Raw genomic sequence first — 90,485 nt, 5'->3', positions numbered from 1 at the left:
ACGCGTGGACGGGCACACGACAGATCCCCCTCGCCCGACAGGACGGGGGGTGCACGACTGCCAGCCTATCTCCGCCGCCCGACACCCACCCCCGGTGGGCCCCCCCCCCCCCCCCCCCCCCCCCCCCCCCCCCCCCCCCCCCCCCCCCCCCCCCCCCCCCCCCGGGGGGGGGGGGGGCCCCCCCCCCCCCCCCCCCCCGGCCACCGGGACCGTCAGCGGAGTTCGTCGGGGAGCAGCCCGAAGACCAGGTCGTCGATCCGGGTGCCCGCCAGCCCCGGCAGCCGGCCGCGCAGCAGCCCCTCCCGGCGGAAGCCGACCTTCTCCAGCACCCGCTGCGAGGCGACGTTGTCGGGCAGGGTGGCGGCGACCAGCCGGGCGATCCCCGCCGGCCCGAACGCCCAGCCGGCGAGGAGCCGCACCGTCCGGGTGGCGAGCCCGCGACCCCGCGCGGCGGGCAGCAGCGCGTAGCCGACGCTCGCCTCCCCGGCGGTCGCGTCGGTGTGGGACAGCCCGCAACTGCCGACCGGTTCGTCGGTGCCCGCGTCGAGGATCAGCAGCCGGGCGATGCTGCCGGTCAGCCATGCGCTCTCCGACGACCGGCAGCGCCCCTCGATCGCCGACCGGGCGGGCGGCACCGGCGGGGCCTGGTTCGCCACCACCTCCGGCAGCGTGTGCAGGCGGTACATCAGGTCGACGTCGTCCGGGCCGAGCGGGCGCAGCGTCACCGCGCCGTCGGTGAGCCGGCCGTCGGGCAGGTCGGGCAGCAGCCGGGGAGCGGGGCCGGGCGGGTCGTCGGCGAGGCGCACCCAGGCCGTCAGGTCCGTCCGGCCGCCGCCGCGGAGCTGGCCGGCCGCCCGGCGTACCCCCTCGTGGCGGAATCCGGCGGCGAGCGCCACCCGCTGGCTGGCCGGGTTCTCCGCGTGGGTCAGCAGCTCCAGCCGGTCGAACCCGCACCGCAACGCGGAGTCGGCCAGGGCCCGCGTGGCGGCGGTCGCGACGCCGCGCCGCCGCGCCCACGGCGCGACCCAGTAGCCCACCTCCGCCTGCCGGCGCGGCGTCACGACCTGGCTGAGGCCCGCCCCGCCGACCAGCCGGTCGGTGGCGCGGTCGGCGATGGCGTACGCAGCCCCGCCGGTGGCCCGGGCCGCCGGGGCGCCCTCGGTGATCCACCAGCGGGCGTCGGCCTCGGTGTACGGCTGCGGCATGCCCGGGTTGAACCGCAGGTTCACCGGGTCGGCGCAGCCGGCGGCCACGTCCGCGACGTCGTCGGGGCGGAACGGCCGCAGCCGCACCCCGTCGGACTCGATCACCTCGGGCGTCACGTCAGGTCCCCGGCGAGCAGCGCGCCGACCCAGGTGTCCACCCGCTCGCCCCGGTGCGTGAGCCCGCCCCGGGCGGTGCCCTCGACCGTGAAGCCGGCCTTCTCGGCGACCCGGCGCGAGGCGGTGTTGCCGACGTTGGCCCGCCACTCGACGCGGGCCAGTCCCAGCGTGGTGAAGCCCCAGGTGGCGAGGGCGGTCAGCGCGGCCGGCATGACGCCCCGGCCCCGGCTCGCCGGCGCGGTCATGAAGCCGACGTCGGCCAGCAGGGGATCGGTGGGACAGAGCCGCAGGTCGATCGAGCCGGCGTACCGGTCCTCGGCGTCGGCGACCACGAAGCAGGCGCTGGTGCCGCCCGCCCAGGCGCCGCGCGAGTAGGTCAGGTAGGACTCGGCGTCGGCCGGCTCGTACGGGTCGGGCACGCTGGTCCACCGGATGGTCTCCGGGTCCCGGCAGGTCTGCACGATCGCCGCGAAGTCGCGCTCCTCCATCGGGCGCAGCCGCACCTCGCCGCCGCCGGCGCCGGCGAAGAGGACGGGCTGGGGCCGGCCGAAGACGGCGGCCCGGCGGGCCTCCAGGGTGCCGGGCCCGGCCGGCCCGGTCTCGCCGGGGGCGGGCACCTCCCCGGGGAGCAGCGAGCCGATCCAGCCCTCCGGCCCGCCGTCGGGCGCGGGGTCGGCCAGCCGCAGCCGGCCCTCGACGCGGAAGCCCGTCCGGAGCGCGACGAGGCGGGAGGCGTGGTTGCCGACCTCGGCCTGCCAGATCAGCCGGCGCAGCTTGCGGGTCTCGAAGGCCCACCGGGCGACGGCCCGGGCGGCCCGGACGGTGACGCCGCCGCCGCGGGCCCAGGGTGCGGTCCAGTAGCCGATCTCGCCCGTGCCGTGCCCGGCGTCGATCGACACCAGTCCGCAGGAGCCCAGCACCTCGCCGGTGGCGGGGTCGCAGACCGCGAACGGGGCCCCGGTGCCGGCCGCCCAGTCCCCCGGAGCGACCTCGGTGACGAACCTGTGGGCGTGTTCGGGCAGGTACGGGCGAGGTACGGTGGTCCAGCGCTGGATGTCCGGGTCCTGGCATGCCCGGTGCACCACGTCGGCGTCGGTCGCCCGCCAGGGTCGTAGCAACAGGCCGTCCTCGGTGATCTCCACGGGTTCCACCCGAGCCATCGTGCCGGATCGTTCGCGGACGGCGTAACCGGATATCGGCGGGACGGCGGGCGCCGAGCGAGTTATGTCGGTTTCGCCGGGTCGGAGGGCCGCCACCAGTGACCATCACGCCGATGGAGCGCCTACGATGGTTCGAGACTGTCTAGGGGAGCGTTGATCCGTGTCGATTCTGGAAAAGGTCCTCCGCGCGGGCGAGGGCCGTATGGTGCGCCGGCTCAAGGCCATCGCCGCCGCCGTCAACTCGATCGAGGACGACTACGTCAACCTCACCGACGACGAGCTGCGCGGCATGACCGAGCAGTTCAAGGAGCGGCTCGCTGACGGCGAGACCCTCGACGACCTGCTGCCGGAGGCCTTCGCGGTGTGCCGGGAGGCGGCCGCCCGGGTGCTCGGCCAGCGCCCCTACGACGTCCAGGTGATGGGCGGCGCGGCGCTGCACTTCGGCAACATCGCCGAGATGAAGACCGGTGAGGGCAAGACCCTGACCTCGGTCATGCCGGTCTACCTCAACGCCCTCTCCGGCAAGGGCGTGCACGTCATCACGGTCAACGACTACCTGGCCCAGCGCGACGCCGCCTGGATGGGCCGGGTGCACGAGTTCCTCGGCCTCACCGTCGGCGTGGTCCTGCCCAACCGGCCGGCCGCCGAGCACCGGGCCGCGTACGAGTGCGACATCACCTACGGCACGAACAACGAGTTCGGCTTCGACTACCTGCGCGACAACATGGCCTGGTCGCGGGACGAGCTGGTCCAGCGCGGCCACAACTTCGCCGTGGTCGACGAGGTCGACTCGATCCTGATCGACGAGGCCCGCACCCCGCTGATCATCTCCGGCCCGGCCGAGCACTCCGCCCGCTGGTACTCCGAGTTCGCGGGCGTGGTGGCCCGGCTCCAGCCCGGCAAGGACGGCGAGGGCGACTACGAGGTCGACTACGCCAAGCGGACCATCGCCGTCACCGAGCGCGGCGTGGCGAAGGTCGAGGACCGGCTGGGCATCGACAACCTCTACGAGTCGGTGAACACCCCGCTGGTGGGCTACCTCAACAACGCCATCAAGGCCAAGGAGCTCTTCAAGCGCGACAAGGACTACATCGTCAGCGACGGCGAGGTCCTGATCGTCGACGAGTTCACCGGCCGCATCCTGCACGGCCGCCGCTACAACGAGGGCATGCACCAGGCGATCGAGGCCAAGGAGGGGGTGGAGATCAAGCAGGAGAACCAGACCCTGGCCACCATCACCCTCCAGAACTACTTCCGCCTCTACGAGAAGCTCTCCGGCATGACCGGCACGGCCCAGACCGAGGCGGGCGAGTTCAACAAGGTCTACAAGGTCGGCGTGGTGACCATCCCGACCCACCGGCCGATGGTCCGGCAGGACCGGCCGGACGTGATCTACAAGACCGAGAAGGCCAAGTTCAACGCCGTGGTGGAGGACATCGCCGAGCGGCACGCCGTGGGCCAGCCGGTGCTCGTCGGCACGGTCTCGGTGGAGAATTCCGAGATCCTCTCCCAGCTCCTGCGTCGCCGCGGCATCCCGCACTCCGTGCTGAACGCCAAGTTCCACGCCCGCGAGGCCGAGATCGTCGCCCAGGCCGGTCGCAAGGGCGCGGTCACGGTCGCGACGAACATGGCCGGCCGGGGCACCGACATCCTGCTCGGCGGCAACGCCGAGTTCCTCGCCGCCAACGAGCTCCGCCAGCGTGGCCTCGACCCGATCGAGCACGAGGAGGAGTACGCCAAGGCGATGGAGGAGGTCCTGCCCAAGTGGAAGCAGGCCTGCGACGCCGAGGCGGAGGAGGTCGCCGCCGTCGGCGGCCTCTACGTGCTGGGCACCGAGCGGCACGAGTCGCGCCGGATCGACAACCAGCTGCGCGGCCGCTCCGGCCGGCAGGGTGACCCGGGCGAGTCCCGGTTCTACCTGTCGCTGCAGGACGAGCTGATGAAGCGCTTCCGTTCCGGTGCCGTCGAGGCGGTCATGGACCGCTTCAACATCCCGGAGGACGTGCCCATCGAGTCGAAGATGGTCACCCGCCAGATCAAGAGCGCGCAGGCCCAGATCGAGGGCCAGAACGCCGAGATCCGCAAGAACGTCCTCAAGTACGACGAGGTGCTCAACAAGCAGCGCCAGGTGATCTACGCCGAGCGCCTGCGGGTGCTCAACGGTGAGGACCTCTCCGACCAGGTCCGCAACATGATCGACGACGTCGTCGAGGCGTACGTGCGGGGCGCCACCTCCGAGGGCTACGGCGAGGACTGGGACCTGGAGCAGCTCTGGTCCAGCCTGAAGCAGCTCTACCCGGTCGGCGTCACGATCGAGGAGCTGGAGGAGGAGGCCGGCGGCTCCCGGGCCGGCATCGACGCGGACTTCCTGCTCTCCCGCCTCAAGGAGGACGCGCACGCCGCGTACGACCGGCGCGAGGAGCAGCTCGGCACGGAGGGCACCCGCGAGCTGGAGCGGATGGTCCTGCTCCAGGTGATCGACCGCAAGTGGCGCGAGCACCTCTACGAGATGGACTACCTCCAGGAGGGCATCAGCCTGCGGGCGTACGCCCAGCGCGACCCGGTGGTGGAATACCAGCGCGAGGGCTTCGACATGTTCGCCACCATGATGGACGGCATCAAGGAGGAGACGGTCGGCTTCCTCTACAACCTCGAGGTCCAGGTCAACGAGCCGGAGCCCGAGGCCGAGGAGGTCACGCTGCTCGACAAGCCGGTCGAGATCCGGGCCAAGGGCCTGGGCCGGACGCCGCAGCAGCAGGGCCTGCAGTATTCGGCGCCGACCATCGACGGCGAGGCCGGCGCGGGCGCGGTGGCCGTCGAGCGCGCCGAGGAGCAGGCGCCGGCGCTCGGCGTCGGCCGGCCGGCCCCGGCCGCGCCGGCGGCGCCGGGGACGACCGCCCCGGCCGCGCCGCAGCGCCCGGCGACGGGCCTGCGTGGCCCGGCCGTCGCCGCGAACGCCGGCCGCCGCTCGGCGCCGGGGCAGGCGGAGGCCGGCAACGGTCCGTCCCGCAACGCGCCGTGCCCGTGCGGGTCCGGCCGCAAGTACAAGCGCTGCCACGGCGCGCCCAACGGCGGCGCCTGACCAGCAGGCGGGCGGGGCGTGCGCCCCGCCGGAGCAATCGAGCCGCGGTCCTCGCCGACCGCGGCTCGATCGCGTTTCAGAGGACCTGGAGGGCGGTGCAGAGCCAGGTGCCGCGGCGGTGCTCCAGGCGCAGCGCCATCGCCCAGGTGCGCCCGCCCGCGCCGGCGAGCACCGCGGCGGCCTCCACGGCCGCGGCGCGCGGCTCGCAGACCCGCAGCCGACGCAGCCGGGTGACGGGCCGGGTGGAACGGCGACGCACCGGGCCGGACCGGGCGGTGGCGCGGGCGAGCTCGGGCAGCAGCCCGGCCGCGCGGGCCGGGTCGAGCAGCGGTCGGAGCTGCCCGGGCGGGCGGTAGCCGTTGAGCACCTCCAGGCAGGTGCTGACGAAGCGGTGGGCGGCCCGGGTGGCCTCGGCGGTCGCGGTCACCAGCGCCCCGGAAGGCAGCGGGGTGGCCGGTCCGCGCCCCGGTCCCGCCGGGGCGGGCGACACCCGCGCCCGGCGGCCGGGTGGCCGGTCGGCCTCGCGGCGCGCGGGCTCGAACAGGTCGAGGGCGAGCTGGGCGTGCGCCGGGGCGGGCCAGTGGGCGGCGTCCTCGTCGGCGAACGGCGGCTCGAACGAGGGCGCGGGGCGCAGTCGGACGGGAGGCCGCGTCGGACCGGGGCGGCGCGAGTCGGTCATCCTGACCCTCCCATGATCTTGCGTTTGCCTGCGTTTGCCTTCGAACACGTCCCATTCTCGGGCACGGCAGAGCCGCCGGTCAATGCCTGTGGGGATCGGCGCGGTTACTCCGGGTCGCGCTCCGCCAGCGGGTTGCTCCGCACCCACTCGGCCGTCTCGGCGTACTTGCGCTCGATGTACTCCTCCAGCCGGGCGCGCTCGACGCGCCACTGGCCCCGGCCGCCGATCTTGATCGCGGGCAGTTCTCCGCTGCGCACCATGTGGTAGACCTGCGAGTCCGACACGTTCAGCTCGGTGGCCACGTCGGAGAGCAGCAGGAACCTCGGTTCCACGGAAACCCCCGGGGTCGGCGTCGTTTGGTTCAGTTTGCCACCGACAGCCGACAGGGCCCAGCCGGCGGACGGGTACCCGCACCGACGTGTCCGGGGGACACACCGGCCGGGAGCTTCCGCCGGGCAGGTGCGAGGTGTATGACGGTCACGGCGTACGGCATGATCGGCGCCGGACCGGCGGAGGCCGGCGGAGGACCTGAGCGGGGGAGACGACCGGTGACCGAGGAGCTTGTCCGGGTGTACGTGCCGGCGACCGTCCCGATGCTGACCCTCCTGCGCGGGCCCGGCCTGCCCGTGGCCGCCGCGCACGCGGTGACCCCCACCCTGCGGGAGTGGTACGCCGAGGGCGACGAGGAGGAGCTGGAGTACGTCGCGTTCACCCGCGCCGCCCAGGACGCGCTCCAGCTGCTCCGGGCCGACGCCGCCGCGCCGCGCCGCCGCGTGGTCGTCTCGGTGGACCTGCCCGCCTCGGCGGTCGGCCGGGGTGACGGGGAGCTCGGCTCCAGCGCGGTCGACCTGAGCGCGCCCGTGCCCGTCGCCGCCGTGGCCGCGATCCACGTGGACGGCGTCGACGCGGCCGAGGACGTCGCCGCGGCGGCGGAGGTGGTCACCGAGGCCCTCGCGGGCGACCCGGACGCGCAGTTCACGGTCGACGGGGCCGAGGACCACGAGCTGGAGTGGTACGACGTCTCCGAGCTGGACCTGCTGCTCCGCGCCACCTCCTGAGCCGTCCCGTCGCCGACCGCGACGGGACGTCAGCGGGCGGGGGCGGCCGTCAGCGGGCGGGGGCGGCCTCGTCCGGCTCGTCGTCGGACCGGGCCGGGCCCAGGGTGCGGCCGAAGGCGATCATCGCGGTCAGCGCGCCGACGAAGAGCACCCAGATGGCGTTGTCGACCCGCGACGTGCCCAGCGAGGTCTGCGCCACCGCGTCCGCCTCGCTCAGCGCGCCGGCCAGGTCGAGCAGGGAGCGGCCGCCGACCCGGATGACCACCTCGGCGAGGAGCAGGAGCAGGCCCGGGCCGGCCCCGGCCAGCAGGTACGCGGGCCAGCGCGGGGCGGGCGTCGCCGGGTCCCGCCGGGCGGCCCGGCGCCGGGCCCAGGTCAGGTAGCCGAAGGCGAGCAGCCCCGCCACCAGGCCGGCGAGCAGCGACTCGGTGCGCGACACCCACTTGGCGGCGGTGAGCAGCGACTCCTGGGTGTCGCCGGCCCCGAAGAGGTCGAAGAGGGGGTCGCGGGCCCGGCTGAAGGCCACCACGAAGATCAGCGTGCCGAGGGCGGCGGCGACCACGGCCCCGACGACGGGCGCCGTGCGGGCGCCGGCGATGGCCCCGCCGATGGTCGCCGCGGCGGCGGTGGTGCCGGCGATCACGTTGGTGGTCGCGTTGTCGGCGTACGTCAGGTTGATCGCGAACGCGGCGGCGAGCGCAACCAGCAGGCCGGTGCCGATCGCGGCCACGAAGCGCAGGGTGACCCGGTCGCTGCCCCGGCGCGCGAGCAGGTCGACGCCGAAGAGGGCGAAGGCGGCGCCGGCGACCAGCGCGGCCGAGATGACCCCCGGCAGCGCGAACGCGGAGAGGCTGATCGCGGTGACCCCGGCGGCCGCCGAGTCGATCGCCTCGCGGGTCGACCAGAGCATCGCGGCCAGCCAGCCGAGGGCCAGCAGCGCGAGCGCCGGTGCGCCGGGCGCGAGCGACGGAGCGGTCCCGTCCTCCCCGGCGGCCGGCCGGTTTGACCCGACGGCGTCGGCCGGGCCCGGCTGCCGCTCCGGCTCGACGGCGGTCGCGTCGGCCGCCGGAACCGGCTGGTCGGACTCCGCGGCGGCGGAGCTGCCGGGCTGCTTGGTCATCCTCTTCCCTCCGACGGACGCCCGGCCCGCGGCGGGGCCGGCAGTTCACCGGCCACCCAGCGTACGCGCCCGTCGGGTCCGCCCTCCCGCCCACGGCCGCGCCCCGCACGCACTCCCGGCCACGGCTCCGCCCGCCGCCACGGCTCCGCCCGCCAGCGCGTCGGCCGGGTACACGAAGCTCCTGCTCGGCCCGTGGGAGGGCTCCTCCGCCGGTCGGCGGTGGTGGGGGCGGGGTGGGCGGCGAGCCGTGAAACAATCGGGCGAGGTCCCGCCGCCGCGACCGGTCACCCCGCGGCGTCCGGCCCCGGTCGTCCGGCCGGTGCCCGCGGGTCCGATTTCGCCACCGCTGTCGAGATCGCCAGGAGCCCTGATGGACGCCGTGTTCTCCGTACCCGAGCCGCGCAACGAGCCGGTGCGCAACTACGAGCCGGGCAGTGTCGACCGGGAACGGCTCCAGCGGCGGCTGGCCGAGCTGGCCGCCGAGCGGATCGACCTGCCGATGACCATCGCCGGTGAGCAGCGGATGGCCGCCGGCGAGTCGATCGACGTGGTGCAGCCGCACAAGCACGCGCACGTGCTCGGCGTCACCGCGCACGCCACCCACGACGACGCCCGCGCGGCGGTCAAGGCCGCCAAGGACGCCGCCCCCATGTGGCGGGCCCTGCCGTTCCCCGAGCGCGCCGCGATCTTCCTGCGCGCCGCCGAGCTGCTCGCCGGTCCCTGGCGGGACACGCTGAACGCGGCCACCATGCTGGGCCAGTCGAAGACCGCCATCCAGGCCGAGATCGACTCGGCCTGCGAGTTCGTCGACTTCCTCCGGTTCAACGTGCACTTCGCGCGCCGGCTGCTGGAGGAGCAGCCGATGTCGTCGCCGGGCGTGTGGAACCGCTTCGACCACCGCCCGCTGGAGGGCTTCGTCTACGCGATCACCCCGTTCAACTTCACGGCGATCGCCGGCAACCTGCCCTCGGCGCCGGCCCTGCTGGGCAACACGGTGGTCTGGAAGCCGGGCCCGACCCAGCAGTTCGCCGCGCACTTCACCATGCGGCTGTTCGAGGCGGCCGGCCTGCCCCCCGGCGTGATCAACATGGTCACCGGGCGCGGCGAGGAGGTCTCCGACGTCGTGCTCGCCGACCCCGACCTGGCCGGCATCCACTTCACCGGATCCACCAAGGTCTTCCAGCACCTGTGGAGGACCGTCGGCGAGAACATCTCCCGCTACCGGGGCTACCCGCGCCTGGTCGGCGAGACCGGCGGCAAGGACTTCGTCGTCGCGCACACCAGCGCGGACGTCGACGCCCTGCACACCGCGCTGATCCGGGGCGCCTTCGAATACCAGGGCCAGAAGTGCTCGGCGGCGTCCCGGGCGTACGTGCCGCGGTCGCTCTGGGAGGGCGGGCTGCGCGACCGGCTGGCCGCCACCACCGAGTCGCTCACCTACGGCGACGTCGCCGACTTCGCGAACTTCGGCGGCGCGGTGATCGACGCCAAGGCGTTCGACCGGCACAGCGCCGCGCTGGAGCTGATCTCCGGCGACGACGCCTGCCGGATCATCGCCGGGGGCACCGCCGACGACTCCGTCGGCTACTTCGTCCGGCCGACGTTGTTCGAGTGCACCGACGCGGCGCACGAGACGTTCACCACCGAGTACTTCGGGCCGATCCTGGGCGTGCACGTCTTCGACGACGCCCGCTTCGACGACGTGGTCGCGCAGGCCGAGTCGATCGCGCCGTACGCGCTGACCGGGTCGATCTTCGCGACCGACCGCCGGGTGGTGGACGCGGTGGCCGAGAAGATGCGGTACGCGGCCGGCAACTTCTACATCAACGACAAGCCGACCGGCGCGGTGGTCGGGCAGCAGCCCTTCGGCGGCGCCCGGGCCAGCGGCACCAACGACAAGGCGGGCTCCTGGCACAACCTCGTCCGGTGGATGTCGCCCCGGACGATCAAGGAGACCTTCGTCGCCCCCACCGACCACACGTACCCCCACATGGGCTGAACCGGCGACGGCCGTCGGCGGCGCGACCCGCGTCGCCGGCGGCCGGCCCGGCCCTCGCCCGGGCGGCGGGGGCACGCGCCCGGCGGTACCGTGGCCGCTGTGACCCACCCCACCCCCACGCACGACCCCCGCTTCGGCGAGCAGGGTGGCCTGCTCACCTACAGCGACTACCTGCGGCTGGCCGACCTGCTGGCGGCGCAGGTGCCGGAGTCCGACCCGGCCTCCCACGACGAGTTGCTCTTCATCACCATCCACCAGGTCTACGAGCTGTGGTTCAAGCTGCTGCTCTCCGAGCTGAGCGACGCCCGGGACCGGATGCTGGCGGGCGAGACCTACCTGCCCCGGGTGCGGCTGGAACGCTGCCACGTCGTGGAGCGGGTGCTGATCGGCCAGGTCGACGTGATCGACACGATGACCCCGCAGGACTTCCTGGCCTTCCGCACCAAGCTCGCCCCGGCGTCGGGCTTCCAGTCCGCCCAGTTCCGGGAGATCGAGTTCCTCTCCGGCCTGAAGGACCCGGACTACCTGCGCCGGTTCCGGGGGCTGCCCGACGCGGAGCGGGAGCGGCTGGAGCGGCGGCTGGCCGAGCCGAGTCTCTGGGACGGCTTCCTGGCGGTGCTCGGCCGGTCCGGCTTCGACGTCTCCGAGGCGGAGGCCCGCTTCTCGGCGTACGCCGCGATCGCCGCGGACCGGGAGCGGTTCGGGCCGCTGTGGGACCTCGCCGAGGCCCTCGTCGCGCACGACCAGGCGTTCTCGCTGTGGCGGGCCCGGCACGTGCTGATGGCCGAGCGGCAGATCGGCACCAAACCGGGCACCGGGGGCTCGGCCGGCGGGGCGTACCTGCGCTCCCGGGTGGAGACCCGGTTCTACCCCGAGTTGTGGGAGCTGCGCAGCCGGCTCTGAGGCAGCGCGACTGCGGCGCGGACTGTCTCGCGCCGACAGTGCACATAGGAAGCCCTACCGGGTGGCGAAACCGTGAAATCCTGGACGCCACGACGGCAAAGTGGCAGCGTGAGGGGCATGGCGGATTCCGGAGTCAACCCCACGGCGGCGGCCCTGCTCGGGCTGCTCCATGAGGGCCCCATGACAGGTGGCCAGTTGATGGCCGCCGCCGAGCGTCGGCTGGCGCCGTACTGGTCGATGACCCGTAGTCAGGTCTACCGGGAGTTGCCGGTGCTGGCCGAGCGGGGCCTCGTCCGGATGGGCAAGCCCGGGCCGCGCTCCAGCCAGCCGTACGCGATCACCGCAGCCGGGAAACGGACGTTCTCCCGCTGGCTGGCGGAGGACCCGGGGCGGGACACCATCCGCAACCCGATCGCCCTGCGGATCGCCTTCGGCAACCTGCACTCGGCCAGCCAGCTCAAGAACCTCCAGGCCGCGGCCAACGAATACCACACCGAGGCGCTCGCCAAGGTCCGCGAGCAGGTCAAGAACGCCAAGAAGGAAGGCGAGACGTACGACGCCAGCGCGCTGGAGTTCGCCGTCGCCTACCACAAGGCGGCCCTGTCCTGGCTGAAGAGCGCCCCGGTCGGCTGACCGCCCGCGCCGCCCGGCCCGGTCCGCCGCAGGCCGCACGACACCCTTCCGGCTCGTGACGACGGGACGCGCACGCCCACCCCCGCGCCCGGGCGCGGTGACATCTTTCCGCTCGTGACCGCGGGGCTCGCACGCCCACCCCTCGCACGCGCAGTACCCTTGTCTGTCGTGACCGCTGCCGATTACGCCGAACAGCTCAAGGACCTCGACGCCACCCTGCGCAACATCGAGTCGGTGCTCGACATCGACCGGCTGCGGGAGGACAAGGCCCGCCTGGAGCAGGAGGCCTCCGCGCCCGACCTGTGGGACGACCAGGCCAAGGCGCAGCAGGTGACCTCGCAGCTGTCGTACGTCAACGGCGAGATCAGCAAGCTGGGCAGCCTCCGCTCCCGGCTCGACGACGCCGGGGTGCTGCTGGAGCTGGCCGAGGCCGAGTCCGACCCCGGGGTGCTCACCGAGGTCGAGGCGGAGATCGCCGGGCTGACCAAGGCCATCCAGGAGATGGAGGTCCGCACCCTGCTCTCCGGCGAGTACGACTCCCGGGAGGCGCTGGTCGCCATCCGGGCCGGCGCCGGCGGCGTGGACGCGGCGGACTTCGCGGAGATGCTGCTGCGGATGTACCTGCGCTGGGCCGAGCGGCACGGCTACCCGACGGAGGTCTACGAGACCTCGTACGCCGAGGAGGCGGGCCTGAAGTCCGCCACCTTCACGGTGAAGGTGCCCTACGCCTACGGCACGCTCAGCGTGGAGTCGGGCACCCACCGGCTGGTCCGGATCAGCCCGTTCGACAACCAGGGCCGCCGGCAGACCAGCTTCGCCGGCGTCGAGGTGCTGCCGGTGGTGGAGCAGACCGACAGCATCGAGATCCCCGAGAACGAGATGCGGATCGACGTCTACCGCTCCTCGGGCCCGGGCGGGCAGAGCGTCAACACCACCGACTCCGCGGTCCGGATCACCCACATCCCGACGGGCATCGTGGTCACCTGTCAGAACGAGAAGTCGCAGTTGCAGAACAAGGCGTCCGCGCTGCGGGTGCTCCAGGCCCGGCTGCTGGAGCGCAAGCGCCAGGAGGAGCAGGCCAAGCTCCAGGGCCTCAAGACCGACGCCGCCGGCTCGTGGGGCGACCAGATGCGTTCGTACGTCCTGCACCCGTACCAGATGGTGAAGGATCTGCGGACGGAGCAGGAGACGGGCAACCCGTCCTCGGTCTTCGACGGCGATCTGGACGCCTTCATCGAGGCCGGCATCCGGTGGCGCAAGCAGCAGCAGATGGCCGGCGACTCAGCGTGATCATGCGCGGGCGGAGCGCGTCGTCGATCTTCGCGATCCGTGGCAAATAGATGACGCGACTCGCAACGGCGGGGCGTGGGGCTTGGCTCTTCGGTTACACCGCGTAGACTCACCACCCGTGATTCAGCTTGAGCAAGTGACGAAGACGTACCCGAAGGCGTCCCGGCCTTCGCTCGACAACGTGTCCGTCTCGATCGAGAAGGGCGAGTTCGTCTTCTTCATCGGTCCATCCGGCTCCGGCAAGTCCACCATCATCAAGCTGCTGCTGCACGAGGTCTCGCCCAACAAGGGCCGGGTCATCGTCAACAGCAAGGACGTCACGTCGATGCGCTCGTGGAAGCGACCCCACTTCCGGCGTTCCATCGGCTGCGTGTTCCAGGACTTCCGGCTGCTGCCGAACCGCACCGCCTACGAGAACGTGGCATTCGCCCTCGAGGTGATCGGCAAGACCAAGGCGGTCGCCCGCCGGGTCGTGCCGGAGGTGCTGGAGCTGGTGGGGCTCGGTGGCAAGGAGCACCGCTACCCGCACGAGCTCTCCGGTGGTGAGCAGCAGCGGGTCGCCGTCGCCCGGGCGTTCGTCAACCGTCCGCTGATCCTGCTCGCGGACGAGCCGACCGGAAACCTGGACCCGGACACCTCGATCGAGATCATGCGCCTGCTGGACCGGATCAACCGCACCGGCACGACCGTCGTGATGGTCACGCACGACTCCAACATCGTGAACCAGATGCGCCGTCGGGTCATCGAGATCGAGAGCGGCCGCATCGTGCGCGACCAGGCCCGCGGCGTCTACGGCTGAGCCGACGCCACCCCTGCGCAGCCTGACGACGAACACCTCATGCCGGAGACCCGGAGGAAATCCCGATGCGCGTGAAATACGTCCTGTCCGAGGTACTGGTCGGACTGTGGCGCAACGTGACCATGACCATCGCGATGATCATCACGATGGCGGTCTCGCTGACCATGCTCGGCGCCAGCGGTCTCATGTACCGCCAGGTCGACGACATGAAGGACCTCTACTACAAGAACATCCAGGTCTCGATCTTCCTCGACCAGGAGGTGAGCCCCGAGCAGCGTGACGCGCTGGACGCCAAGCTGAAGGGCGACCCGCTGGTCAAGGAGGTCATCTACGTCAACAAGGACGAGGCGTACAAGCGCTTCCAGGAGATGTTCCAGGACGCTCCGGACCTGCTCAGCGCCGTCAAGGCGGACAGCCTGCCCGAGTCGTTCCGGCTCACGCTGAACAACCCTGAGCAGTACAAGAGCATCTACGACCAGTACAAGGACGCCGAGGGGGTCGACGAGATCGTCGACCAGAGCCGGCTGCTGGACAAGATCTTCGACATCCTCACCTCGATCCAGAACATCGCCCTGGCCGCCGCCATCGTGATGGCCGTCGCCGCGCTGCTCCTGGTCGCCAACACGATCCAGGTCGCCGCGTACAGCAAGCGGCGTGAGGTCGCGGTCATGAAGCTGGTCGGCGCGTCGAACTGGTTCATCCAGGCGCCGTTCGTGCTGGAGGCCGTGGTCGCCGGCCTGATCGGCTCGCTGCTCGGCCTGGTGGCCCTGATCGCGGCGAAGTACCTCCTCTTCGACGGGTCACTCCAGGCGCTGCAGGGCCTGCTGTCCCCGGTGAGCTGGGGCGACATCCTGGTGATGTTCCCGCTGATGGCCGGCGTCGGCGGCCTGGTCAGCGCGGTCACCGCCTGGGTCACCCTCCGCTTCTACCTGCGGGTCTAGCCTCCGTACGGCTCGACGGGCCCTTCCGCGCCAGGAATAAACGGCGCGGGAGGGTCCTTGTCGTTCGGGTAGCATGATCTCCGCCCCGCGGCCGGTCGCTCCGGGCGCGGGTTCACACGGAAAGGGGGTGGCGCCGATGCCACGGGAAAAGGGACGCAAGGTCGTCGCCTCCAACAAGAAGGCCCGGCACGACTACTCGATCCTCGACACCTACGAGGCGGGCATGGCGCTGACCGGCACCGAGGTCAAGTCGCTGCGGGCCGGGCGCGCGTCGCTGGTCGACGCGTTCGCGCAGGAACGCAACGGCGAGCTCTACCTGCACGGGATGCACATCCCGGAGTACACGCAGGGCACGTGGACCAACCACGAGCCCCGGCGGACCCGCAAGCTGCTGCTCAAGCGGCTGGAGATCGACCGGCTGATCGGCAAGACCCGCGAGGGCGGCCTGACCATGGTGCCGTTGCAGGTCTACTTCTCCGACGGCTGGGCGAAGGTGGAGATCGCCCTGGCCAAGGGCAAGAAGTCGTACGACAAGCGGCAGGACCTCGCCAAGCGGGACGCGGACCGGGAGATCGCCCGGGTCGCCGGCCGGCGCGGCAAGGGAATGGATGACTGATCTGTCCGCCTTGTCCGGCTCGGCGCGCCGAGCCGGGCCTCGGGATGAAACCCGTTGCGGCAGGCGTTAGGCTTGGTGGAGCCGCCGACAGGGGCGGCCCATCGAGGGGGTGACTGGTTTCGACTTCGTACGTTGCGGCAGGGGAAGCGAGCCGAGGAAGCCGACGTCGTCTCGAGAATCGTTCGTCGGAAACCAATAAGCGCCAAGAACAATCGCGCTGACTTCGCTCTCGCCGCCTGAGGCGAGTAGCAAGTCTGTCGGCCTGGGAGCGCCTTCGACCCAGTTAGCCGGCATCAGCTAGAAGGCTGGCCAATCGGACCCGGTCGCGGGGTCCGTGCGGCGAGATCAATCAGCGACTGGGCCCGTCACACCGACTCGCTCGCGTGATCGGAGGGGCCGAGTAGAGGCACAGCGAGCTGCGCTCGGAGAAGCCCTGACAAGGCGGCGAAGGACCCGGGTTCGATTCCCGGCACCTCCACCACCAGTCGATGCGCCCCGGTCCACCGGACCGGGGCGCATCGTCATGTCCGGGCCCGGCAGGCGGGGCCGATGGGGCGCCGGGGCCGCCTGTTGCCACCGGGGCGGATGTGGCGGCACCGCCCCTGGACAGGGCAGACGCGAGGGTCCACCATCGCTGTACGCGCTCAGACGCGACGCGGGAGGTGCCCATGGTCACCGGTCCGATCCAGCAGCCGTCCACCGTCACCGGGCCGCCCACCGCGCGCCGGCCCTCCGGCACCCCACTGGGTGACCTGCGCGCCCTCATCCGGGCCCTGGCGGCCCCGCCGGCCGACCCGCGCTGGCGGGCACGGGTCCTGCTCCGGCTGGGCCCCGTGCGGCAGGGCTTCGCGGAGCACGTCCGGCTCACCGAGGGACCCGCCGGCCTCTACGCCGAACTGCTCGGGCAGGCGCCCCGGCTGGAACGCGGGGTGCGGCTGCTGGCCCGGGAGCACCTCGCGATCGCCGCCGCGCTGGCCGCCCTGCACCGGGCGGCGGAGCTGCCGGAGGCGTCGGCCGACGACCTGCTCGGCCGGGCCGGGCACCTGGTGCGCGCCCTCGCGCGACACCGGCAGCGCGGCGCGGACCTCCTCTGGCAGGCGTACGAGACGGATCTGGGCGGAGAGACCTGAGGGCGTGGGAACCGGCGGCGACGCCCCGGCGTCCAACCGACATGCGCCGTACCGCCGCCCTGCTGGGCCTGCCTCTGCTGATGATCGTCGCCGGTTGCGCCCCGGCCGGTTCCGAGCCGACGCTGACCGACTCGGAGCCCCGCCGGGACGCGTTCACGTCCAGGGCCACCGAGGTGGCCTCGGCGTGGCGACCGGGCCCGGCGTGGACGACCGGATACCTGCCGTTGCAGGACCCGACGGTCCTGGTGGGCGATCCGGGCTTCACCCCGGACACCGAGGCCGCCTTCCGCAACGGCTGGTACCGCGACCAGGTCGACCTGTCCGCCGCGAAGCCCGCCGACGGCACCGTCCGGTTCCCGGACGGCTCCCTCACCGTTCCGCTGATCAGCGCGGCAGAGGCCTACGGGCAGCTCGACCAGGGCGATCCGCCGCCGTGCGGCGGCCGGCCGAAGGGCCCCGCCGGGCCGAAGTTCCCCGGCCGGCCCGGCGCCGGCGGCCCCACCGTCGAGCCGGGGCCGGACGGCCCGGTCAGCAGCACCCCGTTCACCGCCTGCGTCCCGCTGACGGTCACCGCCGTGCAGCTGGGCGCCGCGCCCGTGCGCACCAGCCGCGGCGAGGCGCAGGTGCCGGCGTGGCTGTTCACCGTCGAGGGGCTCTCCGCGCCGGTGGCCCGGATCGCCGTGGCGCCGTCGGCCGTCGCCGCCGCGCCCGAGCCGACCGCGCCGGCGAACCCCGCCCCGCAGGGCGTGGTCGGCGCCCAGGACCTCAGGTCCGTCGACGGCGCCACGCTGACCTGGCGGCTCGGGGTGGGTAGCTGCGACACCGCGATCACCCCGCTGGTGCAGGAGCGCGACGACGTGGTGGTGGTCGGCGGCGGCGTCACCACCGCCACCGGCCCGTGCAACGCGATGATGAAGCTCGAACCGGTCACCGCCACGCTGAAGGCGCCGCTCGGCGACCGGCCGGTGCTCGACGTGCTCACCGGCGCGCCACTGCGCCTCACCGTGAGCTGACGCCGGCGGCCCACCGCTCGGATCGCCGCGCGGAGCGGGTCGGTGCGGGCGGGGCGGCGGGTCACAGGAGCCGGGGCACCTCCGTGCTGACCGGCACCGGCAGCACCGTCGGACCGTCCGCCCGCAGTCCGGCGGCCAGCGCGTCGCCGAGCTGGTCCGGGGTCTCCACCACCGCCGTCGTGCAGCCGTAGCCGCGGGCGATGGCGGTGATGTCCAGCCCCGGCAGGTCCAGCCCGGGCACCCCGGGCGTCTGCTTGAAGTCGGCGAAGGCCTTCAGGATGGCGTACTGCTGGTTGACCGGCACCACGACGACCAGCGGCAGCCGCAGCCGCGCGGCGGTCCAGAGGGCCTGCACGGAGTAGTGGAACGAGCCGTCCCCGATGACCGCGACCACCGGGCGGCCCCGGCCGGTGTCGCGCTGCGCGAGCGCGATGCCGACCGCCGCCGGCAGGCCGAACCCGAGGCCCCCGCTGGCCATCGTGACGTACGACCCCGGCCGGGTGCTGCGCAGCCGCCGGCGCAGCGCGGGCAGGTTCGAGGGCGACTCCTGGACCAGCACCCCGTCGGCGGGCCAGTGCCGGGCCAGGGCCGCGAAGAGCGCGTCCGGGGCCAGCGGCAGCCCGTCCGGCGGCGGGGGCGGGGCGGGGCGCGGCGGCGGCGCCGACCGGTCCGCCGCCGGCAGCAGGTCCACCAGGGCGGCCAGGGCCAGCCCCGCGTCACCGAGCAGGCTGTCGCCGACCGGGGCGCGGGCGGCCTCGTCCGGGTCGTCGGTGACGTGCAGCAGGCGGGCGCCGACGGGGAGGTGGTCGCCCGGCACGTGCGGGTAGTAGCGGAACACCGGCGCGCCCACCACCAGCACGGTGTCGTGCCCGTCCAGGGCCTCCGCCAGCGGTCGCATCGCGAAGGGGAGCACCCCGCGGAAGTGCGGGTGGTCCTCGGGGAAGGCGGCCCGTTCCGGGGCGGGAGCCGACCAGACGGGCGCCGCGAGCCGCTCCGCCAGCGCCACCGCGGCCGGCCACCCGCCGGCCCGGTCCACGGCCGCGCCGAGCACCAGCGCGGGCGCCTGGCTGGCGGCCAGCACGGCGGCGAACTCCCGCAGCCGCTGCGGGTCGGGCGCGAACCGGGTGGCCACCGTACGCACCGGCGGGGGCGGGCCGGCGGGCTGCGCCCAGTCGTCGAGGGGGAGGGAGAGGAAGACCGGCCCGGCGGGCGGCTGCACGGCGGTCGCGTACGCCCGCATCAGCGCCGCCGGAACGTCCTGCGCCCGGACGGGCTCGTGGCTCCACTTCACGTACGGCTGGGGCAGCTCGGTGGCCCGCCGGCTGGTCAGCCGGGGCTCGAGCAGCAGCATGTCCCGGGTCTGTTGGCCGGCGGTGACGATCAGCGGGGTCCGGTTGTGCCACGCGGTGACCAGGTTGCCCATGCCGTTGCCCGTGCCGGGCGCGGTGTGCAGGTTGACGTGCGCCGGCCGGCCGGTGGCCTGGGCGTAGCCGTCCGCCATCCCGACCGCCGACGCCTCGTGCAGGGCGAGCACGTAGTGGAAGTCGTCCGGGAAGTCCCGCAGGAACGGCTCCTCGGTGGAGCCCGGGTTGCCGAAGACGGTGGTCAGGCCGAGGGCACGCAGCAGGTCGTACGTGGTGTCGCGGACCGTTGCCATCGTCCCTGAATGTATCGGGGCGGCTCGGGCAGCTCGGGCTTTTCGCCGCTGCCCGTCCCTCAGGGCAGGGTGATGGGGAGCGTGATGCCCTCCAGGGCCCGGCCGCAGTCGCAGTCCCGCTCGGCGGGCAGCGCGGCGATCGCCTCCAACAGCAGGCCCCGCAGCCGGTCGGTGTTCTCGCCGAAGACCCGGAACACCTCCTCGTGCGTCACCGCTTCGCCGCCCTCCACGCCCGCGTCGTGGTCGGTGACCAGGGCGATGGAGGAGTAGCAGAGGGCGAGCTCGCGGGCGAGGACCGCCTCCGGGTGCCCGGTCATGTTGACCACCGTCCCGCCCATCGAGGCGTACCAGCGCGACTCGGCGCGGGTGGAGAAGCGCGGGCCCTCGACCACCACCACCGTGCCGCCGTCCACCGCCGGGACGTCCCGCCGGGCCGCCGCCGCGAGCAGCGTGCGCCGACCGGCCGGGCAGTACGGGTCGGCGAACGAGACGTGCACCGCGCCCCGGTCGAAGTAGGTCTGCGCCCGCCCGCTGGTGCGGTCGATGAGCTGGTCCGGCACCACGAAGGTGCCCGGCCCGAGTTCCGGCCGCAGCCCGCCCACCGCGCAGGGGGCGAGCACCTGGCGTACGCCGAGGGAGCGCAGCGCCCAGAGGTTGGCCCGGTAGGGGATCAGGTGCGGCGGGTGGCGGTGGTCACGGCCGTGGCGGGGCAGGAAGGCCACCCGCCGGCCGCCCACCTCCGCGACGGTGACCGCGTCGGACGGCGGCCCGTACGGCGTGTCCACCTCGTGCTCGGTCGCGCCGTCGAGCAGCGCGTAGAGCCCCGAGCCCCCGATCACCGCGACTTCCGCCGTGACACCCATCGGTCCTCCCTCAGGTCTGTCGATCACCCGACCGTCAGACCTTAGCCACCGCCCCGAGGGCAGGCTATGGTGCCAGGCATGGCGTTGACAGCGCGGATGGCACCGGTGCCCCCGGGCGTCCCGGTGCGGTCGGTCTGACGGGTGTCCGGCATGCAGGGAGAGGGGCAGGCGATCGGCGGGCGGGCTACGGGGTCGATGACCGGGCGGCTGCTGGTCGCGACGCCGGCGCTCAAGGACCCGAACTTCGACCGTACGGTCGTGCTGCTGGTCGCGCACGAGCCCGGCGGCGCCCTCGGCGTGGTGCTCAACCGGGCCACCGAGGTGCCGGTCGCCGACGTGCTCGGCGACTGGAGCGACCTGGCCCGCGATCCGGCGGTGCTCTTCGAGGGCGGGCCCGTGCAGCCCGACTCGGCGATCTGCCTGGCCCGGATGCGCCACCCGGTGCAGCGGCTCAAGGGCTTCCACCAGGTCTCCGGCGCGGTCGGCACCCTCGACCTGTCGGTGGACCCGGAGCGGCTGCGGGAGGGCATCAGCGGCATCCGGGTCTTCGCCGGCTACTCCGGCTGGGGCTCCGGCCAGCTTGAGCAGGAGATCGAGGACGGCTCCTGGTTCGTGCTGGACGCGCTTCCCGGCGACGCCTTCGTCGACCGGCCCGACGACCTGTGGCCGATGGTGCTGCGCCGGCAGGGCGGCATGATGGCGGCGGTCGCGCACTTCCCGCCGGACGTGGCGCTCAACTGAGCCGCCGGCGGGTCAGGACCCCGCGAGATGACCATGCGACGGGGGCTGTGTATAGTTCTCTCGTGCCCGGGCGACCGGGACGAGGCAAGGGGCCGTGGCGCAGCTGGTAGCGCACCACACTGGCAGTGTGGGGGTCAGGGGTTCGAGTCCCCTCGGCTCCACCCTTGCGAAACGCCCTGGTGCGGGACACGATCCCCACCAGGGCGTCTTTCGTTCCCGTTGCCCTCGGCCCGCCCGGTCGTCGAGGGGTGCTCGGCACGTCAGGCGTCGTCAGTGCCAGTTGTGGAACTCGAGCACCTGGCAGACCAGGACGGCTCCGCCGGTGCGGGCCGAGAGTTCCTCGGCGTCGCGCAGCGCGAACCGGACCGGCCAGCTCGCGCCGAGCCTCAGGTGGCGTCTCGTGTCCGTGGCCGGCAGGAGCAACTGGTACGGCTGTAGCGGCCCGCGTGGAGTCGGCCGATTCTCCTCAGGCCACAGCCGCCGCTGCTGCCCGCCGTGACAGAGCGCGATCCGGGCCATCAGGCTCAGGGTGGTGTAACCCATCGGTATCGCGCGGTGGAGCTCGTCGGCGGACGGTACGCGATCGGCCGGGAACACCCGCGACGGCTGCTCGTGCGCCCAGTACAGCAGGCCGGGCCAGGGCAGCGCGCTGTCGAAGGGGTTGCCGCCGTGCGCGGGCCAGTCGATGCCGCGGTGCGTGTCGGCGGTCGCGCCGTTGCTCTCCACGACCGCGACTGTACCGAGGAGACGGATGCAGCAGACTGCGCTGGTTCCGCGTTCTTATGGGCATGAACCGCGGGAGATCTCATGGATCCTGAGAGCCGGCAGGACTTCACCGCCTTCGTGGAAGCACGGTCGCATGCGCTGTTTCGTATCGCGTTGGCCCTGACCGGTCACCGACAGCAGGCCGAGGACCTGTTGCAGACGGTGCTGGCCAAGGCGTACCGCCACTGGGGGGACGTCCGTCACGGGCACCCCGAGGCGTATCTGCGCAGGGCCCTGTACCGCCAGCAGGTGAGCTGGTGGCGTCGGCCGATGCGGGGTCGCGAGGTGACCACCGGGCGGCTGCCCGACCCGCCCGGCGCCGACCCGACCGAGCAGGTCGACCTCAGCCTGGCGTTGCGGGAATCCATGAAGAGGCTGGCGCCGAAGCAGCGGGCAGTGCTCGTCATGCGGTACCTGGACGACCTGCCCGACGAGAAGATCGCCGAAATCCTGCGCTGCCGGCCGTCGACGGTACGCAGCCAGGCCGCCCGAGCCCTCGACCGACTCCGCGCGCTCTGCCCGGAACTAGACCACCGTCAGGAGGTTCACCAGTGAGTACCCGGCTGGAAACCGCTGTTCGCGACGCGCTCGACGAACTCGCCGACGCCGCTCCGCCACCCCACCTGGCCCAGGGTGCGATCCGCAGGGCCAACCGGCAGCGGGTGGCGCGGTTCGCCGTTGCCGGAGTCGCCGCGGTGACGGCGGTGTTCGTCGCCGTACCGTTGGCTCTCGGTGGCGCGGCCGGGACGGATCGCGCCCCGGCACCCGACGTCGCCGGCCAGTTGCCGGTCACCAAGCCCTTCGTCGTGACGGCCTACGGTGGCGTCAACGGTGCGGCGGACCTGGGCCCGGCGGACGACTACTCGCTGCTGCTCGACCCCGCGACCGGCAGCTACGAGAAGATCCCGTACAACCAGGCCGTGCCGTCTCCGGACGGCGGCCAGGTGCTGGTGCACCAGGGGGACAACAGCAGGGCGCATCCGTCGAGGAGGGGCCTGCTGGATCGAAAGAGCGGGAAGGTTCGGTGGCTGCCCGGTGATGCCGGATACACCTCCGGCGCGACGTGGTCGCCCGACGGCCGGCAGCTCCTGATCACCAACCAGCCGAAGGCCGGTCCGGGCGCCGGCTTCCTGATCGTGGACGTGGCGACCCTGACCGCTCGCGAGGTCGAGGTGCCCGACGTCAGGACGCGGAACGCCGGTGGGGCGACCTTCGTCTGGACGCCGGACGGAAAGGGGGTGGCGCTCACCCACTCCGTCAACCGGAGCGAGAGCGAGCCGGCGCAGGCGACCGCCATCGGCTTCTACGACCTCGCCGGAAGATCGACCCGCACCGTCCCCGTCACGGGTGGAACCGCGGGCGTGAACGGCGCGTTCTCCGCCGACGGCAGTCGGGTCGCTCTGCACGAGCCCGCCAGTGGCAAGATCCGGATCGTGGACGCGGCTACCGGTGCCGTCCGGCAGGAGTTCTCCGTGCCGACCGCCGTAGTGCTGGGTTGGTACGACAGCGAGCATCTGATCGTCAGGACCCATGGCGATCGTGCATCCGCCGGGCAGCCGTTCCTCAACGTGGTCGACCTGACCGGAAAGGTGAAGCGGACGGTACCGTTCGCGGCGGGGGCGGCCACCGCCCAGCAGGTCCATGTCGGGTCGTCGGAGAACCTGCCGGCGGGTGCCGAGAAACTCGCGTTCTGAGCGGCGGATCCGCCGCGACGTCCGGTCGCCCGGTCATGTCCGACGTAGCCGGCCGAGCCCGGGGAGGAAGCGTCCGACGCCGGCCGCGTAGTGCCGGTAGGCGTCGCCGTGGGTGGTGATCAGGTATGGCTCCTCGACGGCGCGGACCTGCAGTTGCAGCGCGGCGACCAGGACCAGCCAGGCGGTGACCGAGACGATGTTGGGCACCATGAGGGTCAGGCCCAGGCTGGTGGTGGCCATGGCGGTGAAGATGGGGTTGCGGGCGAGCGCGAACGGGCCGCTGGTCACCAGGCCGGTGCGTTCGGTCGGGTCGACCCCGATGCGCCAGGAGGCCCCCATGGCCAGCTGGGCGGCGAGCGTGGCGGCGATGCCGGCGACGGTGAGGGCCAGGCCGACGACGTGCGGGGCGCGGTGGTCGAGCCCGGCCGGTGACGACAGGCCGGCGAGCGCGGCGACCGGTCCGCCGAGGCCGAGCGCGAGGGCGGCGACGAACAGCAGCTTGGCCCACCAACGCAGGGTGCCGGCCGGGCCGGCGTCGAGGCGCAGGCCGGTGTCGCCGGTGCTGCGCCACTGGGCCAGGGTGCGCCAGCCGAAGGCGATCAGCAGGCCCAGCAGGTAGAGCGCGAGTGCGAGCCAGGCCACGGGTTACGCCTTTCCTTCCGAGCAGCAGCCGTCGGCGCAGGCCGGGCCCTGGTCGGCCGCGACGGGTCGGGGCGCACAGTCGTCGCAGTGCTCACCGCGCCAGGCCTCGACGCCTTCCTTGACCGCGACCCCGGCGATGACGAGCGCGGCGATCGGGTCGGCCCACGACCAGCCCCAGGCGGCGTTGAGGACCAGGCCGACGAGCAGCACCGCGGAGAGGTACGTGCACAGCATGGTCTGCGTCGAGTCGGCCATGACGGTGGCCGAGCCGAGCTCCCGGCCGGTGCGCCGCTTGGCCCGTACGAGCAGCGGCATCACGATCAGCGACGCGACGGCGAGGCCGATGCCCACCGGGCTGGCGTCGGCGTCGCCCCCGCCGAGCAGCGAGCGGGCGGCGTCGAACGTCACCCAGGCGGCCAGGGCGAAGAACGACAGGCCGATCAGCCGCAGCGCTAGCCGCTCCCGTTCCTCGGGCACCCGGGAGCGGAACTGCCAGATCACCACGGCGGCGCTGGACACCTCGACGAACGAGTCCAGGCCGAAGCCGATCAGCGCCGTGGAGGAGGCGGCGGCGCCGGCGGCGATGGCGACCAGGCCCTCCAGGAGGTTGTAGCCGGCCGTCGCGTATGCCAGCCACAGGCTGCGCCGCGACAACACCGCCCGCCGCTCCGGAGCCAGCAGCGGCGCGCTCACGCGCCCACCCCGGCCGGGGACGCGGCCGGCGTTCCGTAGACCGGGCAGAGCGCGACCGCCTCGCCCGTGGCGGCGAGGACCTGCTCCGCCGAGCGGAGCAGGTCCAGCAGTTCCGGCCGGGTCAGCGTGTAGAACGACTGGCGGCCCTCGGCCCGGTAGTCGACCAGGGCGCAGTCCCGCAGGCACGCCAGGTGCTTCGACACCGTCGACTGCGCCAGCCCCAACTCGCCGGTCAGGTCGACCACCCGCGCCTCCCCGGCCGCGAGCCGGCTCAGGATGGCCAGCCGCGTCGGGTCACCGAGCGAGCGGAACAAGGCCACGGCGGGCGCGAGCCCGGGAGTGCAATCAATCGCCACGGGGCGATGATAGCGCCCTGTCGGCATCTTTCTGAGCGGCCCCGCCCGGCGGTCAGGGCGAGGGAGTCCGCGTCCGGTCGGTCGCGGACGACAGCGGACGGACACAACCCGCACGTGGCGCCCCGACGCCCGTCGCACCGCCGGCAACCGCAGCGCACCTCTCCGGGCTCTTCACGATCGAGGATGTCGGGCCGGTCTGAAGCCGCTGGTCTTGAGCAGGGATCCGGCGATGTAGTTGGTCAGGTTGCGAACCCGAGGGCAGATCCGCGGAGGTGCGCGAGCCGGCCGTTGACGGTCAGGGTGCTGGACCACGATGGCTGCCAGCACCCACCGCAGCCCGCGAACGCACTCCTGAGAAGTGCGGCGCCCCCGCAGCAGGCCCGTCGAGGGATCGCCGGGATCCTTCGACGGGCCCTGTCGCCGAGGCTCATCCCCAGGTCTGGCCGGCCGGTTCCTTGATGGTGCGGTTGATCCGGTTGAAGAAGTTGGTCAGTGCGATCTCCAGGTTGATCGCGCCGATCTGCTCCTCGGTGAAGTGGGCGTTGACCCCTTCCCAGATCTCGTCGGTGACTCCCTCCGCGCCGTCCTGCAGCCGGGTGGCGGCCTCGGTCAGCGCCAGTGCCGCGCGCTCCGCATCGGTGTAGAAAGGCGCCTCACGCCACGCCGCTACGTTGTGCAGCGCTCGTCGGTGTCACCGGCCTTCTTCCCCCCGGCGACACTGGCGTAGACGCACGCCGAGCAGCTGTTGATCTGGCTGGCGCGCAGATGGACCAGCGCGAGCAGCTTCGGGTCGACGCCCCCAGCGGCGATCGCCTTCTGCAGGTGTCCGACCGCCTTCCACACGTCGGGGTTGTTGGTGTTCTTGTTCTTCAGTCGGTTCTGCATGGCAGGGTGCTCTCCTTGGCCGCGGTTACCTTGCGGGGCTGGTGCCCGTCACCCCTATGACGCAGCAGCTTCCAGGGAGGTAACAGCATGTCCGGCACTCATCCAGCCGACGCGATCGCCGCAGCGTTCGAGGCGCACCGCGACCGGCTCACCGCCGTCGCCTACCGCATGCTCGGCTCGCACGCCGACGCGGACGACGCGGTCCAGGAGGCGTGGCTGCGTCTGGCCCGCCAGGGCACCGACACCATCGACAATCTCGGCGGCTGGCTGACCACCGTGGTCGGCCGCATCAGCCTCGATCTCCTACGCTCGGGCCGCACGCGCCCCACAGTCCCACTGGACGACCAGTTGCCCGACCTCACCGTGACGCTCGACGATGCCCCGGCTGCGGAAGAGCTTGTGGCGCTGGGCGACTCGGTGGGCCTGGCGCTGTTGACGGTCCTGGACTCGCTGCGCCCCGACGAGCGCCTGGCGTTCGTGCTGCACGACGTGTTCGCCGTCTCCCACGGAGAGATCGGCACTATCCTCGGCAGGACCGCCGACGCGACCAAGATGCTCACCAGCCGCGCCCGCCGGAAGGTGCAGGCCGCCCGGCAGTCGGCAAGCGACCGACGGCGGCACCGCGAGGTGGTCGCGGCGTTCTTGGCCGCGGCCCGCGAAGGCCGGTTCGAGCGTCTGTTGGAAGTTCTTCACCCCGAAGTGAGATTCACCGTCCACACCCCGGACGGTCAGTTCGTCACGCTCGGAGCCACCGAAGTCGCCACCCGCGCCCGAGTGGCCGGCAGCGCAGCACGAGGACACGCGGCCACCGTCAACGGCCGCCCCGGCGTCATCTCCTGGAACGAGAACGGTACCCCGCTGTCCGTGCTCGCCTTCACCGTCGCCGACGGCCGCATCACCGAGATCACCGCTGTGATCGACCCAGCCAAGCTCGCGCTCATCGACCTGCCAGATCCAGCGTGAACCGCCAATGCCCGCGCCACGCCCTACACCCGCGACTGTGAAGCGCCCCTTTCCGGCAGCGGAACTGTGTGCTGCTCGTCATAGTCGAAGGTCGGCAATGCATATCTCGATGCCACCCCTGGTGGAAATGGCCGGGATAGTCGTCGGGCACACGTCGGCGGTGTCGTGGTGTCGACCCGCGCCATACACCGCCCCGCGCTCGAATCGCCAATCTGTTCCGGCAGGCAGGTCGTTCGGTGAGGGGGGAGAACGGATGTTCCGGATCATGCGGAGAACCGCGGTCGCGCTGACGGCGGCGGTGGCAGTGGTCGGGGTGGCGGGCGCCCCGGCGCAGGCGGCGGCCAACCCGTACACGCCGGAGGCGGTGTGCGGCTTCGGGTACACGCGGGTCGACCAGGATCCGATCCGCAGGGACACCGGCGAGCTGCTGGGCAGCGTTCACCTGCTGCGCAACCACATGACCGGGTACGCCTGCGTGGTCACGCTCAAGTCGGCGTACGTCGGGGTGGCGACCCGGGCCCTGGCCTACGTCGACACGGACCACGCGCCGGAGGTCGCGGACGAGGGGCTGAAGTTCTACTTCGCCGGCCCGGCGAAGACGTACGCGGGCCCGAACTGCGTGCTCTGGGGCGCCCTCATGGCGGACTCGTCGGGCACGGTCTGGTACCACCAGCGGGCCAACCCGGCCGTCGGTGGAATCGTGACCTGTTTCTGACCGACGGGGCGCGGAAACGGAGACGGGCGGGCCGGTGATCCGATTTCACCGGTCCGCCCGGATCGCGTCCGGCGGCGCTTCGGATTCCGCCCGGAAGCGACGCGTGTCAGCCGAGGTGCCGCTCGATCTCGGCCAGTTCCTCGGCGGTGAAGTCGAGGTTGTCCAGCGCGGCGATGTTCGCCTCCAGTTGGGGCACGCTGCTCGCCCCGATGATCAGGCTGGTCATCCGCGGGTCGCGCAGCGCCCAGGCGAGCGCGAGCTGCGCCAGCGACTGGCCGCGCCGTTGGGCGATCGCGCCGAGCGCCCGGATGGTGGCCATCTTCTCCTCGCCGAGGTCGCTCTCGTTGAGGAAGACGCTGGTGCGTACCCGGGAATCCTCGGGGATGCCGCCCAGGTAGCGGTCGGTCAGCAGGCCCTGGGCGAGCGGACTGTAGGCGATGCAGCCCGCGCCGACCCGCTCCAGTGTGTCCAGCAGGCCGTCGTCCTCGGTCCAGCGGTTGAGCATCGAGTACGACGGCTGGTTGATCAGCAACGGCGTGCCCAGGTCACGCAGGATGGCGGCGGCCCGCTCGGTCTGCTCCGAGTCGTAGTTGGAGACCCCGACGTAGAGCGCCTTGCCGGAGCGGACGATGGCGTCGAGCGCGCCCATCGTCTCCTCCAGCGGCGTGTCCGGGTCGAAGCGGTGCGAGTAGAAGACGTCGACGTAGTCCAGCCCGAGGCGCCGCAGCGACTGGTCCAGCGAGGAGACCAGGTACTTGCGGGAGCCCCATTCGCCGTACGGGCCCGGCCACATCAGGTAGCCGGCCTTGCTGGAGACGACCAGCTCGTCCCGGTACGCCTTCAGGTCGGTGGCGAGCATCCGGCCGAAGTTCTCCTCGGCGGCGCCCGGCGGCGGCCCGTAGTTGTTGGCCAGGTCGAAGTGGGTCACGCCGAGGTCGAAGGCGCGGCGGACGATGTCGCGCTGCCGCTCGTACGGCCGGTCCGGGCCGAAGTTGTGCCACAGCCCGAGCGAGATCGCGGGCAGCCGCAGCCCGCTGCGCCCGCTGCGCCGGTAGGTCATCTTGTCGTAGCGCTCATCCGCGGCGAGGTAGGTCACGACCGAGACCCTATCCCCGCCGGTTCCGGCCGGTGCCGGCCACCGCGAACGGGCCTGGCGCAACGGACACCGGGGTAGTTTCGGGACCATGCGTTTCGTCACGCTCGACACCCCGAAGCCCCTGTCCAAGATCGGCCTCGGCACCTGGCAGTTCGGGTCCCGGGAGTGGGGCTACGGCCCCGAGTACGAGCGCCGGGCGGTGGACATCGTCCGACGGGCCGTCGAACTCGGCATCACCCTCTTCGACACCGCCGAGCTGTACGGCTTCGGCCGCAGCGAGCGGATCCTCGGGGAGGCGCTCGGCGACGACCGGCACAAGGTCGTGCTCGCCACCAAGATCTTCCCGGTCCTGCCGGTCGCCCCGGTCGTGCAGCAGCGGGCGGTCGCCTCCGCCGCCCGGCTCGGCGTCAGCCACCTCGATCTCTACCAGGTGCACCAGCCGCACCCGCTGGTCGCCGACCACACCACCATGCGCGGCATGCGCGCGTTGCAGGACGTCGGGCTCGTCGGCGAGGTCGGGGTCAGCAACTACGGCCTGCGCCGCTGGCAGGTCGCCGAGGCCGCGCTCGGCCGGCGGGTGCTGAGCAACCAGGTCCGGTACAGCATGGTCGACCGCGGGCCCGAGCACGACCTGCTGCCGTACGCGCGGCAGGCCGGCCGGGTCGTCATCGCGTACAGCCCGCTGGCCCAGGGCTTCCTGTCCGGCCGGTACGACGCGAGGAACCCGCCGAGCGGGGCGGTGCGCCGGGCCAACCCGTACTTCCTGCCGGAGAACCTGGAACGCGGCGCGACGCTGATCGACACCCTGCGGCAGGTGGCCGACGCGCACGACGCCACCCCCAGCCAGATCGCCCTGGCCTACCTGCTGCGCCACCCCTGTGTGGTGGCCATCCCCGGCGCCTCCGGCGTCGAGCAGGTGGAGCGCAACGCGGCCGCCGCCGAGATCGACCTGGCCGACGACGAGTACGCCGCGCTGGCCCGCGCGGCGAAGGAGTTCCGCCCGATCACGGGGCTGGCGGCGATGCCCCGCCTGCTCCGGGCCAGAACCGGAAGGTGAGCCCGATGGACGACATCACCGCGCTGATCCTCGACGACCACGCCGCCTTTCGGCGAGGCTTCGCCCGCCTCGACGACGCCCGCGACGAACACGAGCTGCTGGCGATCTGGGACGCGCTCGCGCTGCACCTCGACATCCACGCCGAGGCGGAGGAGGCGATCCTCTACCCGCACCTCGTACGCCACGGCGACGACGGCGTGGCCGAGACCGTCGACGCGGTCGGCGACCACAACAAGATCCGTGACGCGGTCGCCGAGTCCAAGCTGCACCCGGTGGGCTCCGAGGAATGGTGGGCGGCGGTGTGGCAGGCCCGCCGGGAGAACAGCGAGCACCTCGCCGAGGAGGAGGACGAGGCGCTGCCGGACTTCCGCCGGCACGCGAGCGTCGAGCTGCGGGCCGAGCTGGGCCGGCGCTGGCTGACCTTCTACGGCGAGCACAAGAACGGCCGCGACCTGCCCTTCACCGACAAGGACCCGCAGCGCTACGTCGACGAGCACCGCTGACGCCCGGCCGGCGCCGGTCTGCCACCGCCCGCCGGCCTCTGCCTGCCGCCTCGCCGTCCGCCGGTCCCTGCCGGCCGTCCGCCGGTCCCTGCCGTCCGCCGGTCGCTGTCGGCCGCCGGCCGCGCGCCGGCCTCGGCCTGCTCGCCCACGGGCCCTGTCGGGCTGATGTCGCGAACGACTCAGCTCGACAGGGCGGCAGGAGAGCGTCCGGGCCGGACCGGCTCCGCCGCGCACCGCCCCCCGGCGGGCCGGGCCGCCGATCTCCCCGACGCGGGGGAGTCGGGCCGGGGCGGGCCGGCGGCAGAATGGGCGGGTGAAGCACCCCAAGCTCCTCGCCCCGCTGGTGGCCGGCAGCACGTGGCGGCGCGGCGTGTTCCTGCTGCTCGGCGGGGTGCTCGTGCTGCCGTACGTGCTGCTGGCGTTGGCGTTCGCGCAGATGCTGACCCAGCCGGACGTCCCCCGGCCGCTGGTGCTGGGGCTGCTCGTCGTCGCGGCGACGATCGCGGCGGTCCCGATCTTCCTCGACGGCCCCCGGGCGCTGGAGATCGCGGCCGCGCGGGCCCTGCTCGGCGTCGACCTGCCGGACCCGGCTCCCGGGCACGCCGCCGACCGGGAGACCCGGCTGCGTTCCGCGCTGTGGATCGGGCTGCACCTGCTCAGCGGCGGGCTGGTGGTGGCCGCGCTGTTCAGCGCGGTGCCGATGGCGCTGGCCTTCATCGGGCAGCAGTTCGGCCTCGACACCGGGATGACCAGCGGGGACCGGTTCGGGCCCTTCGACGGGCGGGACACCGGCTGGCTGACGCTCAGCGCGATCGTCGTGCTGGTGGCGCTCGGCTACGCCGTCGCCGGGCTGGGCGCGCTGGCCGTGTCGATGGCCCCGGTGCTGCTCGGCCCGGCGCAGGCGGAGCGGATCGCGGCCCTGGAGGCCCGGGCCGCCCGGCTGGCCGAACGCAACCGGCTGGCCCGCGAGCTGCACGACTCGGTGGGGCACGCGCTCACCGTGGCGACCCTCCAGGCGGGCGCGGCCCGCGAGCTGCTCGACCGGGACCCCGAGTTCGCCCGGCGCGCGCTGACCGCGATCGAGGAGGCCGGGCGCGCCGCCATGGACGACCTGGACCACGTGCTCGGGCTGCTGCGCGAGCCCGGGGGCGGAGGGGTGGCGCCGCAGCGTACGCTGGCCGACCTGGACCGGCTGGTGGCCGACACCCGCGCGGCCGGCCTGCCGGTCGACGCCCGGTGCGCCGGCGACCTCGCCGACCTGCCGGCGGCGGTCTCCCGCGAGGGTTACCGGATCGTCCAGGAGGGACTGACCAACGCCGCCCGCTATGGTCGGGGGCCGGTCACGCTGCGCCTGGACGCGCACGCCGACGCGCTGGAGTTGGAGTTGGACAACGCGCTCAGCCGCCCTCGTCGCGCCGACCCCGGCCGGGGCGGCCGGGGCCTGGACGGGATGCGGGAGCGGGTGCTGCTGCTCGGCGGCCGGCTCACCGTCGGGGCGGACGGCGACCGCTGGCGGATCCGGGTACGGCTGCCGTTCGAGGGGACCCCATGACACCGACCGGCGTGCTGATCGTCGACGACGACGAACTGATCCGGGTGGGCCTGCGGGCGATCCTCGACGCCCAGCCCGACCTGCGGGTGCTCGGCGAGGCCACCGACGGCGCGGAGGTGCCGCCGCTGGTCGCCCGGCTGCGCCCCCGGGTGGTGCTGATGGACGTGCGGATGCCCGGCATCGACGGCATCCAGGCCACCCGGCGGCTGCTCGCCACCTCCGCCGACCCGCCCCGGGTGCTGGTGGTGACCACGTTCGAGAACGACGAGTACGTCTACGACGCGCTCCGCGCCGGGGCCAGCGGGTTCCTGCTCAAGCGGGCCCGGCCGGCCGAGGTGGTGGAGGCGGTCCGGGTGGTCGCGCGGGGCGAGTCCCTGCTGTTCCCGGCCGCCATCCGCCGCCTCGCCGGGGCGTACGGGGGGCGGGGTGCCGACCGGCTGGAGGCCGCCCGGCTCACCGAACGGGAGGCCGAGGTGCTCCGGCTGATGACCACCGGCCTGTCCAACCCGGAGATCGCCGCGCACCTGGTGGTCGGCGTGGAGACGGTGAAGACCCACGTCGGCAACGTGCTGGCCAAGCTCGGCGTACGCGACCGCACCCAGGCGGTGATCGCCGCGTACGAGTCGGGCTTCGTCACCCCGTCCGGCTGAGGCCGTTCCCTCCCGAGGGGGAGCCGGTTCACCGCCGCACGGGAGGGAGCGCGGGGCCCGCCGGCCGAGGCTTGAGGCATGACGACGACCCTCCCGCCCACCCGCCGCCCGACGGCGCGCCGGTCGGACCGGCTCGCCCCGCTCGCCGCCGCCTGGCTCGGCCTGTGGGGCGTGCTCGCCCTCCTCTGCACCGTCACCGGCGCCGGCTACCCGTTCGGGGCGAACGACACCGGCGGAGAGATCAACCTGCTGCGGCTGGTCCCGACCACCGTCGGGCCGCCGCTGTTCGCCGCGCTGCTGCTCGGCGCCGCGGTCGCCGCGCTCGCCATGACCGGCTCGACGCGGCGTCCGGGCCGGGCGCTGCGGGCGCTGCTGCCGGCGTACGCCTGGACGGTCGCGGTCCTGCTGGCCGTCGTGGTGCCGGACGTCGGGGTGCTGACCATCCTCGGGTACGCCCCGATCCTGATCATCGGCGCGCCGTTCGGCTGGCCCCCGGTGGACTACGCGGAGGTCTTCACCTGGGCGCTGTTCGCCCGGTTCGCCGCCGTCGTCGGCGGGGTGCTGCTGGCCGGGGCCGTGCTCAACTGGCGGCGGCGCACCGCCGGCGCCTGCCCGGCGTGTGGACGCGACGGCACCGACCAGGGCTGGACCTCGCCCGCCTCGGCCGCCCGCTGGGGTCGCTGGGTGGCCTGGGTCGCGGCCATCATCCCCGCCCTGTACGCGGTCACCCGCCTCGCCTGGGCGGTCGGCATCCCGCTCGGCATCGAGCAGTCGTTCCTCGACGAGATGCGGGACTCCGGGCTGGTGTGGGCGGGCGCCGGGCTGGGCGGGTTCGCGCTGGTGGGGGCGATCCTCACGCTGGGGCTGGTGCAGCGCTGGGGCGAGCGGTTCCCGCGTTGGATGGTCGGCCTGGCCGGGCGGCCGGTGCCGGTGAGGCTGGCCGTGGTCCCGGCCACCCTGGTCGCGGTGGCGGTCACCGCGGCGACCCTCGGCCTGCTCGCTACCCCGGACTTCTGGGACTTCGGCGGGGCCAGCCTGGCCACCGCGCCGATGCTGCTCTGGCCGTTCTGGGGTGTCGCGCTCGGCGCCGCCACGTACGCGTACCACCTGCGCCGCCGGGGCGCGTGCCGGCGCTGCGGCCGCGACTGAGCCGTCCCGACGGCGGGGACGCCCGGTCGACGGACCGGGCGTCCCCGCCGACGTGAGCTAGCGTGGGTCGGGTGACTGCGCCTTCCCCGGTTACCCCGGTCCCACCGGCCGACCTGCCCGGCACGCTCGGCGCGCTGCGGGCGGCCGGCCACGCGTACCGCACGGTCAAGCAGGAACTCCGCGACAACCTCCTGGCCCGGATGCGCTCCGGCGCGGACCGCTTCCCCGGCATCGTCGGCTACGACGACACGGTGCTGCCCGAGGTCGAGCGGGCGCTGCTCGCCGGGCACGACATGGTGCTGCTCGGCGAGCGGGGCCAGGGCAAGACCCGGCTCATCCGCTCGCTGGTCGGGCTGCTCGACGAGTGGACCCCGGTGATCGCCGGCTCGGTGCTCAACGAGCACCCGCTGCACCCGCTCACCCCCGCCTCGCGGGCGCTGGTCGCCGAGGCCGGCGACGACCTGCCGGTCGCGTGGCTGCACCGCTCGATGCGCTACGGCGAGAAGCTGGCCACCCCGGACACCAGCGTCGGCGACCTGATCGGCGACGTCGACCCGATCCGGATCGCGCAGGGGCGCACGCTGGGCGACCCGGAGACCATCCACTTCGGTCTGGTGCCGCGCACCAACCGGGGCGTCTTCGCCGTCAACGAGCTGCCCGACCTGGCCGAGCGGATCCAGGTGGCGCTGCTCAACGTGCTGGAGGAGCGGGACATCCAGGTCCGCGGCTACCAGCTGCGGCTGCCGCTGGACCTGTTCCTGGTGGCCAGCGCCAACCCGGAGGACTACACCAACCGGGGCCGGATCATCACCCCGCTGAAGGACCGCTTCGGCGCCGAGGTGCGCACCCACTACCCGGTCGACCTCGACCTGGAGCTGGCCCTGATCCGGCAGGAGGCCGACCTGGTCGCCGAGGTGCCGGAGCACGTGTTGGAGGTGCTCGCGCGGTTCGCCCGCGCGGTACGCGAGTCGCCGTCGGTGGACCCGCGCTCCGGGGTCTCCGCCCGGTTCGCGATCGCCGCCGCCGAGACGGTCGCCGCCGCCGCGCTGCGCCGCGCCGGGCTGCTCGCCGCCGCGGAGCCGGCCGAGGGGATGCGTCCGGAGGCGCCGGTCGCCCGGGTCGGCGACGCGGTGTCTGTGACGTCGACCCTGCGGGGCAAGGTCGAGTTCGAGAGCGGCGAGGAGGGGCGGGAGGCCGAGGTCCTCGGTCACCTGCTGCGGACCGCGACCGCCGAGACGTTCCGGGCCCGGCTGGCGGGGCTGGACCTGTCCGGGTTCACCGCCCTGGTCGACGAGGACGCGGTGATCGAGACCGGTGAGCTGGTCAGCTCCGCGGAACTGCTGCGCCAGGTGGGCACCGTCCCCGGGCTGGCCAAGGTGCTGGACCGGCTCGGCCTGGGTGACGCGCCCACCCCCGAGCAGGCCGCCGCCGGCGTCGAGTTCGTGCTGGAGGGGCTGCACCTGACCCGCCGGCTCGGCAAGGACGTCACCGACTCCGGCCGGACCCGCTACGGCGGCCGGGCCTGAGCATGGCCGGCAACCGGTTCCGGTACGGGCAGTGGCGGGGCGGCCCGGACCCGCTCGCGCCCCCGTACGACGTGCGGGGCGCGGTGGACGCCGTCGGCGCGGAGGTGCTGGCCGGCGGCAGCCTCCGGGAGGCGCTGCGCGATCTGCTGCGCCGGGGCCCGCAGGGGCGCGGCGGCCTGGACGACCTGGCCGCCCGGGCCCGGCGGCTGCGCCGCGAGGCGCTGCGCCGGGGCGACCTGGACGGGGCGGTCACCCGCGCCCGGGCCCTGCTCGACCAGGCGCTCGCCGCCGAGCGGGACGAGCTGCGCGGGCGCGCCGACGACGCCGCCCGGTTCGCCGAGGCGGTGCTGGACAACCTGCCCCGCTCGACGGCTCGGGCGGTGGAGGAGCTGGCCGGCTACGAGTGGGCCAGCGACGAGGCGCGCGGGACGTACCAGCGGATCCTGGACGGTCTCCGCGACGACGTGCTGGGCCAGCGTTTCGCCGGGCTGCGCGACGCGGTGCGCGCGTCGGCGGACCCGGCCGCGCAGCGGCGGCTGGCCGAGATGATGCGCGACCTGAACGACCTGCTGGCCCGGCACGCCCGGTCGGAGGACACCACCGACGCGTTCGCCGAGTTCATGCGCCGGCACGGCGAGTTCTTCCCGGAGCAGCCGGCCGACGTCGACGAGCTGGTCGACGTGCTGGCCCGCAGGTCGGCCGCCGGGGAGCGGCTGATGCGCTCGCTGTCCGAGCGGCAGCGGGAGGAACTGGCCGGCCTGATGCGGCAGTCGCTCGGCGACCGGCTCGCCGGGGAACTGGCCGCGCTGGACGCCAACCTCCGCGCGCTCCGGCCGGACCTGCACCGGGGTGGCGGCGAGCGGGTGCGCGGCGAGCGTCCGCTCGGCTACGGCGAGGCCGCGGGCGCGCTCGGCGAGATCGCTGACCTCGACGAGCTGCTCGACCAGCTCGACCAGGAACACCCGGGCGCCACCCTGGACGACGTCGACGTCGAGGCGGTGGCCCGGACGCTGGGCCGGGAGGCCGCCGACGACGTACGCCGGCTGCGGGACCTGGAGCGGGAACTGCGCCGGCAGGGGTGGGTCAGCCGGGACGCCGACGGGTTGACCCTGAGCCCGAAGGCGCTGCGCCGGCTCGGCGGCACCGCGCTGCGACGGGTCTTCGCCGACCTGACCGCCGGGCCGCGCGGCCAGCACGACCTGCGCTCGGCGGGCGCCGCCGGCGAGGTCAGCGGCGGTTCGCGCCCCTGGGAGTACGGGGACGAGCGGCCCCTGGACGTGGTGCGGACGCTGACCCGGGCGGTCCGCCGTACGGGGACGGGCGTGCCGGTGCGGCTCGCCGTCGAGGACTTCGAGGTGGTGGAGACCGAGCGGCGGGCGTCGGCGGCGGTGGCGCTCTGCGTCGACCTCTCCTACTCGATGATCTCGCAGGGCCGGTGGGGCCCGATGAAGCAGACGGCGCTGGCGCTGGCGCACCTGATGGCCACCCGGTTCCCGCAGGACGCGTTGCAGATCGTCGGCTTCGGCCGGGAGGCGCTGCCGCTGACCCAGCAGGAGTTGGCCGCCGTCGAGCCGGACATGCAGCAGGGCACGAACCTTCAGCACGCGTTGCGGCTGGCCGCCCGGCACCTGCGGCGGCACCCGGACGCCGAGCCGGTGGTGCTGGTGGTGACCGACGGGGAGCCGACCGCCCACCTGGACCCGGACGGCGGCGAGGCGCTGTTCCACTGGCCGCCGCTGCCGGAGACGATCGAGGCGACCGTCCGCGAGGTGGACCGGCTGACCCGCTACGGCGCCACGCTCAACCTCTTCATGCTCGGCGACGACCCGGGCCTGCGCCGCTTCGTCGACGCCGTGGCCCGCCGTTCGAAGGGCCGGATGTTCACCCCCGACCTGGAGGACCTCGGCGAGTACGTCGTCTCCGACTACCTGCGCGCCCGCCAGCCCCGCCGCCGCTGATCCCCCGGTGGATGGTCCGCACCGGTCGGTTCCGGGCCTGCCGCGCCCGCTCGGGGCCGCGCGGGCGCGCCCGCTTGGGACCAGCGGGCTTGCCCGCCGGCGAGGGTCAGGGCCTCGGGGCGGCCCCGTGCAGGAGGGTGTCCAGGATGCGGGCGGCCTGGGCGTCGGGGTCGCCCGGCGACGCCGTGGCACCGTGGATTGTCTCGTCGATCAGCGCCAGGTAGACACGCCCTGTCCAGTCCAGGTCGACGTCCGGGCGGAGGAGCCCGGCTTCCTGCGCCCGGCGTAGCACCAGTTCGCAGGCGGCGTGGACCTCCTGTTGGGTCCGCACCGTCGACGGATCGTCACTGGGCTGGCCGAGGGCGAACGTCCACCTTGACTTGATCTCCAGGATGTTGGTGGTGGCCTGGTGGAGGGCGACCAGGGGTGGGGCGGTGGCAGGCCGGGCGGCGGCCACCGCCGCACCGATCTGCGCCCAGGCGTCCCGGGTCATGCTGGTGATCAGCGCGTCGCGGCTGGCGAAGCGCCGGTGCACCGTGGTGCGGGCGACCCCGGCCGCCTCGGCGATCTGTTCGATGGTGGCGGCCGGGTTCGCCGCCAGCAGCCGCTCGGCGGCCTCCGTGATGGTCCGGATGCTGCGTTCGGCGTCCGCTCGCAGGCGCCGCTGGCCCTCGGCCATTCCGTCTCCTTCCCGCTGATTACAGGGAAACAATACATCAAGACCCAGCTCCGCCGTTATCCGAGACACGATGTTGCAGTTACGGCTCTCAAGCGCTACGGTTCGATGCATGACTGACGTTGCACTCATCACCGGCGCCTCCTCCGGGATCGGCGCCGAATTCGCCCGGCAGCTCGCGGCAGAAGGGCGGGACCTGGCCCTGGTCGCCCGCTCGGTCGACCGGATGGACGAACTGGCCGCGACCCTCCGGCAGGCCCACCGCGTCCGCGTCGAGGTCATCGGGCAGGACCTCGCGGCACCCGACGCCACCGCCCGGGTGGTCGCCGAACTAGGGGCCCGTGGCCTCGAGGTGACCCTCCTGGTCAACAACGCGGGCTTCGGCACCTGCGGCCGGTTCGAGGAGATCCCCGCTGACCGCGACCACGACCAGCTCATGGTCAACGTGGTGGCGCTGACCGACCTGACGCACGCGCTCGTGCCCGCCATGCTGGCCCGGGGCCGTGGCGGGGTGATCAACGTCGGCTCGACCGCCGGATTCCAGCCCGCGGCGTACTTCGCGGTCTACAGCGCGGCCAAGGCGTTCGTGCTCAACTTCAGCCTCGCGCTGTGGAGCGAGTACCGGGACCGGGGCCTCCACGTGCTGGCGCTGTGCCCGGGCCCCGTCGAGACCGGGTTCTTCGAGGCGATCGGCACCCGCCGGGCCGCGATCGGGGGACGGTTCGAGACCCCGCAGCGGGTGGTGGCCGGGGCGCTGCGGGCGTTGGCCCGCAACCGGGGGTACGTCGTGTCCGGGCCGGGGACCTTCGCCGGCGCGCACCTCCAGCCGCGCCGCCCCCGCAGGCTGATGGCCCGGATCAGCCGCATGGTCACCCGGGGCGTGCTGCCGGCCTGACCGCCGCGCACCTGCCCGGTCCGGCCCGCCGGGCGCCGGATCGCAGCTAGCCTGGGCGGATGGAGGTCGACAGGCTGCGGCGGGCGTACGAGGAGGTGCTCGCCGAGGTCGACGCGGGCGGGTTCGGGCCGCCGCCGGCCGGGCAGCTCAGCGCCGAGCAGATCGTCGCCCACCTCGCCGCCAACGACGAGCTGATGACGGAGGCGACCGAGGCGGTCATCGCCGGTTCGCCGTTCGCGTACTACGACCTGGAGACCATCCACCGCCCGCAGGTGGACGCGCTGGTCGCCGAGCATGGCGGGCTGGACGGGTTGGCCACCCTGCTGCGGGCCACCAGCCAGAAGCTCTGCGCGCTGGCCGAGCGGCTCGGCCCGGCGGCGGAGACCCCGGTCGACACCCACCTGCGCGAGGGCTTCGATCTGGTCGTCGACGACACCCTGCCCTGGGGTCGCACCCTCGACCTGCACACCCGCGTCCACCTGCCGAAGCACCTGGCCCAGCTCCGCATGCTCCGCGCCCACTGACCCGTCCCCATCCCGGCGATCTTGCACCTGCTGCCCCGGCGAAGCGCGCGAAAGGGCGAACGCGGGGCCGAAAGTGCAAGATCGCTGGGTGGGCGGGGGTGGGGGGCCGGGTCAGGGGTGGCGGAAGGTGCGGCGGTAGGTCGACGGGGGCACGCCGATGCGTTGGTGCAGTTGCTGGCGGAGCGCCGCGGCGGTGCCGAAGCCGGAACGGCGGGCGACCTGGTCGACGGTGAGGTCCGTCGTCTCCAGCAGCAGCCGGGCGTGGTCGGTGCGCTGCTGGAGCAGCCACTGCGCCGGGCTCATCCCGGTCTCCGCGCGGAAGCGCCGGGTGAAGGTGCGTACGCTCATCCGGGCCTGCTCGGCCAGGTCGCGCAGGCTGACCGGCTCGTGCAACCGCTGCCGGGCCCACTCCCGCGCACCGGCGGTGCCCGCGTCCGCCGTCTTCGGCACCGGGCGCTCGATGTACTGGGCCTGCCCGCCGTCGCGCCACGGCGGGACGACGCACCGCCGGGCCGCCCGGTTGGCCACCTCGCTGCCGTGGTCGGTGCGGATGACGTGCAGGCAGAGGTCGATCCCGGCGGCCACCCCGGCCGAGGTGAGCACCCGGTCGCCCGCGATGAAGAGCACGTCCGGGTCGAGGTCCACGGCCGGGTGCAGCCGCCGGAACCGCTCGGCGTACCCCCAGTGGGTGGTGGCTCGGCGGCCGTCGAGCAGGCCGGCGGCGGCCAGTACGAACGCCCCGGTGCAGATGGACATGATCCGCGCGCCCCGGTCGTACGCCCCGCGCAGCGCGTCCGCGACCGCCGGGTCGAGGGTTCCGTCGTGCATCGGCGGGCCGCCGTGGATGCCGGGGACGACCACCGTGTCGGCGGCCTCCAGCAGCTCCAGCCCGTGGTCGGGGAGCACCTGGTAGCCGGCGGTGCTGCGCACCGGACGGGCGCCGGCGGTGCAGGCGTCCACCCGGTACAGCGGCACGTGGTCGGCGTCGCGCGCGGTGCCGAAGACCTGGGCGGGGGTGCCGAGGTCGAGGCCGACGACCTTGTCGCTGGCGAGCACCGCGATCCGGTGCGGGCGGGTGGGCATGGCCCGATTATTGCGCATGATGGCTTTCCGGCCACTCGTCGCCGGCGCGGCCCGATCGCAGACTCGACCCGTGACCCGACCTCGTCGCCTGCACCCGGCCTGGACCGTCGCCGTCGTCGCCTTCGTCGCGCTGGTCGGCGCGGCCGGCTTCCGCGCCACCCCCTCGGTGCTGCTGCACCCGCTGCACGCCGAGTTCCGCTGGCCGCTGGCCACCATCTCCGCCGCGGTCTCGGTCAACCTGCTGCTCTACGGGCTCACCGCGCCGTTCGCCGCCGCGCTGATGGACCGGTTCGGCATCCGGCGGGTGGTCTCCGGCGCGCTGCTGCTGGTCGCCGCGGGCAGCGGGCTCACCGTCTTCATGACCGCGAGCTGGCAACTGGTGCTCTGCTGGGGCGTGCTGGTCGGGCTCGGCACCGGGTCGATGGCGCTGGCCTTCGTGGCCACCGTCACCGGGCGCTGGTTCGTCCACCGCCGGGGCCTGGTCACCGGCGTGCTCACCGCCGGGGGCGCGACCGGCCAGCTCGTCTTCCTCCCGCTGGTCGCCATGCTCGTCGCCGCGCACGGCTGGCGGGCGGCGGCGCTCGTGGTCGCCGCGGCGGCGCTGGCGGTCGTACCGCTGGTGGTGTGGCTGCTGCGCGAGCACCCGGCGGATCTCGGCCTGCCCGCCTACGGCGCGACCGAGGTCGTGCCCCCGACGCCGCCGGCCGGCGGGGCGGCGGCGCGGGCGCTGGGCGCGCTGGCGCAGGCGGCCCGGACGCGGCCGTTCTGGCTGTTGGCCGGCGGCTTCGCGATCTGCGGCGCGACCACCAACGGGCTGGTCGGCACGCACTTCGTGCCGGCCGCGCACGACCACGGGATGCCGCAGACCACGGCCGCCGGGCTGCTGGCGCTCGTCGGGCTCTTCGACATCGTGGGCACGGTCGCCTCCGGCTGGCTGACCGACCGGGTGGACGGCCGGTTGCTGCTGGGCGCCTACTACGCGCTGCGCGGCGGCTCGCTGCTGGTGCTGCCGGGGCTCTTCGCGGCCACGGCCGAGCCGAGCATGCTGGTCTTCATCGTCTTCTACGGGCTGGACTGGGTCGCCACGGTGCCGCCCACGGTGGCGCTGTGCCGGGAGTACTTCGGCGCCTCCGGCGCGGTGGTGTTCGGCTGGGTCTTCGCCGCGCACCAGGTCGGGGCGGCCCTCGCCGCCACCGGGGCCGGGCTGGTCCGGGACCGGCTCGGCGACTACGCGCCGGCCTGGTACGCGGCCGGGGCGCTGTCGATCGGGGCGGCCCTGCTGTCGCTGCTGCTGCGCCGCCGCGAGGCGCGACCGGCGCCGGTCCCGGTGGTCGCCGGGCCCCGGCGGGCGTGGAGCTACCGGGGCTGAGGCCGGCCGGGCGTCCCCCGCCGCTCCCGGCCGCCGGTGCGCGGCCGGGTGGCTCCGGGCCGGCCGGGCGGCTCAATCGACGACCCGGACGTCCTTCCAGAACGCGACCCGGTCGCGGACCATCTCCGCCTCCGGCTTCGGGTCGGGGTAGTACCAGACCGCGTCGGGGCTGGTCCGCCCGTCGTGGGCGAGCGTGTAGTAGGAGGCCGTGCCCTTCCACGGGCAGACGGTGTGCGTGTCGGACTCGCGGACCAGGTCGTCGCGCAGGGCGGCACGCGGGAAGTAGTGGTTACCCTCCACCAGCACGGTGTCGTCGCTCTCGGCCACGACCACGTCGTTCCACACAGCTTTCGGCATGGCTCCCACGCTATGCCGCCGCGAGCCGCGCGGCCACCGCCCGCCGTCGGTCCGCGGCCGGTGTTCCGGGATGCGAAACGGCCACCGTGGACATCCCACGCCATCGACCTGGTGCGGCGTACAGTGATCTCATGTGCGCGGTGCGTGTGGATCATCACTCGGTCGACCACGACGGCGCGGTGGCGCGGCTGCGCCGGTCGTACGCGGCGGTGCCCGCGGGCGAACCGGTGCGGCTCGCCAAACGCACCTCCAACCTGTTCCGCCCCAGGAACGCCCCCCGGGCGCCGGGGCTGGACGTCAGCGGCCTCACCGGTGTGCTCGATGTGGACCCGGTCGCCCGCACCGCCGACGTGCAGGGCATGTGCACCTACGAGGACCTGGTCGACGCCACCCTCCCGCACGGGCTGATGCCGCTGGTGGTGCCGCAGCTGCGCACCATCACCCTCGGCGGGGCGGTCACCGGGCTCGGCATCGAGTCGACCTCGTTCCGCAACGGGCTGCCGCACGAGTCGGTGGTGGAGCTGGACGTGCTCACCGGGGCCGGCGAGATCGTCACCGCCCGGCCGGAGGGCGAGCACGCCGACCTCTTCGCGGCCTTCCCCAACTCGCTCGGCAGCCTGGGCTACGCCACCCGGCTGCGCATCGAGCTCCAGCCGGTACGCCGCTTCGTGGCCCTGCGCAACGTCCGCTTCACCCGGCTGGAGGCCCTGACCGACGCGGTCGCCGAGGTCACCGCGACCCGTTCCTGGGCGGGCGAGGCCGTGGACGCGATGGACGGGGTGATGTTCAGCCCCGGCGAGGCGTACCTGACGCTCGGCGCCTTCACCGACGACGCCCCGAGGGTCAGCGACTACACCGGTCAGGACATCTACTACCGGTCGCTGCGCCGGCGCACGCACGACGCCCTCACCACGTACGACTATCTCTGGCGCTGGGACACGGACTGGTTCTGGTGCTCGGCGGCGTTCGGCGTGCAGCACCCCGTGGTCCGGCGGATCTGGCCGGCGCGGTGGCGGCGCAGCGACGTCTACCACCGGCTCGTCCGGCTGGAGCACCGGCACGGCGTGGCCGCCCGGATCGACCGCCTGCGCGGCCAACCGGCGCGCGAGCGGGTGGTGCAGGACGTGGAGATCCCGCTGGACCGGACGGCGGAGTTTCTGCGCTGGTTCGCCCGGACCGTGGGGATGACCCCGGTCTGGCTCTGCCCCCTGCGGCTGCGCGAGCCGTCCGGCCCGGGATCGGCCCGGGCCTGGCCGCTGTATCCGCTCCGGCCGGGGCAGGACTATGTGAACATCGGCTTCTGGGGGAGCGTGCCGATCGCCGACGGGGCTGCCGACGGCGACGTCAACCGGATGATCGAGCGCACGGTGTCGGAGTCGGGCGGGCACAAGTCGCTCTACTCGGACGCGTACTACGACCGGGAATCCTTCGACCGGCTCTACGGCGGCGTGACGTGGCGCGCGGTGAAGGACCGCTACGACCCGGACCACCGGCTCACGGGACTGTACGAGAAGGCGGTAGCACGAGCATGAGCCTGACCGATCGCGACCAGGGGGCGGCGAGCGCTCCCGCCACCCCGCCGGCGGGGGGCCGGCGCCCGGGTCCGACCGTGGCGGACGTCGTCCGCGCGTTGACGACCGGGGACCTGCCGGTGCGGGTCACCGGGTACGACGGCAGCGCCGTGGGCCCGGCCGACGCCGGGATCACCCTGTCGATCCGTTCCGAGCGGGGCCTGACCTACCTGCTCACCGCCCCGGGCGACCTGGGCATGGCCCGGGCGTACGTCAGCGGCGACCTGGCGTTGCAGGGCGTGCACCCGGGCGACCCGTACGAGGCGCTGCGGGTGCTCAAGGACGAGCTGCGGCTGCGTACGCCGCCGCTGGCCGAGGCGCTGGCCCTGGTCCGCGCGCTGGGCTGGGAGCGGCTGATGCCGCCGCCGCCCCCGCCGCAGGAGGCACTGCCGCGCTGGAAGCGGCTGGTGAACGGGCTGCGGCACTCCCGGGCCCGGGACAGCACGGCGATCTCGCACCACTACGACGTCTCGAACGCCTTCTACGAGAAGGTGCTCGGCCCCTCGATGACGTACACCTGCGCGGTCTTCCGCTCGCCGGACGACACGCTGGAGCAGGCCCAGGCGGCGAAGTACGACCTGGTGGCGCAGAAGCTGGCGCTCAAGGCCGGGATGCGGCTGCTCGACGTGGGCTGCGGGTGGGGCGGCATGGTCCGGCACGCGGCCCGCGAGTACGGCGTGAAGGCGCTCGGGGTGACCCTGTCCCGGGCGCAGGCCGAGTGGGCCCGGGCGGCGATCGAGCGCGAGGGGCTGACCGGCCTGGCCGAGGTGCGCCACCTCGACTACCGGGACGCGCCGCGCGAGCAGTTCGACGCGATCTCGTCGATCGGGCTGACCGAGCACATCGGGGTGCGCAACTACCCGGCCTACTTCTCGGCGTTGCGGGACCGGCTGCGGCCGGACGGCCGGCTGCTCAACCACTGCATCACGCGGGCCGACAACCACGCGCCGCACCGCTCGGGCGCGTTCATCGACCGCTACGTCTTCCCGGACGGCGAGCTGGCCGGTCCGGGGCGGGTGATCAGCGAGATCCACGACGTCGGGCTGGAGGTGCAGCACGAGGAGAACCTGCGCCTGCACTACGCGCTGACGCTGGCCGGCTGGTGCCGCAACCTCGTGGAGCACTGGGACGCCTGCGTCGCCGAGGTGGGGCCGGGCACCGCGCGGGTGTGGGGCCTCTACATGGCCGGCTCCCGGCTGGCCTTCGAGCGCAACGGCATCCAGCTGCACCAGGTGCTCGCCACCCGCAACGGCCCGGAGGGGGCGTCCGGCTACCCGCTGCGCCCCGACTGGCTGCCCTGACCCGCGTCCGACAGCCGCGCCGCCCCCGGCGCGGCTGTCCTCGGGGCTATTGACAAACAAATTTTTTACGTACAAACTGATTTTGCCATGAGAGACGTCCTGTACCTGGAGCAGATGGAGCAGGCAGAAGTCCTGCTCAAGCCGCAGCGCATCGAGGTGCTGCGGCAACTGGCCGAGCCGCGCACCTGCACCGAGGTCGCGACCCGGCTGGAGCAGACGCCGCAGCGCGTCTACTACCACGTCAAGCAGCTCGTCGCCGCCGGGCTGGTCGAGCAGGTCAGCGAGCGCAAGGTCCGGGGCATCAGCGAGGGCATCTACCAGGCCGCCGCCCGGTCCTACTGGCTCTCGCCCCGGCTGGTCGGCCGGATCGGCCTGCGCCGGGCCCGCGACGAGCTGAGCCTCGGCTACCTGCTGGACCTGATGGAGGAGGTCCAGGCCGACATCGCCGGGCTGGACCGCGCCGCCCCCGAGCTCCCCTCGATCGGGGTCGCCGGCGAGATCCGGGTGCCGGCGGAGCAACGCCGGCAGTTCCTGCACGACCTGCAGACGACTCTGCAGGACCTGTTCACGCGCTACGGGGGCGCCGAGGGCGACGCCTTCAAGCTCGCCGTGGCCTGCTATCCGAAGGGGAAAGACCGTGAGTGAACCGATGAAGCTGCCCGTCCGTCTCGCCGCGCCGGTCGCTACCGTCCGCCGCGCCCTGACCGACCCGGCCGAGCTGCGCGTCTGGCTGGCCGAGCACGCCGAGGTGGAGCTGCCGCACCGGTACGAGTTCTGGGGCCGGCACACCCCGGAGGGCGACGCGCCGCACCAGCGGCTGCTGCACGTCGACGAGCACACCCTGAGCTTCGCCTGGCTGCTCGACGGGGTCGAGACCACCACCGAGTTCGCCCTGCGCGCCGAGGGCCCCGACACCACGGTCCTGACGCTGACCCAGAGCCACTTCGACTTCGCCGAGGCGATGAGCGGCAGCAGCATCCGCGGCGTGCTCCAGACCTACTGGAGCCTGTCGCTCGCCAACCTGGCCGCCCACCTCGAGGGCGACCCGCTGCTGCCGAAGGTCGACTTCACCTCCGCCGAGATGCGCGGCGAGATGCTTATCGACGCGCCGGTGGCGAAGGTCTTCGAGTCGCTGACCGACTCCGAGCAGGCCAGCGCCTGGTTCGGCTACCCGATCGGCATCGAGCCCTGGGTCGGCGGCCGCTACGCCATGGGTGGCTTCGATGCCGGCTTCGCCGCCAAGGTCGTCGACCTGGAGCCGGGCCGCAAGCTGTCGGTCGACTGGGGACCGACCGGCGTCAGCACCTGGGAGCTGGCGGAGTCGCAGGGCAAGACCCGGCTGACCTTCGTGCAGTCCGGCTTCGACGAGCAGAACCCCCCGTACGGGGCCTGGGCCGGGGCGGTGTCGGGGCTGTTCGAGCTGCGCCGCTTCCACGAGATGAAGGACTGGCAGCCGATCTGGCTCCCGGCGGAGGTGCCCGGCCTGGAGCCGCAGGCCGCGGAGGCGACGAGCTGACCGCAGCGGCGCACGACCCGCCCGGCCGTTCCGACGGCCGGGCGGTCCGTCTGCGATCGGGGTGGCCGCGCGATCCGGGCAAGATCCTCTACAGTCGACGGATCTCGTCGACGTGGAGGCGTGGCTGGCGATGAGGATCGGCATCAACACGTGGGCGTGGGTCGCGCCGCTGACCGACGACGCGCTCGCCCGGCTCGCCCCACGGATCAGCGCGTGGGGCTTCGACGCGGTCGAGCTGCCCGTCCAGGCGCCGGGGGACTGGGATCCCGCGTCGGCCGCGGAACTGCTCGCCGGGCTGGGGCTGGCCCCCGCGATCTGCGCCGGCCTGCTGCCCGAGCACGACCTGCTCGCCGACGACGACGAGGTCGTGCGGCGTACGGTCGACTTCGTGCGGCACTGCCTGCGGGTCGCCGGCCGGGTGGGGGCCGCCGTGGTGGCGGGTCCGCTCTATGCCCCGGCCGGTCGCAGGTGGCTGCTCGACGCGGACGCGCGAGGCGCCACCGTCGCCCGCCTCCGCGACCGGCTCCGCCCGCTGGCCGGCGAGGCCGCCGGGCGGGGCGTGACGATCGCCCTCGAACCGCTCAACCGGTTCGAGACCAGCCTGGTCAACACCGTCGAGCAGGCGCTGGAGGTCGTCGACGGGATCGCCGGGCTGGGCATCGCGCTGGACACCTTCCACATGAACATCGAGGAGCGCGACCTGCCGGCCGCCATCCGCGCCGCCGGTGACCGCCTGGCACACGTGCAGGTCTGCGGCAACGACCGCGGCGCGCCCGGCGGGGACCACCTCGACTGGCCGGCGATGCTGGGCGCCCTGGCCGACATCGGCTATTCCGGCCAGCTGAGCATCGAGTCGTTCACCGCGCCGGCCCTGGCCGTGCCGATGTCCGTGTGGCGGCCCCTCGCCACCGGTCCCGACGCGCTCGCCGTCGAGGGGCTGGCCTTCCTGAGGGAGTTGTCGGCCCCGCGCGCCGGGATTTCCCGCACCTGACGCGGGTGGGGTGGTGATTGAGGGGCCCGCAGTGGGTACTGCCGGGCGATGTTCTTCATCTTCGGGCTCCGCACCAAGGTCACCCGGTCGGGCGTGGTGCAGCAGGTCTGCCGCAACTGCGGCAACCACGCCGCACAGGTCATCACCCGACGGTCGACGAAGTTCAGCCTGTTCTTCGTCCCGATCATCCCCGTCCGCACCAGCTACGTGCAGCAGTGCACCTTCTGCGGCGCCCAGTACGACATCTCCCGGTCCGAGGCCGAGCGCCTCGCGGTCGGCTGAGCCACCGGTGGCCCGTTTCCTCTGCTGGCTGATCGGCCGGCAGCCCGCCGTGCCCGCACCGGCGCCTGTGCACACCGTGTCCCGGCCGCCGTGCACCCCCGGCCGTCGGCGTCGCCGCCGTGCCCGCCGGCCGCTGGCCGGCACCGCCCTGCCCCGCTCGCCCTGGAACCGTTCCGCCGAGCGGTGACTGCCTCCGTCGTCGGCCCCTCGATCGGGGTGCGGGCCCGTGTGAGGATGTGGCGGTGTCGTATCCCCCTCATCCGCCGTACCCGCCGGTGCCCGGCGCGGTGGCGCCGCTGGTGTATCCCCACCCGATCGCGCCCCCGCCGGGGTACGCGGTGCTCGCCGTCGCGGTGAACCGCGGCCCGTACATCGTCCCCGCCCCGGCCACCAGCAAGTTCAAGATCGACGGCCAGTCGGTGCCGATCCCCGGCGAGGGCACCTGGTACATGGCGGTCGCGCCCGGGCAGCACGACGTCCGCTACACCGACTTCATGGGCATCCCGCTGATCACCACCGCGCTGGTCGCCCATCCCGGCGCGGTGCACCACCTGTCGTTCCGCTTCGGCGGGTGGCGCAACCGGGTCCACGACGGGCACGGCACCGACGTGACGAAGTTCGGGCTCTGGTCGAACTACAGCATCATGTTGGTCACGTTCGCCGTTGTCGGGCTGATCTGCTGCGGTCTCCTCGTTCCCGTCCTCGGCGCGCTCTGACGTCGGCCCGGTCAGCCGGTGCCCGACCGGCGAGACGCTGGTGGACCCGGCGGCCGGGCCGGGCGTCGCGGAGCGCCTCGCCGGGGCGGCGTCCGGCACCCGTCGTGGGGACCGCCTATCGTGGCGGATCGTGACGAGCACCGAGGAGCGACTGGCCGCGATCCGTGGTGGCGTGCCGCCCAGGCGGCACAACGCCCGCACCATCGCCGCCCTGACCGGCAACCCGGCTTGCACCCGGCGGGCCGTGCTGGACGGCGCCGGGGTGGACAAGCCGAACCTGGCCGAGCGGATCGGGTTCCCCGCCCGGTTCGGGCAGTCCCGGTTCGCCATCACCCGCGGCAACGCGTTCGAGGCGCAGGTCAAGGCCGACGGCGGGGCGGAGCTGCTGCGGCTGGTGGCCGAGCGGCTGGGCGTACCGGTGCCGGCGGCGGCGACCTGGACGGATCTCGGCGACGGCGTCGAGGACGACACGGCGGCCCGGCACCGGCGCTCCGCCGAGCTGCTGGCCGGCGCCGCGCCGGGCGGCGGGGCCGACGACGCCGCCGCGCTGTTCGACCACCCGCTGCTCGGCCTGGACGTCGCCGGCCGCCGGGTGCACCTGGAGCCGGATTTGGTCGCCGCCCGGCTCGCCGGCCGGTTCCACGTGGTGGAGGTCAAGTCGTTCCCGGTGATCGACGGCCAGGCCGACCCGGCCAAGGTGTCGGCCGCCGCGACCCAGTCCGCCGTCTACGTGCTGGCCCTGCGCGAGCTGCTCGCCGCCGCCGGCCACGACCCGGAACTGGTGTCGCACGACGTGGTGCTGGTCTGCCCGCGGGACTTCGCCAACCAGCCGCTGGCCAGCCTGGTCGACGTGCGCAAGCAGTTGCTGGTGCTGCGCCGTCAGCTCGACCGGATGGCCCGGGTCGACGCGCTGCTGGCCGCCGTGCCCGAGGACTTCACCGCCGACCTGGCCGCCGAGCCCGCGGCGCTGCTCGCCGCGCTCTCGGGGGTCGAGGCCCGCTACGCGCCCGAGTGCCTGGCGGCCTGCGAGCTGGCGTACTTCTGCCGGCACGAGGCGCGCGGCCACACCGGCGCGCTGGGCCGGCCGGTCCGGGAGGCGCTGGGCGGGATCGCGGACGTCGGCGAGGTGCTGGCGCTGGCCGCCGGCGAGCGCGCGCCGGAGCCGGGGCAGGAGGAGGCCGCCGCGCTGCTGCGGACCGCCGCCCGGTTGCGCGCCGACGCCCTCACCGGGACCCCCGCATGAGTACGCTCCGCGCGCTCGCCCGGGCCCAGGCGCTGGACGCCGGGGTGGCCCAGCCGGTGGCGACCGTCCGGCACCTGCACCTGGCCGAGCGCCCGCTGGTGCTCGTGCCGCTGGCGATGGCCGGCGAGGCGAACGCCCCGTTGGCGGCGCTGGTCGGCGACGCGCCGGACACGGCGCGGCTGCTGATCGTGCCGCAGCCCCGCAACCGCGACCAGCGATTCGCCTTCGCGGCCGAGCTGGCCGCGATCGTGCTGCCCTACCTGGACGGGTTCCGGGGCGTCTCCGAGGCGGTGCCGGTCGACCGGGGCAAGGATGTGCGGTACCGCTACGCCGACGCCCCGCAGCTGCTGGTGCCGAACCCGGCCGGGGTGAGCTTCCTGCGGCTGCTGGGCCGCTCCACCCGCTTCCGCCGTCCCGACGGCGAGTACCCGGTGCATCCGTCGGTGCCGGTGCTCGGGCGCTGGCTGACCTTCTTCGCCGAGCGGGCCGAGTACCCCGGGTCGTCGGCGCTGGTGGCGATGACCGACGCGTTGACGCTGCACTGGGCCACCGGGCAGAGCGTGCTGGAGGACCAGCACCTGCCGGCGCTGCTGGGCTGGATCGACCCGCCGGCCGGGCTCACCGGCGCCGAGGCGGCGGCCCGGGCCGAGGACCCCGCCGTCTGCCCGCCCGCCGGTCCGGCCACCGACCCGGACTTCGACAACCACCTGCTCGCCCCCGCCATCGCCGCGTACGCCGCCGCCGAGGACGACCCGGTCGCGCGCGCCGGGGCGTACGCGGAGCTGGAACGGCTGCTGCGCGACCAGCTCGCGCCCACCTGGGAGCTGATGTGGCGCGGCGTCGGGTTGCTGCGCGCCCTGCCGCCGGGTGCCCGGGCACCCGGCCGGTGGGACGGCGACAAGGACGCCTTCACCGGCTACGCCGAGCATGTCGACGCGGGCGGCGCGCCGCAGCCCCGCCGCGACGGTGCGGTGGCCGCCGCCCAGCGGCTGCACCGGCTGGAACGGGCCCTAACCTCGTACGCCGTCCAGCGCGCCTACGACGACCCGCTGGTGATGGCGGAGCACCGGCTGACCGGTGAGGCGTTCGTCGGCGAGGTGACCCTGGCGGATCCGACGCGGGTGGACGACACCGGCAAGCGGCCGGTGCTGCGCCCGCGCGTCCAGGTCGTCACCACCGAGCCGGTGCTGGTGCCGGTCGGCGCCACGCTGTACTCGCCGACGCGGCCGGCGCAGAAGGCCAAGGTGGTCTTCGTGACCCCGGCCGCGGACGGCAAGACCGAGGTGGTGCTGGAGCTCTCCGGCGGGATGGGCCGGGGGTTGACCGCCCCGCCGGGCAGCGTGCCCGAGGTGGGGGAGCGGCTCTGCTACACCACCCTGTCGGACGCGTTCATGCCGGCGGGGGCCTTCCCGGCGGTCGAGGAGACCCCGTGGACCCACGGGGGCCCACCGGTCCCGGCTGCCCCCGGCTCCGGCCCGACGCCCGCGCCCGCCAGCCTCGGGGTGGGCGCGGGCGACCAGGTGGTCCCGGCCCCTGCGTCTGACGGGGATCCCGCCGAGGAGTGGGCCTGACCGGCTGGCGTCCACGCTCGCCGCCACCACCGCCCCCGGCCGCGGTCGGCACTGCCCCCGGCCGGCGGCCCCGGCCGGAGCTGGTGGCGCTGGCCGTGCCGGCGATCCCCGCGCCGCACTGTCGAGCTGATGTCGTAGACGATTCACCGCAGGCCGGCTGGGGTGGCGCGCGGCCCGGGCGCCGCCTGATGTCACAGACGACTCAGCTCGACAGCGCCGTCCGGCCCTTTCCCCGGCGTGCCGGGTCGGTGACCACCGCCGCCGCGGCCTCGAGCGCCTCGGCTGCGGGCACCTCGACGTCGGGAACGACGCCGGTGCCCTCCCAGTTGGTGCCGGTGACCGGGTTGACCGGGCTGGCGACCGGCACGGAGAGGTGCAGGTGCGCATGGACCGGGAACCCCGTCCGGGGATGGGCGCCGCCGCCGGTCCGCTCCCCGACGACCGTGGCCCGGCCGTGCTGCTGGAGCGCGTAGGCCAGCGACTCCCCGCCGGAGAAGGTCGTCGCGCTGGTCAGGACTGCCAACGGCCGGTCACCCCCGAACCGCGCCCCGGTCGGCGGCGCGGGGCTCCAGAACTGGCGGTCCGCCTGGTGGCGTTGGCGCATCGTGTACAGGTGCGTCGGCCGGTCGAAGAGGTGCCCGCAGACCAGCACCTCCATCTCCGGGTCGCCGCCGATCGTCTCGCGCAGGTCGATGATCAGGGCGTCGGCGTCGGCGACCAGCCGCAGTGCGGCGGTCATCGCCTCCCCGGCGAGCGTCGGCGAGAACAGCGCGGGCTCGATCCGGAGCAGGCCGACGTTGTCGGGCAGTCGCTCCACCCGGTGGATGCCGCCGAGGCTGGCCCGGGCCATCCGGGGCAGGTCGTCGGCGAGTGGATCCCCGCCGTCCTCCGGCAGCGGCCGGTCGTGGAACCGTACGCCCAGGTGGCGGTCGCCGTTGACGGACTGGAGCGTGCGGGTGAGCGTGTCGGCGAGCGCCGCCCAGGACGGCGCCCGCTGGTGCCGGTCGACCTCGGCCCGCAGCAGCCCGCCGAGGCGGGCCGCGACGTCGGGGAAGACGTAGTGCTCGTCGACCAGCTCGGCCGTGCGTGCGACGACCTCGGCGATCTCGACCTGCGATACCGGCTGTTCTCGGGTGTCGAGGGTTGTCATGTCCGCAGTAGAGCAGCCCCGTTGACAAAGAGTCAAGAGACGTAGACGCTTTCGGCATGACGCCGACGCCCGCCGACCATCCGCCCGACGACCTGCTGGAGGTCACGACCCCGGCACAGTTCAAGGCGCTCGGGCATCCGCTGCGCCAGCGGCTGCTCTTCGCGCTGGGGCAGCGTCCCGCCACCATCAGCCAGCTCGCGGCGGCGCTCGGCGCTGCCAAGGGCAACGTGGCCCACCACCTCAGGGTGCTGCGCGACGCCGACCTGGTCCGCGTCGCCCACACCCGTCAGGTCCGCGGCGGCACCGAGCAGTACTACCAGCGCAGCGCCCGGCGGATGCGCGCCGCGCCCGGGCACGCGGCCGCGACCGCCGCGATGCTCGGCGCGGTCGCCGAGGAGATCTCCGCGGCGCCCGGCGAGCCGCTGCTGCACCTGCGCCACCTGCGTCTCACCACGGCCCAGGCCGAACGGCTCGCCGCCGCGCTCAGTGAGCTGGTCGACGGCGCCGAGGACGCCGGCGAGGGCGAGCCCCGCCACGGCGTGCTGGTCAGCCTCTACCGGCAGGCGCCGCCACCGCCGGCCCGACGGCGACAGGCCGGCGACCCGCCGGCCTGACGACGCGACCCGCCGGCCAGCCGGCGTCGGCGGGTCCAGAATCGGCCTTGACCCTCACGTAACGGCAGGCGGAAGCCTGGTGGGCGGAAGGGAGGGAACCATGGCGTACACGGTGGGACAGGTGGCGAGAGCGGCCGGGGTGACCGTGCGGACGCTGCACCACTACGACGAGATCGGGTTGCTCTCGCCCAATGGCCGCAGCAGCACGGGCTACCGGCGCTACGACGACGCCGACCTGGAGCGGTTGCAGCACATCCGCTACTACCGGGAGCTGGGGTTCCCGCTGGAGGAGATCGCCGCGATCCTCGACGACCCGGCGAGTGACCCGGTGGCGCACCTGCGCCGCCAGCACGAGCTGCTGACCGTACGGATCAAGAGGCTCCAGGAGATGGTCACGGCGATCGAGTTCGCGATGGAGGCGAGCAAGTTGAACATCCCACTGACCCCGCAGGAGCGGTTCGAGGTCTTCGGCGACTTCGACCCGGAGGCGCACGCCGAGGAGGCCGAGCAGCGGTGGGGCGGCAGCGAGGCGTACCGGGAGTCGAACCGGCGCGTGTCCCGCTACACCAGGGACGACTGGCTGCGGAACAAGGCGGAGAACGAGGACTGGGGGCGGCGGCTCGTCGAGGTGATGTCCTCCGGCGCGCCGGCGGACAGCCCGGCGGCGATGGACCTCGCCGAGGAGCACCGGCAGATCATCAGCCGCTGGTTCTACGAGTGCTCGTACGAGATCCACACCGGGCTGGCCGACATGTACGTGGCGGACGAGCGGTTCACCGCGTACTTCGAGAAGATCAGGCCGGGGATGGCCGCGTACCTGAGCGAGGCCATCCACGCCAACGCGATCAGCCGCGCCTGAACGTGCGGCTCGTCCGTCCTCCGGAGGCCACAGTGACCCGCACGCCCCGGATCCGGTAACCGGTTAGGGGCTGAGGCATCCGTCGCCATAGGCTGCGAGCATGGATCATGGGCCGCCGTCGGCGCGCGGATTCGAGATCGGCCGCATCGCCCGGTGGTACGCCGTGGTCTGGGTGCTCCTCGGGTTGTGCCCGCCGATCATCACGGTCCTCGACGACTCCGGAGCGGGGAGGTGGTGGTCGGCGGCACTGCCCGTCGCGCTCGGACTCGCGTACGCGTGCGTGACCATGTTCCCGGACCGGCGCCTCCTGCACCCGTCCGCCTATCTGGCGATGCTGACCGTGGTGCTCGGCGTGATGTCGTACCTTCGCGGCGGTGCGGCCCTGTTCGTTGTGTCGATCCCCCACTTCTGGCTCTTCACGCGGAGCCCACGATCGGCGATCGCACACAGCGGGGTCGCCGCGGCGGCGACCGTGCTCGGCGGCATCGCCGCGCTGGGCTGGCAGCCCGACATCAACGACGGCAACTTCGTCATCACCGTGGTCGGGTACGCGGCGTCGGTCGCGCTCGGCCTGTTCGTGCACCGGCTGCTGGAACGCGGCGAGGAACGCGCCCGGCTACTGAGTGCCGAGTTGGAGGCGGCTCGGCGCAGTCTGGCCGAGGCACACCAGCGGCAGGGGGCGACGGAGGAACGCGAGCGACTGGCCCGGGAGATCCACGACACGCTCGCCCAGGGATTCGCGTCCATCATCGTGCTCGCCGAGGCGGCTCGCGCCGGCCTCGACACCCATCCCGCCACGAGCGCTCAGCAGCTGCTGTCGATCGAGCGCACCGCCCGCGAGAACTTCGCCGAGGCGCGTGTCCTCGTCGGTTCGGCGCCGCAGAGCGGCCTCTCTCAGGGCTCGATCGCACAGACCCTGCGCCGCACCGCGGAGCGCTTCGGCGAGAACACCGGGATAACGGTCAGCACCGAGCTCGACGACGTGGACGGCGACCAGACCACCCGGATCGCGCTGCTGCGCTGTACGCAGGAATCGCTGGCCAACGTGGGCAAGCATGCGAACGCCTCCACCGTGGGGATCGTGCTCACCCGCGGCGAGGATGTCATCGAGCTCGAAATCACCGACGACGGCCGCGGCTTCGCGGTCGACACGGCGGAGGGCTTCGGACTCGTCGGCATGCGCAGACGATTGGCCGAACTCGGCGGTGAGCTCACCGTCACCAGCTCTCCGGGCAACGGGACCCGGGTTCTCGCTGCGCTGCCGGTGAACAGTCAGGGGTGACATGACAGACGACCAGATCCGGATCGTGGTGGCCGACGACCATGCGGTGATGCGCGCCGGCGTGGTGGCGCTGCTCGCCACCGACCCGGCCATCGAGGTGGTCGGCGAGGCCGGCAACGGCCGCGAGGCCGTCGAACTCATCGAGCGTCTGACGCCGGACGTGGCCCTGCTCGACCTGCGGATGCCGATCATGGACGGTGTCGAGGCCACCACCGCGATCCTCGGCGGTCCCTCCGGGACCCGCGTGCTGATCCTCACCACCTACGACACCGACAGCGAGATCGAACGCGCCGTCGAGGCCGGCGCCATCGGCTACCTGCTCAAGGACACCAGCCGAGAGCAGCTGGCCGACGCCATTCGCTCCGCCGCCCGAGGCCAGACCGTTCTCGCCCCACGGGTCGCCGAACGCATCGTCGCGCGGATGCGCCAGCCGGCCCCGGTCGTGCTGACCTCGCGGGAGGTGGACGTGCTCAACGGGGTGGCGGACGGGTTGTCGAATGCCGACATCGGTAGGCGTCTGGTGATCGCGGAGGCCACCGTCAAGACGCACCTGCTGCGGATCTTCGCGAAGCTCGACGTCAGCGACCGTACGCATGCGGTGGTCACCGCACTCGAACGTGGCCTGCTGGCCCGGCCCGGGCCGGGCGATCAGCGTCCCTGGAACCGGCGCTCGTGACCGTCAGCTGACGGCGTTGTCCACCGGTCGGTGGACGACAGGTCCCATCGGTCGAGGCTGTCGCCGGCCACAGCGTCTCGACCAGCATAAACACCATGAACAACAGGGCGCCGGACGCGCATCGCGGGCATGTTCTCCAGCTGGAATCGGTACGCAAGGTCTACGGCGGGACCAGGAACGCCACCGTCGCTCTCGACCAGGTGACGGTCGGCCTGAACCGCGGCAGCTTCACCGCCGTGATGGGACCCTCCGGATCGGGCAAGAGCACGTTCCTGCACTGCGCGGCGGGGTTGGACCGGCCGACGTCGGGAACGGTCCGGCTCGACGGTGTGGACCTCGCCCCGCTCGGCGAGCGTGAGCGGACCCGGCTGCGCCGAGACCGGATCGGCTTCATCTTCCAGTCCTTCAACCTGCTCCCCGCGCTGACCGTGGCGGACAACGTCGCGCTGCCGCTGCGCCTCGCGGGCCGCAAGCCGCAGCGGCACGCGGTCGACGACATACTCGACCGGGTCGGCCTCGCGGGCCGCCGGGAACGTCGCCCCGGTGAGCTGTCCGGCGGTCAGCAACAGCGCGTCGCCATCGCCCGGGCGCTCATCGCCCAGCCGGCGGTGATCTTCGGTGACGAGCCGACGGGCGCCCTCGACACGTTCACCGCGCGGGAGGTGCTGACGTTGCTGCGGGACGCGGTCGAGCACGGTGGGCAGACGATCGTGATGGTGACCCACGACCCGGTCGCGGCCGCGTTCGCCGATCGCGTGCTGTTCCTCGCCGACGGTCGGCTGGTGGGCTCGCTGGAGGGGCCGACGGCGGACCTGGTCGCCGACCGGATGACCCAGCTCGGCGCGTGGGGCCACAGCGTGGCCGTTCAGGGGGTGCGGTGATGATCGGGCTGGCACTGCGCATGCTGCGCTTCCACAAGGGCGGCTTCGTCGCCTGCTTCATCGCGATGTTCCTCGGCGCCACGATCGTGGTGGGCTGCGGCGCGCTGCTGGAGACAGGGGTCCGCAACGCGGCCCCGCCCGAGCGACTGGCCGCCGCGCCGATCGTGGTCACCGCCGACCAGCGGTACCTCGGCACGAAACGGGATCTCGTGTTCCCCGAGCGGATCCACCTCGACGACGACCTCGCCGACGCGCTGGCCAAGATTCCGGGCGTCGCCCGTACGGTGGAGGATCTGTCCTTCGAAGGCACCACGGCCTCTGCGTCGGTCACCGGGCACGGCTGGTCCTCCGCTCAGCTCACCCCCTACCGGCTCGCCGAGGGAGTCGCGCCGGACGGCCCGGGTCAGATCGTCCTGGGCAGCAGGCTCGCCCAACGGGCCGGGCTGCGGCCCGGGCAACCGGTCGACCTGATGATCAAGGGTGGTGCCCAGCGATTCGACATCGCCGGACTGGCCACCGGCGCCGGCGACGAGAACACCGTCTTCCTCGCCGACGCCGAGGCGGAGCGGGTCGGATCGATCGCCTCCATCGGCGTGTTCACCACTGCCGGCAGCGACACGGACCAGGTCGCCCGGCGCCTGCGGGACGCGGTCCGGGGGAGTGCGCAGCCCGTTGCGGTGATGACCGGCGACGAGCGCGGCCGGGCGGAGAATCCCGCCGTCATCGCGGAGGGTGCTGATCTCATCCCGCTCGCCGCGGCCTTCGGTGGTCTCTCGGTGATGGTCACGGTGTTCGTGGTCGCCGGCACCCTGGGCCTGTCGATGCGCCGCCGGCAGCGCGAGATGGCACTGCTGCGGGCCGTCGGCGCCGCACCCGGGCAGGTGCGCCGGATGATCCTTGGCGAGACCGCGATGCTGGCGATCGTCGCCGCCGCGCCGGCCTGGTTCGCCGGGCCCTGGCTCGGCGCATGGTTGCTGCGCGCCTTCGCCAGCGCGGACGTCGTACCCGACATGATCGCCTTCCGGTCCGGTCCGGTCCCGGCGATCGTCGGAATCGGCACCGCGCTCGTCGCCGCGTTCGTCGCCGCCCTGATCGCCGTGCACCGGGCAGCTCACACCCGGCCGACCGAAGCGCTCGCCGAGGTGTCGCTGCAGCGCCGCTGGTTCAGCGGTGTCCGGACGATCACCGGACTTCTCTGTCTGGCCGGCGGTGCCGCGCTGGCCGTGGGCACGGCGGCCGCAGACGGCCCGGACGCGGGCAGCGTGGCAACCCCGGCCGCACTGGTCTGGACGGTGGGATTCGGTCTGCTGGGCCCGGTACTGGCCCGGGCCGTCACCCGGTCGCTGCGGCGGCCGCTGCGGTCCCTGACCGGCCTCGCGGGCCACCTCGCCACCAGCAACGCGCAGGTGGGCATCGCACGGCTGGCGGCCGCGGTGATGCCGGTGATGCTCGCGACCGGACTGGCCACCGGCCTGATCTACATGCAGGTCACCCAATCCAGTGGCGCTCGCCAAGCCGCCGCCGAGACCATGACGGCCGACTTCCTGGTGGTCTCGGACGCCGGAGGCATCCCGCCCGGCCTGCTGGACACCATCCGCAAGGAGCCCGCGGTCGCGGCGGCGACCGCCCAGATCCCCACCCGGGCATATCTCGAACCCGCGACACCGCCGGTGGCTGCCGCGGCCGACGAGGAGGAGTCTGACTCGGCCCAACCGTCCGAGCTGTCGGTGCGGGGTGTCACACCCGAAGGGCTGACCCTGACCACCGCCTTCCGAGCCGCCACCGGAACCTTCGACGCCCTGCACGGCGACACCGTCGCGCTGCCGGCGAAATACGCCGTCGGCCACGAGCTGGGCGATCTGATTGCGATGCGCTTGGGCGACGGCACCCCGGTGCGCCTCAAACTGGTCGCCACCCTGCAGGGGCGACCCGGATACGAGACGACCCTGATGCCGGCGTCGCTGCTCCTCGGTCACACCACCGCCGAATCGGTGCCGCAGATCATGGTCAGCGCCGCCACCGGCAACGACACCGCCGTCCTGGCCAGCAGGCTCGCCGATCTCGCCGGCCATCATCCCGGCGTGCGCGTCGTCGACCGAGCCGCCTTCACCGCGGCGGTTCACGACCAGGACAACACCCAGGCGTCCATGGCCTACCTCGTGCTCTGCGTGGTCGTCGGCTATTCGGTTCTGGCGCTGGTCAACACCCAGGTCCTGGCGACCGGAGAGCGCCGACGGGAGTTCATGCTCCAACGACTCGTCGGGACCACGCACCGGCAGGTCCTGGCGATGATGACCGTCGAAGCACTGCTGATTGCCGCGGTCGGCCTGATCCTGGGCCAACTGGTCGCCGCCCTGACGTTGATGCCGCTGAGCCTGAGCGTCCTGGGCACCCTGCTACCGGCCGGTTCCATCTGGATCCTGGCCACGGTGTGCGGGACCGCGACCGCACTCACCCTGGCCACGACACTCCTCGCCACCCGCTTCGCGCTTCGTGGCCGCCCGCAGCCGTGACCGCCGCTCGGCAGTAGCCACGTCCGATCGCCGTAACCGGTAAGGACCGACCGGGCTGGCGACCGGCGAGGGGCAGGCGGTCACGATCCGCGACGCCCGAGATGCACAGGTACCGCATCTCGGGCGTCGAGGCGCCCTGACCCGCCGGCCGGACACCTTCGCGCCGGACCGGCGCCGGGCCGGCGGACCGGACCGCCGCCGGGCCGGCGGGGCGGGTCAGCGCCAGGACGGCGGGTAGCCGTAGTGGGGCAGCAGCCGCCCGGCGAGCAGCGCCGTGCCGAGCACGACCAGCACGGCCGGCACCACCGTGTGCAGCGGGTGCAGGAGACCGGGGCCGGTCAGGCCGATGAAGGCGGCGCAGACGACGGCCGGCGCGTGCGGCGCCGCCAGCAGCAGCATGGCGACGAGCGAGCCCACCGCCGCGGCGGTCGCCGTCCATACCGACGGCCCGGCGGCGGCGGTGACCGCCACCGCGACGAGGGTGCTGGCCGCGTAGCCGGGGAGCACCGCCGCCGGTCGGGCCAGCGGCGCCCGGGGCGCCATGGCGACCACGGCCGCCGAGGCGACGAAGGGCAGCGCGAACACGTCCCGCCCGCTCAGCGCCTCGACGGCGGCCAGCAGGCTCATCGCGCCGAGCAGCACCGTCCCGGCGGCGAGCGCGCCGGCCCGCGCGGCCCGCCGGTCGAGCGCCGGCGGGCCGAGGGTGGTCGAGGCCATGCCTACCGGACCCGGCGCAGGAAGTCGCGGATCAGCCCGGCGATCTCGTCGCCGTGGGTCTCCAGCGCGAAGTGGCCGGTGTCCAGCAGGTGGATCTCGGCGTCGGGGAGGTCCCGGGCGTACGCCTCGGCTCCGGCGGCGCCGAAGATCTCGTCGTGGCGGCCCCAGGTGACCAGGGTCGGCGGCCGGTGCTCGCGGAAGTAGCGCTGGAAGTCGGGGTAGACGTCGAGGTTGAACTGGTAGTCCCAGAAGAGCTGGAGCTGGATCTCCTTGTTGCCGGGCCGGTCGAGGCCCGCCTGGTCGAGGCGCCACGTCTCCGGGGCTACGCGGTCGAGCCGGTCCGCCGGCACGCCGTGGGTGTACTGCCAGCGGGTGGCCTCGACCTCCAGCAGCTTGCGGACCTCGGGCTCGTGGGTGGCCCGGTCCTTGGCGTGCGCGAAGAGCACCTCCCAGAACGGGGTGAACCCCTCGGTGTACGCGTTTCCGCTCTGGGTGACGAGCGCGGTGACCCGCTCCGGGTGCCGGCTGGCGATGCGCAGGCCGATCGGGGCGCCGTAGTCGTGCACGTAGAGGGCGAACCGGTCGATGCCGAGGGTGTCGAGCAGGCCGAGGGTGATCTCGGTGAGTCGCTCGAAGCTGTAGTCGAAGTCGCCGACCGGCGGGGCGGAGGAGTTGCCGAAGCCGACGTGGTCGGGGGCGACGAGGTGGTACTCGTCGGCCAGCGCGGGGATCAGGTTGCGGAACATGTGCGAGCTGGTGGGGAAGCCGTGCAGCAGCACGAGGGTGGGGCGGGACGGGTCGCCGGCCTCGCGGTAGAAGACCTCCTGACCGGCGACGGTGACGGTGTGGTGACGGGTGGCGAAGGGGGCCACGGGTACTCCTCGATCTCGGGAGAACGATCGTTCTCCGGCTGGTTGGTACTGTAGGAGAACGAAGGTTCTCCGGGCAAGGGGCTTTGACATGGACCACACCACGGCCGAGGCGCGACTGCTCGACGCGGCCGACACGCTCTTCTACGAGCGCGGCATCCAGGCGGTCGGGATGGACGCGATCCGGTCCGCCTCCGGCGTCTCGCTCAAGCGCACCTACCAGCTCTTCCCCTCGAAGGAGCACCTGGTCGAGGCGGTGCTGCGCCGGCGCGACCTCGCGATCCGGGACGCGCTGGCGGCGTACACCTCGGCGCGGCCGACCCCGACGGAGCGCGTCCTGGCGGTCTTCGACTACCTGCACGACTGGTTCGACCAGCCCGCCTACCGGGGGTGCGCCTTCATCAACTCGTTCGCCGAGCTGGGCGGCTCCTCGCCCGGCGTGGTCGACATCGTGCGTACCCACAAGCGGGCCTTCGCCGACCACCTCTCGGCGCTCGTCGCGGAAGCCGGCCGGCCGCCGGCGCTCGCCGCGCAGCTCGCCCTGCTGGCCAACGGCGCGATGGTCACCGCCGCCATCACCGGCAGCGTCGAGCCGGCCCGCGAGGCGCGCGCCGCCGCGCGCCGCCTGCTCGAAGCGGACACCGCTCCGCGCTCCCCGGCCGCGTCGGCGGGCACCCCGGAGCCGCCGGCCTGAGCCGGCTCACCGGCCGCTCTGCCCGGCGACGTCCCGTCCGGGCGGCGCACCGAGCAGCGACCCTCAGTCGAAGGCCGGCACCGGCGGCGCCAGGGGCCACTGTGATCACACACGATCCGCGACGCCGGGCGGCGACTACGCCGGCGGCGGTTCCGGCGGCAGGCCCGGGGCGAGCCGGCGCAGCGAGGTGAACGTGGGGACCAGCGCGGCGTACAACTCGGAGAAGAGCGGCAGCAGGCCGGCGTACGTGGCGGCGGCGGCCGGCGCGGGACGGGCGGTCTGCTCGATGTGCACCAGGTCGGCGGCGACGTCGATCGAGGCGACCAACCCCAGCGCCTCCATGCCGAGCAGCGCCGCCCCGAAACTGGAGCCCTCGCGGCCGGCGGGGAAGCCCACCGGCATGCCGAGCACGTCGGCGAGCATCTGCCGCCACAGCGGGCTGCGGGCGAATCCGCCGCTGGCCCGGATCTCCCGCACCTCGTTGCCGGCGGCCCGCACCGAGGCCAGCACCAGCGCCAACTGCTGGCAGACCCCCTCCAGCCCGGCCCGCACCAGGTGCGCGCGGCGGTGCCCGTGGGTCAGCCCCACGTACGCGCCGCGCGGCAGCGCGCTCCAGTGCGGGGCCCGCTCGTTGAGCAGGTACGGCAGCATGATCAACCCGCCGGAGCCGACCGGGGCCTCGGCGGCCAGGGCCAGCAGCTCCTCCTCGGCGTGCTCGCCCAGCTCCGGGGCGAGCGCGTCGCCGAGCCAGTCCAGCACGATGCCGCCGTTGTTGATCGCGCCGCCCACCGCCCAGCGCCGCTCGGTCAGCGCGTAGCAGAACACCCCGCCGAGCGGGTCGACGCCGGGGCGTTCCACCATGACCCGCATCGCGCCGCTGGTGCCGATCGAGCAGGCCATCACGCCGGGGGCGACCGCGCCGAGCCCGAGATTGGCCAGCGGCCCGTCGCCCGCGCCGACGACCACCTTCGTGCCCGGCGGCAGCCCGGTCGCCGCGGCCGCCTCGGCGGTGAGGCCGTCCAGCACGGTGGTGGTGGGCACCAGCTCGGGCAGTTGCTCCTCGGTGATCCCGGCGATGCCGAGCGCCTCCTCGTCCCAGGAGAGCTGGTGGATGTCCATGAGGCCGGTCGCGGAGGCGACCGAGTGGTCGGTGACCAGCGCGTCGCACAGCCGCAGCATGATCCAGTCCTTGATGCCCACCCAGTACGCGACCCGCCCGAACAGCGTCGGGTCCTGCTCGGCGAACCAGAGCAGCTTGGACAGCGGCGCCATCGGGTGGACCGGGGTGCCGGTGCGGCGGTGCAGCGCCAGCCCGGAGGGGATCGCGCGCAGCCGCTCGGCCTGCCGGCTGGCCCGCGAGTCGGCCCAGGTGAGCGACCGGGTGAGCGGGTTGCCGTCGGCGTCCAGCCCGATCAGGCTGTGCATGGCGGTGCCGAACGCCAGCCCGGCGACCGGCCGACCCAGCTCCGCCACGACCGTGCGGAGCGACTCCCGCACCGCCGCGTGGATGAGGTGCGGATCCTGCTCCGCGTAACCGGGGTGGGGCTCGTCGAGCGGGTAGCCGACCGAGTGGTGCGCGAGCTGCCTGCCGCCGATGTCGTACGCGACGGCCTTGGTGCTGGTGGTGCCGATGTCGACGCCGATCACGACGGCACGGAGCGGGTCGCTCACCGGCTCCACCCCCTCGCTGGCCCCGGGTGCCGCCGACGTTACCCAGCGGGCGGTCGGCCCGTAGGGGGAACAACCCGTTTCCCGGTCGGGTCTTCCCCGCCGCTCCCGGCGGCACGAGAATGCCCATCAGCGTGAATGTCCCGCACGTTCACCACGACGGGGAGGAAGACAGGATGAGGCTGAAGCCGGCCGGCGCGGTGGCCACCGCACTCGCCACGGTCGTCACCACGGTGGTCACCGGCGTCCCGCCGGCCGCCGCCCAGCACCGCGACGGCGGCTACTCGGCGGAGATCCGCCGGGCGTCGTACGGCGTCCCGCACATCACCGCCCGCGACTTCGCCTCCCTCGGCTTCGGCGTCGGCTACGCCCAGGCCGAGGACAACATCTGCGTCATCGCGGAGAAGGTGGTCACGGTCAGCGCCGAGCGGTCCCGCCACTTCGGGGCGACCGGCCCGACCGACGCGAACGTGCGCAGCGACCTGTTCTACCGCAAGGCGATCGACGAGCGCACGGCCGAGCGACTGCTCCAGGGGCCCCGCGACGGCGTGCACTCCCCGTCGGACGAGGTCCGCGACCAGATCCGCGGCTTCGTCGCCGGCTACAACAACTACCTGCGCCGCACCGGCGCGGCGAACCTCACCGACCCCGCGTGCCGGGCGAAGCCGTGGGTGCGCCCGCTGACCGAGCTGGACATGTGGCGCGCGAGCTGGGCCAGCATGGTCCGGGCGGGCTCGCGGGCGGTGCTCGACGGGATCGTCGCCGCCGCGCCGCCCACGGCCACCGGCCCGGCCGCCGCCCTGGACGCGCCCGGCGCCGCGGCGGTGGTCGCCGCCCGCGACGGCGCGCCCGCCGGGGTGGGCAGCAACGCGTACGGGCTGGGCGCGCGGGCGACCACCCACGGCGGCGGGATGCTGCTGGCCAACCCGCACTTCCCGTGGGAGGGCGCGGAGCGCTTCTACCGGATGCACCTGAAGGTCCCCGGCCGCTACGACGTGGAGGGCGCGGCGCTGATCGGCGACCCGATCATCGAGATCGGGCACAACCGCACCCTCGCCTGGAGCCACACGGTCTCCACCGCCCGCCGCTTCGTGTGGCACCGGCTCGCGCTGGTCCCCGGCGACCCCACCGCGTACTACCTGGACGGTCGACCCGTGCGGATGACCACCCGCACCGTCACCGTGCGGGTGCCCGGCCCGGGCGGCACGACGGTGCCGGTCAGCCGCACCTTCCACGACACCCACTTCGGCCCGGTCGTCGTCGTCCCCGGCACGTTCGACTGGAGCGCCACCGCCGCGTACGCGATCACCGACGTCAACGCCACCAACAACCGTGCGTTCGACGGCTGGCTCCAGATGGGCCGGGCGAGGACGGTCCGCGAGCTGAAGCAGGTCCTCGACCGGCACCAGTTCCTGCCCTGGGTGAACGTGATCGCCTCCGACGCCCGCGGTGAGGCCCTCTACGCCGACCACTCGGTGGTGCCCCGGGTCACCCACGAACTGGCCGCCGCCTGCATTCCCGCGCCGTTCCAGCCGCTCTACGCCGCCAGCGGCCAGGCCGTCCTCGACGGCTCCCGGTCGGCCTGCGCGCTCGGCCGGGACCCCGACGCGGCGGTGCCCGGCATCCTCGGCCCGGCGAACCTGCCGACCCGGTTCCGCGCCGACTACGTGACCAACTCCAACGACAGCCACTGGCTGGCCAACCCGGAGGCGCCGCTGGAGGGCTACCCGCGCATCATCGGCAACGAGCGCACCGAACGCAGCCTGCGCACGCGGCTCGGGCTGGAGCAGGTGCAGGGGCGCCTCGCCGGCACCGACGGGCTGCCGGGGCGGGGGTTCACCACGGCCCGGCTCTGGCAGACCGTCTTCGGCAACCGCGCGTACGGCGGGGAACTCGTCCGCGACGACCTCGTGGCCGTCTGCACCGCGCACCCCACCGCGACCGCCTCGGACGGGACGACCGTCGACCTGCGCGCCGCCTGCGCGGCCCTGAAGGGCTGGGACCTGCGCGTCGACCTGGACAGCCGGGGCGCCCACCTGTTCACCGAGTTCGCCCTGGCCGGCGGCATCCGCTTCGCCGACGCGTTCGACGCGGGCGATCCGGTGCGCACCCCGAGCCGGCTCAACACCGCCGACCCGCGCGTACGCACCGCGCTCGCCGACGCGGTCCGCAAGCTCGCCGGCATCCCGCTCGACGCGCGGCTGGGCGACATCCAGACCGAGCCGCGCGGCGAGCGGCGCATCCCAATCCACGGCGGGCGCGCCGAGGCCGGCGTCTTCAACATGATCATCGGCCCGCTGGCGCCCGGCGTCGGCTATCCGAAGGTGGTGCACGGCTCGTCGTTCGTGATGGCGGTCGAGTTGGGCCCGAACGGCCCGTCGGGGCGGCAGATCCTCACCTACTCGCAGTCGAGCAACCCGAACTCCCCCTGGTACGCCGACCAGACCCGGCTCTACTCCGGCAAGGGTTGGGACACGGTCAAGTACACGGAGGCGCAGCTCAGGGCCGACCCGAACCTGCGCACCTACCGGGTGGGGGAGGGCCGCCCCCGCCACTGACCCGCCTCCCGCACCACGCGTCGCGCCCGTCGGATCCCCGGATCCGGCGGGCGCGTGCCGCCTCGCGGTCGCCCCGCGCCACGACACGCCCGACGGGTGCCGGTCAAGCCGGCGAAATCCGCCTCTCGTCCGATTTGCTCCGACGATCGGCCCTTTTGCCCCGTTACGTCGTGTCCCTGCCCGCCGTTGTCACAGTTGACGCTGGTGACACCCCGGTTGGTGGCCTGCGCGGCGAAGGAGTCGGCATGGCAAGGACTGATTCGACGGGTTCCACGTGGCGGTACCGGTGGGCGCACCGGCAGAACGAACGGCGGCGGCGGGTGTTCCGCGGCGCCGAAAATGCCTGGCGAAGACGCGACGACGAACTGCGCCGCCTGCGTACCCTCGCCGAGGAGTTCCAGGGCTCGGCCGCCGCGGGCGTGGGGCTGCCCCTGGAGCTGGCACCCGACGAGGTGGTCTTCTGGGTGCTGCCGGCCGCGCAGCTGGTGGAGGTCCGGCACACCACCGTGCTGCCCGCGCCGGACCTGACGATCGCCCCGGAGGCCGCCACGCTTCGGCCCCGCAGACCCGACGGTGTCCGCGTCACCGACGCCGGCATGGCGGTGATCACCAACCGCCGGCTGGTGCTGCTCGGCGGGCGCGGCCGGCGCGACTGGGCGTACGGGAAGATGACCGGCCTGGCCCACGACCCGCACGCGCCGGTCACCCTGATGCAGGTGCTGGACCGGCGGCGGACCTCGGGGCTGATGCTCCCCGTCGACGTCGCCGCCGACTTCCGGTTCAAGCTCACGCTGGCCTTCGCCGACGCCATCGAGCAGCGCGGCGCGGTGCTCGACCAGCTCGACGAGGCGATCGCCGAGCACGCGCAGCTCAAGCCGTTCCGGCCGGTGATCGCCACCCCGGGCCAGGCCCGCGCCTTCGCCCTCGTGCCCGGCGGCCGGCGCACCGTGGCCGTCGCCGCCGGCATCGCCCTGCTGGTGCCCGCCGCGCTGCTCGACACCGACCCCGCCGACCCGACCGGCGCCGAGGTCGCCGTCGCGGCCACCGCGGCGCCGAGCGCCACCGCCACCCCGCCGGCCCCGCCGCCCGCCGGGCCCAGGGTGCCGGCCGCGTCCGGGCCGCGCCGCGCCACCGCCTCGCCCGCGCCGACGCCCGAGCGGGAGCGGCGGTGCGGCGCCCCCGCCAACCCGATGGGGTACGACTTCTGCGGCGGCAACCGCGTCCGCAAGCCGGCCGCCGAGATCTGCGACTGGTTCGACTGCGCGCCCGACTTCTGGGCCGGCCGGGGCTACCTCGTGCAGTGCCGCGACGGCGCGGTCAGCCTCACCGGCGGACGGCGCGACGCCTGCGCCGAGCACGACGGGGTGCGCCGCACGGTCTGGAGCTGACCCCTCGGCGGGCTGCGTCGCGGGCGGCCCGCTCGGCGGGGTGTGTCGCGGCCGGTCCGCTCAGCGGAGGCGTTGCAGGGGGAGCAGGCCGACGAGGATCACCGCGGCGGCCAGCGGCAGCAGGTCCAGGTCCACCGCGATCCCCAGGAAGCCGAGCAGCACCGGCACGGGCACCCACGCCGGCAGCAGCCGGGGCCGGGTGGTCCCCGCCAGCACCAGCAGGGTGAGGATGCCGGCCTGGAACAGCAGCGGCCCCAGCGCCATGGCCGGATCGGGCAGCGGCGCGGCGTCGGCGAGACTCGGGAAGAGGTCGCCGAGGATCACCCAGACGAAGCCGGCCACCCCGACCAGCCCCAGCACCGTCGCGGCCTCGGTGAGCGCCCGCCGCCGGGGCGACACGGCGAGCAGCAGCCGACGCAGTCCGACGACCAGCGCGCCGAACAGCACGATCCCGACGAGGAAGAAGGTGTGGCCGACGTCCCAGGCCCAGCCGTCGCCCCGGTCGCCGTCGAGGCCGTCGACCAGGCGGAGCAGGCCGTAGAGCAGCAGGAGCGCCGGGCCGCCGACGGCGGCCGCCGGCACGAGTCTCGGCGTGGTCCGCGTATCGGTGTCAGTCATTCGTCCAGCGTCGTCGTCCGGCCGGCCGCGTTCCATCCGGGACTTCCCGCACCGGCCCCCGACCGACCACCCCGAGTGCCGGGCTGAGGGTGGGTGGCGCGGCCGTCGCATCATGTTCCCGTGATCAAGCTGAAGCACGACGGGCGCCGCAAGAAGAAGCGCGACTACTGCGACGGGTGCAACTGCGACACGCCCAACTGCGACGTGCCCTGCTGCGACCTGGGGCTCTTCTCCTTCCTGCTCACCCTCGGCGCGCTGCTCGCCCGGCTCGTGGCGCCCTCCCGGATGTCGGCCCCGGCGACCGCTCCCGCCGGGCGGGCGCCGCTGGTGGACCGCGCCGGGCGGGCCGCCATTCTCGGCTACCGGCGCTGGCTGTCGCACCGCTGGCCGGGACAGTGCCGCTACACCCCGACGTGCAGCGCGTACGGCCTCGAAGCGGTGGAACGCTACGGGCTGGCCGTCGGCGGGAAGCTGGCCGCCGACCGGGTGCGCCGCTGCCGCGCCGATGTGCCGCGCGGCACCCACGACCCGGTGCGCTGATCAGGGTTGCCCCTGACCTGCGGAGTATCCCACCCGCCCACGCTGCCACTTCGGCCATGATGAGGTCATGGAGATCCGCTCCGACGACGGCGCCCGGGTGAGGATCCGGCCGGTGGGCTACCAGCCCGGGGTCGAGCCGCCCGACGACCCGGCCGAGGCGTCGGACTGGGACGACTGGCTGCTCATCGAGACCGACGCCCGCACCGCCGACGGCCAGGCGTGGTCGCACTTCACGCCCTGCCTGACCGTGTCCGAGGCGTACGCGCTGGCGGGCTGGCTGCGACAGCAGGCCGAGACGACCGGCGATCCGGCGGAGGCCCTGGCGGTGGCGCGCTTCACCGAGCCGAACCTGGCCTTCCGCGCCCGTGTGCTGCGGCGCCGCCGGCTGGCGTTGACCGTCGAGTTCTCGTACGAGTCGCTGCCCCCGTGGATGCGGCGGCAGCCGCTCAGCGCGGTCTACCCGCTGACGCTCACCGTCTCCGCCGACGCCCTCGCGGTGGCGGCGGAGCAGTGGGCGCGGGAGACCGAGGCGTACCCCCGTCGGGCGACCGCCTCCTGAGGGCCGCCGACCCGCCGGGACCGTGCGCCGAGCCGCCGGCGGTGGTGGATGCCGCGCGTCCGCGGCTCCCGGTGGTACGTGTCGAAGTCGTAGCCGCGTCGGCGTAGATCCGGCGATCCGCACGTCTGGAAGGACGCGCCCCAACGCCATCCAGTCAGGAGCTTCAGGGCTGGAAGTACTCCGACATCGTGTGGCTGACCCATTGCGGCTGCTGGGCGTTCACCGGCAGGAACTCGGCCATCGTCGGCTTGAGGTCGATGAACGGGGGCGCCCGACACCGCGTCGAGGCCGAGCACCGTCAGTTCACGACCGCGCACGGACTCGATCGCGCAGCACGTCACCCCGATGCGGTTCGGTCGGCGGGGAACCCGGCCGGCGAAGACGCCGACGGGCGGGAGGTCGGCGCGGCCGCGGTACGGGCGGGGCTCGCTGTTCCCTTCAGTGGAGGCGATCTGCGGCCGAAGCGACGTGGTGGTCACGCGACGAGTAGGACCACGCTGATCGCCACCATCACCGCGGCGGTGGCCGCGTGGACGCCGTAGGCGACCGCCTTGGGCCCGTCGCTGCGCAACACGATCAGTGCGTCGCCGGCGGGCATGCCGGCGGCGGCCAGCATGAACCAGCCCAGCAGGTGCGGTGTGGCCCCGGCCAGCAGGATGAAGATGAAGATTCCCGAGGCGATGTCGCGCACGGCCTTGACGGCCAGCCATGCCCGGAAGGTGCGGTCTTCGGTCGGCGTGTCGGGGATGCCGAAGCCGGCCGCGGCCTGTGGCGCCCGGAAGGCGTTCACGCCGATGAGGATGATGCCCGCGCCGATCAGTCCGGCGAGCACGTTGGCGGTGGTGGTGAGCATGGACGGCTTCTTTCTCTGGTGACGCAGTCGGGGCGCGAGCGGCGTACGCGGCGCGGGGCGCGTCAGGCGATCGTGACGGCGGAGGTTCGGCCGGGGGTCAGGGGACGATCACCACGCCGCCGCGGACGCCGCCCCGGGCGAGCCGGTCGTGCGCGGCCGCGGCGTCGGCGAAGGGGTACACGCCGGCGACCCGGAGCGGGATGTCGCCGCTGGCGACGAGTTCGACCAGTTCACCCAGCCGCGATCCGTCCGGCTGCACCTCCAACGCGACGGTCCGGATGTTCCGCACCGGTTCCGGGCGCAGCGGGGGCGACGCGGCCACGTAGCCGCCGCCGTCGCGGACGAGGCCCAGCAGCGAGGGGCCGATCACCGCCAGGTCGACGACCGCGTCGAACGTCCCGGTCGGGTCGTCGGCGCGCGACAGGAACGCCGCGCCCAACGACTCCACGAACGCGCGGTCGTCGGTTCCGGCGAGTCCCGTGGCGCGCAGGCCGGTCGCGCGGGCCAGCGCCAGGACGAACCCGCCGACCTGCCCGGCGGCGCCGGTGACGAGCACGGTCGAACCCTCCGGGAGCGCGAGCAGGTCGAGGGCCTGGGCGGCGGCGAGGCCGTTGGTCGGCAGGGTCGCCGCCTCGGTGGCGGGGACGCCGGCGGGTGCGGCGGTCAGCCAGGCCGCGTCGAGCACCACGTACTCCGCGTGGGCGCCGACCGTGGTTCGCAGCCATGGCGAGAAGCCGATGACCTCGTCGCCGATCGTGAAGTCCCTGACCGCCGGGTCGACCGCGTCGACGGTGCCGGCCACATCCCAGCCGGGCGTGTACGGCAGACCGGTCGGCAGCGGGGCCGGGAACCGACCGGAGCGGATCATCAGGTCGACCGGGTGGACGACGGACGCGGCGACCCGCACCCGTACCTGCCCCGGCCCCGGCACGGGCACCGGCACGTCGGCCACGTGCAGAACCTCCGGCCCGCCGAACTGTGCATAGCTGACTGCGCGCATCGCTGCCTCCCTGGTGGGTTTTCGTGATCACCAAGACCGTAGGAATCAGCGGGCACCGTCAGGAAGTAGGTACCGTGAAGTGCCTAGGGCACCGGTGGAGGGCAGGATGGCGACGACGACCGCGGCACAACGCCGCGACCAGGCCAAACGCGACTACGACGCATTCCTGGAACAGTGTCCGACCCGTGAGCTGTTGAGCAGGCTCACGGACAAGTGGGTCGCACTGGTGATCCCGGCCCTCGCCGGCGGCCCGCAGCGGCACAGCGAGCTCGCCGACCGCATCGCCGGCGTCAGCCAGAAGATGCTCACGCAGACCCTGCGCACGCTGGAGCGCGACGGCCTGGTCGCCCGCACGGTCACGGCCTCGGTGCCGGTCCGCGTCGACTACGAACTCACTCCGCTCGGCCATGAACTGTTTCCGGTCCTGGTCGCGATCAAGAGCTGGGCGGAGACGCACATGGACCGGGTCTTCGACGCCCGCGCCCAGTTCGACGCGCGCCCCTGAGCCTCCGCCCAGGCGGCGCAGGGCGTCCGCACACCGACAGGCTCGCGCACTGTCGTGCGGCAGCACCAGCGGTAGGGGTGGCTGCCCGGGCCGCAGTCGCCGGCTGCCGACCCGACGGTCGGGCCGGCGGCGAGGTGGGGCGGCTACCGGCCCAGATCCGGTGCCGTCGGGCCGGTCAGCCGCAGCTGCCGGGCGTTGGCGCGGGCGTGACCGGCGAGGATCTCCCGTGCCTCACCGTGGTCGCGGCGCGCCGCCGCGACCACTCTGGCGACGCGCCCGGCGGCCTCCTCGACCCAGTCGAGGGGCTGCGGGTCACGACGGTTCTGCTCGGCGGCGCGCTCGGCGTACCCGGCGGCCACCTCGGCGGCCGGCAGGTCGCCCAGCAGCAGATTGGCGTACGCCAGCTCCTCGTCGAGCAGGACGTCGATCCATTCCTGTCCCGGGTCGAGCTCGGCCAGCCGTTCCCGCAGGTGCGACAGGTAGCCGTCGAGCGTGGCGTACCGGTCGAAGAACGGTACGGCGCGGGAGACGACCGCGTCGACCACCTGCGCGGCGATCGACGAGTATCCGGCCAGCGTGGCGGGCGCCTCCCAGCGGCCCAGCCGGAAGCCGCAGGTGTAGCTCTCCGGTTCCGGCTCGGCCAGCAGCTGCACCTGCGCGTGCAGGAAGAACGCCGGCCCGTACGCCGACGGCTGCGGCACCACGCGCGCGGCCGTCCAGCCGACCGGTGCGCGCACGAGCGAGTCGCCGGCCAGCTCCCACCCGTCGCCCAGCGCCGGGATCACGTGGCGTCTCAGTGCCTCAATCCACACCCGAGTGTCCATCGGTCAGCACCGTACCTCGAACACCGGTAGCTGACGGTTGCGGTACTGCGCCGGCAGGTTGCGGTGGAGCTTGTCGTACCAGTCCTGCTTGAGTCCCTCGTCGCCGGTCTTGAGGTCGAGGAAGAACTCGGGCCGCAGCGGGTCGGCACCCACCACGACGTCGGCGCGCGCACTGCCGGCGGGCCAGACCTTGCGCCCGAAGTAGGGGTTGTAGCGCATCGGCGCGATGCGGCCCCGCAGGTAGGAGACCTCGCTGTGCAGGTTGCCGCCCTCCGCCTCGATGAGTTCGGCGAACCGCTTGTGCACGGCCGTGCCCCAGGTGGCGGCCGTGTGGTGTGGCTGCCGGGCGACCTCCCGGCAGGCCTGCCTCGCGAGCTGCTCCACCCGGGCCTTCGCCTGCTGCTGGGCCGGCGTCAGGCTCGGCGACGTCGCGGTGGGGAAGACCATCGCGCTGCGGGTGGCCTGCGGCTGGGCGGTGGCTGTCGGGGCGTTCGGCGCGGTGCCGGCCGGGGTGGGCGTCGGCGTGGCCCGATGCCGCCGGTTGCGGGCGAGTTCCTTGGCCAGGTCATCGGCGAGCGCCTTGATGTCGGCCTGGACGAGCGCCCGCGCGACCGTCGACGCCTGGGCGCGGACCGTGTGGACTCTGGGGTTGCGTGACGGCGGGATGCGGTAGCGGGCGAAGCAGGACGTGGTGACGCTGCCGTTGGGCCGCATGCTCTTCGTCGTGGTGCAGGTGGCGATCGGGCGGCCGTCCAGCGTCATCGAGGTCGTGATGGACGCGTTGACCGGCCGGTTGACCGACAGGTACGGCGAACTCGACACCACCCGGTTCGACACCGTCACGTTGGCGCGGCATCCGTTGACGGTGCAGGGGGAGAGCGTGATCGCCCCGCTGAGGGTGAACCTCACCTGGGAGTCGACCGAGTTGCGCAGCTCCTGGACGCGGGCGGCCAGGGTGCGGAAGAACTCCTCGATCTCCTCCGGGGTGAGCCGTGCGATGTCGAACTCGAACTCGTCGTCGGCCCGCGCGCCCCGGGCGATCAGCCGTACGCCTGCCGACCCGTGGTCGTTGCGGGTGCCGGTGACCGTCGGGCCGGTGCCCGCCCGGGCCGCCACCCGGACGACCTGCCGCGGCTCGGTCGTGGTCACATGGACCATCAGCCCGCCCGCGTCGATGACCTGCGCCGGCACGCCGTCGATCGTCGTGGTGGCGCCGGGGACCGGCAGGTCGGTGACGCCCTCGCCCGCCAGCACCTCGGCCAGGGTCGAGGGGGCCAGGGAGTCGCCGAGGTCGAGGCCGAAGTGCTCGTCGGCGACCTGCACCCACTGCCGGCCGTACTCCGCGACGACGTCGGCGCGCACGCCCGTGCTCCGCCAGTAGGCGGCGGGGGCCCTGACGAAGGTGCGTTCCCCGGTGTCCAGCGCCTGGAGGCGGTGGCCGTTCACGCCGAGCTGCGCCAGCGTCGAGCCCTCGGCGGTGACGCGCGCGTCGACGGTGACCCGGTCGCCGTCGCCGTCGGTGAACCAGCCGGTGTAGCGGGCGCCGGGCACGCTCGCCACCGTCACCGCCGCGGCGGCCAGGTCGCCGGCCGCCGCGACCTGCCGTGCGACGTGCGGGTCGAGGGGCGGCGCGTCGGGGTCGTCGCCGACGGTGCGGACCAGGAACACGCCGAGCAGGGCGCAGACCAGCAGCAGCGCGAGGGCGCCGCCGCCGAGGCCGACGAAGAGCGCCGTGTGGTTGCGGCGCGGGGGCGGGGGCGGATAGCCCGGGTACGGCGGGGGCGCGGTGGCGCGCAGCGGCGCGCCCGCCCACGGCTGTCCCGGCGCGGGCATCGGCTGGTGCGGCGGCGGCGCGGCGTGGTGCGGCGGCGGCCCGGGCGGCACGGCGTGGTGCGGCGGCAGTGGCGGGCCCGGTGGCGGGCCGGTGTGGGCAGGTGGTGGGATCGCCGGTGGGCGGGTCTGCGCAGGTGGTGGGCCCGCCGGTGGGCCGGTGTGGGCAGGTGGTGGGATCGCCGGTGGGCCGGTGTGCGCGGGTGGCGGGAGCGCCGGTGTGTGCGGAAAGTGCGCCGGCTGCTGCTCTGGCTGCGCGTCGTCGGCCGCTGCGCCCTGGACCATGATGTCTCCCCGTGAGGTGACCGGCACCGTCGGTGAGAGTCTATGGCTTCGATGCAAGGTGGTGGATGTCCCGATGGCCGGTGCGTGCTGCTGGTCTGACCGGGCAGTCCGACGACCGCGTCCATCGGCGCAGCGGTGACCCGCGCCGGCTGATCGGGGCCGAGGATCCGACGCCGCAGGGGTGGGCCTCCGGTCAGCCGTCCCGAAGGCCCACCCTCGACGGGGTGCCGCGCTCAGCGCAGGGTGGCCGCGCCGGCGTCGGCGTACTGCGCGTCGAGGTCGCCGGAGGGCGCGCCGCCGACGCCGATGGCGCCGACCACCTGTCCGTCGACGCTCACCGGCACGCCACCGCCGAGGAACAGCGTTCCCGGGATGTCGCGCAGGGTGGCGCCCGCCCCGGTCACCCGGCCGGCCAGCGCGGAGGTGGGCTGGCCGAAGGAGACGGCGGTGAACGCCTTGCGGTGTGCGGACTCGGCCGTCTGGGGGCCGGCGCCGTCGCCCTTGAGCTGCACCTGCACGGTGCCTGACCGGTCGAGGACGACCACGGTGACCCGGTGGCCGCCCTTCTCGGCGGCCTTCACGGTCGCCTCGGCGGCGCGCAGCGCCGCGTCGAGGTTGAGCGACGGGTTCGCCACGACGTGGCTCTGGGCGGCTGGCGCGGTCTTCGGCTTCGCCAGCGGCTCGGCGGCGGAGGCGGTGACGGCGACGCCGGTGACGGCGGCCACGGCCACGGCGCCGGCGCCCAGGCCGAGCGCCAGCCGGCGGCGGAAGTTGTGGATCATCGCGGGCTCCCTGAGGTCTTCGGTAGCGGGTGACAGCCATCAGCCTGGCCGCGGTGCGCGGCGCGGTCATGGCACGCCGGATGCAACCGCGATACATCAGATGGTTGATTCGGCGGCGGCGAACCTGCCGTACGCTGGACAATTGTCAAGATCAATTGAGAGGTGGGTGGGTGGAGCGGCGGGACCGGCTGCGCCCGGCGATGCGGTGGGGGTTCCTGCTCCTGCTCGCCGCCGCCGCCTCCCGCTACGTCGTACGCCACGGCTGGGGCGCCGACACCGGCGTCGTGCTGGCGCTGGCTGTGCTGTTGCTGGCCGCGTACGCGACCAACGAGCTGGGGCGGGCCGCGCCCGGCGCGCGCTTCGCGGCGGTGATTGCCGCGTTCCTCGCGCTGGTGCTCGCCGCGCCGAGCTTCGCCCTGGTGGCGATCCCGCTGTTCTTCGTCGGCCTGCGCCAGCTCCCGCGACGCGCGGTCTGGCCCCTGGCCGGGCTGCTGACCGGCGCGGTCGTCGTCGCGCAGGTGCGGCTGGCCGACCGGCTCGACCCCAGCCTGGTGCTCGGGCCGGCCGGCGTCGCCGCCATCACCACCGTGGTCTTCCTCGAACTGGACCGGCAGAACCGGGCCCGGCAGCGGGCCCTCGACGAGCTGCTGGCCGCCCGCGAGAAGCTGGACCGCAGCCAGCGCGAGGCCGGGGCGCTGGCGGAACGGGCCCGGCTGTCCCGGGAGATCCACGACACCCTCGCCCAGGGCCTGTCCAGCATGAACCTGCTGCTCCAGGCGGCGGACCAGGAGTGGGACAGCGAGCCCGCGCAGGCCCGCGGGCACGTGCGGCAGGCCGCGGCGACGGCCCGGGAGAACCTGGCCGAGGCGCGCCGCTTCGTGCGCGGCCTGGCCTCCCCGGCGCTCGACGGCGCCTCGCTGACCGACGCCCTGGCGCGGCTGTGCGCGGCGACCGAGCGCGACACCGGGATCCCGGTCCGGTTCGCCGTGGTGGGCCCGATCGCGCCGCTCGGCGTCGACAACGAGGTGGCCCTGCTGCGGGTCGCGCAGGGCGCCCTGGCCAACGTGCGCCAGCACGCCCACGCGCGGCGGACGGCCGTGACACTGACCTACGGCGACCAGGAGGTGACGCTCGACGTGTACGACGACGGAATCGGGTTCGACCCCGCCGCCGTCACCGGATACGGGCTGACCGGCATCCGGGAGCGGATCGCCCACCTCGGCGGCACCGTCGTCGTCGAGAGCGCACCCGGCGAGGGCACCGCGCTCGCGGTCAGCCTGCCGCTGCGGGAGGCCCGATGAGCACGCCGCTGCGGCTGATCCTGGTCGACGACCACCCCGTGGTCCGCGCCGGGTTGCGGGCGCTGGTCGGCGGCCGGCCGGACATGACCGTGGTCGCCGAGGCGGCAACGGCCGGCGAGGCGCTCCGGCAGGCCGCCGCGCTGCGCCCCGACGTGGTGCTGATGGACCTGCAACTCGGCGACGGCGTCGACGGCGCGGCGGCCACCGCCAACCTGCTCACCCTGCCGGAGCCGCCGCGCGTGCTGATACTGACCACCTACGACAGCGACGAGGACATCATGCGGGCCGTCGAGGCCGGCGCGACCGGGTACCTGCTCAAGGACTGCCCGCCCGAGGAGCTGTTCCGGGCCGTGCACGCCGCCGCGGCGGGGGAGACCGTGCTGTCCCCGCCGGTCGCCGCCCGGCTGATGGGCCGGATGCGCGGCCCGCAGGCCACGCTCAGCGCCCGCGAGGTGGAGATCCTCACGCTGCTGGCCCGGGGCCTCGCCAACAAGGAGATCAGCCGCCAACTGTTCATCAGCGAGGCCACGGTCAAGACCCACCTGGTCCGCATCTACACCAAGCTCGGCGTCGACTCGCGGACCGCGGCGGTGCACGCCGCCGTCGAGCGGAAGCTGATTCGGCGGTGAAGCGCCGCGCCCTGCTCGCCCTCACCCTCGCCACGGCCGCCGGCTGCGCCCGGCCCGCCCCCACACCGCCCCGGGAGGAACGCATGCCCCGCCCCGCCGACCAGGACCTGCTCGCCGCCGCCGACGCCGGGAACCCCGATGCGGTACGCGCCGCGCTGGCCGCCGGCGCCGACATCGAGACCCGCGACGCCCGACGGCGTACGCCGCTGCTGCTGGCGGCCGCGAACGACCACGTCGAGGCCGCCCGGATCCTCATCGAGGCGGGAGCCGACCCGGACGCGCTCGACGACCAGCACGACACCCCGTGGCTGGTGACCGGGGTGACCGGCAGCGTGGCGATGCTCGAGGTGCTGCTCCCCGCCGACCCCGACCTGACGATCGTGAACCGCTTCGGCGGGATCTCCGTCATCCCGGCCAGCGAACGCGGCCACGTCGAGTACGTCCGGCGCGTCGTACGCACCGGCATCGACGTGAACCACGTCAACGACCTCGGCTGGACCGCGCTGTTGGAATGCGTGATCCTCGGCGACGGCAGCCGGCCGTACCAGCAGATCGCGGAGATCCTGGTGGGCGCCGGGGCGCGCGTGGACGTGCCCGACCGGGACGGCGTCGACGCGCGGGAACACGCCCGCCGGCGCGGGTACGCCGAGATCGTCGCCATCCTGTCGCGCTGAGCGGCGGTGCTCCCGCCAGCGGGTCCGCCGGTCCTTGCCGCCCGCGCCGAGGGCGGTGGACCCCAGAGGCAGCGCAGTGTCGGGTTAACCGGTGGCTGCGGGCCGCTGACCGGCGGTAGCGTGCCGGCGTGTCCCGGACCGTGACCCTCGCCCTGCTCGACGCCGCCGGCGCGCCGCTGGGCGCCCTGCCGCCGTTCGACGTGCCGTCGCCCTGGTGGCAGGACGTCGCCCCCGTCGTGGCCGAGGCCCAACGGCGGTACGGCGTCGACGTCGCCATCCTGCGCCTGCTCGGCGGGGACGACACCGGCACCGTCGGCGGCGCGGTCACATACCTCGGACAGGTCAGCGAACGGCCGGCCGCGCCGCTCGTCCCGGCGGAGCTGGACCTGACGGCGGACCCGCTGCGCGCCCCCTTCGCCGAACCCGGCGGGCCGGCGCGCAGCCTCGCCTGGGCCAAGGGGGAGCTGCGGCGGCTCGGCCGGCCGGCGGAGACCGCCAACCAGCAGCGGACCTGGAACCTGTCGGCGGTCTGGCGGCTCGACGGACCGGGCGGGACGGCGTGGCTGAAGCAGGTGCCGGCGTTCTTCCGGCACGAGGCTGCCGTGCTGCGCTGGCTCGGGCGTGCGGCGCCGGGGAAGACCTCGACGCTGCTCGCCGACGACGGAGACGGCCGGATGCTGCTCGACCACGTGCCGGGTGAGGACCGCTACGGGGCGCCCATCGAGGAGCGGCTGGCGATGGCCGCCGACTTCCACCCGGTGCAGGTGCGGTCCGCTGCGGACGTGGCGGAGCTGGTGGCGGCGGGCGTGCCGGACCTGCGTGCTCCTCATCTCGCCGGCTGGATCCGGGACCGGCTCACCGGTCACGACATCTCGTCCGTGGCGGGCCTGCTGGCGGGGCTGGAGGCGCGGCTCGACGAGGTGGCCCGGTGTGGGCTGCCGGAGACGCTGGTGCACGGGGACCTGCATCCCGGCAACGTTCGCGCCTGCGCCGGGAAGCATGTCGTCATCGACTGGGGCGACGCGTTCGTCGGGCATCCGGCGTTCGACGTGCTGCGGCTGGCGGAAGGGCTCGACGCGGCCTCTGCGCAGTCGGTGGTTGAGGAGTGGTGCGCGCGGTGGCGGGCCGACGTGCCGGGGTGCGATCCGGAGCGGGCCGTGGAACTGCTGCGGCCGGTGGCGGCGCTGCGGATGGCGGCGGTGTACGCGATGTTCCTCGAGGGGATCGAGGCGAGTGAGCGGGTGTACCACGCGACGGATGTCGACGCCTGCCTGAAGCAGGCGCTCGGCCCGGCGCCTGCGCTGTGATGACTGCGGCTCGCGGTGGTCAGGCCCGGTTGTAGCCGGCGTACATGGCGGACCGGCCGGAACCCTTCGAAGACATGCGGGTCGCAAAGCGGGGAGGGATTACCGCAGTGCCATAGCACCGATGCTATGACCTGGGGTAGCGTGGAGCTGGAACCAGAGGTTCGAGACTGGCTGGAGGGGCTACCGAGCGCCGACTTCGCGCGAGCGGCGTTCTATATCGACCTGCTTGCGAGTAGGGGAGTGCTGCTCGGTGAGCCGCACTCTCGACAGCTCGACGGCAAGCTGCGGGAGCTGCGCTTCTACCTGGAGCGCGATGCAGTCCGGGTGACGTACTGGATAGCCTCCGACCGGCGGATCGTACTGCTGACCGTCTTTCGCAAGACGCGTATGCGGGAGGACCGGGAGGTGGAACGAGCCCGCCGGGCGCTTGAGCGGTGCGTGGCGGAGCGGCACACGGTGAACGAGGGGGCGGAGCGATGAGCGATCGCGTCGACTGGAACGACCTGCGCGACCGTCGGATGGCGGAGCCAGGAGCTGCCGAGGCGTACGAGGCGACGCGCATCGCCTTCGAGCTCGGGCAGGAGGTGCGGCATCTGCGGGAACACAAGGGGTGGAGCCAGAGCCAGTTGGCGAGGTCTGCCGGTATGACCCAGTCTGCCGTGGCCCGGTTCGAGGCGGGCGGCACCGTGCCGACCCTGCCGGTCCTGGAGCGTCTCGCAAGTGCTCTCAACATGAGACTGGATGTCAGGTTCGCTCCGAACGCAGACGCCGCCTGAGCATTCGCCCCCGAACCCGACGGGCGGTTCGAGGCCCGTTCCTACGCAGCGAGGTGAGCCGGTCCAACACCTCCTGGCCGGTGCTCACGCGGCGATGGCCCGGGCGGCGGCGTACGTGTCGGCGGGCAGCGCGTGGTGCAGCCGCCAGATGATCCGCATGGGCCGGTCGCCGGTGTGCTCCTGGTAGGTCATCGGGCCGGCGTAGAGGTAGGCCGGCGCGCCCAGGTCGCGGTCGGCGACCCGGGTCTCCCGCACGAACAGGTGCACCGTCGATCCGCGCGAGGCGTGGTGGATGTAGCGCTGGCCGGTTGCCGATGCCGACGACGTGGTGCTCTGCGACTCCCACTGGAAGAGGCTGTCGGTGATGGCCCGGTCGGCGTACATGGTGGTGGGGGAGTAGTGCGCCTCCGACTTGACCAGCGTGACGAAGAAGAGGTCGGCCTTAGCGTCCGGCAGCCACTTCACCCCCTCGCGCAGCGAGCCCGGGTTCGGCATACCGAAGGCGGCGCACGCCTCGTTGCGGCTGTATCGGGCGTGCACCCGCAGCGGCACCTCCGCCGACAGCGGCTCCGGCGTGACCCGATGGATCCGGTCCCGCAGCACCTCGGCGACCTGCCGCAGCTCGGCACAGCGGGCCGGCTCCGCCCAGAGCCGTGCCAGCCGCTCCTCCCGCGAGGTCAGCGGCGCGTTCGGCCCCCACAGGTCGAAGTGCAGCATGTCCCACAGCCGCCCGGCGTCGGGCCGCTCACCCGCCGCCATCCGACCCAACAGCGCCAGCCGGTCCGGGTCGTCGAGGTGCAGCATCCGCCCGATGGCCCGGCCCAGCTCACGGTCGTCTGGCCCCGGCACCGAGGGCTCCAGCCCCGCGAGCCGGCGGAGCCCGGTCCACCCGCCGACGCTCGCCGACCGGTACACGTCCTCGATCTCCACGCCCGTCTCGCGCAGGAATTCGCCCAGGCTCACGTCACCCAGCAACCGCAGCTCCGCCACCAGGCCGCGCTTCGACGTCGGCAACGCCGAGCGCAGGTTGCCGAGCACGATGTCCTTGGCCACCCGGTCCAGCTCGATGTGGCAGCCGCTCGGCAAACTCGGGAAGTCCTGCTCGACCGCGTCTGAGACGGACTTCCGGCTCACCCCGGTCAGCGCCCGCCAGCGCAGGTCGAATCGGAAGTTGGCGTGCTGCGCACCGATGAAGTCGAGCACGGTCAGGCAGGGCTTGTCGTCGTCCAGGCGCAGACCACGGCCCAGCTGCTGGAGGAAGATTGTCGCGCTCTCGGTGGGGCGCAGCATCAGGATCGTGTCGACCATCGGGAGGTCGACGCCCTCGTTGAAAAGATCCACGGTGAAGAGCACCCGCAGCGTGCCCTTGCGAAACTCCGCGAGCAGCGCGTGCCGGCTCGGGGTGTCGACCTGCGAGGTCACCGCCGCCGACGGTACGCCGTGCTTGGTGAACCAGTCCGCCATGAACCGGGCGTGCCCGATGCTGACGCAGAAGCCCAGCGCCCGCATCCGGACGGCGTCAACCTTGTCCTGTACCGCCCGCAGCACCATCCGCGCCCGCGCGTGGTTGCCGGTGTAGACGCCGTCCAGCTCCGCCGGGTCGTAGCCCTGCCCGCGCTTCCAGCGCAGCTGCGACAGGTCGGTCTCGTCGTGCAGCCCGAAATACTGGAACGGCGCCAGCAACTGCCGCTCCAGGGCGTCCCACAGGTGCAGCTCCACGGCCGCGCGGCCGTCGAACCACCGCCGCACGTCGCCGCCGTCGGCCCGGTCGGGGGTCGCCGTCAGCCCCAGCAGTACGCGTGGCCGTAGCCGCTCCAACAGGCGGGCGTACGTCGGTGCCTCCGCGTGGTGGAACTCGTCGACGATGACCATGTCGTACGCCTCGGGGTCGATCTCGCGCCGGCTCAGCGACTGGATGGAGGCGAAGACGTGCCGCCAGTGGGTCGGCTCCCTGCCCCCGACGAGCATCTCGCCGAAGCTGCCGTCGCCCATCACCTGCCGGAACGTCGCCAGGCTCTGCCGCAGGATCTGCTCCTGATGGGCGACGAAGAGCAGCGAAGCCGCCTTGCCGGCCCGTTGTAGCCGGCGGTAGTCGAGGGCGGCGACCACCGTCTTGCCGGTGCCGGTGGCCATGACGACGAGGTTGCGCCAGCGGCCGTGCACGTGCCGCTCGGCGTCCAGGTCGGCCAGGATCTCCGCCTGGTACGGGTACGGCCGCACGTCAAGGTTGGCGATCTGGATCGGTGTCTCGCCGGGGCGCTCCCCGCTGAGCGCCTGCCTGAGCCGGTCGGCGTCCCTGCTGGCGTCGTAGTCCTCGAAGGCGGGGTCGTTCCAGTAGTCCTCGAACGTGGCGGTGAACGTGTCGATGACGTGCGGCTGCTCGACGTTCGAGATCCGCACGTTCCACTCGACGCCGTCGACCAGCGCGGCCTTCGACAGGTTGGACGAGCCGACGTACGCGGTGGTCATGCCGTTGCCCCGGCGGAACAGCCACGCCTTGGCGTGCAGCCGGGTGGTCCTGGTCTCGTACGACACCTTGATCTCGGCACCCAACTCGGCGAGCCGGTCGAGCGCGCGCTGATCGGTCGCCCCGAGGTACGTCGTCGTGATGACCCGCAGCTTGCCGCCGCGGGCGATCAGGTCGCGGACGGCCGGCTCGACGATGCGCAGGCCGTACCACTTGATGAACGCGCAGAGCAGGTCGACCTGCTCCGCCGACGCCATCTCGTGCGTGACCTCGTGGCCGATACGCGGCTGGTGACGGCCGTTGACCAGCAGGGCGCCCGTGGAGAGCGGAGTGGTGGGGCGCTGCGGGAAGGCGGGCTGCGCGGGTGGAGTGGGTGGGGCGGCGATGGCGTGCAGGAGGTGTTTGGCGTCGGTGACCTGGTCCTGTGCCGTGGCCGCTTGAGGGCTTACGGCGGCGATGGCCTCAGCGATTCGGTTGGCCAGGTCTACCTGGCGTTGGAGCTTGTCGTCACCGCCGGGGAGGGCGTGCAGGGCGCGGTGGGCCAGGGCGGCGATGTGACGGGCGAGGGCGTCGGGGGCGTCGGCGGGGTCGAGCCTGTGGTGCTGGATGAGGGTGGGATCGACGTGCTGGAGGCCAGCGGCCAGCTCGCGAGTAATCAGGTGCTCGTAGACGCCTCGCTCAAGATCCGTCACCCGGGCACGGTAACCGGCCTTGCACTGGATGGCCCTGCCCCGCAGCGCTCAACTGTTGTCGGTTAGGTGACAGTCTGGCCCTGTCTCAGAGAGGATCAACTCGTACGGTTTGGCTGACCTGCTTCACCATGACGTCATACGTAGGTGCGTGGTCCCAGCCAGGACGGAGCATGGTGATCTTCTGCCAGCCCCAGCTTCGATACGCAGCCTGGGCTGCGGTGTTGTCCGGCTCGGCCAGGAGCGTGGCGCGATCCTCGGTGCGCCCAGCGAGTAGCTCGTCGTGCAGCGACTTGGCGATCCCTCGGCGACGCCAGCCAGGGGCCACCATCAACTCGCTGATGGCGAATGTCCGTTTACCGTCCTCTTCGGTGAATCCGGCCGGGATGGGCTCCTGGATGCCACCCCACCAGCGGGTCTCGGCCGGCAGCGGGAAGCCGTAGATGTACCCGACCAACTCGCCGCCGACCGTGGCCGTGACGAGGTCCCAGCCGTCGCGCTGCATGTGGCCGGCAAGCTGGCGGCGGTACCGGTCCTCGCTGTGGAACTCGCCGCCGTCCGCGTACACGGTCAGGTAGAGCCCAACGAGCCGGTCGATGAGTCCGGCTGCCTCTTCGGCGGTGTGGTGCCGCAGTTCCAACCCTTCGATCATCCGCGCACCGCCTGGTCGTATGCCTCAACGAACTTCCGAGCCGCAGCGGTCGACCGCTGCGGCTGTCCCAGGTCGGATCGGAGCTGCGCGAGTTGGAGAGTCACCCGCCCCGAACTCACCTGACCAAGTTCAGGCAGCAGGTTCATCGCCGTGTACGCAGCCTCGTCGAGGTTGCCCTGCCTGTAGGCGGCGCTGGCGAGCTGGACCGAGTAGTAGATCTGATTGCGCCGAAGAACGGCCGAGGGGTTCTCCGTAATGGCCCGGAAGGCGTCGGCGGCGTGATCGGGCCTGCCCAGCGCAAGATAGGCGAGGCCCTCGATGCCCTTGACCTCCTGCGCGGTGACGAAGTGCAGGAACGGCATGTCCTCTTCGCGGGTGCCACGTTCGAACTCGCGTTGAACCCTGCTCATGGCCCGGTGGAAACCGCTTATGTCGTGCACGGTGGCGTACGTCCTCGCGGCACGTAGGTGCAGCAGCGTGGCCAGTCGTGGGGTGCCCCATCCGGCGGAGGACCGGAGTGCCGCTTCGACGGCGTGCAGCGCCTCACCTGGCCGGGTCTGGCAGGTCAGCAGCGCGAGGTAAGCGAATGCGCGTACCTCCATCCGTGGGTCGTCGCAGAAGCGGGCTCTGGTGATCGCGTCATTGAGGTACGCCCTGGCTTCCGCGCGGCGGTTCGCGTCGACGGTGAGCCAGGCGGTTTCTATGGCCAGATCGGCAAGGGTGGCCTGGAGGGCTTCGCCGACGCCCCGGCTGTAGGTGGCCTTCGCCGCCCATTCCGCAAGCTGGGCGTGTACCCGGATGGCGATGTCGCAGAGCTGGTTGGCGCCAACTGCCGCGTCGGCGCGACGAAACTCGTCTACCAAGGCGCCGACGGCGCGCACTTGTTCCATGCCGATGGTCCGGGCCGCGTTGCCGGGCGCGGTGAGCATGCCGAGGGAGCCGGTCGCGGCGATGCCCGCGAGTGCGGCGAAGGCATGGAACTGTCGGCGGTCCGTGGTGCCACCTCCCTGGTTCGGTGACGTAGTGCCAGCATCGGCCAATGCCGGCAGCGCGGTGAGCCCGGCACGTTCCACCGATACGGCATCGTGCCGTGCCATCTTCACCGGCCGGCTGGGCAGGCTGAACCACAGGAAGCGGGGCGGAACCCGAAGCACCTGTGCCCATTGCGTGAGCCGGTCCATGTGCATGATCGGTGGTCCGTTCTCCACCCGACTCAGCTGTGCCTGCGTGATCCCCAGCCACCCCGCCACCACAGTCTGCGGCAGCGGCTGCCGTCCGTGGTACGGATGGCACCGGTACGCCCGGATGACCCGCCCGAGGTGCCGCTCGGCCAGGGCCCATCGCACCGGCTCGTGTTCCCAGAAGCTCGCCGGCACCACCGGTGGCGTGCTCAGCCTGTCCCGTTCGGCGGCCTGGCACGGCGCGCAGCGCCCGCTGTCGTTGTCGCGGGCCAGGCGCGCGCCACATCGGGGGCAGTTCGCGTGTGTCACCGGCAACCTCGCCATGCGCAGGTGGCTCCGTCCAGCTGGCCTTGTCGAGCCTATCCATTGAAGCCGCTCCGTGCCGGTCCGGTATACGCGGCGCGCATATCGACGATGCTCACACGGTCATCGGTTGCCGATCGGCAGGGCCGCAGTCTGGGCGCAGACCCCCCAACGGAAGGAGCGCCATGCTGCTCACCGTCGACAAGACCGGCCGGACCCTCGTACCGGATGAGCTGTTCGACCGGCTGACCGCCCGCATCGCCCACGACCACCCCGAGCTGGCCCCGGACCTCCCGGCCAGGATCATGGACCAGGCGCTGGCGTTCCTCGGCGCGTGCGCCGTCACCGCCGAGCCGATCGGGCCGACCGGTCTGGTGGACATCGGCTGGCACGCGTTCATCCTCCACACCCACGACTACGCCGAGTTCTGCGACCGCGTCGCCGGCCGGTTCATCCATCACGAGCCCGAGCCCGTGCCGGACGACAGGCGACCGTCGGCCCCGGAGCCGGTCGGCGCCCCGATCTCCCGGACGGTGGCCGCGATCACCGCCGCCGGCTTCGCACTCGACACGCCGCTCTGGGCGGCGCGGGCCGCCGACTGTGGTTCGAAGTGCCACCAGTGCCACGCCGGCTGCCACGACAGCCCTCGTGGATAGGCCGGCTGACCAGCGGTCCCGGGCATAGACTGCCCGGGACCGCCCGCCGCCGGAAGGCCCGTCACATGCCACGTCGCCGCTGGGAGGAGCTGCCCGAGGGGGTACGCCGTGCCGTCGAGCGGCACACCGGCTCGATCCGTTCGGTGAGCCCGGTCCCGACGGGCGCCGCCAGCGACATCGCCGTCACCGTCGACACCGACGCCGGCCGCGTCTTCTGCAAGGGCGGCGAGGTCGACGGCCTGTTCGGATGGCTCTACCGCAATGAGGCCCGCCTCAATCCGTGGCTGCCTGCGGCGGCTCCCCGTCTGCTCTGGACCGTCGAGCGCGGCGGGTGGCTGCTCCTCGGTTTCGAGCACGCCGCCGGCCGTCATCCCGACCTGGCCCCGGGCTCACCCGACCTCGCCCCGCTGGCGGCCCTCCTCGGTGACCTGGGCCGGCGGCTCACGCCGTGCCCACCCGTCGCCGTGCCGTCCTTTGGCGATCGCTGGCGCACACTCATCGCCCCCGAGCTGGTCGACGGCGACACCCTCCTGCACACCGACATGACGCCCCGCAACTTCCTGATCGAGCCCGGATCAGGCGGTGACGCGGGGGAGAGCCAGACCGTCTGGCTGGTGGACTGGTCCGGTCCCGCCCGCGGTGCAGCCTGGATCGACACCGCTCTGCTGCTGCTGCGCCTGATCCGCGCCGGCCACGATCCGGCCGCCGCCGAGGAGTGGGGCCGGCAGGTGTCGGCGTACGCCAACGCACCCGAGGCCGCATTGACCGCCTTCGCCGACGCCCTGGTCGTGCTGTGGCAACGCAAGCAGGAGAGCAACGCCGCATCCCACCACGGTCCGCTCATCGACGCCGCCCGCCGCTGGGCGGCTCACCGGGCGTGCCCGTACAGACGGGGCAGCTCGACAGCGTCGGCGGCGTGAGAGGCGAGCGCCGCCCATCGCTTGCTCAGGCGCATGTCCGGCTGGGTGATCAGCCGTATACGCAGCGCGTATCTCCGCCACGATCATCGCCGCATACCGGCACCTCTGGCCGGAGGTGAAGGTCGACGCATGGCCCGGGGCGGGTGCTGGCTCCGGAGCTGCGTCGACCCGAACGACACAGCTCCGCTCCCGCCCGCCCCGGCGCCGATCCACCGGCCGCGACCCGAGGGGCAGCAGAACGTGTCCACCCTGATCGACGACTTCCCGGTCCTCACCCCCGTCACCGACGAGGACCTCGCCATCGCCGTACGGGCGGTGCGCACCCATGTGCCGGAGAGCTGGCCGGAGGGCGAGCTGTGCCGAAGCGAACGCGTCCCCTACCCCTGCCGTCTCGCCCGCTGGGGCCGGGCCACCCTGGCAGCCGCCGGCCTGCCCGAAGCCGACGTCGAGGCCGCCGCCGCAGCCGTGGATCGCCTCGCCTGTGAGGCGGGCGCGTGACCATCGTCGCCGCGTGGGAGGCGGCCGTCGACAAGGGCGTCGACAGGGGCGCCGACGACTTCTGGTGCACGCTGGAGGACGGCCGCCCCGGGCTGCTCCCCGAACGGGACGCCCCGCTGCTCTTCGCCGCGCTCGGCCGCCTGACCAGCGGCGGTGACGACCCCGCTGGGCGGGCGGCGCTGCTGACGGTGCTCGGCCGCTTGTACCGCCGGCACGGACTGCTGCCCCATGAGGCCGCCATCGGCGAGGCGCTGCGGGCCGCCGTCGCCCGGCAGGCCCGCGCACTGTGGACGCCGCCGCTCGCGGATGCCTGGGAGCGCGCCGGCCGCCGCGTCGCTGAGGCCGTGCGCCACGCCGCCGACCAGGCAGACGACGGCCCGGCCTGGTCGCCCGCCGAGGTGATCGGCCACGACCGGCCGTCCGACACCATCGCGATCCTGACCGTACGCCCCTGGCGTCGCCTGCCCCACCGGCCCGGCCAGGCGGTCCCGGTCTGCACGCCGCGCCGGCCCGGCCGCTGGCGCTGGCTCTCCCCGGCCAACGCTCCGCGCCCGGACGGCACCGTCGAGCTGCACGTCCGCGCCCTCGCCGCCGGCACCGTCTGCCACACCCTCGTCCACGACGTACGCCCCGGCGAACTGCTCTGGTTCGGCCCGCCGCGCGATGCCGGCCTCAGCCTGGACCATCGCCCGCGCCGAGACCTGCTGCTCGTTGCCGGGGGCACCGGGCTGGCGCCACTGCGCGCCCTGGTCGAGCAGGTTGCCGCCGCGCCCGACGGCCGGCGGGTGACCCTGGTCGTCGGGGTACGCAGCTTCGCGGAGCTCTACGACCCGATCGCCCTCGACCGCCTCCAGTCTGCCCACGACTGGCTGACCGTCGTGCCCGCCCTCAGCCACGATCCTGCCGCCGAGTCGGCCGAGCAGGGCGACGCCCTCACCATCGCCCTCAACCACCACCGCCCGGACCACGACGTGTACGTCTGCGGCCCACCGCCGATGCTGGCCGGCGCGCGGCTGCGGCTGCTCGCCGCCGGGGTGCCCGCCGAGCGCATCCACCTGCCGTACGCGATGGTGCCCTGATGGCCGTGTACCGCAGCCGGCACGTCCTGCCCGACCCGCTCACCCCGGACCGGGTCCTCGGCGTCACGCTGCCACGCATGTCGCTCTGCCGGCGCGGCTACCGGGTCGAAGAGGTCGACGCTTTGCTGCACCGCCTCGCCCACGAGCTGCGCGACCGTACCCGCCAACTCGACCTCACCCGGGCGGAGAACCACCGCATCAAGGAGGCCCTCCGCGCCTGGCAGACTCAACGAGCCGGTGAGCGGCGCGAGGCATGGCATGCCGGCCGGTGAGCGGTGAGAGCTCGCGCGTCGATCCCCGACGGTTCGTGCGGGAGGAGAGGCCGCGGCCGGTACCTTCTGGGGATGCCTGACGCCATCCACGACGACCTGCTGGCCGACTTCACGCCCGCCCAGCCGTACACCACGGAGGTTGCGGCGACCGCGCCCCGGTCGCCGGGCGTGCACGTGGTCATCGAGGACTCAAAGGTCACACTGAAGCCACGCTTCAACCGACAGGTGCCGAAGTCGCGCCGTCCCGGCGACGCAGCAGGCTAGGGCGGGGTGCCGGCATCGCGCGATTGTCGCGCGGAGATGCAGGGCGGGGAGACGGCGACCTGCCGACCCTGACCATGCCGCGCGGGCCGGTACGCGCCCACCGATGGTGCTGAGCCGTCAGGCCGATGCCCTGACCAGGTTGGGCAGCAAACCGGCGGACTGCAATCGCTCGCACGCGGTGGTGATGTGCGCTGGCGTGAAGAGCCGGGCCTTACGCCCGCTCCACGCCTGGACGCGCTCGATCAACTCGTCGATGTCGCTGGTCGGGGGTTGCGTCTGCGCGGCGTAGTGCACGGTGGCGAGTAGTTCGAGGCTGTACGGAGCCTCGAATCCGTCAACCAGTTCAGCGAGACGCACCAGTGCCTCGGGCATTATCCGACCGGAGGAATCGAACCAGGCGGAGACCGCCTCGCTCGTGCCATCGGTCAGATGGATGGGACGCAACTCCTCGACGCGGGAGGAACGGTCGCCGAAACCGACCAGATAGTGCCCTTCGAGGCGGTCGAGAACATGATTGAGGTTGTCGGCGTAAGGCCCGTAGCGTCCCCGGGTGAAGGAAAGGCGCAGGGGCTCACCCAACACCTGGAGGAAGTAGGCGATCTTCTGGATCTCCAGGGTCGTGATGCCGTCCCGTGGTTCCAGCTCCCGGGCCCGTTCCAGATACCGTTCGATGGCGCGCAGCAGGGTCGCGCGCCCCGGCGTCAGCGTTGGCTTTCGCGTAGCGACGGGCATGTCCGATGGTTCGGGGGCGCCTTCGGGCGGGAACAGCAGCACCCGGACATCGGGCAGGTCGGCGAAAGCCTGCTCGATCACCGGGCGGACCTCGCCCCAGTCGAGTCCGCCGTTACCGCAGCCGAGGGCCGGCATCGCGACCGAGCCGATGTGCCGCTCTCGAACGACCCGGACGAGATCGGCGAGGCCGGCACGAATGTCGGACAGCTTCGAGTTGGCCCGCCAGTGACCCTTGGTCGGAAAATTGATCACGTAGCGGCGGGAGCCGAGCCGACCGGAGTCGAATACGAACATGCGGCCCAGCTCGACCTCTTTCGCCGCGCACGCGGCTCGGTAGGCTGCGTAGTTGGCGGGGTAGGCGCGCTTGAACTGGAGGGCGATGCCCTTACCCATCACGCCCACCGTGTTGACCGTGTTGACCAGGGCATCCGCGTCGGCCGTGAGCAGGTTGCCGTGGCTGATGACGATCATTCGCGCACCTCCCTCCGAGTGAACCCGTAGTACCAGTCGGCCCTGACAACAACGTACGCGTCGATGATGCCAGCAGACCGCAGAACATGCCTCAGCTGCGTCTCCCGCTGTGGAGTCCGAACGACGTAGCCGGCGATCAGGTCCAGCGGAAATTCCTGGTGCACGAGCAGTTCGGCCATGCGTCGCCGCATCCGGTCCTGGTCTTCCGGCACGTCCTTCCAGACCTTCTCCCGCATCAACGGCCAGTCCACGAGGTGGGCCAAGTCACTCAGCCTCGGGGAGAAGCAGGTGAGTGAGGCCGCGCAGTTGCCGTCACTGGCCACCCACGGAAGACCCGCGGCGTGCACGCGGTCGACCGAACTGACGAGGTAGACCAGCGGGTCGTCTCCCCCGGGATAGCAGCCGGGCTTGCCGGCCTCGTGTTCCCGCGCGATGCGGTACATCATCGGCGAGCGGGGCGCGAAGTAGAAGGGGACGTAGTCGGCGACGACGCCGCCAGGCGGGCACGTCACCCGCCGGGTGCGGCGGCTCGCCTTGATGGCTGCCGACCCCACGTCGGTCACCAGACGTTCGCCCACGACATTGTCCGCGACGAGTCGCCCAGCAGTCAGGATCGCCGGCAGGTTGTCGATGTGGGTGAAATG

At 73.4% G+C, this 90,485-nt stretch carries 91 protein-coding genes, 1 tRNA gene and 1 other RNA gene (1 of these 93 cut by a window edge); 61 read left to right on the top strand and 32 right to left on the bottom strand.

What is annotated here, in order from left to right; translation table 11 throughout:
• Positions 1-212: 212 nt before the first annotated feature.
• A complete protein-coding gene (locus ACGF7U_RS04660) occupies positions 213-1,322 on the bottom strand; it encodes a GNAT family N-acetyltransferase (RefSeq protein WP_393102863.1) in 1,110 nt (369 codons plus the stop codon).
• Positions 1,319-2,482 carry a GNAT family N-acetyltransferase gene (locus tag ACGF7U_RS04655; RefSeq protein WP_393102861.1) on the bottom strand — a complete coding sequence of 388 codons (1,164 nt, stop codon included), beginning with the start codon at positions 2,480-2,482 and terminating at the stop codon, positions 1,319-1,321. Before ACGF7U_RS04655 ends, ACGF7U_RS04660 begins: the two co-directional genes overlap by 4 nt.
• Before the next feature lie 160 nt (positions 2,483-2,642).
• Here ACGF7U_RS04655 and secA point away from each other — a divergent pair, with 160 nt between their 5' ends.
• Complete coding sequence (gene secA / locus ACGF7U_RS04650) at positions 2,643-5,564, top strand: preprotein translocase subunit SecA (RefSeq protein WP_393102859.1); 2,922 nt, start codon at positions 2,643-2,645, stop codon at positions 5,562-5,564.
• 76 nt (positions 5,565-5,640) lie between these two features.
• Here secA and ACGF7U_RS04645 read toward each other — a convergent pair whose 3' ends face one another.
• Entirely contained in the window at positions 5,641-6,243 is a 603-nt protein-coding gene (locus ACGF7U_RS04645) for an Rv3235 family protein (protein WP_393102857.1), read from the bottom strand.
• 104 nt (positions 6,244-6,347) lie between these two features.
• Positions 6,348-6,575 (bottom strand): helix-turn-helix domain-containing protein, encoded by a 228-nt coding sequence (locus tag ACGF7U_RS04640; protein WP_350685633.1) that lies wholly within the window; start codon positions 6,573-6,575, stop codon positions 6,348-6,350.
• Positions 6,576-6,791: 216 nt separating this feature from the next.
• On the opposite strand from ACGF7U_RS04640, the gene ACGF7U_RS04635 reads away from it, so the two are divergent.
• Entirely contained in the window at positions 6,792-7,301 is a 510-nt protein-coding gene (locus tag ACGF7U_RS04635; RefSeq protein WP_393102855.1) for a DUF6912 family protein, read from the top strand.
• Positions 7,302-7,350: 49 nt separating this feature from the next.
• On the opposite strand, the gene ACGF7U_RS04630 is transcribed toward ACGF7U_RS04635, so the two are convergent.
• On the bottom strand, positions 7,351-8,421 hold the full coding sequence (locus ACGF7U_RS04630; RefSeq protein ID WP_393102853.1) for a hypothetical protein: 1,071 nt from the start codon (positions 8,419-8,421) through the stop codon (positions 7,351-7,353).
• A gap of 370 nt (positions 8,422-8,791) precedes the next feature.
• On the opposite strand from ACGF7U_RS04630, the gene pruA reads away from it, so the two are divergent.
• The 10 genes from pruA to ACGF7U_RS04580 all read left to right on the top strand — a co-directional run bounded on the left by pruA (position 8,792) and on the right by ACGF7U_RS04580 (position 17,745).
• On the top strand, positions 8,792-10,420 hold the full coding sequence (gene pruA, locus ACGF7U_RS04625; RefSeq protein ID WP_393102851.1) for an L-glutamate gamma-semialdehyde dehydrogenase: 1,629 nt from the start codon (positions 8,792-8,794) through the stop codon (positions 10,418-10,420).
• A gap of 99 nt (positions 10,421-10,519) precedes the next feature.
• Positions 10,520-11,323 (top strand): tryptophan 2,3-dioxygenase, encoded by an 804-nt coding sequence (locus ACGF7U_RS04620; RefSeq protein WP_393102849.1) that lies wholly within the window; start codon positions 10,520-10,522, stop codon positions 11,321-11,323.
• Between the two features lie 117 nt (positions 11,324-11,440).
• Complete coding sequence (locus ACGF7U_RS04615) at positions 11,441-11,956, top strand: PadR family transcriptional regulator (RefSeq protein WP_091097366.1); 516 nt, start codon at positions 11,441-11,443, stop codon at positions 11,954-11,956.
• Positions 11,957-12,124: 168 nt separating this feature from the next.
• Complete coding sequence (gene prfB, locus ACGF7U_RS04610) at positions 12,125-13,246, top strand: peptide chain release factor 2 (protein ID WP_393102847.1); 1,122 nt, start codon at positions 12,125-12,127, stop codon at positions 13,244-13,246.
• A gap of 118 nt (positions 13,247-13,364) precedes the next feature.
• The gene (ftsE, locus tag ACGF7U_RS04605; RefSeq protein ID WP_091097362.1) at positions 13,365-14,045 is read left to right on the top strand and encodes a cell division ATP-binding protein FtsE; all 681 of its coding nucleotides are present in this window, start codon (positions 13,365-13,367) and stop codon (positions 14,043-14,045) included.
• Between the two features lie 65 nt (positions 14,046-14,110).
• Positions 14,111-14,986: a permease-like cell division protein FtsX gene (ftsX, locus tag ACGF7U_RS04600; RefSeq protein WP_393102844.1), complete on the top strand. Its 876-nt coding sequence runs from the start codon at positions 14,111-14,113 to the stop codon at positions 14,984-14,986.
• A 136-nt stretch (positions 14,987-15,122) separates the two neighbouring features.
• Entirely contained in the window at positions 15,123-15,602 is a 480-nt protein-coding gene (smpB, locus tag ACGF7U_RS04595) for an SsrA-binding protein SmpB (protein WP_357867720.1), read from the top strand.
• Positions 15,603-15,707: 105 nt separating this feature from the next.
• Positions 15,708-16,083: a transfer-messenger RNA gene (ssrA, locus tag ACGF7U_RS04590) on the top strand.
• A 187-nt stretch (positions 16,084-16,270) separates the two neighbouring features.
• Positions 16,271-16,732, top strand: a complete 462-nt coding sequence (locus tag ACGF7U_RS04585; RefSeq protein WP_393102842.1) for a hypothetical protein — start codon at positions 16,271-16,273, stop codon at positions 16,730-16,732.
• A gap of 41 nt (positions 16,733-16,773) precedes the next feature.
• Positions 16,774-17,745, top strand: a complete 972-nt coding sequence (locus ACGF7U_RS04580; protein WP_393102840.1) for a hypothetical protein — start codon at positions 16,774-16,776, stop codon at positions 17,743-17,745.
• A gap of 61 nt (positions 17,746-17,806) precedes the next feature.
• On the opposite strand, the gene mdlC is transcribed toward ACGF7U_RS04580, so the two are convergent.
• A complete protein-coding gene (gene mdlC / locus ACGF7U_RS04575; RefSeq protein WP_393102838.1) occupies positions 17,807-19,402 on the bottom strand; it encodes a benzoylformate decarboxylase in 1,596 nt (531 codons plus the stop codon).
• Positions 19,403-19,461: 59 nt separating this feature from the next.
• The gene (locus ACGF7U_RS04570; protein WP_393102836.1) at positions 19,462-20,265 is read right to left on the bottom strand and encodes an S-methyl-5'-thioadenosine phosphorylase; all 804 of its coding nucleotides are present in this window, start codon (positions 20,263-20,265) and stop codon (positions 19,462-19,464) included.
• A 150-nt stretch (positions 20,266-20,415) separates the two neighbouring features.
• Here ACGF7U_RS04570 and ACGF7U_RS04565 point away from each other — a divergent pair, with 150 nt between their 5' ends.
• Together ACGF7U_RS04565 and ACGF7U_RS04560 are read left to right on the top strand one after the other, a co-directional pair.
• Positions 20,416-21,006: a YqgE/AlgH family protein gene (locus tag ACGF7U_RS04565; RefSeq protein ID WP_393102834.1), complete on the top strand. Its 591-nt coding sequence runs from the start codon at positions 20,416-20,418 to the stop codon at positions 21,004-21,006.
• Positions 21,007-21,094: 88 nt separating this feature from the next.
• A tRNA-Ala gene (locus ACGF7U_RS04560) sits at positions 21,095-21,167 on the top strand.
• Between the two features lie 109 nt (positions 21,168-21,276).
• On the opposite strand, the gene ACGF7U_RS04555 is transcribed toward ACGF7U_RS04560, so the two are convergent.
• Positions 21,277-21,732: a hypothetical protein gene (locus ACGF7U_RS04555; RefSeq protein WP_393102832.1), complete on the bottom strand. Its 456-nt coding sequence runs from the start codon at positions 21,730-21,732 to the stop codon at positions 21,277-21,279.
• An 81-nt stretch (positions 21,733-21,813) separates the two neighbouring features.
• Between ACGF7U_RS04555 and ACGF7U_RS04550 the strand changes: the two genes are divergently transcribed.
• Together ACGF7U_RS04550 and ACGF7U_RS04545 are read left to right on the top strand one after the other, a co-directional pair.
• Positions 21,814-22,326, top strand: coding sequence for a SigE family RNA polymerase sigma factor (locus ACGF7U_RS04550; protein ID WP_393102830.1), 513 nt, complete (start codon positions 21,814-21,816; stop codon positions 22,324-22,326).
• Positions 22,323-23,465 carry a TolB family protein gene (locus tag ACGF7U_RS04545; protein ID WP_393102828.1) on the top strand — a complete coding sequence of 381 codons (1,143 nt, stop codon included), beginning with the start codon at positions 22,323-22,325 and terminating at the stop codon, positions 23,463-23,465. Before ACGF7U_RS04550 ends, ACGF7U_RS04545 begins: the two co-directional genes overlap by 4 nt.
• A 33-nt stretch (positions 23,466-23,498) precedes the next feature.
• On the opposite strand, the gene ACGF7U_RS04540 is transcribed toward ACGF7U_RS04545, so the two are convergent.
• From ACGF7U_RS04540 to ACGF7U_RS04525, 4 genes are all read right to left on the bottom strand, one after another.
• The gene (locus ACGF7U_RS04540; RefSeq protein ID WP_393102826.1) at positions 23,499-24,107 is read right to left on the bottom strand and encodes a methyltransferase family protein; all 609 of its coding nucleotides are present in this window, start codon (positions 24,105-24,107) and stop codon (positions 23,499-23,501) included.
• Positions 24,108-24,110: 3 nt separating this feature from the next.
• Positions 24,111-24,800, bottom strand: coding sequence for a cation diffusion facilitator family transporter (locus ACGF7U_RS04535; RefSeq protein ID WP_393102824.1), 690 nt, complete (start codon positions 24,798-24,800; stop codon positions 24,111-24,113).
• The gene (locus ACGF7U_RS04530) at positions 24,797-25,156 is read right to left on the bottom strand and encodes an ArsR/SmtB family transcription factor (RefSeq protein WP_393102822.1); all 360 of its coding nucleotides are present in this window, start codon (positions 25,154-25,156) and stop codon (positions 24,797-24,799) included. Before ACGF7U_RS04530 ends, ACGF7U_RS04535 begins: the two co-directional genes overlap by 4 nt.
• A 666-nt stretch (positions 25,157-25,822) precedes the next feature.
• Complete coding sequence (locus tag ACGF7U_RS04525; protein ID WP_393102820.1) at positions 25,823-26,041, bottom strand: carboxymuconolactone decarboxylase family protein; 219 nt, start codon at positions 26,039-26,041, stop codon at positions 25,823-25,825.
• Positions 26,042-26,128: 87 nt separating this feature from the next.
• On the opposite strand from ACGF7U_RS04525, the gene ACGF7U_RS04520 reads away from it, so the two are divergent.
• Positions 26,129-27,004: a sigma-70 family RNA polymerase sigma factor gene (locus ACGF7U_RS04520; RefSeq protein ID WP_393102818.1), complete on the top strand. Its 876-nt coding sequence runs from the start codon at positions 26,129-26,131 to the stop codon at positions 27,002-27,004.
• A 265-nt stretch (positions 27,005-27,269) separates the two neighbouring features.
• The gene (locus ACGF7U_RS04515; RefSeq protein ID WP_393102816.1) at positions 27,270-27,719 is read left to right on the top strand and encodes a hypothetical protein; all 450 of its coding nucleotides are present in this window, start codon (positions 27,270-27,272) and stop codon (positions 27,717-27,719) included.
• Positions 27,720-27,825: 106 nt separating this feature from the next.
• On the opposite strand, the gene mgrA is transcribed toward ACGF7U_RS04515, so the two are convergent.
• Positions 27,826-28,815: an L-glyceraldehyde 3-phosphate reductase gene (gene mgrA / locus ACGF7U_RS04510; protein WP_393102814.1), complete on the bottom strand. Its 990-nt coding sequence runs from the start codon at positions 28,813-28,815 to the stop codon at positions 27,826-27,828.
• 88 nt (positions 28,816-28,903) lie between these two features.
• Here mgrA and ACGF7U_RS04505 point away from each other — a divergent pair, with 88 nt between their 5' ends.
• From ACGF7U_RS04505 to ACGF7U_RS04475, 7 genes are all read left to right on the top strand, one after another.
• On the top strand, positions 28,904-29,872 hold the full coding sequence (locus tag ACGF7U_RS04505) for an aldo/keto reductase (protein WP_393102812.1): 969 nt from the start codon (positions 28,904-28,906) through the stop codon (positions 29,870-29,872).
• A gap of 5 nt (positions 29,873-29,877) precedes the next feature.
• Complete coding sequence (locus tag ACGF7U_RS04500) at positions 29,878-30,375, top strand: hemerythrin domain-containing protein (protein WP_393102810.1); 498 nt, start codon at positions 29,878-29,880, stop codon at positions 30,373-30,375.
• Positions 30,376-30,688: 313 nt separating this feature from the next.
• Positions 30,689-31,927, top strand: coding sequence for a sensor histidine kinase (locus ACGF7U_RS04495; protein WP_393102808.1), 1,239 nt, complete (start codon positions 30,689-30,691; stop codon positions 31,925-31,927).
• Positions 31,924-32,577: a response regulator transcription factor gene (locus ACGF7U_RS04490; RefSeq protein ID WP_393102806.1), complete on the top strand. Its 654-nt coding sequence runs from the start codon at positions 31,924-31,926 to the stop codon at positions 32,575-32,577. The genes ACGF7U_RS04495 and ACGF7U_RS04490 overlap by 4 nt, the downstream gene beginning before the upstream one ends.
• A 78-nt stretch (positions 32,578-32,655) precedes the next feature.
• Positions 32,656-33,726, top strand: a complete 1,071-nt coding sequence (locus ACGF7U_RS04485; protein ID WP_393102804.1) for a hypothetical protein — start codon at positions 32,656-32,658, stop codon at positions 33,724-33,726.
• Positions 33,727-33,788: 62 nt separating this feature from the next.
• The gene (locus ACGF7U_RS04480) at positions 33,789-35,252 is read left to right on the top strand and encodes a magnesium chelatase (protein ID WP_393102802.1); all 1,464 of its coding nucleotides are present in this window, start codon (positions 33,789-33,791) and stop codon (positions 35,250-35,252) included.
• A 2-nt stretch (positions 35,253-35,254) separates the two neighbouring features.
• Positions 35,255-37,210 carry a VWA domain-containing protein gene (locus ACGF7U_RS04475; RefSeq protein WP_393102800.1) on the top strand — a complete coding sequence of 652 codons (1,956 nt, stop codon included), beginning with the start codon at positions 35,255-35,257 and terminating at the stop codon, positions 37,208-37,210.
• 106 nt (positions 37,211-37,316) lie between these two features.
• Here ACGF7U_RS04475 and ACGF7U_RS04470 read toward each other — a convergent pair whose 3' ends face one another.
• Positions 37,317-37,889, bottom strand: a complete 573-nt coding sequence (locus ACGF7U_RS04470) for a TetR/AcrR family transcriptional regulator (RefSeq protein WP_393102798.1) — start codon at positions 37,887-37,889, stop codon at positions 37,317-37,319.
• A gap of 109 nt (positions 37,890-37,998) precedes the next feature.
• Here ACGF7U_RS04470 and ACGF7U_RS04465 point away from each other — a divergent pair, with 109 nt between their 5' ends.
• Together ACGF7U_RS04465 and ACGF7U_RS04460 are read left to right on the top strand one after the other, a co-directional pair.
• Positions 37,999-38,781 carry an SDR family NAD(P)-dependent oxidoreductase gene (locus ACGF7U_RS04465; protein WP_393102796.1) on the top strand — a complete coding sequence of 261 codons (783 nt, stop codon included), beginning with the start codon at positions 37,999-38,001 and terminating at the stop codon, positions 38,779-38,781.
• Positions 38,782-38,840: 59 nt separating this feature from the next.
• Positions 38,841-39,305 (top strand): hypothetical protein, encoded by a 465-nt coding sequence (locus ACGF7U_RS04460; protein ID WP_393102794.1) that lies wholly within the window; start codon positions 38,841-38,843, stop codon positions 39,303-39,305.
• 111 nt (positions 39,306-39,416) lie between these two features.
• Here the strand turns inward: ACGF7U_RS04460 and ACGF7U_RS04455 are convergent, their stop codons facing one another.
• Complete coding sequence (locus ACGF7U_RS04455) at positions 39,417-40,388, bottom strand: GlxA family transcriptional regulator (RefSeq protein WP_393102792.1); 972 nt, start codon at positions 40,386-40,388, stop codon at positions 39,417-39,419.
• Between the two features lie 70 nt (positions 40,389-40,458).
• Between ACGF7U_RS04455 and ACGF7U_RS04450 the strand changes: the two genes are divergently transcribed.
• A complete protein-coding gene (locus ACGF7U_RS04450) occupies positions 40,459-41,757 on the top strand; it encodes an MFS transporter (protein WP_393102790.1) in 1,299 nt (432 codons plus the stop codon).
• 72 nt (positions 41,758-41,829) lie between these two features.
• Here the strand turns inward: ACGF7U_RS04450 and ACGF7U_RS04445 are convergent, their stop codons facing one another.
• A complete protein-coding gene (locus ACGF7U_RS04445) occupies positions 41,830-42,114 on the bottom strand; it encodes a DUF427 domain-containing protein (RefSeq protein WP_393102788.1) in 285 nt (94 codons plus the stop codon).
• A 131-nt stretch (positions 42,115-42,245) separates the two neighbouring features.
• Between ACGF7U_RS04445 and ACGF7U_RS04440 the strand changes: the two genes are divergently transcribed.
• From ACGF7U_RS04440 to ACGF7U_RS04400, 9 genes are all read left to right on the top strand, one after another.
• Positions 42,246-43,646 (top strand): FAD-binding oxidoreductase, encoded by a 1,401-nt coding sequence (locus ACGF7U_RS04440; RefSeq protein ID WP_393102786.1) that lies wholly within the window; start codon positions 42,246-42,248, stop codon positions 43,644-43,646.
• The gene (locus ACGF7U_RS04435) at positions 43,643-44,986 is read left to right on the top strand and encodes a class I SAM-dependent methyltransferase (RefSeq protein ID WP_393102784.1); all 1,344 of its coding nucleotides are present in this window, start codon (positions 43,643-43,645) and stop codon (positions 44,984-44,986) included. The genes ACGF7U_RS04440 and ACGF7U_RS04435 overlap by 4 nt, the downstream gene beginning before the upstream one ends.
• A gap of 87 nt (positions 44,987-45,073) precedes the next feature.
• Complete coding sequence (locus ACGF7U_RS04430; protein WP_393102782.1) at positions 45,074-45,631, top strand: helix-turn-helix domain-containing protein; 558 nt, start codon at positions 45,074-45,076, stop codon at positions 45,629-45,631.
• On the top strand, positions 45,624-46,502 hold the full coding sequence (locus tag ACGF7U_RS04425; protein ID WP_393102780.1) for an SRPBCC family protein: 879 nt from the start codon (positions 45,624-45,626) through the stop codon (positions 46,500-46,502). Before ACGF7U_RS04430 ends, ACGF7U_RS04425 begins: the two co-directional genes overlap by 8 nt.
• A 112-nt stretch (positions 46,503-46,614) precedes the next feature.
• The gene (locus ACGF7U_RS04420; protein WP_393102778.1) at positions 46,615-47,493 is read left to right on the top strand and encodes a sugar phosphate isomerase/epimerase family protein; all 879 of its coding nucleotides are present in this window, start codon (positions 46,615-46,617) and stop codon (positions 47,491-47,493) included.
• A gap of 48 nt (positions 47,494-47,541) precedes the next feature.
• Positions 47,542-47,775: a zinc-ribbon domain-containing protein gene (locus ACGF7U_RS04415; protein WP_393102776.1), complete on the top strand. Its 234-nt coding sequence runs from the start codon at positions 47,542-47,544 to the stop codon at positions 47,773-47,775.
• Positions 47,776-48,017: 242 nt separating this feature from the next.
• The gene (locus ACGF7U_RS04410; RefSeq protein WP_393102774.1) at positions 48,018-48,491 is read left to right on the top strand and encodes a hypothetical protein; all 474 of its coding nucleotides are present in this window, start codon (positions 48,018-48,020) and stop codon (positions 48,489-48,491) included.
• Positions 48,492-48,621: 130 nt separating this feature from the next.
• Positions 48,622-49,734: a hypothetical protein gene (locus tag ACGF7U_RS04405; RefSeq protein WP_393102772.1), complete on the top strand. Its 1,113-nt coding sequence runs from the start codon at positions 48,622-48,624 to the stop codon at positions 49,732-49,734.
• Entirely contained in the window at positions 49,731-51,305 is a 1,575-nt protein-coding gene (locus ACGF7U_RS04400) for a hypothetical protein (RefSeq protein ID WP_393102770.1), read from the top strand. The genes ACGF7U_RS04405 and ACGF7U_RS04400 overlap by 4 nt, the downstream gene beginning before the upstream one ends.
• Before the next feature lie 202 nt (positions 51,306-51,507).
• Here the strand turns inward: ACGF7U_RS04400 and ACGF7U_RS04395 are convergent, their stop codons facing one another.
• A complete protein-coding gene (locus ACGF7U_RS04395) occupies positions 51,508-52,455 on the bottom strand; it encodes a S41 family peptidase (protein ID WP_393102768.1) in 948 nt (315 codons plus the stop codon).
• A 56-nt stretch (positions 52,456-52,511) separates the two neighbouring features.
• On the opposite strand from ACGF7U_RS04395, the gene ACGF7U_RS04390 reads away from it, so the two are divergent.
• From ACGF7U_RS04390 to ACGF7U_RS04365, 6 genes are all read left to right on the top strand, one after another.
• On the top strand, positions 52,512-53,069 hold the full coding sequence (locus tag ACGF7U_RS04390; RefSeq protein WP_393102766.1) for an ArsR/SmtB family transcription factor: 558 nt from the start codon (positions 52,512-52,514) through the stop codon (positions 53,067-53,069).
• Between the two features lie 100 nt (positions 53,070-53,169).
• On the top strand, positions 53,170-53,928 hold the full coding sequence (locus tag ACGF7U_RS04385; protein ID WP_393102764.1) for a MerR family transcriptional regulator: 759 nt from the start codon (positions 53,170-53,172) through the stop codon (positions 53,926-53,928).
• Positions 53,929-54,214: 286 nt separating this feature from the next.
• Entirely contained in the window at positions 54,215-55,210 is a 996-nt protein-coding gene (locus ACGF7U_RS04380; RefSeq protein ID WP_393102954.1) for a sensor histidine kinase, read from the top strand.
• A gap of 1 nt (position 55,211) precedes the next feature.
• On the top strand, positions 55,212-55,886 hold the full coding sequence (locus ACGF7U_RS04375) for a response regulator (RefSeq protein ID WP_393102762.1): 675 nt from the start codon (positions 55,212-55,214) through the stop codon (positions 55,884-55,886).
• Between the two features lie 86 nt (positions 55,887-55,972).
• On the top strand, positions 55,973-56,767 hold the full coding sequence (locus ACGF7U_RS04370; RefSeq protein WP_393102952.1) for an ABC transporter ATP-binding protein: 795 nt from the start codon (positions 55,973-55,975) through the stop codon (positions 56,765-56,767).
• Positions 56,767-59,280 carry an ABC transporter permease gene (locus ACGF7U_RS04365; RefSeq protein WP_393102760.1) on the top strand — a complete coding sequence of 838 codons (2,514 nt, stop codon included), beginning with the start codon at positions 56,767-56,769 and terminating at the stop codon, positions 59,278-59,280. Before ACGF7U_RS04370 ends, ACGF7U_RS04365 begins: the two co-directional genes overlap by 1 nt.
• 216 nt (positions 59,281-59,496) lie before the next feature.
• Here the strand turns inward: ACGF7U_RS04365 and ACGF7U_RS04360 are convergent, their stop codons facing one another.
• Together ACGF7U_RS04360 and ACGF7U_RS04355 are read right to left on the bottom strand one after the other, a co-directional pair.
• Positions 59,497-59,997, bottom strand: coding sequence for an HPP family protein (locus tag ACGF7U_RS04360; protein ID WP_393102758.1), 501 nt, complete (start codon positions 59,995-59,997; stop codon positions 59,497-59,499).
• A gap of 2 nt (positions 59,998-59,999) precedes the next feature.
• Positions 60,000-60,869 carry an alpha/beta fold hydrolase gene (locus tag ACGF7U_RS04355; protein ID WP_393102756.1) on the bottom strand — a complete coding sequence of 290 codons (870 nt, stop codon included), beginning with the start codon at positions 60,867-60,869 and terminating at the stop codon, positions 60,000-60,002.
• 88 nt (positions 60,870-60,957) lie between these two features.
• Between ACGF7U_RS04355 and ACGF7U_RS04350 the strand changes: the two genes are divergently transcribed.
• Positions 60,958-61,560, top strand: coding sequence for a TetR/AcrR family transcriptional regulator (locus ACGF7U_RS04350; RefSeq protein WP_393102754.1), 603 nt, complete (start codon positions 60,958-60,960; stop codon positions 61,558-61,560).
• A 135-nt stretch (positions 61,561-61,695) separates the two neighbouring features.
• Here ACGF7U_RS04350 and ACGF7U_RS04345 read toward each other — a convergent pair whose 3' ends face one another.
• Positions 61,696-63,231, bottom strand: coding sequence for a gluconokinase (locus tag ACGF7U_RS04345; RefSeq protein WP_393102752.1), 1,536 nt, complete (start codon positions 63,229-63,231; stop codon positions 61,696-61,698).
• A 173-nt stretch (positions 63,232-63,404) separates the two neighbouring features.
• On the opposite strand from ACGF7U_RS04345, the gene ACGF7U_RS04340 reads away from it, so the two are divergent.
• On the top strand, positions 63,405-65,786 hold the full coding sequence (locus ACGF7U_RS04340) for an acylase (RefSeq protein ID WP_393102750.1): 2,382 nt from the start codon (positions 63,405-63,407) through the stop codon (positions 65,784-65,786).
• Positions 65,787-66,031: 245 nt separating this feature from the next.
• The gene (locus ACGF7U_RS04335) at positions 66,032-67,174 is read left to right on the top strand and encodes a hypothetical protein (protein ID WP_393102748.1); all 1,143 of its coding nucleotides are present in this window, start codon (positions 66,032-66,034) and stop codon (positions 67,172-67,174) included.
• 60 nt (positions 67,175-67,234) lie between these two features.
• Here the strand turns inward: ACGF7U_RS04335 and ACGF7U_RS04330 are convergent, their stop codons facing one another.
• Entirely contained in the window at positions 67,235-67,792 is a 558-nt protein-coding gene (locus ACGF7U_RS04330) for a hypothetical protein (RefSeq protein ID WP_393102746.1), read from the bottom strand.
• 120 nt (positions 67,793-67,912) lie between these two features.
• On the opposite strand from ACGF7U_RS04330, the gene yidD reads away from it, so the two are divergent.
• Positions 67,913-68,332 (top strand): membrane protein insertion efficiency factor YidD, encoded by a 420-nt coding sequence (yidD, locus tag ACGF7U_RS04325; protein WP_393102744.1) that lies wholly within the window; start codon positions 67,913-67,915, stop codon positions 68,330-68,332.
• Positions 68,333-68,399: 67 nt separating this feature from the next.
• Positions 68,400-68,891 carry a hypothetical protein gene (locus ACGF7U_RS04320; RefSeq protein ID WP_393102742.1) on the top strand — a complete coding sequence of 164 codons (492 nt, stop codon included), beginning with the start codon at positions 68,400-68,402 and terminating at the stop codon, positions 68,889-68,891.
• Here the strand turns inward: ACGF7U_RS04320 and ACGF7U_RS04315 are convergent.
• The 3 genes from ACGF7U_RS04315 to ACGF7U_RS04305 form a co-directional block, all read right to left on the bottom strand.
• Positions 68,789-69,232, bottom strand: a complete 444-nt coding sequence (locus ACGF7U_RS04315) for a hypothetical protein (protein WP_393102950.1) — start codon at positions 69,230-69,232, stop codon at positions 68,789-68,791. The two genes, ACGF7U_RS04320 and ACGF7U_RS04315, sit on opposite strands and share 103 nt — an antisense overlap.
• Positions 69,233-69,366: 134 nt before the next feature.
• Positions 69,367-69,744 (bottom strand): DUF4267 domain-containing protein, encoded by a 378-nt coding sequence (locus ACGF7U_RS04310; protein WP_393102740.1) that lies wholly within the window; start codon positions 69,742-69,744, stop codon positions 69,367-69,369.
• A gap of 97 nt (positions 69,745-69,841) precedes the next feature.
• The gene (locus tag ACGF7U_RS04305) at positions 69,842-70,744 is read right to left on the bottom strand and encodes an NADP-dependent oxidoreductase (protein WP_393102738.1); all 903 of its coding nucleotides are present in this window, start codon (positions 70,742-70,744) and stop codon (positions 69,842-69,844) included.
• Between the two features lie 106 nt (positions 70,745-70,850).
• Here ACGF7U_RS04305 and ACGF7U_RS04300 point away from each other — a divergent pair, with 106 nt between their 5' ends.
• Entirely contained in the window at positions 70,851-71,249 is a 399-nt protein-coding gene (locus tag ACGF7U_RS04300) for a winged helix-turn-helix transcriptional regulator (protein ID WP_393102736.1), read from the top strand.
• Positions 71,250-71,392: 143 nt separating this feature from the next.
• On the opposite strand, the gene ACGF7U_RS04295 is transcribed toward ACGF7U_RS04300, so the two are convergent.
• The 3 genes from ACGF7U_RS04295 to ACGF7U_RS04285 form a co-directional block, all read right to left on the bottom strand.
• A complete protein-coding gene (locus tag ACGF7U_RS04295; protein WP_393102734.1) occupies positions 71,393-72,073 on the bottom strand; it encodes a hypothetical protein in 681 nt (226 codons plus the stop codon).
• 3 nt (positions 72,074-72,076) lie between these two features.
• Entirely contained in the window at positions 72,077-73,906 is a 1,830-nt protein-coding gene (locus ACGF7U_RS04290; RefSeq protein WP_393102732.1) for a hypothetical protein, read from the bottom strand.
• A 515-nt stretch (positions 73,907-74,421) separates the two neighbouring features.
• Positions 74,422-74,970 (bottom strand): heme-binding protein, encoded by a 549-nt coding sequence (locus ACGF7U_RS04285; protein WP_393102730.1) that lies wholly within the window; start codon positions 74,968-74,970, stop codon positions 74,422-74,424.
• Positions 74,971-75,140: 170 nt separating this feature from the next.
• Here ACGF7U_RS04285 and ACGF7U_RS04280 point away from each other — a divergent pair, with 170 nt between their 5' ends.
• The 6 genes from ACGF7U_RS04280 to ACGF7U_RS04255 all read left to right on the top strand — a co-directional run bounded on the left by ACGF7U_RS04280 (position 75,141) and on the right by ACGF7U_RS04255 (position 79,657).
• Positions 75,141-76,271 (top strand): sensor histidine kinase, encoded by a 1,131-nt coding sequence (locus ACGF7U_RS04280; RefSeq protein ID WP_393102728.1) that lies wholly within the window; start codon positions 75,141-75,143, stop codon positions 76,269-76,271.
• Complete coding sequence (locus ACGF7U_RS04275; RefSeq protein ID WP_393102726.1) at positions 76,268-76,900, top strand: response regulator; 633 nt, start codon at positions 76,268-76,270, stop codon at positions 76,898-76,900. The genes ACGF7U_RS04280 and ACGF7U_RS04275 overlap by 4 nt, the downstream gene beginning before the upstream one ends.
• Complete coding sequence (locus tag ACGF7U_RS04270) at positions 76,897-77,574, top strand: ankyrin repeat domain-containing protein (protein ID WP_393102724.1); 678 nt, start codon at positions 76,897-76,899, stop codon at positions 77,572-77,574. The genes ACGF7U_RS04275 and ACGF7U_RS04270 overlap by 4 nt, the downstream gene beginning before the upstream one ends.
• A 128-nt stretch (positions 77,575-77,702) precedes the next feature.
• A complete protein-coding gene (locus tag ACGF7U_RS04265) occupies positions 77,703-78,881 on the top strand; it encodes an aminoglycoside phosphotransferase family protein (protein WP_393102722.1) in 1,179 nt (392 codons plus the stop codon).
• Between the two features lie 141 nt (positions 78,882-79,022).
• Positions 79,023-79,361, top strand: coding sequence for a type II toxin-antitoxin system RelE/ParE family toxin (locus tag ACGF7U_RS04260; protein WP_393102720.1), 339 nt, complete (start codon positions 79,023-79,025; stop codon positions 79,359-79,361).
• A complete protein-coding gene (locus ACGF7U_RS04255) occupies positions 79,358-79,657 on the top strand; it encodes a multiprotein-bridging factor 1 family protein (protein ID WP_393102718.1) in 300 nt (99 codons plus the stop codon). Before ACGF7U_RS04260 ends, ACGF7U_RS04255 begins: the two co-directional genes overlap by 4 nt.
• A gap of 84 nt (positions 79,658-79,741) precedes the next feature.
• On the opposite strand, the gene ACGF7U_RS04250 is transcribed toward ACGF7U_RS04255, so the two are convergent.
• The 3 genes from ACGF7U_RS04250 to ACGF7U_RS04240 all read right to left on the bottom strand — a co-directional run bounded on the left by ACGF7U_RS04250 (position 79,742) and on the right by ACGF7U_RS04240 (position 84,955).
• Positions 79,742-82,816 (bottom strand): DUF3427 domain-containing protein, encoded by a 3,075-nt coding sequence (locus ACGF7U_RS04250; protein ID WP_393102716.1) that lies wholly within the window; start codon positions 82,814-82,816, stop codon positions 79,742-79,744.
• Positions 82,817-82,901: 85 nt separating this feature from the next.
• Positions 82,902-83,465, bottom strand: a complete 564-nt coding sequence (locus ACGF7U_RS04245; RefSeq protein WP_393102714.1) for a GNAT family N-acetyltransferase — start codon at positions 83,463-83,465, stop codon at positions 82,902-82,904.
• Entirely contained in the window at positions 83,462-84,955 is a 1,494-nt protein-coding gene (locus ACGF7U_RS04240; protein ID WP_393102712.1) for a hypothetical protein, read from the bottom strand. The genes ACGF7U_RS04245 and ACGF7U_RS04240 overlap by 4 nt, the downstream gene beginning before the upstream one ends.
• Positions 84,956-85,134: 179 nt before the next feature.
• On the opposite strand from ACGF7U_RS04240, the gene ACGF7U_RS04235 reads away from it, so the two are divergent.
• The 6 genes from ACGF7U_RS04235 (at position 85,135) to ACGF7U_RS04210 (ending at position 88,638) form a co-directional block, all read left to right on the top strand.
• Positions 85,135-85,605, top strand: coding sequence for a glycine-rich domain-containing protein (locus tag ACGF7U_RS04235; RefSeq protein WP_393102710.1), 471 nt, complete (start codon positions 85,135-85,137; stop codon positions 85,603-85,605).
• A 65-nt stretch (positions 85,606-85,670) separates the two neighbouring features.
• Positions 85,671-86,525: a hypothetical protein gene (locus ACGF7U_RS04230; protein WP_393102708.1), complete on the top strand. Its 855-nt coding sequence runs from the start codon at positions 85,671-85,673 to the stop codon at positions 86,523-86,525.
• A 240-nt stretch (positions 86,526-86,765) separates the two neighbouring features.
• Positions 86,766-87,023 (top strand): hypothetical protein, encoded by a 258-nt coding sequence (locus ACGF7U_RS04225; RefSeq protein ID WP_393102706.1) that lies wholly within the window; start codon positions 86,766-86,768, stop codon positions 87,021-87,023.
• On the top strand, positions 87,020-88,102 hold the full coding sequence (locus tag ACGF7U_RS04220; RefSeq protein WP_393102704.1) for an FAD-binding oxidoreductase: 1,083 nt from the start codon (positions 87,020-87,022) through the stop codon (positions 88,100-88,102). Before ACGF7U_RS04225 ends, ACGF7U_RS04220 begins: the two co-directional genes overlap by 4 nt.
• On the top strand, positions 88,102-88,374 hold the full coding sequence (locus tag ACGF7U_RS04215; RefSeq protein ID WP_393102703.1) for a DivIVA domain-containing protein: 273 nt from the start codon (positions 88,102-88,104) through the stop codon (positions 88,372-88,374). Before ACGF7U_RS04220 ends, ACGF7U_RS04215 begins: the two co-directional genes overlap by 1 nt.
• A gap of 72 nt (positions 88,375-88,446) precedes the next feature.
• On the top strand, positions 88,447-88,638 hold the full coding sequence (locus ACGF7U_RS04210; protein ID WP_393102701.1) for a hypothetical protein: 192 nt from the start codon (positions 88,447-88,449) through the stop codon (positions 88,636-88,638).
• Positions 88,639-88,755: 117 nt separating this feature from the next.
• Here ACGF7U_RS04210 and ACGF7U_RS04205 read toward each other — a convergent pair whose 3' ends face one another.
• On the bottom strand, positions 88,756-89,841 hold the full coding sequence (locus ACGF7U_RS04205; protein WP_393102699.1) for a macro domain-containing protein: 1,086 nt from the start codon (positions 89,839-89,841) through the stop codon (positions 88,756-88,758).
• Positions 89,838-90,485: the 3' portion of a DUF4433 domain-containing protein gene (locus ACGF7U_RS04200; protein ID WP_393102697.1), read on the bottom strand. The gene runs 39 nt beyond the window's last position; the window shows 648 of its 687 coding nt (coding positions 40-687); its start codon lies beyond the right edge, outside the window — the gene reads right to left on this strand; it ends in the stop codon at positions 89,838-89,840. The genes ACGF7U_RS04205 and ACGF7U_RS04200 overlap by 4 nt, the downstream gene beginning before the upstream one ends.

The organism is Micromonospora sp. NPDC047670 (genome assembly GCF_043204915.1).
Classification (GTDB): domain Bacteria; phylum Actinomycetota; class Actinomycetes; order Mycobacteriales; family Micromonosporaceae; genus Micromonospora.
The sequence above is the reverse complement of the archived record's forward strand: the minus strand, read 5'-3'. Positions and strand labels throughout refer to the sequence as shown.

Excerpts from the sequence above, each read along its gene's own strand:
- ACGF7U_RS04475 (WP_393102800.1), top strand. The coding sequence starts at position 35,255 with ATGGCCGGCAACCGGTTCCGGTACGGGCAGTGGCGGGGCGGCCCGGAC.
- ACGF7U_RS04435 (WP_393102784.1), top strand. The coding sequence starts at position 43,643 with ATGAGCCTGACCGATCGCGACCAGGGGGCGGCGAGCGCTCCCGCCACC.
- ACGF7U_RS04340 (WP_393102750.1), top strand. The coding sequence starts at position 63,405 with ATGAGGCTGAAGCCGGCCGGCGCGGTGGCCACCGCACTCGCCACGGTC.
- ACGF7U_RS04520 (WP_393102818.1), top strand. The coding sequence starts at position 26,129 with ATGTCCGGCACTCATCCAGCCGACGCGATCGCCGCAGCGTTCGAGGCG.
- ACGF7U_RS04415 (WP_393102776.1), top strand. The coding sequence starts at position 47,542 with ATGTTCTTCATCTTCGGGCTCCGCACCAAGGTCACCCGGTCGGGCGTG.
- ACGF7U_RS04385 (WP_393102764.1), top strand. The coding sequence starts at position 53,170 with ATGGCGTACACGGTGGGACAGGTGGCGAGAGCGGCCGGGGTGACCGTG.
- ACGF7U_RS04580 (WP_393102840.1), top strand. The coding sequence starts at position 16,774 with ATGCGCCGTACCGCCGCCCTGCTGGGCCTGCCTCTGCTGATGATCGTC.
- ACGF7U_RS04505 (WP_393102812.1), top strand. The coding sequence starts at position 28,904 with ATGCGTTTCGTCACGCTCGACACCCCGAAGCCCCTGTCCAAGATCGGC.
- ACGF7U_RS04485 (WP_393102804.1), top strand. The coding sequence starts at position 32,656 with ATGACGACGACCCTCCCGCCCACCCGCCGCCCGACGGCGCGCCGGTCG.
- ACGF7U_RS04430 (WP_393102782.1), top strand. The coding sequence starts at position 45,074 with ATGAGAGACGTCCTGTACCTGGAGCAGATGGAGCAGGCAGAAGTCCTG.
- ACGF7U_RS04460 (WP_393102794.1), top strand. The coding sequence starts at position 38,841 with ATGGAGGTCGACAGGCTGCGGCGGGCGTACGAGGAGGTGCTCGCCGAG.
- ACGF7U_RS04300 (WP_393102736.1), top strand. The coding sequence starts at position 70,851 with ATGGCGACGACGACCGCGGCACAACGCCGCGACCAGGCCAAACGCGAC.
- ACGF7U_RS04585 (WP_393102842.1), top strand. The coding sequence starts at position 16,271 with ATGGTCACCGGTCCGATCCAGCAGCCGTCCACCGTCACCGGGCCGCCC.
- ACGF7U_RS04655 (WP_393102861.1), bottom strand. The coding sequence starts at position 2,482 with ATGGCTCGGGTGGAACCCGTGGAGATCACCGAGGACGGCCTGTTGCTA.
- ftsX (WP_393102844.1), top strand. The coding sequence starts at position 14,111 with ATGCGCGTGAAATACGTCCTGTCCGAGGTACTGGTCGGACTGTGGCGC.
- ACGF7U_RS04525 (WP_393102820.1), bottom strand. The coding sequence starts at position 26,041 with ATGCAGAACCGACTGAAGAACAAGAACACCAACAACCCCGACGTGTGG.
- ACGF7U_RS04380 (WP_393102954.1), top strand. The coding sequence starts at position 54,215 with ATGTTCCCGGACCGGCGCCTCCTGCACCCGTCCGCCTATCTGGCGATG.
- ACGF7U_RS04645 (WP_393102857.1), bottom strand. The coding sequence starts at position 6,243 with ATGACCGACTCGCGCCGCCCCGGTCCGACGCGGCCTCCCGTCCGACTG.
- ACGF7U_RS04290 (WP_393102732.1), bottom strand. The coding sequence starts at position 73,906 with ATGCCCGCGCCGGGACAGCCGTGGGCGGGCGCGCCGCTGCGCGCCACC.
- ACGF7U_RS04440 (WP_393102786.1), top strand. The coding sequence starts at position 42,246 with ATGTGCGCGGTGCGTGTGGATCATCACTCGGTCGACCACGACGGCGCG.
- ACGF7U_RS04210 (WP_393102701.1), top strand. The coding sequence starts at position 88,447 with ATGCCTGACGCCATCCACGACGACCTGCTGGCCGACTTCACGCCCGCC.
- ACGF7U_RS04215 (WP_393102703.1), top strand. The coding sequence starts at position 88,102 with ATGGCCGTGTACCGCAGCCGGCACGTCCTGCCCGACCCGCTCACCCCG.
- ACGF7U_RS04310 (WP_393102740.1), bottom strand. The coding sequence starts at position 69,744 with ATGCTCACCACCACCGCCAACGTGCTCGCCGGACTGATCGGCGCGGGC.
- ACGF7U_RS04205 (WP_393102699.1), bottom strand. The coding sequence starts at position 89,841 with ATGATCGTCATCAGCCACGGCAACCTGCTCACGGCCGACGCGGATGCC.
- smpB (WP_357867720.1), top strand. The coding sequence starts at position 15,123 with ATGCCACGGGAAAAGGGACGCAAGGTCGTCGCCTCCAACAAGAAGGCC.
- ACGF7U_RS04570 (WP_393102836.1), bottom strand. The coding sequence starts at position 20,265 with ATGGGTGTCACGGCGGAAGTCGCGGTGATCGGGGGCTCGGGGCTCTAC.
- ACGF7U_RS04275 (WP_393102726.1), top strand. The coding sequence starts at position 76,268 with ATGAGCACGCCGCTGCGGCTGATCCTGGTCGACGACCACCCCGTGGTC.
- ACGF7U_RS04295 (WP_393102734.1), bottom strand. The coding sequence starts at position 72,073 with ATGGACACTCGGGTGTGGATTGAGGCACTGAGACGCCACGTGATCCCG.
- ACGF7U_RS04375 (WP_393102762.1), top strand. The coding sequence starts at position 55,212 with ATGACAGACGACCAGATCCGGATCGTGGTGGCCGACGACCATGCGGTG.
- ACGF7U_RS04285 (WP_393102730.1), bottom strand. The coding sequence starts at position 74,970 with ATGATCCACAACTTCCGCCGCCGGCTGGCGCTCGGCCTGGGCGCCGGC.
- ACGF7U_RS04515 (WP_393102816.1), top strand. The coding sequence starts at position 27,270 with ATGCGGAGAACCGCGGTCGCGCTGACGGCGGCGGTGGCAGTGGTCGGG.
- ACGF7U_RS04400 (WP_393102770.1), top strand. The coding sequence starts at position 49,731 with ATGAGTACGCTCCGCGCGCTCGCCCGGGCCCAGGCGCTGGACGCCGGG.
- ACGF7U_RS04445 (WP_393102788.1), bottom strand. The coding sequence starts at position 42,114 with ATGCCGAAAGCTGTGTGGAACGACGTGGTCGTGGCCGAGAGCGACGAC.
- ACGF7U_RS04390 (WP_393102766.1), top strand. The coding sequence starts at position 52,512 with ATGACGCCGACGCCCGCCGACCATCCGCCCGACGACCTGCTGGAGGTC.
- ACGF7U_RS04455 (WP_393102792.1), bottom strand. The coding sequence starts at position 40,388 with ATGCCCACCCGCCCGCACCGGATCGCGGTGCTCGCCAGCGACAAGGTC.
- ACGF7U_RS04230 (WP_393102708.1), top strand. The coding sequence starts at position 85,671 with ATGCCACGTCGCCGCTGGGAGGAGCTGCCCGAGGGGGTACGCCGTGCC.
- ACGF7U_RS04365 (WP_393102760.1), top strand. The coding sequence starts at position 56,767 with ATGATCGGGCTGGCACTGCGCATGCTGCGCTTCCACAAGGGCGGCTTC.
- ACGF7U_RS04255 (WP_393102718.1), top strand. The coding sequence starts at position 79,358 with ATGAGCGATCGCGTCGACTGGAACGACCTGCGCGACCGTCGGATGGCG.
- ACGF7U_RS04305 (WP_393102738.1), bottom strand. The coding sequence starts at position 70,744 with ATGCGCGCAGTCAGCTATGCACAGTTCGGCGGGCCGGAGGTTCTGCAC.
- ACGF7U_RS04235 (WP_393102710.1), top strand. The coding sequence starts at position 85,135 with ATGCTGCTCACCGTCGACAAGACCGGCCGGACCCTCGTACCGGATGAG.
- ACGF7U_RS04335 (WP_393102748.1), top strand. The coding sequence starts at position 66,032 with ATGGCAAGGACTGATTCGACGGGTTCCACGTGGCGGTACCGGTGGGCG.
- mdlC (WP_393102838.1), bottom strand. The coding sequence starts at position 19,402 with ATGGCAACGGTCCGCGACACCACGTACGACCTGCTGCGTGCCCTCGGC.
- ACGF7U_RS04320 (WP_393102742.1), top strand. The coding sequence starts at position 68,400 with ATGGAGATCCGCTCCGACGACGGCGCCCGGGTGAGGATCCGGCCGGTG.
- ACGF7U_RS04550 (WP_393102830.1), top strand. The coding sequence starts at position 21,814 with ATGGATCCTGAGAGCCGGCAGGACTTCACCGCCTTCGTGGAAGCACGG.
- ACGF7U_RS04615 (WP_091097366.1), top strand. The coding sequence starts at position 11,441 with ATGGCGGATTCCGGAGTCAACCCCACGGCGGCGGCCCTGCTCGGGCTG.
- ACGF7U_RS04360 (WP_393102758.1), bottom strand. The coding sequence starts at position 59,997 with ATGGCCTCGACCACCCTCGGCCCGCCGGCGCTCGACCGGCGGGCCGCG.
- ACGF7U_RS04630 (WP_393102853.1), bottom strand. The coding sequence starts at position 8,421 with ATGACCAAGCAGCCCGGCAGCTCCGCCGCCGCGGAGTCCGACCAGCCG.
- ACGF7U_RS04565 (WP_393102834.1), top strand. The coding sequence starts at position 20,416 with ATGCAGGGAGAGGGGCAGGCGATCGGCGGGCGGGCTACGGGGTCGATG.
- ACGF7U_RS04470 (WP_393102798.1), bottom strand. The coding sequence starts at position 37,889 with ATGGCCGAGGGCCAGCGGCGCCTGCGAGCGGACGCCGAACGCAGCATC.
- ACGF7U_RS04350 (WP_393102754.1), top strand. The coding sequence starts at position 60,958 with ATGGACCACACCACGGCCGAGGCGCGACTGCTCGACGCGGCCGACACG.
- ACGF7U_RS04465 (WP_393102796.1), top strand. The coding sequence starts at position 37,999 with ATGACTGACGTTGCACTCATCACCGGCGCCTCCTCCGGGATCGGCGCC.
- pruA (WP_393102851.1), top strand. The coding sequence starts at position 8,792 with ATGGACGCCGTGTTCTCCGTACCCGAGCCGCGCAACGAGCCGGTGCGC.
- ACGF7U_RS04500 (WP_393102810.1), top strand. The coding sequence starts at position 29,878 with ATGGACGACATCACCGCGCTGATCCTCGACGACCACGCCGCCTTTCGG.
- ACGF7U_RS04245 (WP_393102714.1), bottom strand. The coding sequence starts at position 83,465 with ATGATCGAAGGGTTGGAACTGCGGCACCACACCGCCGAAGAGGCAGCC.
- ACGF7U_RS04330 (WP_393102746.1), bottom strand. The coding sequence starts at position 67,792 with ATGACTGACACCGATACGCGGACCACGCCGAGACTCGTGCCGGCGGCC.
- ACGF7U_RS04395 (WP_393102768.1), bottom strand. The coding sequence starts at position 52,455 with ATGACAACCCTCGACACCCGAGAACAGCCGGTATCGCAGGTCGAGATC.
- ACGF7U_RS04490 (WP_393102806.1), top strand. The coding sequence starts at position 31,924 with ATGACACCGACCGGCGTGCTGATCGTCGACGACGACGAACTGATCCGG.